Source organism: Sphingomonas sp. IBVSS2 (genome assembly GCF_002127225.1).
Lineage (GTDB): Bacteria > Pseudomonadota > Alphaproteobacteria > Sphingomonadales > Sphingomonadaceae > Sphingomonas.
Genome location: NZ_NFUR01000008.1, coordinates 1 through 115,343, shown reverse-complemented (window position 1 = coordinate 115,343; position 115,343 = coordinate 1). Strand labels below are relative to the sequence as shown.

88 protein-coding genes and 2 pseudogenes (1 of these 90 running past the window's edge) are annotated in these 115,343 nt (G+C 66.2%); 38 read left to right on the top strand and 52 right to left on the bottom strand.

The annotated features are described in order from the left end of the window. On the top strand, window positions 1-156 hold the final stretch of the coding sequence (locus CAP40_RS19725) for a winged helix-turn-helix domain-containing protein (RefSeq protein ID WP_179188390.1). The gene continues 960 nt to the left of window position 1, outside the view; only the last 156 of its 1,116 coding nucleotides appear in the window; its start codon lies beyond the left edge, outside the window; its stop codon occupies window positions 154-156. 306 nt (window positions 157-462) lie between these two features. Here CAP40_RS19725 and CAP40_RS19720 read toward each other — a convergent pair whose 3' ends face one another. Continuing rightward, window positions 463-1,362 (bottom strand): LysR substrate-binding domain-containing protein, encoded by a 900-nt coding sequence (locus tag CAP40_RS19720; RefSeq protein WP_086131270.1) that lies wholly within the window; start codon window positions 1,360-1,362, stop codon window positions 463-465. A 99-nt stretch (window positions 1,363-1,461) separates the two neighbouring features. On the opposite strand from CAP40_RS19720, the gene CAP40_RS19715 reads away from it, so the two are divergent. From CAP40_RS19715 to CAP40_RS19700, 3 genes are all read left to right on the top strand, one after another. Next, a complete protein-coding gene (locus CAP40_RS19715) occupies window positions 1,462-1,914 on the top strand; it encodes a cupin domain-containing protein (protein ID WP_086131269.1) in 453 nt (150 codons plus the stop codon). Continuing rightward, entirely contained in the window at window positions 1,911-2,819 is a 909-nt protein-coding gene (locus CAP40_RS19710; protein WP_086131268.1) for a dihydrodipicolinate synthase family protein, read from the top strand. Before CAP40_RS19715 ends, CAP40_RS19710 begins: the two co-directional genes overlap by 4 nt. 286 nt (window positions 2,820-3,105) lie before the next feature. Then, complete coding sequence (locus CAP40_RS19700) at window positions 3,106-3,831, top strand: type 1 glutamine amidotransferase (RefSeq protein WP_086131266.1); 726 nt, start codon at window positions 3,106-3,108, stop codon at window positions 3,829-3,831. Between the two features lie 76 nt (window positions 3,832-3,907). Here CAP40_RS19700 and CAP40_RS19695 read toward each other — a convergent pair whose 3' ends face one another. From CAP40_RS19695 to CAP40_RS19675, 5 genes are all read right to left on the bottom strand, one after another. Next, window positions 3,908-5,224 (bottom strand): metallophosphoesterase, encoded by a 1,317-nt coding sequence (locus CAP40_RS19695; protein WP_086131265.1) that lies wholly within the window; start codon window positions 5,222-5,224, stop codon window positions 3,908-3,910. Window positions 5,225-5,238: 14 nt separating this feature from the next. Then, complete coding sequence (locus CAP40_RS20900; RefSeq protein WP_306298604.1) at window positions 5,239-7,494, bottom strand: TonB-dependent receptor; 2,256 nt, start codon at window positions 7,492-7,494, stop codon at window positions 5,239-5,241. Between the two features lie 228 nt (window positions 7,495-7,722). Then, window positions 7,723-8,280, bottom strand: coding sequence for an ankyrin repeat domain-containing protein (locus tag CAP40_RS19685; protein ID WP_086131264.1), 558 nt, complete (start codon window positions 8,278-8,280; stop codon window positions 7,723-7,725). A 72-nt stretch (window positions 8,281-8,352) separates the two neighbouring features. After that, on the bottom strand, window positions 8,353-10,014 hold the full coding sequence (locus tag CAP40_RS19680; RefSeq protein WP_306298603.1) for a catalase: 1,662 nt from the start codon (window positions 10,012-10,014) through the stop codon (window positions 8,353-8,355). A gap of 543 nt (window positions 10,015-10,557) precedes the next feature. After that, complete coding sequence (locus CAP40_RS19675) at window positions 10,558-11,370, bottom strand: SDR family NAD(P)-dependent oxidoreductase (RefSeq protein ID WP_086131263.1); 813 nt, start codon at window positions 11,368-11,370, stop codon at window positions 10,558-10,560. Here CAP40_RS19675 and CAP40_RS19670 point away from each other — a divergent pair. After that, complete coding sequence (locus CAP40_RS19670) at window positions 11,369-12,025, top strand: TetR/AcrR family transcriptional regulator (RefSeq protein WP_086131262.1); 657 nt, start codon at window positions 11,369-11,371, stop codon at window positions 12,023-12,025. The two genes, CAP40_RS19675 and CAP40_RS19670, sit on opposite strands and share 2 nt — an antisense overlap. Before the next feature lie 321 nt (window positions 12,026-12,346). Here CAP40_RS19670 and CAP40_RS19665 read toward each other — a convergent pair whose 3' ends face one another. The 4 genes from CAP40_RS19665 to CAP40_RS19650 form a co-directional block, all read right to left on the bottom strand. After that, a complete protein-coding gene (locus CAP40_RS19665; protein WP_218822188.1) occupies window positions 12,347-13,789 on the bottom strand; it encodes an amidase in 1,443 nt (480 codons plus the stop codon). A 10-nt stretch (window positions 13,790-13,799) separates the two neighbouring features. Further along, window positions 13,800-15,389 (bottom strand): amidase, encoded by a 1,590-nt coding sequence (locus CAP40_RS19660; RefSeq protein ID WP_179188389.1) that lies wholly within the window; start codon window positions 15,387-15,389, stop codon window positions 13,800-13,802. A 360-nt stretch (window positions 15,390-15,749) separates the two neighbouring features. Beyond that, on the bottom strand, window positions 15,750-16,595 hold the full coding sequence (locus tag CAP40_RS19655; protein WP_179188388.1) for a lysozyme inhibitor LprI family protein: 846 nt from the start codon (window positions 16,593-16,595) through the stop codon (window positions 15,750-15,752). Between the two features lie 745 nt (window positions 16,596-17,340). After that, window positions 17,341-19,236, bottom strand: coding sequence for a hypothetical protein (locus CAP40_RS19650; protein WP_086131258.1), 1,896 nt, complete (start codon window positions 19,234-19,236; stop codon window positions 17,341-17,343). A 126-nt stretch (window positions 19,237-19,362) separates the two neighbouring features. On the opposite strand from CAP40_RS19650, the gene CAP40_RS19645 reads away from it, so the two are divergent. After that, on the top strand, window positions 19,363-20,091 hold the full coding sequence (locus CAP40_RS19645; RefSeq protein ID WP_179188387.1) for a FadR/GntR family transcriptional regulator: 729 nt from the start codon (window positions 19,363-19,365) through the stop codon (window positions 20,089-20,091). On the opposite strand, the gene CAP40_RS19640 is transcribed toward CAP40_RS19645, so the two are convergent. Beyond that, complete coding sequence (locus tag CAP40_RS19640) at window positions 20,088-20,792, bottom strand: FadR/GntR family transcriptional regulator (protein ID WP_256924399.1); 705 nt, start codon at window positions 20,790-20,792, stop codon at window positions 20,088-20,090. The genes CAP40_RS19645 and CAP40_RS19640 overlap by 4 nt on opposite strands. Before the next feature lie 170 nt (window positions 20,793-20,962). Between CAP40_RS19640 and CAP40_RS19635 the strand changes: the two genes are divergently transcribed. Beyond that, a complete protein-coding gene (locus tag CAP40_RS19635) occupies window positions 20,963-22,108 on the top strand; it encodes a glycoside hydrolase family 105 protein (RefSeq protein ID WP_086131256.1) in 1,146 nt (381 codons plus the stop codon). Continuing rightward, window positions 22,105-23,643 (top strand): MFS transporter, encoded by a 1,539-nt coding sequence (locus CAP40_RS19630; protein WP_256924398.1) that lies wholly within the window; start codon window positions 22,105-22,107, stop codon window positions 23,641-23,643. Before CAP40_RS19635 ends, CAP40_RS19630 begins: the two co-directional genes overlap by 4 nt. On the opposite strand, the gene CAP40_RS19625 is transcribed toward CAP40_RS19630, so the two are convergent. Both CAP40_RS19625 and CAP40_RS20620 read right to left on the bottom strand, forming a co-directional pair. Next, window positions 23,640-24,524, bottom strand: a complete 885-nt coding sequence (locus CAP40_RS19625) for an ROK family protein (RefSeq protein WP_179188386.1) — start codon at window positions 24,522-24,524, stop codon at window positions 23,640-23,642. The genes CAP40_RS19630 and CAP40_RS19625 overlap by 4 nt on opposite strands. 2 nt (window positions 24,525-24,526) lie before the next feature. Further along, the gene (locus CAP40_RS20620; RefSeq protein WP_179188385.1) at window positions 24,527-26,299 is read right to left on the bottom strand and encodes a hypothetical protein; all 1,773 of its coding nucleotides are present in this window, start codon (window positions 26,297-26,299) and stop codon (window positions 24,527-24,529) included. Window positions 26,300-26,481: 182 nt separating this feature from the next. On the opposite strand from CAP40_RS20620, the gene CAP40_RS19620 reads away from it, so the two are divergent. Continuing rightward, the gene (locus CAP40_RS19620; RefSeq protein ID WP_179188384.1) at window positions 26,482-29,124 is read left to right on the top strand and encodes a TonB-dependent receptor; all 2,643 of its coding nucleotides are present in this window, start codon (window positions 26,482-26,484) and stop codon (window positions 29,122-29,124) included. Window positions 29,125-29,205: 81 nt separating this feature from the next. On the opposite strand, the gene CAP40_RS19615 is transcribed toward CAP40_RS19620, so the two are convergent. From CAP40_RS19615 to CAP40_RS19595, 5 genes are all read right to left on the bottom strand, one after another. Next, the gene (locus tag CAP40_RS19615; protein ID WP_086131253.1) at window positions 29,206-29,526 is read right to left on the bottom strand and encodes a multidrug efflux SMR transporter; all 321 of its coding nucleotides are present in this window, start codon (window positions 29,524-29,526) and stop codon (window positions 29,206-29,208) included. A gap of 148 nt (window positions 29,527-29,674) precedes the next feature. After that, window positions 29,675-30,601, bottom strand: coding sequence for a LysR family transcriptional regulator (locus tag CAP40_RS19610; protein WP_218822187.1), 927 nt, complete (start codon window positions 30,599-30,601; stop codon window positions 29,675-29,677). A 3-nt stretch (window positions 30,602-30,604) separates the two neighbouring features. Further along, on the bottom strand, window positions 30,605-32,452 hold the full coding sequence (locus CAP40_RS19605) for a CocE/NonD family hydrolase (RefSeq protein WP_086131252.1): 1,848 nt from the start codon (window positions 32,450-32,452) through the stop codon (window positions 30,605-30,607). Between the two features lie 2 nt (window positions 32,453-32,454). Next, a complete protein-coding gene (locus CAP40_RS19600) occupies window positions 32,455-33,855 on the bottom strand; it encodes a YfcC family protein (RefSeq protein ID WP_086131251.1) in 1,401 nt (466 codons plus the stop codon). Between the two features lie 28 nt (window positions 33,856-33,883). Beyond that, a complete protein-coding gene (locus CAP40_RS19595) occupies window positions 33,884-36,787 on the bottom strand; it encodes a TonB-dependent receptor (protein WP_218822186.1) in 2,904 nt (967 codons plus the stop codon). A gap of 165 nt (window positions 36,788-36,952) precedes the next feature. Between CAP40_RS19595 and CAP40_RS19590 the strand changes: the two genes are divergently transcribed. Further along, window positions 36,953-37,999, top strand: a complete 1,047-nt coding sequence (locus CAP40_RS19590) for a CapA family protein (protein ID WP_086131249.1) — start codon at window positions 36,953-36,955, stop codon at window positions 37,997-37,999. Between the two features lie 56 nt (window positions 38,000-38,055). Here CAP40_RS19590 and CAP40_RS20615 read toward each other — a convergent pair whose 3' ends face one another. After that, window positions 38,056-38,271, bottom strand: coding sequence for a hypothetical protein (locus tag CAP40_RS20615; RefSeq protein WP_179188383.1), 216 nt, complete (start codon window positions 38,269-38,271; stop codon window positions 38,056-38,058). Between CAP40_RS20615 and CAP40_RS19585 the strand changes: the two genes are divergently transcribed. After that, window positions 38,258-38,545 carry an EAL domain-containing protein gene (locus tag CAP40_RS19585; protein ID WP_179188382.1) on the top strand — a complete coding sequence of 96 codons (288 nt, stop codon included), beginning with the start codon at window positions 38,258-38,260 and terminating at the stop codon, window positions 38,543-38,545. The genes CAP40_RS20615 and CAP40_RS19585 overlap by 14 nt on opposite strands. 496 nt (window positions 38,546-39,041) lie before the next feature. Here the strand turns inward: CAP40_RS19585 and CAP40_RS19580 are convergent. Both CAP40_RS19580 and CAP40_RS19575 read right to left on the bottom strand, forming a co-directional pair. Further along, window positions 39,042-39,173, bottom strand: a pseudogene (locus tag CAP40_RS19580) (DUF2274 domain-containing protein); the annotation flags it as partial. Window positions 39,174-39,274: 101 nt separating this feature from the next. Then, window positions 39,275-41,590: a TonB-dependent receptor gene (locus CAP40_RS19575; RefSeq protein ID WP_086131246.1), complete on the bottom strand. Its 2,316-nt coding sequence runs from the start codon at window positions 41,588-41,590 to the stop codon at window positions 39,275-39,277. On the opposite strand from CAP40_RS19575, the gene CAP40_RS20610 reads away from it, so the two are divergent. Continuing rightward, window positions 41,561-41,815: a hypothetical protein gene (locus CAP40_RS20610; protein ID WP_086131245.1), complete on the top strand. Its 255-nt coding sequence runs from the start codon at window positions 41,561-41,563 to the stop codon at window positions 41,813-41,815. The two genes, CAP40_RS19575 and CAP40_RS20610, sit on opposite strands and share 30 nt — an antisense overlap. A gap of 195 nt (window positions 41,816-42,010) precedes the next feature. On the opposite strand, the gene CAP40_RS20280 is transcribed toward CAP40_RS20610, so the two are convergent. The 9 genes from CAP40_RS20280 to CAP40_RS19535 all read right to left on the bottom strand — a co-directional run bounded on the left by CAP40_RS20280 (window position 42,011) and on the right by CAP40_RS19535 (window position 52,720). Then, window positions 42,011-42,568, bottom strand: a complete 558-nt coding sequence (locus CAP40_RS20280) for a hypothetical protein (RefSeq protein WP_144034457.1) — start codon at window positions 42,566-42,568, stop codon at window positions 42,011-42,013. A gap of 71 nt (window positions 42,569-42,639) precedes the next feature. After that, window positions 42,640-45,873, bottom strand: a complete 3,234-nt coding sequence (locus CAP40_RS19565; RefSeq protein ID WP_256924397.1) for a TonB-dependent receptor domain-containing protein — start codon at window positions 45,871-45,873, stop codon at window positions 42,640-42,642. Between the two features lie 95 nt (window positions 45,874-45,968). Continuing rightward, window positions 45,969-46,991 carry a FecR domain-containing protein gene (locus CAP40_RS19560; protein ID WP_144034456.1) on the bottom strand — a complete coding sequence of 341 codons (1,023 nt, stop codon included), beginning with the start codon at window positions 46,989-46,991 and terminating at the stop codon, window positions 45,969-45,971. After that, on the bottom strand, window positions 46,972-47,556 hold the full coding sequence (locus tag CAP40_RS19555) for an RNA polymerase sigma factor (protein ID WP_086131243.1): 585 nt from the start codon (window positions 47,554-47,556) through the stop codon (window positions 46,972-46,974). Before CAP40_RS19555 ends, CAP40_RS19560 begins: the two co-directional genes overlap by 20 nt. Window positions 47,557-47,627: 71 nt before the next feature. Continuing rightward, a complete protein-coding gene (locus tag CAP40_RS20660) occupies window positions 47,628-47,891 on the bottom strand; it encodes a hypothetical protein (protein ID WP_218822185.1) in 264 nt (87 codons plus the stop codon). A gap of 10 nt (window positions 47,892-47,901) precedes the next feature. Further along, window positions 47,902-49,305, bottom strand: a complete 1,404-nt coding sequence (gene chrA, locus CAP40_RS19545; RefSeq protein ID WP_086131242.1) for a chromate efflux transporter — start codon at window positions 49,303-49,305, stop codon at window positions 47,902-47,904. After that, window positions 49,302-50,126 carry a sulfurtransferase/chromate resistance protein gene (locus CAP40_RS19540; protein ID WP_086131241.1) on the bottom strand — a complete coding sequence of 275 codons (825 nt, stop codon included), beginning with the start codon at window positions 50,124-50,126 and terminating at the stop codon, window positions 49,302-49,304. Before CAP40_RS19540 ends, chrA begins: the two co-directional genes overlap by 4 nt. A 103-nt stretch (window positions 50,127-50,229) precedes the next feature. Further along, a complete protein-coding gene (locus CAP40_RS20850) occupies window positions 50,230-50,355 on the bottom strand; it encodes a hypothetical protein (protein ID WP_256924395.1) in 126 nt (41 codons plus the stop codon). A 58-nt stretch (window positions 50,356-50,413) separates the two neighbouring features. After that, window positions 50,414-52,720 carry a TonB-dependent siderophore receptor gene (locus tag CAP40_RS19535; protein ID WP_086131240.1) on the bottom strand — a complete coding sequence of 769 codons (2,307 nt, stop codon included), beginning with the start codon at window positions 52,718-52,720 and terminating at the stop codon, window positions 50,414-50,416. Between the two features lie 125 nt (window positions 52,721-52,845). Between CAP40_RS19535 and CAP40_RS19530 the strand changes: the two genes are divergently transcribed. From CAP40_RS19530 to CAP40_RS19475, 12 genes are all read left to right on the top strand, one after another. After that, window positions 52,846-53,100, top strand: a complete 255-nt coding sequence (locus CAP40_RS19530; protein WP_086131239.1) for a hypothetical protein — start codon at window positions 52,846-52,848, stop codon at window positions 53,098-53,100. Further along, entirely contained in the window at window positions 53,097-54,680 is a 1,584-nt protein-coding gene (locus tag CAP40_RS19525) for a PepSY domain-containing protein (RefSeq protein WP_086131238.1), read from the top strand. Before CAP40_RS19530 ends, CAP40_RS19525 begins: the two co-directional genes overlap by 4 nt. Next, window positions 54,670-54,981 carry a DUF3325 family protein gene (locus CAP40_RS19520; RefSeq protein WP_086131237.1) on the top strand — a complete coding sequence of 104 codons (312 nt, stop codon included), beginning with the start codon at window positions 54,670-54,672 and terminating at the stop codon, window positions 54,979-54,981. The genes CAP40_RS19525 and CAP40_RS19520 overlap by 11 nt, the downstream gene beginning before the upstream one ends. A gap of 182 nt (window positions 54,982-55,163) precedes the next feature. Continuing rightward, a complete protein-coding gene (locus CAP40_RS19515; RefSeq protein WP_256924394.1) occupies window positions 55,164-56,417 on the top strand; it encodes an MFS transporter in 1,254 nt (417 codons plus the stop codon). Further along, window positions 56,414-57,478, top strand: a complete 1,065-nt coding sequence (locus tag CAP40_RS19510; protein WP_086131236.1) for a sugar phosphate isomerase/epimerase — start codon at window positions 56,414-56,416, stop codon at window positions 57,476-57,478. Before CAP40_RS19515 ends, CAP40_RS19510 begins: the two co-directional genes overlap by 4 nt. 32 nt (window positions 57,479-57,510) lie before the next feature. Further along, complete coding sequence (locus tag CAP40_RS19505) at window positions 57,511-58,659, top strand: Gfo/Idh/MocA family protein (RefSeq protein WP_086131235.1); 1,149 nt, start codon at window positions 57,511-57,513, stop codon at window positions 58,657-58,659. Then, the gene (locus CAP40_RS19500; protein WP_179188381.1) at window positions 58,656-59,045 is read left to right on the top strand and encodes a cytochrome c family protein; all 390 of its coding nucleotides are present in this window, start codon (window positions 58,656-58,658) and stop codon (window positions 59,043-59,045) included. The genes CAP40_RS19505 and CAP40_RS19500 overlap by 4 nt, the downstream gene beginning before the upstream one ends. 13 nt (window positions 59,046-59,058) lie before the next feature. After that, window positions 59,059-59,985, top strand: coding sequence for a hydroxypyruvate isomerase family protein (locus CAP40_RS19495; RefSeq protein WP_086131234.1), 927 nt, complete (start codon window positions 59,059-59,061; stop codon window positions 59,983-59,985). Then, window positions 59,982-60,803 carry a DUF1080 domain-containing protein gene (locus CAP40_RS19490; protein ID WP_256924393.1) on the top strand — a complete coding sequence of 274 codons (822 nt, stop codon included), beginning with the start codon at window positions 59,982-59,984 and terminating at the stop codon, window positions 60,801-60,803. Before CAP40_RS19495 ends, CAP40_RS19490 begins: the two co-directional genes overlap by 4 nt. Next, window positions 60,800-61,369 (top strand): gluconate 2-dehydrogenase subunit 3 family protein, encoded by a 570-nt coding sequence (locus CAP40_RS19485; RefSeq protein WP_086131232.1) that lies wholly within the window; start codon window positions 60,800-60,802, stop codon window positions 61,367-61,369. The genes CAP40_RS19490 and CAP40_RS19485 overlap by 4 nt, the downstream gene beginning before the upstream one ends. Next, on the top strand, window positions 61,366-62,211 hold the full coding sequence (locus tag CAP40_RS19480) for a sugar phosphate isomerase/epimerase (RefSeq protein ID WP_086131231.1): 846 nt from the start codon (window positions 61,366-61,368) through the stop codon (window positions 62,209-62,211). Before CAP40_RS19485 ends, CAP40_RS19480 begins: the two co-directional genes overlap by 4 nt. A 21-nt stretch (window positions 62,212-62,232) precedes the next feature. Beyond that, window positions 62,233-63,909: a GMC oxidoreductase gene (locus tag CAP40_RS19475; protein WP_086131230.1), complete on the top strand. Its 1,677-nt coding sequence runs from the start codon at window positions 62,233-62,235 to the stop codon at window positions 63,907-63,909. Window positions 63,910-63,928: 19 nt separating this feature from the next. Here the strand turns inward: CAP40_RS19475 and CAP40_RS19470 are convergent, their stop codons facing one another. Next, window positions 63,929-64,564 (bottom strand): bifunctional 2-polyprenyl-6-hydroxyphenol methylase/3-demethylubiquinol 3-O-methyltransferase UbiG, encoded by a 636-nt coding sequence (locus tag CAP40_RS19470; RefSeq protein WP_086131229.1) that lies wholly within the window; start codon window positions 64,562-64,564, stop codon window positions 63,929-63,931. 248 nt (window positions 64,565-64,812) lie between these two features. Here CAP40_RS19470 and CAP40_RS19465 point away from each other — a divergent pair, with 248 nt between their 5' ends. Further along, window positions 64,813-65,832: a serine hydrolase gene (locus CAP40_RS19465; protein ID WP_218822184.1), complete on the top strand. Its 1,020-nt coding sequence runs from the start codon at window positions 64,813-64,815 to the stop codon at window positions 65,830-65,832. Between the two features lie 161 nt (window positions 65,833-65,993). Then, window positions 65,994-66,593, top strand: coding sequence for a DUF1579 family protein (locus CAP40_RS19460; protein WP_144034453.1), 600 nt, complete (start codon window positions 65,994-65,996; stop codon window positions 66,591-66,593). A 77-nt stretch (window positions 66,594-66,670) separates the two neighbouring features. On the opposite strand, the gene CAP40_RS19455 is transcribed toward CAP40_RS19460, so the two are convergent. After that, window positions 66,671-68,032, bottom strand: coding sequence for a PLP-dependent aminotransferase family protein (locus CAP40_RS19455; protein WP_086131277.1), 1,362 nt, complete (start codon window positions 68,030-68,032; stop codon window positions 66,671-66,673). Between the two features lie 163 nt (window positions 68,033-68,195). Between CAP40_RS19455 and CAP40_RS19450 the strand changes: the two genes are divergently transcribed. Further along, window positions 68,196-69,056, top strand: a complete 861-nt coding sequence (locus tag CAP40_RS19450; protein ID WP_086131276.1) for a DMT family transporter — start codon at window positions 68,196-68,198, stop codon at window positions 69,054-69,056. 59 nt (window positions 69,057-69,115) lie between these two features. Here the strand turns inward: CAP40_RS19450 and CAP40_RS19445 are convergent, their stop codons facing one another. The 6 genes from CAP40_RS19445 to fucP are packed head-to-tail and all read right to left on the bottom strand — an operon-like array spanning window position 69,116 to window position 74,195. Then, on the bottom strand, window positions 69,116-69,955 hold the full coding sequence (locus CAP40_RS19445; RefSeq protein WP_086131226.1) for a fumarylacetoacetate hydrolase family protein: 840 nt from the start codon (window positions 69,953-69,955) through the stop codon (window positions 69,116-69,118). A gap of 25 nt (window positions 69,956-69,980) precedes the next feature. Next, entirely contained in the window at window positions 69,981-70,718 is a 738-nt protein-coding gene (locus tag CAP40_RS19440) for an SDR family oxidoreductase (RefSeq protein ID WP_086131275.1), read from the bottom strand. A gap of 11 nt (window positions 70,719-70,729) precedes the next feature. Further along, window positions 70,730-71,554, bottom strand: a complete 825-nt coding sequence (locus CAP40_RS19435) for an amidohydrolase (RefSeq protein ID WP_086131225.1) — start codon at window positions 71,552-71,554, stop codon at window positions 70,730-70,732. Next, window positions 71,555-72,580, bottom strand: a complete 1,026-nt coding sequence (locus CAP40_RS19430; protein WP_086131224.1) for an aldo/keto reductase — start codon at window positions 72,578-72,580, stop codon at window positions 71,555-71,557. It lies immediately after the preceding gene. After that, entirely contained in the window at window positions 72,577-72,915 is a 339-nt protein-coding gene (locus tag CAP40_RS19425; protein WP_086131223.1) for an L-rhamnose mutarotase, read from the bottom strand. Before CAP40_RS19425 ends, CAP40_RS19430 begins: the two co-directional genes overlap by 4 nt. Next, the gene (gene fucP / locus CAP40_RS19420; protein WP_086131222.1) at window positions 72,912-74,195 is read right to left on the bottom strand and encodes an L-fucose:H+ symporter permease; all 1,284 of its coding nucleotides are present in this window, start codon (window positions 74,193-74,195) and stop codon (window positions 72,912-72,914) included. Before fucP ends, CAP40_RS19425 begins: the two co-directional genes overlap by 4 nt. Before the next feature lie 98 nt (window positions 74,196-74,293). On the opposite strand from fucP, the gene lldD reads away from it, so the two are divergent. Continuing rightward, entirely contained in the window at window positions 74,294-75,430 is a 1,137-nt protein-coding gene (gene lldD, locus CAP40_RS19415; protein WP_086131221.1) for an FMN-dependent L-lactate dehydrogenase LldD, read from the top strand. A gap of 25 nt (window positions 75,431-75,455) precedes the next feature. Here the strand turns inward: lldD and CAP40_RS19410 are convergent, their stop codons facing one another. The 8 genes from CAP40_RS19410 to CAP40_RS19375 form a co-directional block, all read right to left on the bottom strand. Next, window positions 75,456-76,751, bottom strand: a complete 1,296-nt coding sequence (locus tag CAP40_RS19410; protein ID WP_086131220.1) for an L-fuconate dehydratase — start codon at window positions 76,749-76,751, stop codon at window positions 75,456-75,458. Window positions 76,752-77,054: 303 nt separating this feature from the next. Next, window positions 77,055-77,936, bottom strand: coding sequence for an IclR family transcriptional regulator (locus CAP40_RS19405; protein WP_086131219.1), 882 nt, complete (start codon window positions 77,934-77,936; stop codon window positions 77,055-77,057). Between the two features lie 74 nt (window positions 77,937-78,010). Then, entirely contained in the window at window positions 78,011-79,693 is a 1,683-nt protein-coding gene (gene nagE / locus CAP40_RS19400; protein WP_086131218.1) for an N-acetylglucosamine-specific PTS transporter subunit IIBC, read from the bottom strand. Further along, window positions 79,690-82,158, bottom strand: coding sequence for a phosphoenolpyruvate--protein phosphotransferase (gene ptsP, locus CAP40_RS19395; protein ID WP_086131274.1), 2,469 nt, complete (start codon window positions 82,156-82,158; stop codon window positions 79,690-79,692). Before ptsP ends, nagE begins: the two co-directional genes overlap by 4 nt. Further along, window positions 82,158-85,070, bottom strand: a complete 2,913-nt coding sequence (gene galA / locus CAP40_RS19390) for a beta-galactosidase GalA (protein ID WP_086131217.1) — start codon at window positions 85,068-85,070, stop codon at window positions 82,158-82,160. Before galA ends, ptsP begins: the two co-directional genes overlap by 1 nt. Next, window positions 85,067-86,203 (bottom strand): N-acetylglucosamine-6-phosphate deacetylase, encoded by a 1,137-nt coding sequence (gene nagA, locus CAP40_RS19385; protein ID WP_086131216.1) that lies wholly within the window; start codon window positions 86,201-86,203, stop codon window positions 85,067-85,069. Before nagA ends, galA begins: the two co-directional genes overlap by 4 nt. Then, a complete protein-coding gene (locus tag CAP40_RS19380; protein ID WP_086131215.1) occupies window positions 86,200-87,201 on the bottom strand; it encodes an SIS domain-containing protein in 1,002 nt (333 codons plus the stop codon). The genes nagA and CAP40_RS19380 overlap by 4 nt, the downstream gene beginning before the upstream one ends. A 39-nt stretch (window positions 87,202-87,240) precedes the next feature. Further along, entirely contained in the window at window positions 87,241-88,077 is an 837-nt protein-coding gene (locus CAP40_RS19375) for a GntR family transcriptional regulator (RefSeq protein WP_256924391.1), read from the bottom strand. Window positions 88,078-88,449: 372 nt separating this feature from the next. Here CAP40_RS19375 and CAP40_RS19370 point away from each other — a divergent pair, with 372 nt between their 5' ends. The 8 genes from CAP40_RS19370 to CAP40_RS19335 all read left to right on the top strand — a co-directional run bounded on the left by CAP40_RS19370 (window position 88,450) and on the right by CAP40_RS19335 (window position 105,275). Continuing rightward, a complete protein-coding gene (locus tag CAP40_RS19370) occupies window positions 88,450-91,191 on the top strand; it encodes a TonB-dependent receptor (RefSeq protein WP_086131213.1) in 2,742 nt (913 codons plus the stop codon). A gap of 180 nt (window positions 91,192-91,371) precedes the next feature. After that, a complete protein-coding gene (locus CAP40_RS19365) occupies window positions 91,372-93,681 on the top strand; it encodes a beta-N-acetylhexosaminidase (protein ID WP_086131212.1) in 2,310 nt (769 codons plus the stop codon). Continuing rightward, window positions 93,678-96,248, top strand: a complete 2,571-nt coding sequence (locus CAP40_RS19360) for a glycoside hydrolase family 2 protein (RefSeq protein WP_086131211.1) — start codon at window positions 93,678-93,680, stop codon at window positions 96,246-96,248. The genes CAP40_RS19365 and CAP40_RS19360 overlap by 4 nt, the downstream gene beginning before the upstream one ends. Beyond that, window positions 96,245-98,776, top strand: a complete 2,532-nt coding sequence (locus CAP40_RS19355) for a glycoside hydrolase family 3 C-terminal domain-containing protein (RefSeq protein ID WP_086131210.1) — start codon at window positions 96,245-96,247, stop codon at window positions 98,774-98,776. The genes CAP40_RS19360 and CAP40_RS19355 overlap by 4 nt, the downstream gene beginning before the upstream one ends. Then, window positions 98,773-100,185 carry a glycoside hydrolase family 125 protein gene (locus CAP40_RS19350; protein ID WP_086131209.1) on the top strand — a complete coding sequence of 471 codons (1,413 nt, stop codon included), beginning with the start codon at window positions 98,773-98,775 and terminating at the stop codon, window positions 100,183-100,185. The genes CAP40_RS19355 and CAP40_RS19350 overlap by 4 nt, the downstream gene beginning before the upstream one ends. Continuing rightward, complete coding sequence (locus CAP40_RS19345) at window positions 100,182-102,497, top strand: GH92 family glycosyl hydrolase (RefSeq protein ID WP_086131208.1); 2,316 nt, start codon at window positions 100,182-100,184, stop codon at window positions 102,495-102,497. The genes CAP40_RS19350 and CAP40_RS19345 overlap by 4 nt, the downstream gene beginning before the upstream one ends. Before the next feature lie 59 nt (window positions 102,498-102,556). Then, window positions 102,557-104,470, top strand: coding sequence for an alpha-L-fucosidase (locus CAP40_RS19340; protein WP_086131207.1), 1,914 nt, complete (start codon window positions 102,557-102,559; stop codon window positions 104,468-104,470). Window positions 104,471-104,513: 43 nt separating this feature from the next. Beyond that, on the top strand, window positions 104,514-105,275 hold the full coding sequence (locus tag CAP40_RS19335; RefSeq protein ID WP_086131206.1) for a copper homeostasis protein CutC: 762 nt from the start codon (window positions 104,514-104,516) through the stop codon (window positions 105,273-105,275). Between the two features lie 39 nt (window positions 105,276-105,314). Here the strand turns inward: CAP40_RS19335 and CAP40_RS19330 are convergent, their stop codons facing one another. The 5 genes from CAP40_RS19330 to CAP40_RS19310 all read right to left on the bottom strand — a co-directional run bounded on the left by CAP40_RS19330 (window position 105,315) and on the right by CAP40_RS19310 (window position 112,939). Next, a complete protein-coding gene (locus tag CAP40_RS19330) occupies window positions 105,315-106,556 on the bottom strand; it encodes a saccharopine dehydrogenase family protein (protein ID WP_086131205.1) in 1,242 nt (413 codons plus the stop codon). 80 nt (window positions 106,557-106,636) lie between these two features. Then, window positions 106,637-109,729: an efflux RND transporter permease subunit gene (locus CAP40_RS19325; RefSeq protein WP_086131204.1), complete on the bottom strand. Its 3,093-nt coding sequence runs from the start codon at window positions 109,727-109,729 to the stop codon at window positions 106,637-106,639. Then, complete coding sequence (locus CAP40_RS19320) at window positions 109,726-110,796, bottom strand: efflux RND transporter periplasmic adaptor subunit (RefSeq protein WP_179188380.1); 1,071 nt, start codon at window positions 110,794-110,796, stop codon at window positions 109,726-109,728. Before CAP40_RS19320 ends, CAP40_RS19325 begins: the two co-directional genes overlap by 4 nt. Then, window positions 110,796-112,253: an efflux transporter outer membrane subunit gene (locus tag CAP40_RS19315; protein WP_086131202.1), complete on the bottom strand. Its 1,458-nt coding sequence runs from the start codon at window positions 112,251-112,253 to the stop codon at window positions 110,796-110,798. Before CAP40_RS19315 ends, CAP40_RS19320 begins: the two co-directional genes overlap by 1 nt. After that, window positions 112,253-112,939: an outer membrane protein gene (locus CAP40_RS19310; RefSeq protein ID WP_179188379.1), complete on the bottom strand. Its 687-nt coding sequence runs from the start codon at window positions 112,937-112,939 to the stop codon at window positions 112,253-112,255. The genes CAP40_RS19315 and CAP40_RS19310 overlap by 1 nt, the downstream gene beginning before the upstream one ends. Window positions 112,940-113,115: 176 nt before the next feature. Here CAP40_RS19310 and CAP40_RS19305 point away from each other — a divergent pair, with 176 nt between their 5' ends. Next, on the top strand, window positions 113,116-113,811 hold the full coding sequence (locus CAP40_RS19305; protein ID WP_086131200.1) for a response regulator: 696 nt from the start codon (window positions 113,116-113,118) through the stop codon (window positions 113,809-113,811). Further along, window positions 113,796-114,965 (top strand): cell wall metabolism sensor histidine kinase WalK, encoded by a 1,170-nt coding sequence (locus CAP40_RS19300; RefSeq protein WP_086131199.1) that lies wholly within the window; start codon window positions 113,796-113,798, stop codon window positions 114,963-114,965. The genes CAP40_RS19305 and CAP40_RS19300 overlap by 16 nt, the downstream gene beginning before the upstream one ends. Here CAP40_RS19300 and CAP40_RS19295 read toward each other — a convergent pair. Beyond that, window positions 114,962-115,343 (bottom strand): annotated as a pseudogene (locus tag CAP40_RS19295) (MFS transporter); the annotation flags it as partial. The gene CAP40_RS19300 and the pseudogene CAP40_RS19295 overlap by 4 nt on opposite strands.

The window sequence follows — 115,343 nt, the reverse complement described above, 5'->3', positions numbered from 1 at the left end:
ATCGGTGAATTCCACTATTCGCTGGCGCGCGCCTTGCTTGCGGTCGGTCAACGCAAGGCGGCACTCGAAGAACTGCGGATCGCGCAGCGGACCATGCCCTTCCTCTCGCGGGACGTGGCGGCAATGGAGCGGGCAGACTATCCTGATCGGAGATAGAGTACCGAGATATTGGATTGTAAGCCGATGGCATAGGACGAAATTTATGCGTACCGCCCAATGCCCATTCTGTTGCAGGGCGGGTCTTTCGTCCGCCAATCTCCGAAGCAGACGCAAAGCCGACGGCCCGCTTACGGCCCAAAAGCAGCCAGGCTGTAATGCGCCCCAATACTAGCCGTTCAGCCGGCCCCGGTACCCTCCCAAGAGCTGCCGTTCGTTCATCTGGCTCAAGGTGACAGCAAGAACGGTGAGAAGTGGGAACATTCCCGCCATTGCCGCCATTCCCGCTTCCGGGAGTAGTGGCGGTTAATCCGTACCTTCGTATGGTGCGGCGAACCGCGACCTGATGCGCCGTGCCATCTCGATGGACGCAGGTGACCGAAGGCCGACGACAGGAGAAAGTAGGCAGACCACTCGTTCAATCGGGGCAGGATCCAGCGGTACGAAGCGCAGGTCGTTGGCCCCGGCTCCCCGGCTGACGTCTGCCGGCATTATAGTTGAATGCCCGCCACGCGAGACGGTTTGAAGAATTCCGGCGAATGTATTGAAGACGAGCACCCGTCGAGGTGCCACGCCTTGGCCCTCCAGATAGGAATCGACCGCGGTGCGCGTTCGGAAGCGCTCGCCGAGCAGGGCAAGACTTTCCTCAGCAATCTCCCTGATCGCCACGGTTCTGGCACGTGCCAGCCGGTGACTGGAATGGCAGACGAACATCAGCTGGTCGCGATAGAGTGGTTCGATATGCTCCAGTTCAGCATCCTGCGGGATGCCAACACCAAGATGCAACGTGCCCGAGATGATCCCGTCCACGATCTCGGCATTCGCGAGTTCGCTAACCTCCAGGTCGATCGTGGGATAGTCGCTCGCGAAGGCCGTCAGGATTGGCGGCAGATATAGCGCGTTGAACGTCTGCGTCACGCCGATGTGGAGACTGCCGCGCTTCAGGCCGCGGTGCTCGACAACAGCCTCCTTAAGAGCCTCTACCGCGCCCAAGACGATGCGGGCGTGCTGTACCACCAGCCTGCCAGCTTGGGTCGTCTCGACGCGTCGTGATCCTCGGTGAAACAGCTCAACGCCGAGCTCCCGTTCGAGGTCGCGGACCTGTTGCGAGAGGGTTGGCTGCGAAACATTCAACGACTGAGCCGCCCGGGTGAAACTGCTCTCATCCGATACACGAACAATGAAACGGAGGCGCCTCAGGTCCATTCGATAGTGGTATAGGAAAAGCCGATTGCTTCAATCAGAATATCGTCTTGGACCAATGGAACCGTCTCGCGGTAGGTCGCCTCCAACACGGAGGTAGCCATGCAACCACAGACAAAATTCGGATCGGCCGACTTCGGCAAGACTCCGCCCTCAATTCAGGTGCATATGCCCGAGCGGCTCGCCCATCCGGGCGTCGAGAAGGATGACATCAGCGACGGTTTCTCGGCCGAGCGCAAGCACCCGGTCCATATCGTCGACCTGCCGTCGCATGCGATCAGCATGACGATCGGCGGTCTCAACCCGGGCGGCCGCTCTGGCCGGCATCGGCATACCTATGAGACGATCCTCTACGTGCTCGAAGGGCGCGGCTATTCGATGATCGAGGATCGCCGGATCGAATGGGAAGTGGGCGACGCGCTCTATATCCCGGTCTGGGCTTGGCATCACCACGTCAACGCGGATCAGAACAACCCCGCTCGATACCTCGCCTGCGAGAACGCCCCGATGCTCCAGAATGCCGGTGGCCTGGCGATCAGAGAGGAAGCGAAATGAATAGCGACGCCCCCATAAACGGCATTATCGCCTATCCCGTCACGCCCTTTACGGCGGACGGCGACAGCATCGACGGGACCGCATTTCGGCAAGTCACCGAAAACCTGCTGGTGGACAAACCCTCCGCCATCGCCTTCCTCGGTAGCGCTGGTGAAAGCGCCTATCTCAGCGGCGAGGAATGGCGCAAATGCGCGCGGCTCGGGGTCGATATAGTGGCTGGTCGGATTCCGGTCATCGTCGGCATCAGCGAGCTGACGACGGCGGCGGCTATCGCCAAGGCGCGCTTCGCGGCCGAGGTCGGCGCGGACATGCTGATGGTCATCCCCATCGCCTATTGGAAGCTGACCGAGACCGAGATCTTCGATCACTATGCCGCCATAGCCGCTGCGACCGACCTGCCGATCATGGCCTACAACAACCCCGCCACGAGCGGCGTCGATATGGCGCCGGCGCTCCTGGTCCGCCTGGTGCGGGAGATCGAGACGGTCCGCTACATCAAGGAGAGCAGCGGCGACCTCAATCGCATACACGCGATCAGGACGCTCTCGGAGGACAGCATCCCCTTCTACAACGGCGCCAACCACATGGCGCTGGAAGTGCTAGCAGCCGGGGCTTCAGGCTGGTGCACAGCCGCACCTAACTTGCTTGGCGACCTGCCCCGGCAGTTGTTCAACCTGATGGCGACGGGAGACATCGGCGCGGCGCGCACCTTGTTCTATCGCATTCTGCCGGTGCTCCGGTTCGTCGTGGCAGGCGGATTGCCCACCACAATCAAGGCCGGTCTGGCGATCCGTGGTCTTGAAGTCGGTGGCCCTCGTCTTCCGCTACAGCCGCTACCGGCAGCAGATGCCGAAACACTGTCGAGACTGCTGACCGGTTTCGACCTGCCGGCGATCGGCGACTGAGGATGGGAACTCGTCCGATCGCCCTGACAGCGGATGAACGAGCGCTCCTCGCCCTGCTCGATCAGGGGGCGGGGAGCGGCGAACATTTGCATGAACGGTCGGGCTTCGATCAGAAACGGTTCGACCGCGCTACGGAGCGGCTGTGGCGCGCCGCGTTGTTGCAGGGCATCCCCGGCGACGGATGTTGCCAAGACCCTTGCGGGATAAACTGTATTTCGGCGTTCGAGCCCGACCGGACGTGGAGGCTGACCGAACTCTGGAAGGAAAGCACGACAGGAGTGGTGCGATGAAGGTTCATTTCGTCATGCATGAGGCATTCGAAGCGCCCGGAGCCTATGAAATCTGGGCAAGAGCGCGCGGCCACGCAGCGTCGTTCACGCGCTTGTATGACGGTGGCCGGCTCCCGATCTCGGCCAACGATCATGACATGCTAATCGTCATGGGCGGCCCGCAATCGCCTGCGACCACCACGGACGAATGCCCGCACTTCGATGCGACAGCCGAACGCGGGCTGATCGCCCGGTTCATCGAGGCGGGCAAGCCGGTGGTCGGCATTTGCCTCGGTTCGCAGCTGATCGGCGAGGCGCTTGGCGCGCCGCATGAGCACAGCCCGGAAAAGGAGATCGGCAAGTTTCCGATCGCGCTGACAGCTGAGGGGCGAGCCCACCCCAGGTTCGCCGACTTCGGCTCTGAACTGGCGGTCGGCCACTGGCACAACGACATGCCCGGCCTGACCGCGACCGCAAAAATCATCGCCACCAGCGAAGGTTGTCCACGTCAGATCGTCGAATATGGCGATCTGGTCTACGGCTTTCAGTGCCATATGGAATTCACGCCCGAGGTTATCGAACTGCTGATCGCTGCCTCCGAAAGCGAGCTGGCGACGCTGAGTGACCATCGCTTCGTTCAGCAACCCGATGCGCTGCGAGGTCATGACTATGGCGAGATGAATGGGAAGCTATACGGCTTTCTCGACAAGCTGGAGGCGGCTTATGCTGCGCGTTCAGGCTGACCCATCAACGGCGCAATCGTCTCGTCGCCGGCCGGGCTAGAAGGCGGGCCTCACGAAGGAGACCCGCCTTCTTTCGTCACTTCGTTCGGGCGCGCGCAAACCGGTTCGCGAAACCGTCGAGCGGCAGCGTGAACTCTTCCTCGCCCACGAAAGCGGCGTCGCTGAGTTCCGGCTTTTCCTTCGCCTTGTAGAAGGCCGAATAGGTTGGGAGCTGTGCCGCGTTGCTCTTGTACAGCGTCGAATAGGTGCTGACGACGATACGCGGCGCGGCACCGCCCAGTTCGAAGCGCATCAGGCGCAGCCAGCCGTCGCCGATGCCCAGTCCCAGCCGCGGCTTCACGCCGGGCGCGGCCTGGATCAGGCTTTGGTGGCGGTCCTGATAGTCGGCCAGCACCTGGTGGACATCATGGCCCATCGCGTTCTTGTCGACCCGGTGCGCCTGGCCGTGCTGGTGACCGCTCAGCACCAGGAAGATCTGGTCGTGCCGCGAAAGGAACTTGGTCCACAGGTCTTCGGCATTGTTGTGCTCGGAATGCACCGCCTTGAAGTCCACGACGGATATCGGCTCGCGCTTGCCAGCCGGGCTCAGATGGTCGTGGATGGTGACGATCGTCGGCAGGCCGGGATGGGCCTTCACTTGCGCCTCCGCCCAGGCCAGGACCTCGTCGGTCGGCGCCATCTCCAGCCCGATGTGCAGGAAGCGATAGCCGCCCGCGGTGAACAGGGCCGCGCTGTTGGCTCCGCCATTGTGGCTGCCGACATACCAGGGCTTGCCTTTGAAGAGGTCGCTGTCCTTCCCGAACACGGCGTTGAAGTTCGCCAGGCCGCCATAATGGAGCTGGCCATAGGGATATTTGTTGGTGCCCGGATTGCGATAGTCCTCGGCGGGCGGGAAGCGGCTGTCGGACCAGTTGGCGTCATAATCGTGATTGCCGGGCACCACCGCGAAGGGCAGCTTGCCGGCGATCATGCGATACCCCTTGCGGGCGATCGGCATCTCGACCGTGACCGCGCGTTGATCCGGCGCGAGAATGGAATCGGCCAATTTGTTGGGAATGGCCTTCAGCCCCATACGGGCATGGGCGTCATCCATCTTGCTTGTGGCGTGCTGCCAGACGTCGCCGACCGCGACGGCGAAGGCGATATCGCCGCCTTCGGACTGCGCGTTGCGGGCGATATAGGCCATCTGGTCATAGAAGATTTCGCGCGCGTTGAAGGGGAAGCCCTCCTCGGTCTGGTGCGCATAGTCGAGATAGTTCTGGGTGTCCGGGATCACGGCGATGGTGAAGCTGCCGGGGTCGCGTTTGCCGGTCTCATTGGCGGTGACCGGCGCGATGCTCGCCGTCGAGCCCAAGGCCAGCGCCAGCAGCGCGGCGCAATGTTGAAAGCGCATTCCTGGTTCCTTCTTCAAAATTGCAGGTTGATGCCGGCGCCGAAGACGCGCGGCGAGCCGGAGAGCCGGTTGGCGGCGGCGATATCGGCGTAATAGACTTCGTCGGTCAGGTTGCGGCCGTAGACGAAGAAGCCCAGTCCGCTCTGGGTCAGCCTCAGGTCGAGCCGCGCATTGAGCAGCGTATAGGCCGGCGCCTCGGTGCCCGGCGTGTTGTTCAGCCGCTTGAACTCGCTGCTCTTGTGGCGCGCATCGATGGTCGCCGTCATGGTCCATCGATCGGCGACATAGCTATAGGCGGCCTGGGCGTTGCCGGAGAATTTCGGCGAGGCCGGCAGGTCGTTGCCCAGGTTGACGGCGACGATGGCGGGGTTCGAGGAGTCGAACTTCAGGATCTTCGAGGCGAGGAGCGTCACTCCGCCATCGACCTTCAGGCGGTGGGGGCCGGAACGCAGCAGCGTGGCGCCGGCGGCGATATCGACGCCATAGACGCGCGCCTCGGCGACATTCGTGCGGACGTTGGCCGGCGTCGTCGTGCCCGGGATGAGCGTCGTGGTGTTGGCCTGAAGATCGTCGAACTTGTAGTAGAAGCCGTCGATATTGAGGAACAGGCCGCTCCTGCCGGAGAATTTGAACCCGGCCTCATAGGCCAGCACATTCTCCGATTTGAACGGCAGCGCCTCGACGGCGCTCCAGATCGTCGAACCATCGAAGCCGCCGGCCTTGTAGCCCTTGCCGAACGAAGCCCAGAGGTTGGTGTTGTCGGTGGGGCGGAACGAAAGCGTGGCGCGTCCAGACAGATTGTCTTCGTCGAAGTCCTGGTCGAAGACCACGGGAACGCTCGGCAGGGCGACCCGTACGATCGAGATGCCCAGCGGATTGGTGTCGGTCGTGGCGCCGGCGAAGCTGGAGTTGTCGGCGGTGTAGCGCAGGCCGCCCGAAAGCGTGATGCGCGAGGTGAGCTTCAGGTCCGCCTGGCCGAACACCGCCTTGCTCTCGCGCTCCTGATGATAGTCGCTCATCACGGTGCTGCCGAGTTGGTCCGTAGAGATCAGGTCGCTGCGAAAGTCGACCTTGTCCTTGATATAGTAGCCACCGATGACCCAATCGATCGGGCCCTTGTCACGGCGTGACAGACGCGCCTCGAGCGAATGTTGCCGGATGCGGTCGGAGAAGTTGAAGTCGAAGATACGAGCGGGTGTGCCAAAGCCTTCGCCTTCGATGTAGCGGTCCGCCGCCTGGTAACCGCCGACCAGGTCGAGCGTCATCGCGTCGCCGAGCTTTTGCGAGAACGAGGCGGAGGCGCCCCAGAGGTCGGTCGACCGGTTCGGATAGCGATCAGAGTAGAAGGTGTATGGGTCGTTGTCGGGTTCGACAAAGCCTAGATTGGACTTGCCGTCGCGCGAGTCCGGCACTTGGTTCTCGCCGCGATCGCGGCTGCCGAACAGCTTCAGGACCAGATGGGTGTCGGCCGAGAACGCGGCGTCGAGCGTGGCGCGGCCGGCGAACAGGTCGCGGTCGCCCCAGCCGTCGCGGGTGCCGGGATCGGAAATCGCGGGCGCGCCGGGGAAGAGGGTGCGGCCCGCAAGCGTGCCGGCGCCCTTGCCCTTCTGGAAGCCGCCGCCCTGGTCGACAAGGCCGGCCAGGCGCAGGCCGATTCCCGGAGCGATCGGAATGCCGACCGCGCCTTCCACCTTCACGCGATCGAAGCTCTCATACTGGCCGGTGGCGTAGCCATTGAATTCGTCGCTCTTGGAGCGCGTGATCAGGTCGATCACGCCGGCCGTGCTGTTGCGGCCATAGAGGGTGCCTTGCGGCCCCTTCAGCACCTCGACGCGTTCGACGTCGAAGAAGGGCATGACCAGGAAGGCGTTGGACGACTGGTAGATGTTATCGACATGCAGCGCCACGGAGGGACTGCCGTTCGGGCGGTAGTCATCCGATCCGCCAACGCCGCGGATGCTGATCACCTTCGACGCCCCGCTACCATAGTCGGCGGTGATGCTGACGCCCGGGATTTGTTCGACCAGGCCCTCGAAATCGGAGACGCCGCGTTCGGCGATGCGTTCGCCGTTGATTACCGAGATCGGAGCGGCCACGTCCAACAGGCGCGTTTCGCGCTTCTCGGCAGTGACCACGATCTCATCGGCGGCGTCCGCCTCGGATTGGGCCTGGGCCGCGGTGCTGCAGGTGCTCGCTACGATCGCGGCGGCGGTGAGGAGTTTTGTCCTTATGCTTTGCAATTTCATCGTGTGGCGACTCTCTTTCATCATGGGATGGCTCCCGGAAATTGACGCAAATCCGCTCCATCCCGCCGCTCGACCGAGAGCGGCAGGTTGCTTGTGGTATTGGGGGTCGCCTGGGGCTCGCCCGTGGATCGTCAGGTTTTCAGCTGCTTCCTACCCGGACAGACCGGCACCAGGATCGTGCATGATTGAGGGCTCCGGAAAATTCCTGGCCGGCTGGCTTTGAAGGGGTTGGGCGCGGTCGATCGCGGCGCGCTAGTTGCTCCGGTCGAGACGGCGCACGACGGCTTCGGCGCCTTGCCCGGCTGCCACGCTACGCGCCGTGCGGCCAGCGTTGTCGACGATTGCCGGGTCTGCCCCGGCCTTCAGGAGCATGTCGACCTGCGCGGTCCGCCCAAAGAGTGCGGCCATCATGATCGCTGTCTGGCCTGCCTTGTTACGCGCATTGACGTCGCATCCGGCCTTCAACAGGCGCGCCGCAATCTCGTCATGGCCTTTGAATGCAACGCCCATTTGAGCGGTGTTGCCCTGTGTGCCATCCGGCTTGCACGCATCTGCTCCCTGCGCGATCAGAACATCGACGGCTGCGGCATGGCCGTTATAGGCCGCAAGAATAAGCGGGGTGAAACCGCGGGCATCATAGCGATCGATATCGGCACCGGCTTTGAGAAGTGGCGGGATCATTTCCGAACGGCCCAGACGGGCAGCCTCGAACAACAGCTCTTGCCGCCGCTCGGGCGACGGCATGCCACCGGTGGTCGCCTGGGCGGGGACAAGGATCGTGAAGGATGCGTAGAACAGGATGCCAAGCATCGGAATTAGCTCCAGGGAAAGAGGCTCCGGGAACGGCGGTGAAGCCGCCCCGGAGGATGGGCTCAACTTGACTCAGCGCACCGCCAGGCGTTGCTGTGGATAGGCGGTCTCATATTCCGCCACCGCCTTGGCGACTTCGGCCAGTTTTACATTCGCCGCCAGTGCGAGGCGTTTCCCGTAATCGGGGTCGGCCTGGTAGAAATAGCTGACCATGATCGTGCGGGTCCGGTCGGATCGTACCTGGCTCAGGTCGCCCGCCAGATTGGCGACGAGATCCGTCTTATCCTTCGCTGAAAGCGAGCGGTAGAAGATGCCGGCCTGCTCGAAATTGTTGCTCTTTTCGATCGGTCGCGCATCGACCGTGGCATTGACCGCATAGGTCGACTGCGCAAATTGCGGGGCAACCTGCCTTGCTTCGACAGCGGGGAAATAATTCACATTCGAAGCGCTGCCTGACTGATCGAGGACACCGTCCTGAGAATTGTTCACGACGGGGACGAGCGGCCTGTTGACCGGCAACTGCATGACGTTGGCACCGACCCGGTAGCGCTGCGTGTCCGAATAGCTGAACAGGCGGCCCTGGAGCATCCTGTCGGGCGACGCTTCGATCCCCGGCACCATATTTGCCGGCGCAAAGGCCGATTGTTCGGTGAATTCGAAGAAGTTGGCCGGCATCCGGTTCAACGTCATCTCGCCGATCTTGCGGAACGGCACGCCCAGCCATTCCTTGGTATCGTCGAACGGATTGTAGTTCAGCGAGGCGAACTGATCCGCCGTCATGGTCTGGATCATCAGGTCCCAGGTCGGAAAATTCCCTTTGCCGACCTCGCGGTACAGATCGTCCGTCATGAAGTTGAAGGGAGCCGCTCCGGCATCCTTTGCGGTGAGATTCTTCACGCCCTGCCGGCTGACCCAGCGGAACTTGGCGAAGGTGATTTTACCCTCGCTGCTCACGAGCTTGAAAGCGTGGACGCCATTTCCGTCCATCAATCGATAGGAAGCGGGTGTGCCGAGGTTCGAATAGACATGCGTGAGCATGTTGGTGGCCTCGGGCGTTGCCGAGAAGAAATCGAAAAAGCGGTTCGGGTCCTGCTTGTTGGTCACTGGCGACGGCTTCAGCGAATGAACCATGTCCGGAAACTGGATCGCGTCGCGAATGAAGAAGACCGGAAGATTGTTGCCGACGAGATCCCAGTTGCCCTGGTCCGTGTAGAATTTCGTCGCGAACCCGCGCGGGTCGCGCAATCCCTCGGGGCTTCCCGAGGGATGGATGACGCTCGAGAAGCGGACGAAGACCGGCGTTTCCTTTCCTGCCTGGAAAAGCGAAGCCTTGGTGATATCGGCAATGTCCGCGGTCGCCCGGAATACGCCATGGGCGCCGGTGCCGCGCGGATGCACGACGCGTTCGGGAATGCGTTCGCGGTCGAAGCGCGCGAGTTTTTCAAGGAGCGTCGTATCCTCCAGCAGCACCGGGCCATGATCACCGGGGGTCTTGCTGTTGCGGTTGGCGCCGATCGGTGCGCCGTTGTCCCGGGTCATGTTTGACGCCGTCGCCGGTGCGGAACTTGCCGGGACCTCCATCGTCGTTCCCGCGTCGGCCGGAAGCATCACGGTGTTCATCCGCGGTGCAACCTGCAGGTCGCCGGACTGCGCAAACGCGGTGCCGCCGGAGAGCGCGAGCAAGCTGATCGAGGCGCGCACTGCGAGCCTGGCGGAGTATGCGGAGATTTTCATAGACGATTTCCTCTTTTTACCGCCGTGCCTGTCTTGGCCGTCGATGGCGCTTCATGCTCGGGCGGGCGCAGCGGGTGAAATTGCTTGTCTGTGTCTGAGAAAACGAAGGGATCGATCTTTGAAACGCGGAGCAATCAGCCAAGCGCGACGTCCGTGTCGTCGTAACGTTGCGGCGGAGCAGACGCTGATCTTGTCGTGCGCTCTTGCCCGGACTGCTTCGCAGGACGGGGCGCGCAGCACGGCTCGATATTGTCGTGATAAAGGAAATTCGGTGACGACTTTGACCGCGATGGGCGCATCGCGCACATCGCAAACGCGGTGATGGCCGCGCAGGCAAGGAATCCGGCGTTGGCGCGCCAGGGCAGGGCGGCTCCGGGAAAGATGCGCCAGTCCACGTCGCGGTGGGGTGGCGCTCTACGGGTTTGGCGTCGTCGTCCATAGCACCGCGCATGCGAGATGTAGCCATGAACCGTCGGTTCATGGCTACGATCGTGGCTGAATTCCGCCTGCGCGTACGTCAACGCAGCCGGGCTATTGATCAAACTACCCGCGGTGCGCGGCCTTGGAGACATCCTCCCACGCTTCCCAGGTTTTCATCCGCTCGTCATAGACGTGACGGACCAGCGGCAGGCCATCGCCCAGCAGCAGTCGCAAAGGCGGATTGTCGGAATCCACGAGCTTCGCGATGGCCGGCCAGGTCGCTGCCGGATCGCCGAACACGATGGTTGTCATCAGCTGGGCGAGATCGTCCCGCACATTGTCGTACGCCGCAATCGGCTCTGCGACTTGCAGCGAAGTACCGAACTCGGTCGCATAGGCTCCCGGCTCGATGAGTGTCGTTTTGATTCCGAAGGCTCCGACCTCGGCAGCGAGCCCTTCGGCAAAGCCCTCGATGGCGAACTTCGTCGCGGCGTAGATCGCCACGGTCGGAAAGGTGTGCAAGCCGGCCACGCTCGAAACGGGAAGGATATGACCGCTGCCCTGGGCGCGAAGGAACGGCAATGCGGCCTGAACGAGGGAAATCGTGCCGAAGACATTCGTCTCGAAGACAGCCCGCATATCGGCAATCTTCAGCTCCTCGACTGTGCCCATGAGGCCGTAACCGGCATTGCTCAAAATGATATCGAGCCGGCCGAAATGGGCATGTGCCGTTGCCACCGCCTCGAACACGGCGTCGCGGTCGGTGACGTCGAGACGCAACGGCAATACCTGATCGCCATAGGTGCTGACCATGTCGGCGATGGCATCCAGATTGCGCACCGCGGCGACAACCTTGTCGCCGCGCGCGAGAGCACCCTCCGCCCAGAGGCGGCCGAAGCCGCGTCCAGCGCCCGTGATAAACCAGATCTTGCTCATGATGATTGTCCTTTGCGACATTATGACACTTTTAGTCTATGTGTCAGATAGCATCATTGACATGACTGGTCAATATGTCAGAATGTCAGGTATGAATGATTCAGCGAACATTCGCCGGTCGCATATTGTCGGGGCGGCGAGGCCGGTATTTCTGCGTTACGGGTTCGGCCGGACGACGATGGCGGATATTGCCCAAGCCTCGGGCCTGACGCGACCGACCCTCTATCTCACCTTCCCGGACAAGGAATCCGTGTTCCAGGCGGTCGTCGAAGCGACTGTCGAAGAGAAGATAGCGCAGATCCGAACCGGGATTTCGGACCTGCCGACGGTCGAGGAGAAGCTTCTCTATGCCTGTAACGCCTGGGCGGTTGAGGGATACGAGCTGATGCAGGCGCACCCCGACGCGCGTGATATGTTCGACCTCGGTTTCAAAGCCGTCTGCACTGGCTATCAGGTTTTCGAGAATCAGCTGGTCGACATATTGAGAATCGCGGTTGACCGATCCGCTCTCGATCTGTCGCCGGAGAGTATTGCGCGATCGATTGTCTACGCTCTCAAGGGCTTCAAGGATATTGCGACCGACAGCGCGGACCTCCGGACTCTGATCGCCACGCATCTCGCAATCGTCGGCGCCGCGCTGGTCAAGGAGCCTTGATAGGGAAGACTTAGAGATATCGGGCAGGGTCGCGGGTCATGCTCGATGATGCAGGCCGGCTTGCGGTGCCCGCAACTTGACGGTCTACGGGGCGATGTTGGCTGCAGGGGTTAGCTCGACTGAATGGCTGCTAATTGCCTTTCTGGAAGCGGACATGCTGGAGGCGGCCCGCGAGCCGCCAGGCAGTAATTCGCATGAGTCGCAGGTCGGCAATGCGCGCCAATAGCGGTCGTCCCGGCGATCCGCAGGCAGTTCTAGAAGCCGCCATTCGTCAGACAGGCATACGCTTGTCCGTTATGGGATGACTTGGCCGCCATCATTTCACTTCACCACGCCATTTGATCGATTCACATATTCAAAGGCGTAACCGAGCGTCAGCACGCGAGCATCCTGCCATTTGCCCGCGATGAAGCTGATGCCCACGGGCATCCCGCGATCCCGCCCCATCGGAACGGTTAGGTGCGGATAGCCAGCTACCGCGGGCAACTGGCTTGCAGAACCCTGCATACGATCATTGTCGTTGCGGTCCAGCGTTGCGGCGCGTGACGTCGTGGGCGCGATCAGTGCGACGACGCGATATCTCGACATCATCCGGTCGATGCCGTCCGGCCCAGCCGCGCGGCGGGATCGCGCGCGGGCTTCAAGATAGGCCGGGGCGTCAATGTCCGGCGCCGCCTGCGCGCGTTCGAACATCTCCTGTCCGAAGAACTGCATCTCCCGCGGTTGCGAGGCGTTGAAGGCTATGAGCTGGCGCAGCGTCCGCGCTTTCACCTGGTCGGGTCGCGTGGACGCGAGATAGGCGTTCAATCCGTGCTTGAACTCGGTCACGAGAACCTGGAATTCCCAGTTGCCGATCTTCTCATGGTCAGCCGGCCCCTGGGTGACGTCGACGATCTCCGCCCCCGCGGCGCGCATCCGCCGCACCGCGAGCTCGAACAGCGCCCTGGTCTCCGCGGAATAGGTGGAAAGCGAGAAGCGCATGGCCCCGATGCGTGCGCCGTGCAGTGCCCTGCGGTTCAGGATGGCGGCATAGTCCCGCTTTCGGGCATCGGCCTCGACGGTGGCCGGATCGCGTGGGTCGCTGCCGGCGATCGCGGTTAGTACCCAGCTCACCTCCCGCACCGTTCGGGCGATCGGGCCGGGCGTGTCTTGCGAGGCAGCGATGGGAATGACATGGGTACGGCTGACCAGCCCGACCGTCGGCTTGAAGCCGACCACGCCGTTGACCGATGCCGGACAGGTGATGGAGCCGTCGGTTTCGGTTCCTATGGCCGCGGGAGCCAAGCCAATAGCGACTGCCACCGCGCTTCCGGCTGAGGAGCCGCACGGCGTTCTTGCGGCGTCGAACGCATTCTCCGTCTGTCCCCCCACCGCGCTCCATCCGGGGATCGACGCCGAGGAGCGGAAATTGGCCCACTCTGAAAGGTTGGTCTTACCGAGGATCACCGCTCCAGCCGTGCGCAGGCGCGCGACCAGCGGCGAGTCCCTGCCGGGGGAATTTTGCGACAGGGCGAGCGATCCGGCCGTCGTCGGCATGTCGCGCGTCTCGATATTGTCCTTGATGAGGATCGGCATTCCGGCAATGCCTTCGCCGTCCCAGCGATAGGTCCTGTTGCGATCCGCCCAGGTGAGGACGCTATGCTTTGCCGCAGCCGCATCGGTCATATGGCTCGCGCCGTAGAGGCCGCCCCGAACCGATGCAGCCCCCATCAGGAGCATTGCTGTGGCGCTCAGTCCGTACCGCGCCAGCTGGCCTGATCTCATCCCGGCACTCCTAATAGACAAATCGTTCGCCCCGCAGCGGCGGCGTCGCGGCTGGCTGGCGCAGGCCATGCGCCTGCTGCTCGAAGGCGAATGCCCAGGACAGGACCTGCCCGTCGCTGGACGCGGGTCCGAGGAACGAAACCCCCACGGGCAGCCCCTCCGGCGTCGCCCCGGCCGGCACCGTGATATCCGGCCATCCCGCGATGCTCGCGAGAGTGGGGCCGAAATTGCCGAACAGCCCGCGCTTGTTGCGCACCGGCCCCTCCGCCAGCCTGTTGATGCGCATCGTCTGGGTCGGATAGACGATCGTGCTCACATTGTAGCGTTTCAGGATTGCGAGCAGCGAGGTTCGGAAGAATTGGCGTCCGTCCGTGCGTGCGGCCACGTACAGAGGGTCGTCGAACGGCAGCGCCGCCGCCTCCCAGCGATATCCGCCGAGCCGGCCTGGGTTCGCGAATGCGCCCGGGACGGGGGCTCGCGTCAGCGCCTCGCTCATCGTCAGGATCGCCGCATGGCTCCGCGGCCAGGGAGACGGAAAGGATGCCGACAGATAGGCGTCGAGGCTCGGGACGGACTCGGACTGGACCAATAACGCCTGCAAGCTGTCGGAAAGGTGGATGAGCCAATCTGGCAGCTCAATGTCGATCACGGTCGCACCACTTGCCCGAAGTGTCTCGAGTGCGCGGGCCGTCACTGCATCGATCTCGGGATCGTCTCCCGAGAAGGCAGCGCGGGGAAAACCGATCCGCACGCCGCGCAGGGCCCCAGGGTCGAGCTTCGGTTCCGCCGGCAGTTGCCTGTCTGCCAGGATCCGCGTGACGAGCGCCACGTCGGCGACCGATCGCGCCATGGCTCCAACCGTGTCGAGCGTCACTGCGTTCGGCTGGACCCCCGTGGCGCTGAAAAGGCCCATCGTCGGGCGCATCCCCACCACGCCGTTAGTCGCCGCAGGCCAGCGCGCCGAACCGGTCGTATCGGTGGCGATGCCGATCGGTGCATAGCCCGCGGCGATTCCCACCGCGGTCCCGTTCGACGATCCCGCCGGACTATAGGCGAGGTTGTAGGGATTGCGCGTCTGTCCGCCCAGCGAACTCATCGGGGGCCCGGAGGCGAGTTCGCTGAGATTGGTCTTGGCGAGGATGATTGCGCCGGCTGTGCGCAGCCTTGTGACGACAGCCGCGTCTGAGGCGGCGCGCGCGCCTTTCAACCCATAGAAGCCGAGCGTGGTGGGGAGATCGCGGGTGTTGATGTTGTCCTTGATGAGCACGGGAATGCCGTGGAGCAGCGACCTGCGGCCTTTCCGCCGCCGCTCCGCGTCCAGGGCTCGCGCCTCGTCGAGCGCGTGCGGATTCAGCGTGATGATCGCGTGGAGTTTCGGTTCGTAAGCTCGAATGCGGGCTAGCGACAAGCGGACGAGCTGCTCCGAGGTCAGGGCGCCCCTGTCGATCGCTCGATTGATGTCGGTCACGGTGGCGGTTTCGAGGTCGAATTCGGTGCGGACCTGACCGGGTCTTTGGGTCAGGCCGGGGTCCGGACCCAGCGCCTGCACAGGCGCTGCGAGGGATATCGCAAGAAGCGCCGTCGAGATCGGCCTGAACATGCCCGATGCCTCCCATTGATTGGGCGCCGACATGCCATGGAACCGGTTACGGTTCTAGTGCGAGTGCCAGCTAAGTCCGCCGCCGGATAGAGAAGGCCGCGCCGACCAAAGGGTTGTTTCGCGCCCCAATGGCGGTCCTTCGCCGATCTCTTTGATGAATCTGAAAGCTGCCATCCATTCACGGCCGACAAACAGTGCGGTTCAAAATCTGACAGACTGTAGGGCGGGCGTCGTCGGTCGGGTCGTGCTACGCAGCGGCATGGATGAAAAGCTGCTCAATCTACCGTGGGAAATTCAGTTGGCGCTTGGCAGCGGTTGCGTAGCCTACTTGTCGAGCTCGGTGATTGGATTCGATGCGCGCTAGTCCAGTGGTCCCCAACCTTCCCCGTAGCTGCGCGTGATCCATGCGATCCGTTCTTTGGTCAGCTCATCTGCTACAGACCAATATATCGAAGGCGCGATGCTTCCGTGCTCGTGCCGTTCCATGTCCATTCGCGAAAGGAAGGTCGCTTCACTCTCAACGTAGCTTACCCATACCGCCTGCGCCTTCTTCAGTCTTTCGCTAGTACCTCCCGGGTTCACGTGATCAAGAAGGGCCCCTAGATCCTGCTTACTTTGCTGAGCTCTCTCACTTGCACGCTGATTGATCTCGATCTGAGTTAACGGATAATTGCCGTAAAGCAATTTGGTGATAGCTTGGTCGATTGCGTGCGTGAACTCGAATGACGCGCGGGCGAATTGTTTCAGCTGATCGTCGGTGAAAGGCCTCGTTTCGGGCATCTCGTGCACCAAGACGTGTCTTGCCTTGAATAAGAGATTTAGATTTGCCTTCATCTCGTCCACGTCGGCCACGATAGGTGCCGGGGAATCTCCGTCTATCTCAACATGAACCCAATCATGCACGCCGTTGAGGAGCGAGGTTAGCGGCTTCTCTGTCAGCGATTTGAAGACTTTATCGAGGTCGGCAACGCCGTTTAGAGGTACGGCGTGACTCATCAGTTCGCCAAAGCTGATCGACTTGCCAACCAAGGCGCGCGTGAGGTCGAAGTCGAATTTGAAATCGACGGTTAGTTCACGTGCCCGGTCAATATACGGTTCGCCGTGATCTATGAGTTCGGCGACGCGTTCACGGGTGAACACCTCAAGCGCGGTGACGAGGCGCACCGGTAGATGATCGGCATCCTCAGGTAAGCTCCCGTTGCTCACGAGCGCGAGTATACGGTCGATCTCAGTTTCAGCGCGGAACCTCGCGCCATGCTTTCCCTTACGGGCTCTAACCTCACCGATTTCTGCGATACGGTTTCTTGCCACGAGGCACCTCACAAGCGCGGGCAATCGGAAGATTGCGCCACCCTCACCTTCCTGAGCCGACCGTTGCGAGTCCGCAACCGGCCTAATTCAAGCCATTCGATCAGGCAGCGGGTTCAGGTCGGCTTTCGTGGAAGACTGGTTGATAGCAGCCAATGACTTGGCGTCGCGCTCTACCAATTCCGGTCGCTCCATGGTGGGCGAGGGTAGGGCGTGACGGCGATCTAGAGGTCGAGGACGGTGGTTTTCCACCGGCTCCGATCCATCTCGTTTCCTATCTTCGGGTTTCGGCGGGCAGGCAGAGAATGACCTCCGAGCGTACCAGGGCTGCGCTGCAAGCCGCGAAGGTACGCGGCGTCGCCCTGGATGGCGACAGGGGTAATCTGCCTGCGGCCGCCAAGGGAGCTCAGGCAAGCGCAGCCTTGATGCAAGCGCGGAGTGGAGCGCCGTTTTGCAGGCCGACCCGACTTGCGGAATCCGCCACGGTCGCGGTGTCTTGAGTGCAGGGCCATCTTGCTTCAATCTCCGCAGCAACGCAGCTCTGGAAACTTGATCATTCCTCAGGAGGGCTGGCGATACCCTGTGTCAGCGAGTGGCCGCCCACCAGAATCCCGGAACTCGATATCGCAGTGCGGGTAGTAAATCATTGAACGATACGCCGAGCGGCACGAGTCAGGATCGGATATCCGACTTCCCGACCGTTCACGCTGAGGAGCTTCGGGGCAGGCTCGGCGCCTTCGGTGCGGATGCGGTTTCCGTGGGTGGGATCTGCTTCGATCCGCATCGGACCGCGTGTTCCGGCGACGTCGAGGCGAACCACGCCGCCGTGCTGTTCGACATGGGCTTCGGCAGCCGCAAAGGCTTTGCGCCAACGCGCGAAGCTCCGCGCATCGATTCCTTCGGCTCCGCGGAGCCACAGTGCCGCGAGCCCCTGGCCGGTTGGTTCGTGGGCGGCATGGACGATGGTCAGGCGGGAAGCGGGATCGCCAACCTTCTCTCGCACCAGCTCGATCGCGGCACCGCCGCCTTCCGACGTGGCGGCAGTCGCGAGCAGGATGCGCAGGCCGATCACCGCGTCCTTCCAGCGGACCGAGACCAGGGCGCCGGCGGGAATTCGCGTCGGCGTCTGGGGCGTGCCCGGCTGGACGCGTTTGTCGCCCACCCAGATTTCCGCCTGTGCGGGGATGGTGAACTGGGTGAGCAGGCGGTCGAGCTTGTCGCCATTCTTCATCTCGATGCCGGGGCCGGCTGCCAGAAGCTGAAGGATTTCGGGGCCGCGCTGGACGGTGGCGAGGAAGGGCACCAGGTGCAGCGCCTTCATCGCACCCTGGCGCTCTGCCTGCTTGTTGCGGCCAAAGGGATCGCCGCGGCCGTCCATGAACAGGATCATCTGGGCAAAGTCCGGCGAATTGCCGATATTGCCGACCAGCATCCGGTCGTCGCCGCCGCGCCCGGCCCCCGCCGAGCCCAGGCTGAACGACCGGCCGACATACTGGGTCGCGATGCGCTCGGGCTCCGCACCCCATTTCTGCACCACGGTCCGCGGGACCTGGCGGCGCAACGCGTCTGCCTGTTCCTGGTCAGGTCCCCATTCGGCGGCATCGAGCATCGATACCAGATTGGCCCGCGGTCCCGCGATCCAGCCCGCGCCTTCCAGCTCCGGCAGGGCGCGCAGCCAGCCGGCGGGCCAGGTCTGTGCTTCGAGATAGCCGCGTCCCCAGAGATAATCATAGCTGCGCGCATTGGCGCCGCCCAGCCGGTCGCCCGGCGCCCACCAGTTGGCGGCGACGTCCGCCCAGAAATAGCGCAGCGCCACGGCGGCCTGCGCGCGCCCTTCCGCACGTGCGGCATAGCGGGCGATCGCGGCCAGTGCCTCGATGTCGATGCCGTAATAGGTCGGCGAATCGAACTCGGTGACGCCGTGCTCGGCGGTGAAGGCCAGCCAGGCGTCGAGCCGGGCATAGCCCTGCGCCGCGATCTCCGGGCGGTTCGCCGCCTCGCCGCACAGGATGAGGTTTGCGGCCTGGGTCAGGTAGATGTTGGTATAGTCGAGCTTCACCGGATGGCGCTGCATGCCCTCGATGCCGGTATCGATCAGCGCCTCGAGCTTGGTCCGGGCATCGGCGGGCAGTCGATCGCCGAACAGGCGGTGCATGAGGCCGGCCTGGAACATGCTGAATTCGACGCCGTTCACGTCGAACACCGCGCTCTGCCCATAGCGCCAGCGGAAATTGCCATAGGTCTTCGATGCCGGATCGAGATCCTGCATCCGCCGCGCAAGATCGAGCGCGGGCGCGATCCTTTCGGGGCGCCAGTTCAGTCCAGCACTCTCGAGAGCAAAGCGGAAGACTCCGCGAATGCCGACCTGGTCGTCGGGCTGGGCTACCCGTGGCCACATCGCATCGAGCTCGCGGCCGCCCGCCGCCTTATCGGCACCCCAGGTCCGGGCCGCGGCCGGCGCCTCCTGTGCCGGCGCAGTCGCCGCGGCGATCGTGGTTGCGGTGCCTGCCAGAAGCATCGCGGCAATCAGCTTGCGCATGAGATGGGTCCTCGCCCGTTCAAGATGAACATTTTTATCAGGTCATAATATGACATGAACAATCCGTGACAAGCCGGAATATTTCGGTTAGCTCGGCCGGGACCGACGATGCACAAGGGGGAGCGGATGGAATTGAAGATGCGGCCAAAAAGGTCGCTCGCCTCCGAGCTGGTCGACCATCTGCGCGGCCAGATCGAGTCGGGGGCGCTGGCCCCGGGCGACCGTATTCCGACGGAGCGCGAGCTGGTGGAGGGGTCGGGCGTCAGCCGCACGGTGGTGCGCGAGGCGATTGCACGGCTTACCGCGGAAGGGCTGCTGGAGCCGCGCCAGGGATCGGGCGTGTTCGTCACCGAACCGCGCACCACGGCGTTCCATGTGTCGCAGGGCGAGTTCGACGACCTGGTCGAGGTGAGCCGCCTGCTCGAACTGCGCCTGGCGGTGGAGATCGAGATGGCGGGCCTCGCGGCGCGCCGGCGCAGCGAGGCGGACATTGCCGAGATGCGCGTGCTGATTCAGCGCATCGCCCTGGACAGCGCCGCGACGGGGGATGGCAGCGCGGCGGACGAGGCGCTGCACGGCCTGATCGCCCAGGCATCGGGCAATCGCTATTTCGGGCGCTTCCTCGAGTTCCTCGAAATGGGGCTGGTGCCGCGGCGCGGGCTGTTGCGGCAGTCGGCCGAGGATGACGGCGCCTATCTGGCCAAGGTGCATGACGAGCATGTCGAGCTGGTCGAGGCGATCGCGCGCCGCGATGTCGATGGCGCGCGCGAAGCGGTGCGGCGGCATCTGGAACATGCCCGCGCACGGCTGGAGGATTTCCTCGCGCACCGCGACGCGCCGGCCGACCAGGCCTAGCTGGTCAGGGCAGGGAGGTCCGCGACCGTATCGGCGATGCGCCGCGCACGCTTGAGGCTGCGCTCGAGATGGCGGCGCGCGGCGCTGCGCGCGGCACGGGGGTCGCCCGCACGGATCGCATCGACGATCGCGGCATGCTCTTCCTGGATCGTATCGAGGTAGCGCCGCTGCTTTTCCTCGGTCCGCTTCACCATCGCGGCGTCGCGCCGCGGCACGAGCTTGGAGCCGAGGAATTCGACGAAGCGCACGAAATACTGATTGCCGGCAGCGCGCGCGATGCTGGCGTGCAGCGCCGCGTCGGCCTTCACACCGCCATCCTCCGAGGTGCTGGCGTCGCGCAATATCTCCAGCCACTTTTCCAGCTCGGTGATGTCCGCCTCGGTGCGCCGTTCGGCGGCCAGGCCAGCCATCTCGGTCTCCACTGCGAGCCGCAGCTCGAGGAGCTGGAGCACGTCGTGCAGGTCGGCCAGTTCGTTGGGATCGATCTGGAAGGCCTGGGGCGGCTCCTTGATGAAGACACCCGATCCCTGGCGCGCCTCCACCCAGCCTTCGGCCGAGAGGCGCGCCACGGCCTCGCGCACGACCGTGCGGCTGATGCCCAGGTCCTCCACCAGGGCGCGCTCGGTCGGCAGCTTGTCGCCGGGCGAAAGCTCACCGCTGCGAATCTTCTCGCGCAGCTGATCGACCAGGTCTGCCGCCATCGAGCGGCGCTCGGGCATTTTGATTATCGCCATATGGTCAGACCAGTAACGCGGTTGCCGTGTCCGGTGCAACCGCCCTCCGGTTGTTTCAATAAATGGTATGATGACATTATAAGTTCGTGGACAGCCGCGCCGATCGGGTCTAGGCCGGCCAAAAATCGGAGGACGGGATGCTGGATGCGAGTGGCGCGCGCGCGCTGAGTGGTGAGGCCGAGCGTTTTCGCGCGCAGCATGGTCCTGCGGAGATCGATTCGCTGATGGCGGCACTGGTGCGCAGCCTTGTCGGCATCGAGGATGCGGGCGGCGAATTCCTGGTCAGCATGATCGAGGGCCGTCGGTACGACATCAAGAGCTGGCATAATTGGGACTGGACGCAGGGCGTGGGGCTGTATGGCCTGGCGCGCATGTACGAGCGCGGCCGCGACCCGCTGGTGCGCAGCCATGTCGAGCACTGGTTCCGTAGCCGCTTCGACGAGCCGGCGGTCACCAAGACGATCAACACCATGGCACCGATGCTCGCGCTGGCATGCCTTGCCGATTGGAGCGCGGACGACAGCTGGCATCCGCTGCTCGCCGAATGGGCGGAATGGGCGATGCACGAGCTGCCGCGCACCGAGGAAGGCGGCTTCCAGCACATCGTGATCGATCTCGCCAACGAGCAGCAGCTCTGGGACGACACGCTGATGATGACGGTGATGCCGCTGGCCAAGATCGGCCTGCTGCTCGGCCGACCCGCCTATGTGGAGGAGGCGAAGCGGCAGTTCATGCTGCATGTGAAGTATCTCGCCGATCGCGCGACCGGGCTGTGGTTCCATGGCTGGACCTTTGACGGGCGCAATCATTTGTCCGCCGCGCTCTGGGCGCGGGGCAATAGCTGGATCACCATGGCGATCCCGGATTTCATCGAGCTGCTCGACCTGCCGGAGGATGACGGGCTGCGCGCCTTCCTGCTCGCCACGCTCGAGGCACAGGTGGCGGCACTGCGCGCCTGCCAGCGCGCCGACGGGTTGTGGCCGACGATCCTCGACGATGCGGAATCCTATGGCGAGGCGTCGGCGACCGCCGGCATCGCCTATGGCCTGCTCAAGGCGGTGCGCCTCGGTTTGCTGCCGGCAGACTATCTCGAGACGGGATTGCGCGCGGCCGAGGCGGTGATCGCGCATATCGACGCACAGGGCCAGCTCACCCAGGTCTCGTTCGGCACACCGATCTTCGCGACGGTGGAGGAATATAAGCAGGTGCCGATCACCACCATGCCCTATGGCCAGGCGATGGCGATCCTGGCGCTCGACGAGGCGCGGAGGCTGCATCCGTGAGCGCTCCGCTCGCCCGCGCGCCGCGCCAGGTCAAGCCGTTCACCTATTTCGCCTATGGCATCACCGATCTGTTCGGCAGCGGCGCGATGGCGGTCATCGGCGGCTGGATCCTGTTCTTCTACACCAGCTTCTGCGGTCTGAGCGCGGTCGAGGCGACGTCGATCTTCGCGATCGCGCGCATCCTCGACGCGGTGGGCGGCACCTTTATCGGCCATGTCTCTGATACGATCGGCAACAGCCGGCTGGCCCGGCGCTTCGGCCGCCGCCGGATGTTCCTGCTCTTCTCGCTGCCGCTGATGCCGAGCTTCGCGCTGATGTGGGTGAGCGGCCAATCCTATCTCTACTATCTCGCCACCTATGTGTTCTTCGAGGTGGTCTATGCGGCGGTGCTGATCCCCTATGAGACGCTTGCCGCCGAGATGTCGGACGATTACCGCACCCGCGCGCGCTTCGCCGGCGCCCGCATCCTCACCGGGCAGGCGGCCGTGTTCCTCGCCAGCGTGCTGCCGCGCTTCATCACCGGCGGCACCAAGGACGCGACGGCGGATACCTTCCTTCTGATGGGGGGCATCTTCACGGTCATCTTCATCGGCGCAATCCTGACCACCTATCTCTTCACCTGGGAGCGCGAGCGTCGTCCGGAGGATGCGTTCGTGCCCGCCCGGGCGCCATTTGGTCCGATGCAGATCTTCCGCAACATTGCGCTGACCCTGCGCATCCGCGCCTTTCGCCTGCACCTGGGCATGTATCTGAGCGGTTTCACCGCCAATGATGTGCTGATCGCGGTGCTCAGCTATTATGTCGTCTTCGTGCTCGGCGCGAACGTCGCCACCGCCTCGACCGTACTCGGGGTGATGACCGCGACCCAGTTCGTTTCCGCCGCAACCTTCGTGCATCTGACGGTGCGGCTCCATCCGGGACCTGCCTTCCAGCTTGCCGCTGCCTTCTCCGCGCTCGGCATCCTGCTGATGGCAATGCTCGCGCTGCCTGGGTTTCCGGCGCCGCTCTGGTGGATCTATCCGGTCGCAATGTGCGCGGGGATCGGCCGTGGCGGGCTCGTCTATATTCCCTGGAATACCTACAATTACGTCGCCGATGTCGACGAGATCGTCAGCACCCAGCGGCGCGAGGGCATCTTCGCGGGGGTGATGACGATGGTGCGCAAGGCGGTGGGCGCGGGTGCCGTGATGCTGGTCGGGCTGCTGCTCGAAGCGGGCGGATTCCGCCCCCTGGCGGCAAGCCAGCCGCATGGCGCGCAGCTCGCCATCCTCGGCGCGCTCACGCTCTGTCCGCTGCTGGCGCTCGCGCTCGGCATACCGATCGCCCGGCGGTTCCGGCTCAACGAGCATAGCCATTCGGTGCTGATGGCGGAGATTGCGCGCTTCCGTGCGGGCGATCGCACGCCGCCGGTTGGCGAGGCGGCGGCGGTGGTCGGCGATCTGACTGGCCAGCCGCCGGAAAGGCTCTGGGCCGGTCAGCTCGAGGTGCCGCATGCGGCACCCGGCGGTCGGGAAGGTGTCGCGGCGGCGGTCTAGGCCGCCGCGTCCATCGCCAGCAACAGCGCGCCGAGCATGCCGGCGCGGGGGCCGAGCGCGGCGGTGCGAACCATCTGCTCCACGCCGCCGCGCGCTTCGGTGATCGCCGAATAGCCGCCGACCAGCTGGTCGAGCGTCGAAGTGACGTGCGTCGCGAGGATCGGGCGCGTCCCGATGCCGCCGCCCAGGACCACCCGGTCCGCCCCCGCAACCATCACTGCGTTGAAGGCGAGATGGCCGAGATAATGGCCGGCCATCTCCCAGGCGGGATGCTCGTCGGGCAGGCTGTCTGGGCCCGCACCCCAGAGCGCTTCGATCGCGGCGCTGCAGACCATGCCTTCGACGCAGCTGCCGTGCAGCCCGCAGACGCCCGGGAAGCGGCCGCGCGCGGGATGGTGCGGCACGAGGATGTGGCCCGCTTCGGGATGCAGGAGGCTGCGGGCCATCCTGCCGCCAACGATCAGCCCGAGCCCCACACCGGTGCCGATCGTCACATAGGCGAAGCTCTCGACACCTTGCCCTGCGCCTCGTCGCTGCTCGGCGAGCGCAGCGGCATTGACGTCTGTATCGAGCGCGATCGGTGCGTCGATATGGCGGGCGAGGGGAGCGAGGAGATCGATTCCGCTCCAGCCCGGCTTGGGAGTGACGAACAGCCGGCCGTGATTTGCCCCCGGCGCAATGCCCACCGGCCCGAACGCGCCCAGGCCCACGCGCGCGAGCGGCCCCTGTTCGGCCAGCCAGCGGCCGACCCGGTCGAGCGTTTCCTCCGGCGTGGTGGTCGGAATGCGGGTCTCGGCATGCACGGTGTCGAGGTCGCTCGCCACCGCGAGCTTGAAGCTCGTGCCGCCGGCGTCGATCCCGGCGAAGCGCGGTGCCGTCATACTCACGAGATCCGTGCGATGGGTGCGGGCGGGCTGACCGGCGCGGCCAGTTCGATTCCGTTCCAGCGCAGCAGGCGCCCACCGGCATTCGGGGTGACCTCGATCCGGTCCTTGCTTGGCTTGGCCGAAACGGGAAGAATCTCGATCGCGGCCGGAAGCGAGGTGCGGCCCAGCAGGGTCGGTGCGATGCTGCCGCCCAGCGGGACGACATAGGCGACATGCGCCGCGCCCTCGCGCTTCTCGATTGTCCAGCGGCCCTGGGGTCCCACGCCGTTGTTCCAGATCGCCTGGCCCATATGGATCACCGCCTTCCATTCGCCTGCGACAAGCTCGACCCTATATTCGTCGAGCGCGCGGGCAGTGGCACCCGGTCCGTCTAGGACGAAGCGCAGCTGCAATTCCTGTCCGGGAAAGCTGGCGGCGCGATCGAGCGTGATGTGCCAGTCGCCTGAATTGGCGATCGGATGCGCCGACATCAGCACGCGCTGTCCCTGTTGCGCCGCGACCATGCCGAACGAGGCGAAGTCGCGCCCGTCCTTCTCGCAGCGCACGCGGAACACCGGGGTCGGGCCGCGCCGGGCCGTCCGCCAGAAGGCGATGAGCGGGTGGCGCTGGGTCCAGAAGCTCTCGGCATTGGCCGAGCCCAGGCAGGCGGCGTCGTCGAGCCAGGTGGTGCCATATACCGATCGGCCATCGTCCTCGGCGCGGATGAAGCGTTGGCGCACCTGCATGTCCGGCTTGGGCAGCGCTGCGAAGCGCGGCGCCAGCGCGGGCGGGCAGGGCAGCATCGGGACTTCGCGGGGCGGCACCGCCATGCCGGGGCGCAGGGAGTGGCCAAGCCGAGCCGAGAGGCCGTCCAGCGTCGGGTTGGGGGTGCGGTCATAATAGGCGCGCGAATGCGGCCCGGCCCATTGGTTGGTGCCGGGATGCCAGTGGCCGGCGATCATCTCCCAGGTGATGCGATGCAATTCCGCCGCGGCGGAACGTGCCTCGCCATCCTTGATGAAGGAAAGGATCGCCTCGATCTCCTCGAGCGCGACCATGGTATAGGTCGGGCTGTTATACTCGTTGAACGAGCCTTGCTGGCGCGTGTAGTCGAGCAGGCCGAGCAGGCGCTTGCGGCCATAGGCGAGGAGCTTCGGGTCCTGCATCAGTTCGCCCGCCGCCAGCGTGACGCGCGCGCCCATCACCGAGATGTTGGTGTAGGCCGGCCCGACATCGCGGCGCATGATCGCCTCGCCCGCGCGGCCGACAGCCTTGCGCATGCCCGTGAGGAGGGCTGGGTTCAGCCGATCGCCGTGGCGGCCGATCATCGCGGTCAGCCGCGCGCCGTTGAAGTCTGCCCAGTTCCAGTCGGGCGGGTCCATCTGCGCCAGCGTTTCCTCCAGATAATAGGACCAGATGCCATAAGTGGGGCTCGCTGGATCGATGTCCTGCAGCGCGATCACCTTGCCGATCACCAGCTCGGCCCGGGCAAGCGCGGGAGCGGAGCCCGTGTCGAGCAGGCGCTGCGCATAGTCGAGATTGGAGCGCGAGGCGTGTACCCAGGTGCCGCGCGGCAGCCGTGTGGAATAGCCTTGGCCGCCCGATTTCTCGCCGAGCATGCCGATGTCCGCGTCCCAGCGCCGGTCCTTGCCGCCAACATCGGGCACGCCCTCCGCATCGCTCGTGGGCGCGGTCTGCGGCGCGGCCGCGACCAGGCAGGTCGCTCCCGCCGCGAGCAGCATCTCCCGCCGCGTCGTGCGCTGTCCTTCGCGAATCTCCTGAACTTCCACCGCTTCCAACTCCCTGTAGCGACGATTGGCTCGCCTTGTCGGGATTCGGACTAGCAGCGCATCGCCGGCGCGTCACGCAAAATGGTATGATGACATGATGAACATACTAGACAGCGCCAATTCGGATGGATAACGAGTCGTCAAACGAGCCGCCAGAAGTGCGGCGATTTGGGGAGGTCTCAATGTCCGTCAAAGCCACCATGCTTTCATCGATCGCGTGCATCGTACTGGCCGTTCCGGCCGCCGCGCAGGCGCAGCAGGCCGACGGGCCGGCGAGCGTTCCCGCCGCCGATCAGGCTACCGACTCGATCGTGGTCACCGGCGTGCGCGCCTCGATCCAGTCCGCGGTCAACGCCAAGCGGAACGCCGATCAGGTGGCGGACATCGTCGCCGCCGAGGACCTCGGCAAGCTCCCCGATGCGAACGTCGCCGAGAATCTGCAGCGCGTGCCGGGCGTGCAGATCGAGCGCAACTTCGGCGAGGGCGCCCAGGTCACCGTGCGCGGTCTTTCCAATGTCCGCGTCGAGCTGAACGGCCGCTCGAACCTCGGCATCTCGGTGGGTGCCACCGGCTCGGATCCGTCGGGCCGTTCTACCGGGCTCGAGCAGCAATCCTCGACGCTGTTCAGCCGCTTGTCGGTCTACAAGTCGCCGACCGCGGATCAGATCGAGGGCGGGCTGGGCGGCTTCATCAGCATGACCACGCCGCGCCCCTTCGACTTCAAGAAGCCGACGGTCAGCTATCTGGCCGAGTACACCAACACCAATCTCGCGCGGAACCGCAACGGCTATAACCTCGCGCTGTTCGGCACGACCCGGCTGTTCGACGACCGGCTGGGGGTCGCCGTGAACGTCGCCTATTCGGATCGCGAGATCGGCTCGTCGCAATTCATCCGCGGCGTGTGGAACCCCGGCACCACCGCCGGCATGAAGACCGATTTCAACGGCGACGGCCAGCTCGACTATACTCCGCAGATCGCCCGCTCGGAATTCTACAACATCAAGCGCAAGCGCTTCGGCGCGGGCGGGACGTTGCAGTTCCAGGCGACCGACAATCTGATGTTCTATGCCGATGCGCTCTACACGCATCTCGAGACGCAGCGGCACATCGAATATCTCGCGATCCAGACCACCGACACCGGCACTACCGCGTCCACCCTCACCAACGGCGTGATGGAGGGCAATTACGTGGTCGCCGGCACGTTGACCAACCAGCGCGTCCGCGTCGGCGGGGTCGAGCGCAACGAGCCGACCAGCTCGCTGGTCGCGGGCGGTGGCGCGGTGTGGAAGGTCGGGCGGCTCAACCTGAAGGCCGATTTCGGCAAGTCGGTGGGCGATTACACCTATCGCCAGGACTTTCTGGAGCTGGCCTCGCGCGGGTTGACGATCAATTATGACTATCGCACCGGCAACGTGCCCAACATCACCTTGCCGGCCGGCTTCGACCTCACTTCGCGCGCGTCCTTCCCCACGCGCTCGAACAGCGCGGCCAATGATACGGTCGTCCACACGCTCGAGACCGCCTATCGACTCGACGGCAGCTATGATCTCGACTGGGGCATGTTCAAGTCGCTCCAGTTCGGCGGCCGCTACGCCGATCTGACTTCCGACTATCGGGATTATCAGGCGAAGCTGGGCGCGACCAATCCGAACATCGCCACGCTCCCGGACGCCTATTTCGTCCTGTCGAACAACCCGGGCTATCCCGGCGCGTCGGGCAATTTCCCCAGCCTGTTCCTGGTGCCCGACGTCTATGCCGGCGGAACCGGAGAGGATTCCCTCCTGCTCGGCAACTACCGCCCGACCCGGCCCCGGCCGACGACGAGCTATTACATCGGCGAGAAGACCAAGGCGATCTACGGCCGGGCCAATCTCGACGGCGAACTGTTCGGTATGGGCTTCCGGGGCAATATCGGCCTGCGCGCGGTGTGGACCGACTTCGCGGTCGACACCACCGCCGATGTCGGCGGCGGCGTGATGGTGCCGCGCCACGACACCAGCCATTATTCCAACCTGCTGCCGAGCGCGAACATCAAGTTCTCGCTGGCGCGGGACCTGGTGCTGCGCCTGGCGGCATCCAAGGTGATGTCGCGCGCCAAGCTCCAGGACCTGGCGCCGCGCCTTGCGGTCAATGGGCCGCTCGGCACCGCGTCGGGCGGCAATTCCGATCTGCACCCGACCCGGGCGGACCAGCTCGACGCGGCCCTCGAATATTACATCCCGGGCGGCGGCATCGCCTCGGCCACCGCCTTCTACAAGAACATCACCGATCAGGTGGCGCGCACCACGATCGTCGAGGTGATCCCGGGCTTCGAATCCTATGGCCCGCTGCAGCGTTCGCTGCCGATCAACCTCGGCGTCGCCAAGGTGAAGGGCATCGAGCTCAACTACCAGCAGGCCTTCACTTTCCTGCCGGGCCTGCTCTCGGGCTTCGGAACCCAGATCAACGCCACTTTCATCGACACCTCGTCGTCGGACAACCAGCCCGTGCTGGGGCTGTCCAAGACGACCTATAACGGCATTCTCTATTATGAGCGGGGGGCGTTCACGGCGCGCGTCGCCTATAACTGGCGCAGCAAGTCGGCGCTGGGCTTCACCACCACGCCGGCGACCGGCCAGCTGCGGCCGAACTGGTATTCGTCGGACGACCAGGTCGACCTGTCGCTCGGCCTGAAGCTCACCAAATATGCAACTCTCTCGGCGGGCGTGACCAACCTGCTCTACAAGAAGTCGGGCCGCACCAACTACAATCAGGTGATCGACGCGGTGAACGGCTACGAGATCTCCGACCGCCAGTTCCGCATCGGCATTCGCGGCCGGTTCTGAGGGCGACCGGGTGTGACGGGAAGCGAGAGGGCATCGGGCCGGTCCCGATGCCCTCCCGTGTCGTTTCGGGTGTCGCCGCGCTCAGGCGCTGGCGAAGAGCTTGGTGCCCACCACGCCGACGATGATCAGGCCGATAAAGCCCATCTGCACCGGGTTGAGCTTCTCGCCGAACAGCAGGATGCCGAAGATGGTCACGCCCACCGCGCCCAGGCCCGTCCATATGGCATAGGCGGTGCCCGCCGGCAGGCCACGCATTGCGAGCGCGAGCAGGCCCATATTCACGAAGCTGAGGACGATCGGCACCGCCGATGCCATCCAATTGCCTTGCATGGCCGCCCATTTGAGGCTGAGCGCCCAGATGATTTCAGTGATCACGGCAATGCCGAGCACGAGCCACGCCATGGCGCATCTCCAGTTTCACGGGCTCGGAAGGAAGGACGCGAAAGCCGGAAACCCGAAAGAGGCGCGCGCCTAGGCGGGCTGATAGAGTGTCGCGCGGCATCTGTCCATGAACCTTGCGGCGAGCCCAGGTTACGCGCGCTGGTCCTGCCTAGGAAGATGAATGGCGGGACAGGGCGGCGCGCGCTTCCTCCAGGAATGCCGCCACCAGGCGAGACGGCTGCGCATTCACCGCAGTGACGAAGGCATATTGATGCAGGATCGGCGGATCGAAGGTCCGCAGCACGAGCCCCTCGCGCACATAGCTTTGTGCGAGCAACGTGTTGACGATCGCGACCCCCACGCCGCGCGATGCCAGCGCACAGGCGGATCCATGGGTGTGCGTCTCGATCGCGACTGTCGGGCGCAGGTTGAAGGTGGCGAAGGCCTGATCGACCTGGATGCGCCACTGGCGGCCGGAGCCGAGCAGGATCAGCGGTTCGCCGCGCAGCAGCCCCGGAGTGAGCACCGCATGCGCCGCAAGCGGATGGTCGGCGCGCAGCACGCAGCCCGATCCGCTCGATACCAGCGGCTCGCAATGCAGGTCGCCGCCGGCCACGGGCATCTTCATGAACCCGCAATCGACGACCCGCGTCGCGATCAGCGCCTTGCTCGTCTCGAGGCTGCGTGAATCGAGGTTGAAGCGGACGCCCGGATGCTTGCGCAGGAAGCTCGCGACGATATCGGGCAACACGCCGTCGGTGAAGCTGGGCGGCGCCACTACGCGGAGTTCGCCGGCCGCCGAATTCGCGATGTCGTTGGCAAGGTTCGACACGCGGCGGAGCCCGGCCAGCGCGAACTCGACTTCCTCCGCGAGCAGCAGCCCGTCCTTGGTCGGTACGAGTTTGCCGCGGTCGCGGTAGAAGAGCTCGAAGCCGATCGCGCTCTCGATCTGTGCCAGCGTTCGGCTGACCCCGGGCTGGGTCATGCCGAGGCTGGTCGCCGCCGAGGTGGCGGAGCCGGTGCGCATCACCTCGGCCAGCGTCTCGAGCGCCCGCACGCCAAGGGTCGACAGGGGCCGGCGCGCTCCCGGCCTCACCGGTCAGCCCCCTGCGTCGGGAATGACCGGCAGGACGATGTGCGAGGGACGGTCGCGGTCGACGAAGACGCTGTTGCGCGCGATCCGCGGCGGCGCGTCGGGGACGCGCCAGTCGCTGTTCGGATTGACGTCGAAATGCGGGAAGTTGCTGCTCGACACTTCGATCCGGATCCGATGCCCGGCGAGGAACAGGTTGCTGGTCGGGAAAGTCCGGATGGTAAGGGCATGAACCTGGCCGGGCTCCATCGGCTGGGGATCTTCGAACGCGTTGCGGAAACGCGCGCGAAGGATGCCATGCGCGAGATTGAGCGCATAGCCCTCCGGATAGTCCGGGTTCGCCGGATGGACATCGAGCAGCTTGATCGTGAAGTCGGTATCGACTGCGGAGGACGCGACCATCAGGTGCGCGACGACGTCGCCCGTCACTTCCGTGTCGTGTGCCAGCGGCGCGGTTTCGAACACCAGCACGTCGGGGCGATCGGCCAAGGCGCGCCCGGGATGGCGAGCGCCGAACAGCCCCTCGGTCTCGCGCTGGTCGAATCCGCCCGCGAACATCACCGGCGCACCCGATGCGATCGCGCCTCCGATTGTCGGCACCGGGTCGGACGGATCGAAGTCGTAGGACAGGGGTGCGATTCCGGCCTCGGGCATCGCCTCGCGCAGGCCGCCGTCGCCGTGAAGGTAGAGGCTGGTCGGCCGCGTCCGCGCGAGCGGCCAGGCCTGCTCGTCCCGCCAGGCGCCGCCATGATCGAGCCGCCCACTGGCGGTCCGCCGTCCGCTGCCGCCGCCCATCACGAAGATCCGGACCGGGGCGGGCAGGGGTTCGGGCACATCTTGGCGGCCCAGCATGTGACGATCGAACCAGTCGCGGCGGAGCGTGAAATAGTCATCACCAAACTGCCCATCGAGCGTGGCCTGCGGGCCGAAATCGACGTCGCCGGCATAGGTGACGGACCGCTGGCCATGGGTCCATGGGCCCAGCACCAGCTTGATCGGGCCGCGCTTGATCGGCGTGAGGCTCAAATAGTTGTCGATCGCGGTCTGCGAATAGGGATCGTACCAGCTCGACAGATGCACTGCCGGCACATCGGCATATTGGGCATAGCTGTCGAGCGCATAGATGCCACGCTGCTTCCAGAAATCGGTCAGCCGGTCATTGTCCCACTGCTCGACGACATAGGCTTCATATTCGGGCGCGGCCGAAAGCGGCGAATAGCCGATCCGCCAGCGCCGGCCGATCCAGTCCTCGATCGCCTCGCGCTCCAGCGCTTCGCGGCGCGCGGGGTTGGCGGCTGTCTCGGGGGAAAGCAGCGCGTGCTTGCGCGCCCAGGTGAGCTGCTTGAGCTCGAACGCACCGCCCTGGCGCGCGCCGCCGTGATAGGCGCTCGAGAAGCCGCCTGAATCGAGGAACATCGCGGCAAGCCCGGGCGGATCGAGGCAGGCCAGCGCATTCTGGACATGCGCGCCATAGGACAGGCCGAGCGTGCCGATCCGCCCGTCGCACCAGGGCTGGGCGAGCAGCCAGGCGAGGGTGTCCGCGCCGTCTTCGGCTTCGCTCAGATATTTGGTGAACCTGCCCTCGGAGCCGAACCTGCCCCGGCAGTCCTGCAGCACGAAGACATAACCCGCCTCGACGAACCAGCGCGCGATTTCGGGCTTCGAGCGCGGTTCGGGGGCCGCACGGGTGAAATCGCCGTGGTTGGTGCCGCGCTTGTCATAGGGGGTGCGCTCAAGCAGCACGGGGAAGGGCCCCGGGCCTTCGGGCAGGTAGACATCGGTCGCCAGATGCACATCGTCGCGCATCGCCACCATCAGGTCGGCGAGCTCGCGCACGCTTTTGGTCGTCGTCATCGTCAATAGCCGATCAACACGGCGATCATCAGCGCGCCGATCGACAGGAGAGTGAGGATACCGAACAGCGGCGCGGCGAACCGGAACCAGCGATTATAAGGAATCCCGGCGGCGGCCAGAAAGGCGAGCAGCATGCCCGAGGTCGGCGCCAGCATGTTGACCAGCCCGTTGCCGAGCAGGAAGGCGAGCACCGTCGTCTGGCCCGATACCCCTGCCGCCGCGCCGATCGGACCCAGCACCGGGATGCTGAGCGCCGCCTTGGCCGAGGTCGAGGGAATGAGCAGCGTCAGCACCATTTCCACCAGCATGATGATCGGCGCCACCAGCACCGGCGACAGGCCGTGGATCTGGGCCGATACCGCCTCGATGATCGTGTCGAGGATCTGGCCTTCGCGCAGGATCACCTCGACTGCCCGGCCCATGCCGATCAGCAGGGCCGCGAGCATCATTGCCTTCATGCCCTCGACGAACAGACTGATCCCGGCGCTTGCGCGGATGCCGGCGGCGAAGGTCATCGCCGCGGCGGCGGTCAGGAACAGCGCGGTGAACTCGCCATCGTCCCAGCCGAATTCGAGCGAGCCGATCACCAGCAAGGCCAGCGTCGCGCCCGCGATCAGCAGGATCGCCAGGTGCCGGGGGGAAAGGCGCTGGTCCTCGATCGGCGCCGGCTCGGCAACGATCCGCGATTCACGCAGGGCATAGAGCATCGCGATGGCAAGGAAGGTCAGCCAGATGGCCAGGCGGAAGCCCAGCCCGCTGAACACCGGCACATTGACGATCGGCTGGGCGATCAGCAGCGCGACCGGGCTGGTCACCGATGCCAGATAGCCGACCTTGGCCGCGAGGGTCACGATGGCGAAGCCGAACATCCGGCTCCGCCCGAGCCGTTCGGCGAGCGCGATCATCACCGGGATCAGCAGCAGATATTCGGAGATCATGCCCAGGAAAGTGCTGCCCGCCGAGAAGGCGAGCATCAACAGGGGCACGAGGATCACCATGCGCCCGCGGCTGAGCCCGATCAGCCGCTGGATGCCGGCATCCAGCGCGCCGGTCGAGCGCATCACCCCGAACATGCCGCCCAGCGCCAGGATCATGAAGATCAGGGGCGCCGAGCGCTTGAGGCCTTCGGGAATCGAGGTGGCGAGCGCGACCGGGCTGACCGGTCGCGCTTCGCCGGGGGGAGCCTTTCCGGGCAGGACGGAGTCGATGCCGACCGGCTTGGGCAGCATCTTGTAGGTGCCGGCGATCACCGGCGCGTTCTCCTTTTCGGAGACGCGCTGGTGTTGCCCTGACGGAATGATCCAGGTCAGCAGGATAGCGAAAGCCATCGCCGCCAGCATCATCAGCACCGGGTCGAGCGCGCCGTGGCGCTTATGCTGCCCGGTTGCGGCCGGTTGGTTCATCTCGGACGCCCCAATATCGCGTTGTCGTTCAGAGCTTCACCGAGAAACGGGCGTAGAGGAACCGTCCGCGCGCGTCATAGGTGTAGATGTCGTAGTTGATCGGCGCGTTGGCATAGGAAGCCGGCGGCTGGGTATCGAACAGGTTGTTCACGCCCAGGCCGAAGCGCGCCTTGCCCTCGGAGACATCGAAGCCGACTTCGGCGTCGAAATAGGTCACCGCCTTGGTCTTGGCGTCCTTCACCGGGTTCACCACGTCGGTGGTCTGGCCGATATAGCGCGCGCGCAGCACCGCGTTGGCGCCTTCGCCATCCCAGCTCAGCGAGGCTTGGCCCTTCCAGCGCGGATAGGTCGCGCGTGGCGTGTCGCCCTTGCCGGCGCGGTTGTCGATGATCGTGCCGCCGGTCGCGGGATCGGGCGCGACGGTGCGGAACGAGCCGAGATACGACACGTCGGTGACGGCGGCGATCTTGCCGATGCCCGTGCGGAAATCATAGCGCACCGTTGCGTCGATGCCGTCGGTCTTGATAGAATTGAGGTTCTGGGCGCCCTGCAGCAGGTTCAGCACCGCGCCGGTGCTGGCGTCGCGCTGGACAAGATCGCAGAACACACCGCCGCGAAGGGCGCACAGCTGGAGGATCTGCGTCGGCGTCTGTGCCGCGATCGCGTTCTTGATCTTGATGCTGTAGTAATCGACCGTCACCGACAGCCCGCGCAGCGGCGTCAGCGCGATGCCTGCACTGATGCTGTCCGACGTCTCCGGCCGCAGGTCGCGATTGCCGCTGATCACGCCGGGGATCAGGCCGTTGAGATTGTAGTTCGCCTGGTTGTAGCCCGTCGGAACGCCCGCGCAGCCGGGCTTGCCGCTATTGGCGCTGGCGCCGCCATTGCACGGATCGGTCCCCTGGAAGCTAGTCTGGCGCGCGCCCTGGTAGAGCTCGAGGATCGAAGGAGCGCGGAAGCCCTGGGCATAGGTGCCGCGCAGCAGCACGCCCTCGATCGGACGATAGCCGGCACCGGCCTTGAAGGTCGCCTTGCCGCCGACGGTCGAATAGCGCGAATAGCGGCCGGCCAGGCTGATGTCGAAGCTCTTGCCGAGCGGCGAGTCCTTCAGGATCGGAACCGAGAGCTCACCATAAATTTCGTGCAGGTCATAGCTGCCGCTGGTCGGCGTGCGGGTCTGGACGGTGGTCTTGGTGTAGAGCGCGCCGTTCAGATAGGTCGGAAGGGCGTTCGCCACCGGATCGGGATTGTCGACGCCGCGGTTGCGGCGATACTCATAGCCAACCGCGAGCGCGACCTCGCCGGCGGGCAGGTTGAACAGCGTGCCCGTGGCGTTGGCGGTCGCATCGAACAACTCGGTGTAGTTGCTCTCGCGCGCGGTGAAGCGGATGTAATTGGCCTGGTCCGCCGTCATCGGGCCGAACAGGTTGACCGGCACGCAGCCTGCCGTCGCGGCGCAGGTCGCCGGATTGCCCAGCGCGAGATAGAGATTGTCGTAGTTGATGCCGTTGAGAGCCGAGGTCTCGATGCGGTTCTTCGAATAGCTGGCGAACGTGTCCCAGTGCCAGCGGTTGCCGAACAGGCCGAAGCTGCCGTCGAAGCCGCCCGCGACGCGCCAGGTCTCGACGTCCTGGACATTGTCGCGATTGCCGACGTCGCTCATCACCTTGCGGATGCGGAAGGCCGAGTTGGCGGCAAAGGCGAGCGCGTTGGCGGTGGGCACGCCATTGGCGGTGCCGAACGGATTGAACGCCTGGTTGTTGGGGATGTAGAAGCCGCGGACGGTGCCTGCGGTGCCGCCGATGTCGAGCAGCACGGGCGAGAACAGCTGGTCCGACTTGCGGTCGTTGTACAGGCCTTCGACCCGGAACTTGACGCTATCGCTGAGTTCATAGTCGAACCGGCCGTAGAAGCCGTAGCGCTTGGACGGCCCGGCCGAATAGATGCCCTGGGCCTGGGTATTGTAATAATCGCCCGGCAGCGCCGCGGTGTGGAACGCGTTGTCCGCGCTCGCGCCGGTGCCGTAGACCGTGCCCGCGCCATTGAGCGCGACGGGCGCGCTGGTGCCGGCGAAGCCCGCCGCGGTACCGAAATAGGCGTTATTGGCGAGGCCCGGCAGGATGTAGAGGCCGGCCGGGCTCGTGCCGGGCGTGGTTACCGGAACTAGCGAAGTGGTGGTGAGCGGCCGGTCGTCGGTGCGAATCGAGGTCGACTGGTAATAGCTGCCCGACAGGATGATCGAGGCGCGGCCGAAGCGCTTTCCGACATTGAGCGTCGCCGAATATTCGGCGCCGTCGCCCTTGTCGGTCACGCCCGCCCGGGTCGCGGCGCGGATGCCGTCGAACGGCTGGATCGTCTTGATGTTGACGACGCCGGCGATCGCGTCGGCGCCGTAGATTGCCGAGGCGCCGTCCTTCAGCACCTCGATCCCGTCGATCATCCCCATCGGGATGGTGTTCAGGTCGACGAAATCGCGGAAGCCGCGCTGGCCGACCGCGTCGACCCAGCGATGTCCGTCGACCAGCACCAGCACGCGGTTGCCGCTGCCTTCGGCGCCGCCGAGATAACGCAGGTTGATCGACGAGGCGCCATAGGAGGTGCCCTGGGTGCCGTTGGAGTTCAGGCTGACGCCGGCCGAGGGCAGTTTCTGGAGCAGGTCGCCAAGCGATGCGCTGCCGGACTTGGCGATGTCGTCCGAGGTGATCGTCAGGAGCGGGCCGACGCTGGCGGCATCGCGGCGCTGGATGCGCGAGCCGGTGACAATGATCTCGCCCTGCGGCGAGATTGCCGTATCCGCCGGCGCCGGCTCCGCGGCAGGCGGCGCTTCCTGAGCGCTTGCTGGCGTGACCATCGCGATCGTTGCCAGGCTCGCACCCAGCATCATCGCACGACAACTGGCGGCTACGCGCCCCGAAGCACCCCGTTCGATCATGTCTACTCCCCGTGCATTCTTATTGATTCGGGCAAAAACTATCCAAGTTGCACCGGAGCGATAGCTGATGGCGGAACATCATCGAGGTATATCCAATTCGGTATGTCATTGCTGGTTGTTTGGCTTGATTGATTATGGTGTCCGACCAGAGAAGCGAGGGGAACGATGCGACACCATCCGGATCGGCGGCAACTGCTGGGCGCACTCGGCGCCTTTGCCGGGCTTGGCGTGGCACCTGCAGCCATGGCACGCGGTTGCTCGCCCCTGCGCGTAATGCTGCTGGGGCAGTCGCTGATCCAGCAGGATCTTTGCGCCATTGGATGGCCCGGCAGAGCGGCCATAGCCGACCGGCTGCACCGCGCCGATGTGGTATTCACTGACCTCGAGACTGCGATCGATGTCCCCGGTGCCGGCGCGCCGACGCGGAGCGGGGAAGTGCTCCATGCGGCGCGACCGGAAGTGATCGATTGCCTGCGCGGCTTGGGCGTCACCATGGTCACCACCGCCAATAATCATGCCTGGGACCTGGGGACGGCGGGGATCATGGCGAGCATCGCCGAGCTTGACCGGCGCGGTGTCGTCCATGCCGGCAGCGGAGCCGATCTGGCATCGGCTGCAGCGCCGGCGATCCAGTCGACGCCGCATGGCAAATTCGCGCTGGTCGCCGCGGCAGCCGGCGCGATCCGGGAAGGGGCGGCGGCCACCGCTGATCGCCCCGGCGTCAATGAGCTTCGCCGGAACGCCGATGGCGCACTCGAGCCGGTGGATGTCGAGCGGGTTCTGTGCGCGATCCGCTCAGCCCGTGCCGCAGGCGCGACGGTGCTGATGTGCCTCCACAATCACTACTGGGAACCCCGGCCTGCCGACACGCCGGCCTGGCAGCGGGATTTCGCGCGCGCCTGCGTCGATGCCGGCGCTGCTGCTTTCGTGGGGCACGGTGCACCGATGATGCAGGCGCACGAATTCTATCGCGGCGCCCCACTCTTCCACGGTCTTGGCAATTTCATCTTCCAGACGCGCAAGGCCGATGGGGTATATGGCGCGGAAACCTGGAGATCGATGATCGTCGATGCCCGTTTTGCCGAAGGACGTTTCATCGATGCGCAGCTGATCCCGATCGTCCTCGATCCGGCCAAGGCAGGGGAGTTCTCGTTGGGGGTTCCCCATCTCGTGCCGGTTGCGACGGCGAAATTGTCCGCCGGGCGAGGCTGACGCGACCCGGTGAATAGGGGTCCGTGCCGACCGGGAAAGGGGGCACCGTGCATCGATCAGCGCGGGTTCGCTGGCGCAAGGGCGTCAGGACTGGCGGCGAAGCTTGCGGTGCCGGCATAGGGCGCGCTGAACGTCACCGGCCTGCTGCTGACGATCGAGCCATGGGTCGATCCGGAATGCGGATGGATCGAGACCAGCGTCAGCGGAATATTGCGGTTCGGATCATAGTTGTTCGCCTTTGCTACGCCATATCGTCTGGTGAAACTCGACATCGACATCGTCAAGATCGATGCCTCCTACGTCCATCGTCTGGATGCTCTGAAGCGCCTGGTGTCCTACGCTCGTGCGCATGTCAGGCATGTGGTCGTCGAAGGGGTGGAGACGCCGGAGCACTTCAAGAACGCTCTCCTTGCCCGTGCAACGCATGTCCAGGGCCGCTTCATTGCGGAAGAAGCGCCGCTCGTCGCTCTTCCGGCCGTCGCCAATGACTTGGCGTCGCGCTCTGCCAGTTCCGGTCGCTCCATGGTGGGCGAGGGGAGGGCGTGACGACGATCTGGGGGTCGAGGACGGTGGTTTTCCACCGGCTCCGATCCATCTCGTTTCCTATCTTCGGATTTCGGCGGGCAGGCAGAGAATGACCTCCGAGCGTACCAGGGCTGCGCTGCAAGCCGCGAAAGTACGCGGCGTCGCCCTGGGTGGCGACAGGGGTAATCTGCCTGCGGCCGCCAAGGGAGCTCAGGCAAGCGCAGCCTTGATGCAAGCGCGGAGTGGAGCGCCGTTTTGCAGGCCGCCGCGACATTGATGTACGTCGCGTTATGCTGCCGCACGGAGCAGTTCGTTCCTGGCTGCTATGGCAAGTTCCGTAGCTGGGCCGGATGCCCGGCTTCGCCCCTCGCAATTTGAGAGGATTGCAACCTCCCGCAACCAAATCAGCACACACCCTCATCCCCGCAAGCCCCACGACTTCGCGGGGCTTCTTGCGTTTCCGGCCTCGCGCTCGCCGCCACCGTCATCTTTTGGCTCTGATCAGTGAGTCCTGAGCCTAGCTTCCGAACGCCCGCCGGGCCTTTGCAAAGCCCCGGTCGGTGGCGATGAAATGTTCGAGCATCGGCACGATCCGCTTCACGGGGTCGGTGATGGACTGGCCCTGCTCGCGACCGAGAATCTCCGCATACCAGCCCCAGCGGCGGCGGCAAATCCACTCTGCTCAAGATCCTGCTCGGTATCTATGAGCCTGATAACGGCAGTGCACCGAGCAGACAGCAGCGTGTATTGTTAGAATCTCTTCCGGATTTGAAGTCGGATCGTTCGGCCCAAAGGATCGATTTCATCATGGGTATAGCCTGCGGGGACCTGGCCGTTGACGAGCGCGACGCGCCGATACCTGTTGAGCAGGTTCTGGACTGCTACCGATATCTTCCAGCCTTTGGTCAAAGGATTATGGCGCCAGCCCTTGAAGATGTTGTCCGGGCTCAGGAAAGTGGAAAGATTGAGCGTCAGCGGCGGGGTGACCCGAAACACCTGGTCCGGATTGGATCCGGGACCATCGATGCGCGCAGCGCTGTTCCAGTTTGCACTGAGCGAAGCCCCAAGACCGCGCGTTCCGACATCAAATTGCAGGCTGACCGTGTGACGCGACAGGCCACTCCCTCCCCTCAAGCGATCGATGACGGGTAATCCCGCTTTGACGAGCATGTCGCTTTTCAGATGGTAGATCTCGTTCAGTGCGAGTGTGTATTGAACGGGATCCGCACGTGGGCCGGGGATGGCCGTTGTGCTGCCACCGGCAAAGCGCAGCGCCAGGCCACCCGATAGGTCGGCGATGCGATCCCTGGCGATATTGATCGATCGCGCGTCAATCGATACGAGATTGCCGTCCGCGTCACGGGCAATGCGGTCTTTGAATGCCGCTTCGATCGCCGGCGTCAACTCTGGCAGCGGGCTCGGCATGTTTCTCGAGACCGTTTGACGATATCCGACATTGAAGGTCAGCATTCCGCTTTTCAGGGGGCGCACCATCGCCGAGACCCTCACTTCTTGGCGGCTGCCACCTTTGAGCGCCGGATTGCCTCCCGTGATTATGATGGGCTCGGCAACAACCTGTTTGGCGTAATCGAACATTCGCGTGACGGTCGTGATGATGGGCCCGTCCAACTCCGCCACCGATGGCGAGGCTTGCTGGTCATCGAACATTGCCCGGAACTGGACCGCTCGGATGGGGGACCAGGTGACACCGCTGCTAAGGCGCCATTGTGCCTTGCTTTCGCTCATCGACTGCCATCCCGCCGTCAGGTCAACGGACAGGTCTCCGATCGGAAATGGGGATTCGTTGCCGCGTCGTGCGATCGGGACAGTGAGCGCGGCCTGCAGGTTTGCCTGGTCCCGTGACCTGTCATTGGTCGATACCACATTCCCCCTGGCATCGTGCTGACGCATGTGCGTGGCGGCGCGGTTGGCATTGCCCGAGAGGCTGATCGTCAGCGGCCCCGCCGGCAATTGAACGATGCCTTTCTGGAGATCGGCGCGCGCGCTCCAGTCATCGGACACGGTTCTTGTTCTTGTCCCCCGTAGCAAATGCCGGGGCCAGGGGGCGTAGGGATTGAAGGCTGGGTCCCCGATATCCAGCAGATGCTGCACGCTTTGAGTATCGATGCCGGTCTCCAGGAGATTGTCGTTCCGGCTGATACGGTAGCTCATGCCCAGGTTGGCTTGCCATCCGGCGACCGAACCGTTCAACGTCAGAGAACCCGTCAATGATTGGGCAAGATTGTCGGCACGCAGCGCGTTGATGCCATCAAGCGGTCGTGTCAGCAGAACGTCGCGCGAGAAGGGTGACCAGGGATTACCCGCTGGCAACACCACCGATGCCATTGGAACCCCGCGCAGCGCTTCACTGCGGAGGCTATTGGCCGCGAGCGAGACCGACAGGCCGAACGGTCCGACGGGTCGCGCCATGCCGATCGCCAGGCTCACCGATCTTCGCGCGGACTGTAGCGAAGTATAGGCGTTTGGATCGAACGGGTCACTCTGCCCGGCGGTAGCGACAAAATCTGCCAGCGAAGGCGGGGTGGCAAGCGAGAGGCCTCGAAGAGCGGCGGTTGCTATCGTCGATCCGGCCGCAGCGCTGAGCGCGGGATCAATCTCACCTCCATCGGGGGCGGAGATGAAGCCTGACCGGTCATGGATCCCAGCGTCCTGCGGGATGGACCGGGCATTCTTGCGCATGCCGCCGTCACGCCCGATGTTCGCGCGAATATTCCAGCGCGTATCCCCGTCGATGATGGTGCGGGCCGGGATAAGGCCATTGCTCATCTGGCCACCGCGAAGAGGGGCGGACGTGCTGGCATCCAGATCGAGGCTGGCGAAATGTTGTTTGAGCACGAGATTGACGACGCGCCTTCCGGGGGTGGCGCCATAGCGCGCTGCCGCTTCCGGTTTGAGAATGGCCAGCCGGGTGAGGGCCTCGGGTGGATAGCCGAGAATTGAGCGATCAAAGCCAGCCGGCTTGCCGTTGATCAGCAAAACGGGTTCCTCGCCGTCGGGGCCGAGAAAGGGCCGAAGATGCAACAGCAGGTCATCGATCGAGTCCATGCCCTGGGAGGCTATCTGATCCTCGCTGAATTCGGTTTCGGCAGCGATTTGCGCATCGCCGCGCCGGGGCGCCGTGACGACAATTTCATCCTGCCCCGCCTCTTGATCATGCGCATTGCGCTGCGCCTGATCGCTCGCGCGTTCGGTCGCGACTTCACGAGCCGCTATCATGCCATCGGCGGTAGCCGGCGCCAAATTGAGCGTGAGGACAACGCCAGCAATTGATCGTCTGGACCAGCGCACATTGCAAAATCCGTTGGCGCACCCTAACGCGGCAATTCCCATCCGTGCCATCTCAGATGGAAATGGCACCGCGCCGCTTGGAACGACGCGGTGCCAGTTGGGCGGGTCTTGGTGCGGGTGCTTCAATCGGCGATCCGTCGGTCGGAGCATCCGCCTACTGCATTGAACAATCGTACCTTACGGCACGAACTGCAGGGTGCCCACGGTCATGTCGGCCGCCACTGCGCAAGCGCCGACGCTGACGGGTGCCGAAGGGTCGACATAGGCGTTCACCGTGGTGCCGGTTACATTGGTATACTCGACCACGCCCGGGTAGGTCGTGGTCCCGCTGCTACAAATGACGGTGGACGTAGGAAGATAGGTGACAACTACGTTGCTCAACGTACCGTTCGCCCAGACGCGGGCGGTGACTCCGTAAGCAGAGCAAGCAGTTGCCGAATTATCAAACGTCACATCCGCATAAGTGCCGGACGAATTTACCGACCCGTTGACAGTTGCGCCGGTGCAGGGGGTACCATTTACATATCCCGTACCGGTGCCGGAAACCGTCGTCGGCGCCGGAGTGAAGCTCTGGGCATAGGCGGGCATTGCGCTCACCCCGACAAGCACGGCGATTGTGCTGATAGAAGCCTTCAACATAATCCTTCTCCTCTTTGTGCGCGACATAAAGGTGTCGCCTCCCAGATGTTCGCAGACATTTTGTGCTTCCCCGCGAACATCATCGCTCATGTTCATAGAGCGATCCCAGAAATTCTAGTAAATATGATAGAATGACGCAGAACTTTTAACTCACTGAAGGCGAGTCGTCAGAATTTCTTCGTCATGTTAAAGCCGATTATTCTTGGATCAAGCGTAAATACATTTGCAGTCAAGCCGCTGTCATCACTATTGATGAATGCGTCCGTAATAGGAGTTTTGTTGAATAGGTTCTTAATGTAGAACTGCATCGAGAATCCGCTTTCCGGGCGATCGAGTGTTACGGAGATGTTCGCATTGTCCCAAGACCGCAAACGATCGATCGATATGTTGTACACGCGTGACCAGCTCGAGCTTTGGCGATAATAGTCACCCCTAAATGCGAGATTCCATTCGCTGATAGGCAGCACATATTGCGCGCCAAGATTAACCGTCCAGTGGGGAGAGTTTGGCAACTCATTCCCCCCAAGATCAGCGTAGAAACCTCTGCCATTGTTTGGTGCGTCGGTTGCTGGGTCGTATATAATCCCGGTAAGATTGGAGAAATAACTTCCGGCGGTGAAATTCTTGCCGACTTGCCCGCCGCAGAATGTCGAAAGATCTCCCGGGCCACTTGCATTGTTGAATGATGATCGTTTGATGATCTTCTCAACGAGCGCGCGGGGCGCAATGCAATTGGAGGCAAGTTGAATCCAGGGTTTGACGATGACCCAATCCGGATTTCCCTGCGTGCGATCCATGACGTCGACCGACTTCATGCCGTTCGCGATGCGCGTGCCGAGATATCCGACATTGGCGTTCAGGCTGATGCGTCGCGTTGGCCGCCACAGCATTTCGAGTTCGGCACCCCAGATATCGGCATTATAATTTTCGTTCAGGGCAATGCGGTCGACGATCTGGGAAACCTGATAATCCTTATATTTGTAATAGAAGGCGGTTGCGTTCAGCGTCAGCCGCCCACCGTCCAGGGCATTCTTCGTGCCGACCTCGAACGCATTGACGCTTTCGGGCCTGAAGGTTTGAGGTGCGGGAAAGAATTGCAGATAGGCCGGATTGGCCCCAATTCCCGGAGGGTTGGTGCCACCTCCCTTGTAGCCATGGGCAAAGGATGCGTAGAGCAGGGTCTCGTCCGTGAAGGCGAGGCGCGGCTTCCAATCCACGACAAGCCTTCCCGTTACGCGGCCCCATTTCTGCACGATATCCGGAGACGCCTGATATCCCTCATTGATCAGGCCAAATCCCAGAATCCCCGTTCCGAGGAGTAGCTGCGTTGGGATGGGGGTCGCCGTCTTCTTGTCATCAGTGTAGCGAAGCCCTGCCGTAACTTTCAGCCGGTCGGCGGCTTTGAAATAGATTTCGCCGAATCCCGCATAGGATTCCGTTCTGGCGATATTCTGGCTACGGAAATAATTGTGGCCGTTTCCGTTGAGAGAATTCAATGGATTCGCATCAACATAGGTGCAATCCGCTCCCCCGGTCCACCCGGTGCAATCTCTAACGACGCCGCTGGTATTCCCTGTGCCCAGAACCGTTCTGGCTATTGCGGTGAATAGATTATTGAATACGTAATAATCTTCTTTTATCTTGAAATTTAGATAGTTAACTCCAAGATTAAATTCGAGCCTTCCGTCGAATGATGATTGCAGGCGGAACTCCTGATACCATTGCTTGCTATGAGAATTGACCATGTCCGCGCCGAGGATGTTGGACGAGGCTCCCAATTGGGGATCGTCCAGGATGCCTCCGATAGAGATACCCTTGGTCGCCAACGGCCTTGTTCTGAGAGCAAACAAAACGCTCGAATCGTTGAACACGCTACCGCTATTGAATCTATTGTAATCCTGAAATGAATAGTACGAATCCTCAGAATATGAGGTGTTGGAATAGAATTTCAGATTCTTCCCCAGGCCCACCTCGATATTAAGCTGAAGGATATCGTTCTTCGCACGAAACTTGGGGTCTATGGCGGTCGCGATCTCTCGGAGATTGCGGGATTGCGTGACGCTCGCGTAAGGATCTCGCGTGTCGTCGATCAACATGACCGGAGCGGCTCCGCCCACAGCTCCGGCCTTGTACCCCAATGCGATCACGGAGGCGGCTGCGTTGATGTAGGGCAGGGAGAAGCCGTTCGGAACTCCATAAGCGCCGTCGTCATAGAGCGAGCCTGGCGAGCAACCCTGGCTTAGGGCGCCCCTGATCACGGGGGTAAGGGTCTTGCCACCCATTGAAGCCGGCCCGGGATCGGTGTGACAAAGCTGCTTGCCCGTGCGCGAGCGATCGTCGTCTTCGTAGAAATGTTCCCACGCGGCATTGATTTTGAAACTGCGGCTTGGCTGCCAGGCCGCGGTGACGCGGCTGCCCCAAAGGTTGCGGCCATTGACGCGCTGATCGGTGACGGTGTTGTAGTCATATCCGTCGCGGTTCGTCCAAGCGCCGGCGGCGCGCACGGCGAGCGTATCGGTGAGCGGCAGATTGACCATGCCGGCTGCCCGCATCGACTTGTAATTGCCCGTTTCCAGCTTGAACTCGGCGGCAAGCTTGTCGGGGTTGGCGAAATTCGGGATCATGTTGACCACGCCCGCGGTTGCGTTGCGGCCATAGAGCGTGCCTTGTGGCCCGCGCAGCACTTCGACGCGTTGCACGTCGAAATATTCCTGTTCGAACAGACGATTGCGGATCAATGGGGTGTTGTTGAAACTGACCGCCACACCAGGATCGGACGCGACTGATAACGCCTTGGTGCCGACGCCGCGGATCGAGAAATTGTAGCTCGCGAAATTCGACTTTGAGAATGAGATGTTGGGCACTGCGCGGACAAGTTCCGAGCCCCCCTCGATCTTCATTTCATCAAGCGTTTTCGAAGTGAACGCGCTCATCGCGATCGGCACGCTCTGCATCGATTCCCGGCGCTTCTGCGCGGTCACGATGATATCATTGCTGAATGTCGCCTGCTGCCCGCTTGCGGGCTCCTCGACTGACGCGGTCTGTGGCGCGGGCGCCACGGGCTGCGCTTTTGGGGCGGCAGATGCCGCGCCTCCCGCCCGGATGATGAAGGAGCCTGTCCGGCCCGGTTGCAGTTCGGCGAAAAGATTCGTTCCCGCGAGCAGTTCGCGCAGGCCCTCTTCCACCGATTTGGTTCCGCGTACGGCATTGGTGCGCTTGCCGCGCACGAGCCTGCCGTCGGCCATGATCTGGATACCGGCCTGTTTCGCAAAGGCGGGAATGCTTTGCTCGGCTACCCCTGCCGAAAGATCGAATGATCGTGTTTGTGCTGCAACCGGACTGCTCGCCACGATGGCGGCAATTGCCGCGCTGCAATAAAATGCCGACGATATACCTTTCACCCGCTACCCCTCCCCCAAATTGGGAAGCGTGCATTGCGCTCCCCTATATAGAGATGCTTGGGCGAAGAGTTTCCGACCCTCCCGTCCAAAGAGATTTATTTCTGATTTGTATCTATTCTAATGACTTCCCGGCCGAATTGAGCGCGGGCATTGAACAATGACGCTACGGAATGCGCGAAATTTTCGGGCTCATTGACCTTGAAGTATCCAACGATCGGCGAACGCCCCAATTCCCTGTCACCGACGATAATTTTACGTCGATTGTACCGATTGAGCTCCTCGACCGCGTAATCGAGCGTCTCGCCGTTGAGGGCTAGGTCGCCATTACGCCATGCCAATGTACGGTCGATCTCGCTATCGGCTCGCACTGCCACGGCGTTCTGAGCGATATTGACGTTGCTTCCTTTCGCATCTGCGACAAAGGCGCGTTCGCCTTGCGCGATACGTGAGGGTGTCGCGGATTGATCGTCGCGCCACGCCTCGACGACGCCCTCCGTTACCAGAATATCCACCCCACCATCGGTCCGGCGCACCGAAAAGGCCGTTCCGACCGCCCTTATGCTGACGTCGCCGGCCCTGACCACGAACGGTCGCGCGCGGTCATGCGCGACCTCGAACCAGGCTTCGCCATCGTCCAGCGAAATGTTGCGCATATTCTTCGACATCGCGACGGTGATGCGGCTGGCCGTATTGACGGTTGCAACGGATCCGTCGGCGAGGGGTGTTCGCTTGACCTCGCCCAATTGGGTTACGATCTTCTCGGTGCGCGGCAGCGCCAGAAAGCTCGTTATCCCGACCGCGACCAGCGCAGCCATCCCGCTGCCAACCAGCTTTCGGCGCGACAGCCAATGTGCCTGCTCGATACCCTCTCCGAATTCGGGCTCCGAATCCGGCACATATCCCGACGCATGTGGTACTTCGTTGAAGCTCAGCCCAGCGAGCGCACGACCGCGATCGAGAAAGGCCAGCGCGGCATCTGCGCGCAACAACGCACCGGCACGCCGCTCGTCGCCTGCAAGCCACGTTTCGAACGCGCGTTGTTCCGGCTCGGACAGCGGACCATTCTCACGGCGAATGGCCCAATCCGCCGCTTCGCTGTCATTCGAAGCCGACGTCACGCAGTTTCCTTTCGATACGCTGTCTTGCGGGGCTGGCGGGCTCACGATTGCCGCCCGCGATGGCCTTCAGGATCAATCTCAATCCGCGGGCCGAGAGCTTTTCGACGATATGCTCCGAGACGCCCATCCGAGCAGCAATCTCTCGCTGCGGCACACCTTGGACCCGCCGCATCTCGAAAATCTCCCGGCAGGGCGAGGGCAGGGACGCGATCATCTGATGGACGCGCTCAAGATCGATCCTTGCTGCCGTATGGCGTTCGGGTCCCGGATCGTCGTCAGCGAGCGTCAGCACATCATAATCGGAGAGACTGTCGATCCGCACGATCCGCTCGCGCCGCACGCGCAACAGCATCATCGAGCGCGCCACGGTGAAGAGATAGCCACGCCCATTGCGAATATGGGCCACACTATCGAGGTGCGAGATTCTCAAATATGCGTCCTGCATGATATCGTCGATCTCATGTTCGGGCACGCCGACCGAGCGCAGCTTGTCGCGTACGGCGCTTTCGTGCGGAACGACATTCCCCGCAACCCAGGCCACCAGTTCGGCGCGATCCTGCCCCACGATCCGCAGCCCCTCCCTTTTATCTTCTTAAAACTATAGATGCTTGGGCGCGGAATTTCCGACCCCCGGATTTACGAAAATGAAGTTGAAGCCGAACCGTTCGGCATAGCAGGATATGCAGAACCGGCTTTTGAGCCCGGCAGCCACTGCGACATGGCCTCGATTGCCGCCGCCAGCGCCGCGCCGGGCCTGGTGGGCGGGCCGAGGCTGGAGAAATAGATCTCGTGCAGGATCATCGAGTTCCACGCGATCAATTCCTCGCGCTTCAGCCCGTTCAGCACGATGCCCGCGCCGATGCCGCCCGCCATCAGGGTGCGTCGATTGAGTTCCGTCATGTCCAGCTCTTCAGCCCAGAAATCCAGCGAAGTGCAGCGCCACGCCCAGGCACGCGGTGATGGCCAGCGTGACGATCACGCCGGTGCGCAGCAGAAAGATTGCGAGGATCGCACCCGCCGAGAGCGCCAGCGCCCAGGGGTCGAGGCTGGCGGGCACCGGTGCGGCGAAGCGGATCGGCCCGAGGTCGACGGGCAGGGTCTGGCGGAACAGCGTGTGGATCGCGAACCAGATGGCAAGGTTGAGCACCACGCCCACCACCGCGGCGGTGATCGCCGAGAGCGCGCCCGAGACCGCCGCGTTGCCGCGCAGCCGCTCGATGTACGGCGCGCCGAGGAATATCCACAGGAAGCAGGGCACGAACGTCACCCAGGTCGCCAGCAAGCCGCCAAGCGTGCCCGCGAGCAGTGGCGCGAGCAGGCCCGGCTCGCGATAGGCGCCGAGGAAGCCGACGAACTGGAGCACCATGATCAACGGCCCCGGCGTGGTCTCGGCCATGCCGAGCCCGTCGAGCATCTCGCCGGGCGTGAGCCAGCGATATTGCTCGACCGCCTGCTGGGCGACATAGGCGAGCACCGCATAGGCGCCACCGAACGTCGCCACCGCCATCTTCGAAAAGAAGACCGCGATGCTGGAGAAGACATTGGTCGGCCCGAGCAGCAGCACGAGCGCGGCAACCGGCACCAGCCACAGCGCGAGGCAGGTCAGCACCGCGCGTGCGGTTTGCCGCCACGATGCATGGGCGTGGGCAGGCAGCTCCTCGCCGAGCAGCGTGTCGGCATCGGCGACGATCGTGCCGCCCTTCGGCCCGCCATGCCCGCCGCCCTTGAACGCGCTCGATCCGCTGCGGCCGGACCACCAGCCGATCAGGCCGGCGGCCAGGATGATCAGCGGAAAGGGCATGCCCAGGAAGAAGATCAGCACGAAGGCGGCAGCCGCCAGCAGGCGCGATGCGGTGCTGCGCAGCGCCCGGCCGCCGATCCGCACCACGGCCTGGAGCACCACCGCCAGCACCGCCGCCTTCAAGCCGAAGAACAGCGCCGAGACGAAGCCGAGCTTGCCGTAGAGGACATAGATCCAGCTCAGCGCCATGATCGAGACCATGCCGGGCAGCACGAACAGCGTGCCGGCGATCACGCCGCCTTTCGTCTTGTGGAGCAGCCAGCCGATATAGGTGGCGAGCTGCTGCGCCTCGGGGCCGGGCAGCAGCATGCAATAATTGAGGGCGTGGAGGAATCGTTGCTCGCCGATCCAGCGTTTCTCGTCGACCAGGATGCGGTGCATCACCGCGATCTGGCCGGCCGGCCCGCCAAAGGAGAGCGCGGCGATCCGCAGCCAGACCCAGAAGGCTTCGCCGAGCGATACGGGAGCGGGGCGGGCGGGGGCCGCGGCCCCCGCAAGGACCGCGGCGCTCACGCCTGCACCTGTCGCGGCTTGTGCGAGGTCCAGTCGTGCGTCTCGGATCGCGCGTCGCGGCACCAGCGATAGAGCGCGTCGTAGATCGCCATGCCGACCTCCAGCTGCTCCAGATCGTCGGCATGGACGCGGGAGAGCCCCAGCGAAATGGCGAGGAGGCCGGCGGCTTCGGGCACGATCTCCGGATGCGCCGTATCGGCTCCGCGCACGATCCGCGCCAGATAGTCGAGCGCGGGCATGCCGCCCAGGCCGAAGGTCTCGACCATCAGGTCGAAGGTGCAATGGTCGCCGCGATGGCTCCAGAACACCTCGTCATGCGCCACGTCGAAGGGGGCGGCATCGAACCGGCGGGCTGCCTCCAGCACATCGTTGGGCGGCACGAACAGGAAGCGGGCGCGCGGATCGACGAAGCGGCGGATCAGCCAGGGGCAGGCGATGCGATCGACCTTGGGCCGGGCACGCGTCACCCAGACGGTGCGTCCCTCGGCATCGCGCTTGGGCAGGCGAACCGTCGAGAGGAGAGGCTGGCCGGCATCCGCCCAGGCGGCGAACCCGCCTTCGAGCACTTCGGCCTCGATCGACGCGCTGCGCAACCAGGCGGCGAGACCCGGCGCCGCCCGCGCGCCGTCCTGGTCGATGACCACGACCGGCCGGCCGGCGAAGTCGGCGGACCAGCGCGGGAAGTCGTCGGCAGGCAAAGGCAGCGAGGCGGGAACCAGACCGGTTCCGCGATCCTCGCGAATGTCGATGAGCGCCGGAGCGGCGGCAGTGCCGATCAGGCGGGACAGTTTGTCAGCGGATATGCTGTTGAATGCAGGCATGATGCGTCCTTCATCGAAAACCAGGACGCGATGCTTTGGCTGACGCCTCATGGGGAGATCGCATTCCCCATGGCCTCAAAATGGGCGCGGCGGCCGGCCTCTGTCAAGCGGCGGCTCGTTGCCGGAACAGCGCGCGGCGAACCCCATCGGTCTGCGCTTCGGCCGCGCGGGCGGCCAATGCCGCGACCGAAACGGCAAGCAGCAACATCGCGATGGCGATGACGGCCAAAGCCGGGTGTGGCGGAAGCTGGTCGCGGCCCGCCCGCGATCAGCTCACTGCACGCGGCTCACCAGCGGAAACGCAACGAGCCGACCACGGTCCGCCCCGCGCCGAAATAGCAGCTGTTGCTGAAGGGGCAGGCGGTCACATAGTTTTTGTCGAACAGGTTCGACGCGTTGAGCGCGAGCGAGAAGCCCTTGAGCGCCGGCAGTGCCCTGGCCAGATCATAGCCCAGCACGGCATCGACCAAAGTGAAGCTTCCGGTCGTGAAGCGCTGGAACGTCGTCACGCCGTTGATCACCTTGTAGGTCGTGGTGCCGTCCGAGCCGCCGACATATCGAACGCCGATCCCCGCGCTCAATCCGCCCAGAGGACCGGTGCTGCGTGCGCCCTTGCCGAAATCATAGGACAGGAAGGTCGAGGCGGTCCATTCGGGCGTGCCGAGCTGGCGGGTTCCGGTGGTGGTCGGCGTGCCGCTGCTGGTCGCGGTCGGGGCCACCGCGGGGGCGCCCTGGGTGAGGATCGCATCGGTATAGGCAGCGGCGACCACCAGGTCGAAGCCCGGCGCCACTTCGCCGCGGCCCTCGAACTCGATACCGCGCACCCGCACTTCGCCGATCTGGATCTGCGCGGTCGTGGGGATTCCCCCGGTGCCCGCGCGCGGATCTCCCACCGGCACCTTCTGGCGGCGCAGGTCATAGGCCGAGACCGTGAAGAGCGCATTGGTGCCGCGCGGCTGATATTTGACGCCTACCTCATATTGGCGCCCGGTGACCGGGTCGAACGGAACGCCGTCCCAGGTGGTGCCCGTCTGCGGCTCGAACGATTCCGAATAGCTGACATAGGGCGAGACGCCGAGCGGCAGCTCGTACAGCGCACCGAGCCGGCCGGTGAACGCGGTCTGGCCGAAGGGAGTCATCGCATTGTTGCGCTTGTTGAGCGTGGTCTGGTCGTACCAGTCGTACCGCCCGCTCGCGATGAGCTGGAGCCGTCCGATCGCGATCTGGTCCTGCAGATACACGCCGACCTGGTCGCGCTTGCTGTAGCTGTTGGTATAGGCGCTCGAGAGCCTGGTAAGGTCGAAACTGGGCAGCGTGCCGCCATAGACCGGGCGATACAGGCTGAGATTGGGGATGCTGGTGAGCGGATTGCTCGACACGCCGGTGTTGAACTGCTGGAGATTCTCGCCCGCGATATGCTGATAGTCGATGCCGGCCAGCACATTGTGCCTGAGCGGGCCGGTCTCGAACTTCGCGTTGAGGCTGTTGTCGAGCGTCAGCGTGTCGAAATTCTCGTCCGCGCCGCCGCCGCCGCGGATGATGGTGGCATAGTCGGTGTTGCGGTTCGCGCCGGTTCCGGTGGTCGCGAAGCCCGCCACGTAGATCTGGCGATAGCTCAGCCAGTTGTTCTGGAAGCGCGCGCTCGACCGGAAGGAGAGATGCGCGTTGAAATCGTGGCGGAACAGCGCTTCGATCGACTTGGCCCGGTGATCGTAACGCTCATAGCCGGGATCGCCGGTATTGATATCGCGCGGCAACCGGCCGTTGGGGTTGGCCAGCACCGAGCCATAGGCCGGGACGCCGGAATAGCCGCCGCCGCTGGGCGAGCGCTGATAGGAAGCGACCAGCGTCAGGCTGGTCGCATCGTCGGGCGCGAAGGTCAGCATCGGGCTGACGTGATAGCGTTCGGAGAAGGTTCCCCGGGTGAACCCGTCTCCCTTCTGCCAGCCGCCGACGATGCGCGCACGCCACTTGCCGTCGGCATCGAGGGGCTGGTTGATATCCGCCACCGCGCGGATCGTGTCGTAGTTGCCGAGCTGCAGCTCGAAGCGGCCGGCGGCGACGGGCTCGGGCAGCTTGCTCGTCAGGTTGACCAGCCCGCCCGGCGTCGAGTTGCCGTACAGCACCGATGCAGGGCCCTTCACGACGTCGATATGGTCGACGCGATTGAAGTCGATCTGTGGCATCGAATAGGGGCCGGCGAGCAGCCGCATGCCGTCGAGGTAAACCCCGGGAGCGAAGCCGCGCAGGATGAGCTGGTCGTAGCGGGTGACGGTGCCGCCGCGCTGGTTGGCGGCGACGCCGGCGACATAGCCGAGCGCCTGGTTGATCGACAGCGCATTGCGGCGGGCAAGTTCGTCATTGTCGAGCACCGTGATGGTCTGCGGCGTCTCCATCAACGGCGTGTCGGTCTTCGTGCCGGAGCCCGCCTGCTTCCCGCGCAGGCCCGTCACCACGATCGCGGAATCCTGTGCCTTGTCCTCTTCCGGTTCGTCCTTGGCATGCGCCAGCGCGGGGAGCAGCGCGAGCGCCGGGATCAATGCCGAATGCGCGATGAAGTCCCGGAAATGCGGGCGACGGAAAGCAGTGGTCACGGAACCCCCTTTATTATTGCTAACGATTCGCAATTGCTGCTAGGGGCGTTCCGCGGCTGACGCAAGACGGGAAAAGGGGGATCGGAATGGCGGGCGCCCATAGGGCCGGGCAACGGCGATGGTCGATGGCCTGGCGTTGCCTGACGGCCCTGGTCGGCGGCTATGCCGCGGCGGCGGGCCTGGCGACGCTGGCGGCAAGGCTCCTGCCGATCGCGCGGGTCGAAGCCACGGCGTGGGCGATGATAGTCGCGTTTCCGCTCTACGCCGCGATCGGACTATGGGCTTTCCATGAACCGCGGCTCGCGCGGGTTGCCGGCGCGATCTGGAGCCTGGCGATCGCCGCGATCGGGGCGGCGCTGCTGCTCGGCGTCCGGCCGTGAAGGGCAATGGCGTGCGCCAGTCGATGGCGTGGATCCATGGCTGGCTCGGCCTGGTGGCCGGCTGGATCCTGTTCGCGATGTTCCTCACCGGCACGGCGAGCTATTTCCGCCCGGAGATCACGCAGTGGATGCAGCCGGAGTTTCAGCCGCGCCGCGCAACCGACGCGGAAGCCGCGCAGACCGCCATCGCCTGGCTGCGGAAGAACGCGCCGCATGACGAGCAATGGACGATCTACCTGCCGGGCGAGCGCACGCCCGCTACGCGAATCTTCACGCGTGCCCGCGCCAATCCCGATCCGAAGGCGCCGCGCCCGCCGCGTCGGCCGGAAACGCGCCTCGATCCCGCCACGGGCGTGCCGGTCGAGGCGCGGGCGACGCGCGGCGGCGAGTTCTTTTATCGCTTTCACTTCCAGCTGCAATTGCCGCACCCCTGGGGCCGCTGGCTCGCCGGGATATGCGCGATGTTCATGCTCGGCGCGATCGTGTCGGGGGTGATCACGCACAAGCGGATCTTCGCCGACTTCTTCACGCTGCGCTGGGGCAAGGGGCAACGGAGCTGGCTCGACGCCCACAACGTCTCCGCCGTGCTGGCGCTGCCCTATCACGCGATGATCACCTATACCGGCCTCATCACTCTCGTCGTCATGTACATGCCCTGGCCGATCATGGCCAATTACGAGAAGCCTGCGGCCTTCTCGGCCGACCTTTATGGCGACACGTCCGACCAACGCGCATCGGGTCGGCCCGGGCGGCTCATGGACATTACCCGGTTCACCGAACGCGCTTCCGCGGAATGGGGCGGCGCCCGCGCCTCGCGGCTGATCATCGGCAACCCGGACGATGCGGAATCGACGGTCACCGTCATCCGTTCGAGCGACGACCGGCTGAATGCGCGCGGCGCCTCGATCACCTTTGCCGGTTCGTCCGGCAAGCGGCTGTCCGCATCGCCGGCCCCCGGACCCGCCGTCCAGACTGCCGGCGTGATGCTCGGGCTGCACATGGCATGGTTCGCGGGGCCGCTGCTGCGCTATGTCTGCTTCCTGCTTGGCCTCACCGGGAGCGCGATGGTGGCGACCGGACTGGTCCTGTGGACCGCGAAGCGTCGAAAGCCGGGGGCGCGGCGGTTCTTCGGCCTTGCGCTCGTCGAGCGGCTCAACATCGGTGCCGTCGCCTGCCTGCCCGCCGGAATGGCCGCTTTCCTGCTCGCCAACAGATTGCTTCCGCCGATGCTGGACGGCCGCGCCGATCTGGAGGTCTCCGCGATGTTCTGGACCTGGTTCGGGCTCGCCGGGCTGTCGCTTCTTCGTCCGGTGGGCCGGGCCTGGATCGAGACGCTGGCGATCGGCGCGGCGCTTTTCGCAGCGATTCCGATCGCCGACCTGCTCGCCGGTCCGGGGCTCTTCTCGCCATCGCGGTCGAGGGACAGCCTCTCGCTCGCGTTCGACGCAACCATGGTCCTGCTGGCGGTGCTGCTCGGCTTCGCCGCGCGCCGCATAGCCGCGCCACGCGTCGAAGAACGTCCGCGCCGGCGGCGGCCGAGCGGAAGCCCCGTGGTCGAGGAACTTGCCGATGTCGCTTGAAATCGCCCTGTTCGGCTATGCCGGCTTCGCCAATCTCGCGCGGAGCAAGGTGCGCGGCGCGGGCGCGGCAAGATCATCTCGAGACAGGGGGCGGCTGCGTGCCGCGGGTGGCATCCTGCTATTCCTGTCCTTCCTCGCCGCCACGCATCGGTTCGGCGCCGGTCAGGGCATCGTCGCATGGCTCGCGCTGTTGTCGGCAAGCGGCATCGCCTTCGTCCTTGTCTTCTCGCGATGGCCGGAAACCGCATTGGCCCCGCGCCTACCCATGGCGGCCGTCGCGTTGATCCTCTGTCTCGTCTAGGCTCCGGACACAGGCCAATCCCGGAGTTCGACGCGCACCCCCGAAGGGCACCCTGACGCACGAACCATGGATCGCGCAGGGAATATCCCATCGCCGGCGCCATGTAATCCTTTACACAGACTTTTGACCTGCGTAGCCTCGGCGCGGGCAAGCAGAAAGACTGCGGCGAGGGAGAGGGGCGCATGGCCAGCTTGGGCAAGGATGCGCCGGATGCGTCACGGCGTCCGGCATCGGGCATGCTGATGGGGCGCCTGAGCGCGCTCATGTTCATGCAGTTCTTCGTCTGGGGGGCGTGGAATGTGACGCTTGGCCTGGTGATGCAGACCGTCGGGATCGGCAGCCTCATCGCCAATGCCTTTTCGGTAGGTCCGATCGCGTCGATCGCCGGATCCTTCCTGCTCGGCATGGCCGCGACACGCTATCTCAGTCCCAAGGCGCTGATGGTGGCTCTGCACCTGGTCGGCGGCGCGATCCTGTTGGCGATGCCGTTGCTCGTGACGCCGGAAACCGGCGGCACCTTCGTCTGGCTGCTGCTCGGCTACATGATCCTCTACATGCCGACGGTCGGCCTCGCGAACACGATCGCGTTGAAGAGCTTCGGCGAGCGCGCGGACCGGTTTCCCTTCGTCCGCGCGTTCGGCACGCTGGGCTGGATCGTCGCGGGCCTGATCATCGGCTGGATGGGCCTGTCGGCCAGTCCCGAGATATTCCGCGTTGCCGCGATCGTCTCGATCGCGCTCGGCCTCTACAGCCTGACCCTGCCCAACGTCGAGCCCGACGCGCCGCGCGACGAGGGGCTGGTGCGTCAGGTGCTGTGCGTCGAGGCGTTCGGCCTGATGCGGCAACGCTCCTATCTGATCTTCATCCTCGCGGCGACGCTGATCTCGGTCCCGCTGGCAATGTACTATGCCTATGCCTCGGCCTATCTTGGGGCGGCGGGCATCGAGAATGTCGGCGGCACCATGGCCATCGGGCAGATGTCCGAGCTGGTGTTCATGTTCTCCATGCCCTGGCTCTATCGCCGGTTCGGCGTGAAGCCGCTGCTGCTGGTCGGCATGGCGGCCTGGGCCCTGCGTTACGCGTTGTTCGCGATCGGCGACGGGGGCGGCTCGCTCTGGGTCATCTATCTCGGCGTGGCGCTGCACGGCGTGTGCTACGACTTCTTCTTCGTTGCCGGCGCGATCTATACCGGCACCATCGCCTCGCCCAAGGGCGTCAATGCCCAGGCGCAGGGCATGCTGACGCTGTTCACCTATGGCGTCGGCATGCTGCTCGGCTCGCAGATCGGCGGGCTGCTCTATGCGCAGTTGCCGGCGGTGCAGACCATCGCCGACTGGCAGCATATGTGGTGGTATCCGGCGATCGCGGCTGCCGTCATCGCCGTGCTGTTCCAGCTCTTCTTCCACGATGACAGCCGGGAGAAGGGCGCGGCATGAGCGGGATGAAGGGGCCGGCGATCTTCCTCGCCCAGTTCCTGGGCGATGCGGCGCCGTTCGATACGCTGGACGGGCTGGCGAAATGGGCGGGGGATCTCGGCTATGCCGGCATCCAGATCCCCTGCGATCCGCGGCTGATCGACCTGCGCCTGGCCGCCGAGAGCAAGGCCTATTGCGACGACCTGCGCGGCGAGCTCGCCGGGTTCGGGGTGGAGCCGACCGAGCTCTCCACGCACCTGCAGGGGCAACTCGTCGCGGTCCACCCGGCCTATGACCCGCTGTTCGACGGGTTCGCGCCGACCGAGCTGCGGGGCAGGCCGGCGGAGCGCCAGGCCTGGGCGGTCGAGCAGGTCAAGCTCGCCGCCAGGGCAAGCGCCAATCTCGGGCTGAGCGCGCATGCGACCTTTTCGGGGGCGCTGGCCTGGCCCTATGTCTATCCCTGGCCGCAGCGGCCGGCGGGGCTGATCGAGGAAGCCTTTGCCGAGCTTGCCCGGCGCTGGACGCCGATCCTCGATGTGTTCGAGGAGGCGGGGGTCGACTGCGCCTTCGAGATCCATCCGGGCGAGGATATCCATGACGGCGCGACCTGGGAGCGATTCCTCGAGGCGGTCGGCAACCATCCCCGTGCGCGCATCCTGTTCGATCCGTCGCACTATGTTCTGCAGCAGCTCGACTATCTCGACTTCATCGACCGCTATCATGACCGCATCGCATGCTTCCATGTGAAGGATGCCGAGTTCAACCCGACCGGGCGGACGGGTGTCTATGGCGGCTATGAGAGCTGGGTGAATCGCGCCGGCCGCTTCCGCTCGCTGGGCGATGGGCAGGTCGATTTCGTCGGCATCTTCAGCAGGCTGGCGCAATATGGCTATGCGGGCTGGGCCGTGCTCGAATGGGAATGCGCGCTCAAGCGGTCCGAGGACGGCGCGCGCGAAGGCGCCCCCTTCATTCGCGATCACATCATCCGCGTGACCGAGCGCCCGTTCGACGATTTCGCGGCGAGCGGTGTCGATCGGGACGCGATCCGCGCGCTGCTGGGGCTTTCACCGCGGCAGAACTGAACTCGAACTCGTCGGTTGGGAATAGGCGTTTCATGGCTCGGCACGCGCTTCGACTTGGCATGGTGGGTGGCGGGGAAGGCGCCTTTATCGGCGCGGTCCACCGCATGGCCGCGGCGCTCGACGGCGATTGGCGGCTGGTCGCCGGAGCCTTCAGCACGGACGAGGGCCGCAGTGCGCGGACCGGCGAGGCGCTGGGGCTCGACCCGCGGCGCGTCTACGCATCGATCGAGGCGATGATCGCGCAGGAGCACGCGCTGCCCGCCGGCGAGCGCATGGATGCGCTGGCGATCGTGACGCCCAACCATCTCCACGCGCCGATGGCGATCGCCGCGCTCGATGCCGGTTTCCATGTCTTCTGCGAGAAGCCGATGGCGATGAGCGTCGCGGAGGCCCAGGCCATCGCCGAAGCCGCCGGGAGGAGCGGGTGCCGCTTCGCGCTCGCCTTCACCTATAGCGGCTATCCGCTCGTCGAGGAGGCGCGCGTCAGGATCGCGCGGGGCGATCTGGGCGCGATCCGGCTCGTCCAGGTCGAGTATCTGCAAGGCTGGCTCAGCCTGCCGATCGACGGCGAGGGCAACAAGCAGGCCGAATGGCGGACGGATCCGGCACGTGCCGGGCCCGGCGGATGCCTTGGCGATATCGGTACGCACGCCTTCCAGCTTGCCGAGCATGTCTCCGGATTGCGGGTGGAGGCGGTATCCGCCGATCTCGCCACCCATGTGCCGGGCCGCCGGCTCGACGACGATGTCGGCGCGTTGCTGCGTTTCGCGGGCGGGGCGCGTGGCCTGCTCAAGGCAAGCCAGGTGGCGGCGGGCGAGGAGAACGGGCTCAGGCTGCGCATCCATGGCGAGCGCGGCGGCATCGAATGGGCGCAGATGGAGCCCAATACGTTGATCTTGCGCTGGCTCGATCGCCCGGCCGAGGTCCTGCGTGCCGGCGGGCCGGGGCTGGATGCGCGCACGATGCACCTGCTGCGCACCCCGTCCGGCCATCCCGAAGGCTATGTCGAGGCTTTCGCCAACCTGTATCGCGCCTTTGCCGCGGCGATCCGCGGCGGCGGGGATCGCTGGTTTCCCGGTGTTGCCGACGGGCTGCGAACGATGCGGTTCGTCGAGGCGGCAATCGCCAATGCGGCATCGGACCGGAAATGGACGAGGATTGATCCGGGAGTGAAAGAATGAAGCTTCTCATGTGCCTGGGAACAGGCGGCGTCGCGATGGCGGCGCTGATCGTCGCCGGCGTGCCCGGCATTGCGCAAACCGCGCCGGGCGCGCCGCCGCCGGCGTTCAATGCCTGCCGCGCCTGCCATACGGTGGAGAAGGGCGGCAGGAACGGCGTCGGTCCCAATCTCCACGGTGTGGTCGGGCGGACGGCGGGCGTCACGCCGGGCTTCGACTATTCGCCGGCGATGAAGGCATCGAAGCTGCGCTGGGACGAGAAGACGCTCGACGAGTATCTGGCGGCGCCGGGCAAGAAGATCCCCGGATCGCGGATGCCCATCGGCATGCCCGACCCGGTGAAGCGCGCGGCGATCATCGCGTATCTCAAGGCAGGGAGCGCGCAATGATCGCGGTGCCGGCATGACGCTGTCGCGTCGCACGCTGCTTGCCATGGGCGCCGCCGCGTCGTCGTTGGCGCCGGCGCTGGCGGGATCGCGGCCCCCGCGCTCGAACGCGGCGCGCTTCTCGCTGGGCTATGCGCCGCACGAGGGCAGCTTCGCGAGCCGGGGCGGGCTGCTCGAGCAGATCGCCTTTGCCGCCGACCAGGGCTTCACTGCCTGGGAGGACAATGAAGCGCGTAGCCGGCCGGTGGCCGAGCAGGAGCGGATGGCGCGGGCGCTGGCGCAGCGCGGCATGAAGATGGGCGTGTTCGTCGCCAGCATGCCCCGATGGGCGCAGTCGCGGCCGCTGCTGGGCGGCAATGACGATGCCGAGCGCGAGGCTTTCCTTGCCGATATCCGCACCTCGATCGATGTCGCCAGGCGCCTCGACGCCACGCGCATGACCATAGTCACCGGCTTCCTGGATCCGAAGGTGCCGGTCGATATCCAGACCGCGCGGATCATCGACGTGATGCGCCGGGCCGGCGATATCGTGGCGCCGCACGGGGTGGCGATGGTGATGGAGCCGCTGAACACACGCACCAACCATCCGGGCGTCTACATGCAGACGATCGCGCAGGGCTTCGCCGTCGCGCGGGGGGTGAACAGCCCCGCCGTGAAGATTTTGGCCGACCTCTATCACGAGCAGATCCAGTCCGGGAACCTGATCCCCGCGCTGGAGATGTGCTGGAGCGAGATCGGCTATCTCCAGTTCGGCGACAATCCGGGCCGCAACGAGCCTGGGACCGGCGAAGTCAATTTCGCCGCGATCGTCCGGTGGCTCCGCGCCCGGCGCTACGCCGGCGTGATCGGCATGGAACATGGCAATTCGCTGGCTGGCCGGGCGGGCGAGGAGCGCCTGATCGCCGCCTATCGCGAGATCGATCGACAAGGAGGGAACGTATGACGCGTATGCGCTTGGCGGGATGCCTTGCGGCAGGGCTGGTCGCGATGACGGGCGTGCTGGCCTTTGCCCAAGAGAAGCCTGGCTTCAGGGACACGCCGATGCTGCCGGACGGCAAATGGCGGGTCCATGACGCCGACCGGCCGGCGCCGGCGGTGAGCACGCCGGCCGCGATTCCGGGCGGGGCGCCTTCCGACGCGATCGTGCTGGCTCCCGACGCATGGCAGGCCGAAGCCGCGCCCTGGCATGTCGAGAATGGCGTGATGACGGTTCCGGCGCGGGCGCAGGGCGCCAGGGAGAGCAATCTCGTCTCGCGCCAGGGCTTTGGCGACGTCCAGCTCCATCTCGAGTTCCGCGCGCCCAATCCGCCGTCGGGCACGTCGCAGGACCGGGGCAACAGCGGCGTCTGGTTCATGCAGCGTTACGAGGTCCAGATCCTCGACGGCTATCGGAACCCCACCTATGCGGACGGGACGGTGGGGGCCGTCTATGGCTGGAAGCCGCCGCTCGTGAATGCCGCACGCAAGCCCGGCGAGTGGCAAAGCTACGACATCCTGTTCGAGCGTCCGCGCTTCGCGGCGGACGGCAAGCTGCTGCGTCCGGCCTATGTCACGGTCTTGCTGAACGGCGTGCTGGTGCAGAACCATCAGGCGCTGCTTGGCACCACGGTCTGGCGCAAGGTCGCCAGCTATCAGGCGCATGGCGATGCGGCGCCGCTGCAACTGCAGGACCATGGTTCGCCGGTCTCGTTCCGCAACATCTGGGTGCGCCCGTTGCCCGAGGCCGCGATCGCGCAGGACCTTCCGGGAGAAGCGAAGTGATCGATCGCCGGACCGCGCTTGCCGGGGTCGTCGGCATGTTCGGCGCGGCGGCATTCGCGCCGCTCGCCCGCGCCGCCCGTGCGGGCAAGGCGTCGAACGTGCCCGTGATCAGCGAGGGACCGCCGAGCGTGGCGGTGTTCACGCCGCCCCAGCGCGCACTGATGACCGCGCTCAGCGAGCGCGTCCTTCCCACGACCGACACGCCGGGGGCGATCGCGGCAGGCGTGCCCGCCTTTATCGAGAAGTTGCTCGCCGACTGGGCGAAGCCGGCGGACCGGGTTCCGATCCTGGCCGGGCTCGACGCGATCGAGGCGCGGAGCTTGCAGGACTACAAGGTCGCGGGCACGCAGGCGACCGCGGAGCAGCAGGATGCGCTCCTGACCCTGGCGATGAACGGCCAGCTGCCGTCCGGCAAGGCCTTTTTCGAAGCGTTCCGGCAGCTCGTCATCGCCGGCTACTACACGTCCGAGATCGGCATCACCCAGGAACGCGAATATCTGCCGGTGCCGGGCGAATATGACGGCGCCTTCCCCTATTCCCAGGTCAACAAGGTGTACTCCGCATGATCATCAGCCGCAGAAACCTGCTCGCGGGCGCCGGCAGTGTCGCCGCGCTTTCCCTGGCCGACGCCGTGATCGCGCCGGCATCCGCCGCGCAGCCAAAGGCGATCGGGCTCCAACTCTACACGGTCCGCGACATCTTCGCGAAGGATCCGGTCGGCACGCTCGAGCAAGTCGCGCGGATCGGCTATCGCGAAGTGGAATTCGGCGGTGGCGGCTATGACGCCATGGATCACGCGCTGTTGCGCGGGACGATGGACCGGCTCGGCCTGAAGGCCCCGTCGCTCCATATCGGCTATGACGCGCTGCTCGGGCAGTTCGAAAAATCGGTGACGATGGCGAAGGCGCTCGGCGCCGACACGATCGTGCTGCCCTATATGACCGACGAGCACCGCACCGAGCAGGGCTGGCAGGCGGTGCTGCCGAACTTCAATCGCTTCGCCGCGGAGCTGAAAAAGGCGGGGCTCGGCTTCGCCTATCACAATCATGATTTCGAGTTCACGAACCGGCCGGGCGGCACCAGCCTGTACGATCGCTTCCTCAAGGAGACCGATGCCGCGCTCGTGAAGGTCGAGCTCGATCTCTATTGGGCGGCGCATGCCGGCGAGGATCTGGCGTCGCTGATCGATCGGCTGTCGCAGCGGATCTACGCCTATCACGTCAAGGACATGCGCGCGGATCGCAGCATGGCCGCGGTGGGGCAGGGCACCATCGATTTCGCCGGGCTCTTCAAGCGGAAGGGGAGTGCCGGCGTCCGGCACTTCTATGTCGAGAACGACCGGGCGCCCGCGCCCTATGTTCCCGACATCACGACAAGCTACCAGACGCTGCACGCGCTGCGTTTCTGACCGGACGGGGAGGGGAAGATCATGGCTTCGACCGACAGGTTCGATGCGATCGTCATCGGATCGGGCGTGAGCGGCGGGTTCGCCGCCAAGGAACTCACCGAGAAGGGGCTGCGCGTTCTCATGCTCGATCGCGGCGTGATGGTCGAGCATGGCGAAGGCTATGCCTATGACGGAAAGCCCGCCTATGAGATTCCGGCGCGCAACATGATGCCCGCGGCCTTGCTCGAGAGCGATTATTTCATCGCGAAGCACGGCTATGTTTCGCCGAGCAATCGAGCCTTCTACAACGACGATCGGCTGAATCCCTATGCCTTTGACGAAAGCAGCAAATTCTACTGGATCCGGCCCGGCGCGGTGGGCGGCAAATCGCTGATCTGGGGGCGCTGGAGCTTCCGCTGGAGCCCCGCGGATTTCGAGGCGAACAAGCGCGAAGGGATCGATGGCGACTGGCCGATCCGCTATGACGACCTCGCGCCCTGGTACAGCTATGTCGAGAAATATATCGGCGTGTCGGGCTCGCGCGAGAACCTGCCCTATCTGCCGGACAGCGAATTCCAGCCGCCGATGCCGATGAACATCGCCGAGAAATGGCTCAAGCAGCGGCTCGAGACGCAGTTTCCCGGCCGCAAGCTCATCCATACCCGCCTGTCCAACATGACAGAGGACAAGCCGGACCAGAACCGGACGAAGTGCCAGTTCCGCAACCAGTGCGGTAATGGCTGCTCGTTCGGCGCCTATTTCTCGACCCAGGCGGTGACGCTGCCAGCCGCGCGCGCGACCGGGCGGCTGACCCTGCGCGCGGATGCGGTGGTGACCAACCTCGAATATGACGCCGCGAAGAAGCGTGTGACGGGGGTCCGGTTCATCGATGCGAAGACCGGGCAGGCGGAAGTGGTCAATGCGGGGCTGGTGTTCCTCTGCGCGTCGGCGATGGCTTCGAACCAGATCCTGCTGAATTCACGGCCGGCCGGCAGCGGGCGCAGCCATTTCGATACCAGCGGGACGCTCGGCAAATATGTGATGGACCATATCTTCCGGGTGTCGATCGACGGCGACATTCCGGGGATGGAGGAGTTCATCGAATATGGCCGCCGGCCGGGCGGCGTCTACATTCCCCGCTTCCGCAATCTCGATGGCGACGAGGGGGCGGGCTTCAAGCGCGGCTATGGCTATCAGGGCAGCGCCCGGCGCGACCCGGCGCCGCCGGTCGGGTTCGGCGCGTCGATGAAGCATGGGATGCGCAAATATGGCGGCTGGAAGTTCGGCATGGGCGCGTTCGGCGAATGCCTTCCCTATGAGGACAACCGCGTGTCGCTGCATCCCGACAAGGTCGATCGCTTCGGGGTGCCCCTGATGCGCTTCGACGTGCGCTTCCGCGAGAACGAGCTGCGGATGATGTCCGATGCGCGCGCGCAGGGCGAAGCGATGCTCAGGGCCGTGGGCCTGGCCAATGTCAGGAGCCATGAGGACGAGCATGTGCCCGGCGACGCCATCCACGAAATGGGCGGCGCGCGCATGGGCACGGACCCCCGGTCCTCCGTTCTGAACAAATGGAGCCAGGCGCATGATGCCGCGAACCTGTTCGTCACCGACGGCGCGCAGATGGCATCCGTTTCCTGCGTGAACCCGTCCCTCACCTTCATGGCGTTGACGGCGCGGGCTGCGGACTATGCGGTCAAGCAGTTCCGGAGCGGCTAGTGGCGGGCGCTGCCGCTCGTCATTTCCTGCGGGCCACGATGTAGGGGCGATGGTCATTGCCCTTTGTCGCGTGGTTCTCGGTGGCGAGAATGTCGAAGCCCGCGGCGCTTATGTGCCGGCTCAGCTCCTCCGCGCGAAATACCCCCACATGGGGCGCCTTTCCGATAGCGCGCATGGCCGGCAGGGCAAGCCGGATGAGCGGGTTCATGTCTCCGACGCACGGGGTTTTCGAAATGAACAGGCCCTCGGGCGCGAGCAGCGTATGGATGCCGCGCAAAGTGCCGGGCAGGTCGCGGACCATGTGGAGATAGTTGAAGCCGAGAACCTCGTTGAACCGCACGGCGTCGGATGCGAGCGCTTCCGCGGTGGTGGAACGGAAGGCAAGGGCCGGGACCGGGGCGGCGGCATGCTTCCCGTCGGCGATCGCGATCATTGCGGCGGAGATATCCGTCGCAAGATAGTCCTGCACCGCGCCCGCGAGCCGGAGTGCTGTCGTTCCCGTTCCGCAGCCCAGTTCCAGCACGCTGTCGCGCGGCCTCAACAGCGAGCGGGTCCGGTCCAGCGTGCGCTCATAGCCGGCCTGGTCCGCGATCGGGCTCTTGGCGTATTTCCGCGCGGCCCGATCCCAGAAACGCGCGTCGCTCGCTATGCTCATGGTGGTTGCTCCTCAGATCCCGATATTGCCGCAGTTCGACATAGAGAAGGCAGGAGACGAAACCATGTCGGTGCGAAACGCGCCCGGCGGGGGCGAGCGGCGGTCAAGGCCGGACGGCGATGAACGTTATATCCATGTCACGGCTTCCCCGTAGCGGCGTAAGCTGTCGTACCCGAATCAGTGACTTTCCCCGGGTTGTTCGGCCAGGATCGTGGCCCTGACATCCGTCCCCGTTCAGGAGTTTGGTGGTGGAAGCTGTGCTTGCCGATCTCGCCGCGATGACCGGCGTGCCAGCCCTGGGCGTCGCGCGTTTCGATCTGTCCGGCATCGGCGATGTCGCGGTCACCGGATTGCGCAGAGCTGGCGGCGCCGCGGCGACACTTGATGACTTCTGGCATATCGGCTCGTGCGGCAAGTCCATAACCAGCGCCATGATCGCCAGCGTCGTCGGTGCCGGGACGTTGCACTTCACCGACAGGCTCGGCGCATTGTTGCCCGATGGCGCGGCGAGCCGGTTCGCGCCGGTGACGCTGCAGGAGCTTCTCTCCCATCGCGCCGGGTTGCCGAGCAATCCTGCATGGTGGCGCCTGGCAGCTTATATGGGTTTGGGCGGCGATCCGCTGGCTGCATCGGAAAGCATGGCCGCGGCCCTGCTGCGGCGGGCACCTGATGCACCGCCCGGAACACGCTTCCATTATTCCAATATCGGCTATGGCTTTGCCGGCGTGATGGCGAGCCGCGCGGCCGGGCAATCCTTCGAGGACCTTGTCCGGACCCATGTCATCGAGCCGTCCGGCATGAAGCGGGCATATTATGGCATTCCCCCGCAGGATGGCTCGGCGCCGTTCGAACATCGGCGCTTGCTCGGGTCGAAATGGCGATTGGTGCGGCAGGGCGCGCGGGCCGTCGATGATCTGCCGATCATTCGCCCATCGGGATCGGTGACGTGTACGCTGGGCGATTTCGCGGCCTATGGGCGCTGGCAATTGGATATCGCATGCGGCCAGCCGAACCATCCCGTCGCCGAAACCCATCTGCCGGTCGGGCCGCCGCCGCTGGCGCAGGCCGAATGGCGCTACGGCATGGGCTGGTTCGTCGAGGAGGACGGGCGGCGCCTCAGCCACTCCGGCTCGACCGGCGGGACGTTCGCGCATCTCCTGCTCCGTCGGGATCTCGGACGCGGGCTCGCGTTCGTCGCCAACGGGTTCGATCCGGGTTGGGGCCTGCCGGGCGCTGCCATCCTCCAACGGCTTGAACAGGCGGTGTAGCGCCCCGCGCCGGCGAAGGCTGGGTCGCCCAAGCCATCTTGCCTGGCTTCGATGCCTTGCCCTACCTATGCTTGGGTAATCCACCAGGGCGACCATCATCGCCGGACCATAGTTGAACCGGTGGACCGCCATGATGGGGCTGGCCATCAGGGAGCCGGCGGATGTCTCGTACCGTGTTGCCGCACGCCTTTCTCATCCTGACGGCCCTTGCCGGCCCCGCATGGGGGGATGTCCTGCCCCCGCCGCAATCGACCCCCGCGCAGGAGACAGAGTTGCCCTATATGGGGAGCCCCGCTCCGGCGGAACTGCAGGTGCTGGCGCCGTTGCTGGGCGACTGGAGCATCGCCACGCGCGTGCAAACCGCCGAATCCCCGGGCCGGGAACTTCGCTTTGCCGGAAAGGCCCGGGCGCGGCTGGCCTATAACGGCCAGTTCATCCAGCTCGACGGCAGTGCCTCGGACGGCAAGGAGCGGGAGGAATATGTCGTGCTGTACCGATATGATTCCGCCCGGCGCGTTTACCGGCGCTGGTATTTCTCATCGATCGGCCTCGCCAGCGAGTTCGTGGGCCGTTGGGACGGCGCGACGAAAACCATGACCTGGACGCTGCTCAACCCCAGCCCGGGCCGCACGGGCGTGTTGACCGACACGCTTCGCCCGGACGGTTTCTCGACGGATGTCGTCTACAGGGACGATACCGGCAAGGTCACGCGTCACGCCGTGCTCACCGCGGCGCGCTTGGGGTCCCCGGCGCCGAATTGATCCACATGGCTGCCGGCCGATGAAGGTTGGTGGTCGAGCGCCCTCGGTCCAGCGGCGCTCCAACCTGCACGGACAACTTAGCGGGCGGTCGCCATGGCGACGTGAAGCGCCTCGTAGACGCGGTCGCCTTCCATTTGCGCGACATTGAAGCGGACGAACGGGGCCGCGGATTGCGAGATGCTGAATACATTGCCGGGGGCGAGAATCACGCCCGCGTCCATGCAGCGGCGGGCGATGTCGGCGGAGTCCAGCCCTTCGGGCAGGCGGCACCATAGGTAGAAGCCGCCCCTGGGCATCGTCCACGGAACGATGCCCAGGGGCGCCAGGCGCTGCGCAGCCTGATCGCGCGAACGGGCCAGGCGCTGCCGCAACTCGGCGATGTGCTTGCGATAGCTTCCGCCCGCGAGGACATCCGCGAGCAATTCGGTTGCCATGGGGCTCGGACCGCCGAAACTCGTCGCCACCTGGAGGTCGACCAGCCCGTCGATCCAGTCGGCACGGGCTGCGATATAGCCGCAGCGCGCGGACGCTGAGAGCGTCTTGGAGAAACTGCCGATCCGGATGACGCGATCCAGCCCGTCGAGAACGGCGAGGCGCGGCGAGGGGGAAGGTTCGAATTCGACCAGGATATCGTCCTCCACGATCACCAGATCATGGGCGGCCGCGGCGCTCAGCAATCGATGCGCGGTCCGGGGCGACATGGTCGCCCCCGTCGGATTGTGCAGCGCGGCATTGGTGATGTAGAGCCGCGGCCGATATGCGTGCAGCGCCGCCTCGAATGCCGCGATATCCGGGCCCGACTGCGTGTGGGGGATGCCGACGATCTCGACTCGATGCGCGCGAAGCAGCGCCTGGAAATTGAAATAACCCGGATCGTCGATCAGCACCGTGTCGCCGGGATGCAGCAGATAGCGGCAGATCAGATCGATCGCCTGGGTGCCGGACCCGGTCAGGAGCAGCTGGTTCGCGCCGGCCTCGATGCCTTCGTCGGCGAAGCGGCCGAGGAGGAGGCGGCGCAGCTTCAGCGATCCGCGCGTGCTGCCATAGTCGCACAATAGGGAGGAATCGGAACGCGCGAGCTCGCGCAGCCCGCGCCGGAGCGCCGCATTCGGCATCCAGTCGGCGGGAAGCCAGCCGCATCCCGGCATCGCCATCGTCGCGTCGGCGTCCAGCGACTGGCGGGATACCCAGAACGGGTCGACCGCGCGGTCGCGTCGTGGCCCGATTTCGCCCACCGACAAGGGAGGCATGTTCGCGCCGGTTACATAGAAACCCGAACCCCGGCGCGCCTTGATGACTCCTTCCGCGGCCAGCCGGTCATAGGCTTCGACGACGGTGGATGGCGATACGCCCATCGTCTCGGCGAATGCCCGCACCGACGGCAGACGATCGCCGGTCGCGAGTGCGCGGCCCGCAATCCTGGTGCGGATCGCATCCATCAGCTCTTCCGTGCGCGTGCCGACGCGCCGATGCGGTTTCAATTGCCTGGCTCGCGCATGTGTATGGACCAATTCAACCATACAGTTTCTGCACATTGTAGGGCATTGTTGCTGTCATGGCCAGTAGTGGCGTCCTATCCCGCGCGCCGAAAGCGAGGGAATGATGGAAAGAACTACCGCCGGCTGGGGAAGCGGGCTTCTGGGCGTCGTCATCTTCAGCGGGTCCTTGCCGGCGACCCGTGTCGCAGTTGCGGAGTTCACCCCGCTGTTCGTGACTTCCGGCCGCGCGGCCATCGCGGCGCTGCTGGGGGCGGCTTTCCTGCTGGGGTTGCGCCAGGCCATGCCGGCGCGCGGAGACCTCCTGCCGCTCCTCATCGTCGCGATCGGGGTGGTCGTCGGCTTCCCGCTGCTGACCGGGTTCGCTCTGCAGCACATCACCGCGGCGCATTCGGTGGTGTTCATCGGCCTGTTGCCGTTGTCCACTGCCCTCTTCGGGGTTCTGCGGGGCGGCGAGCGGCCCAAGCCGGTCTTCTGGATCTTCTCGTCGATCGGCGCCGCGACGGTTGCGGGCTTCGCGCTCTATCAGAGCGGCGGCGGCTCGATGGCCGGCGACCTGTTGATGGTCGCCGCGATCCTGTTGTGCGGGCTCGGCTATGCCGAGGGCGCGACGCTCTCGCGGCGCCTGGGCGGATGGCAGGTCATCAGCTGGGCACTGCTCCTTTCGTTGCCCGTCATGGCGGTGATCGCGCTCGCCACCACGCCGGCGAGTTTCGCGGACATCGGCTGGCGCGCCTGGACGGGGTTCGCCTATGTCTCGGTGTTCTCGATGATGCTGGGCTTCGTGTTCTGGTATCGCGGTCTCGCGCTCGGCGGCATCGCGGGCGTCGGCCAGCTCCAGCTCATGCAGCCATTTTTCGGCTTGCTGCTTGCGAGCCTGCTGCTCGGCGAGCCCGTTGCGTGGACGATGATCGCATCGACCATAGTCGTCATTCTCTGCGTGGCGGGCGCCAAGCGCTTCGCTTGATCGCGGCGACATCCCCGGGCCGCGTCGAGACGAACCGCGGCCCGGGACGCGCACCGGAACTAGGCGTCGACGACCAGCTGATGCTGTTCGCCCAGGCCCGCGATCCCCAGCGAGACCCTGTCGCCGCTGTTGAGCCAGACATTGGGGTTCTGCCCGAGTCCGACTCCCGGAGGCGTGCCCGTGGTGACGATGTCGCCCGGCTGCAGGCTCATGAAACGGCTCAGATAGGACAGGATGAAAGCCGGCCGGAAGATCATCGTCGAAGTCGTGCCGTCCTGGAACCGCTTCCCGTTGACTTCGAGCCACATGTGCAGGTTGCCGATGTCGCCAGTCTCGTCCGGCGTCACCAGCCAGGGCCCGATCGGACCGAAGCTGTCACAGCCCTTCCCCTTGTCCCATTGCGAGGACTGCAGCTGGAAGGCGCGTTCGGAAACGTCGTTGCAGACGAAATAGCCGGCGATCGCGGCAGCGGCCTCCGCTTCGTCGACATAGCGACAATCGCTGCCGACGACGAACGCCAGCTCGACTTCCCAATCGAGCTTGGTCGACCCCCTGGGCTTCAGGATCGGGTCGTTCGGTCCGGAAAGCGCGCTGGTCGCCTTCATGAACACGATCGGCTCATCCGGAATCGCCGCGCCGGTTTCGGCAGCATGGTCGGCATAGTTGAGCCCGATGCAGACGAACTTGCCCGGGCGCGCGACGCAAGCGCCCAGCCGCGGGGTTCCCTCGACCAGGGGCAGGCCTGCGGGATCGAGCGCGCGCAGCCGTGCCAGGCTTTCGGGCGTGACGGTGCGGCCATCGATGTCGGGGATAATTCCGCTCAGATCGCGGATATTGCCCGCGGCATCGAGAAGACCCGGTTTCTCGCTGCCGATCGGGCCGAAACGCAGCAATTTCATACGCGAAGCTCCTTTGAACGCTTGATCAGTTGGTCCAGCCGCCATCGATCACATGGATCTGGCCGGTCGTGAACGCGGCCTCGGGCGAAGCCAGATAGAGTGCAAGGGCGGCGACTTCGGAAGCCAGGCCGAGCCTCGCCATTGGCTGGCGCGCGACGAATGCGGCCAGTGCAGCATCATAGTCTCCCGTCGCGCGCAGGCGCTCGTGGAGGGACGGCGTTTCGATGGTGCCCGGGCAGATCGCGTTGCACCGGATGCCGTGGCCGACAAAGTCGGCCGCAACCGCCTTGGTCAGGCCGATGACACCGGCCTTGGTGACGCCATAGGCGAACCGATTGGGGACGCCCTTGATGGAACTGGCGACCGAGGACATATTGATGATGCTTCCGCCACCCCGCGCGATCATGGCGGGCAATGCGGCGCGAACGATCCGATACATGCTCGCAAGGTTGAGATCATGGGCCAATGCCCAATCGTCCGGCGCGCAATCGAGGATCGTTCCGCTCGGCACCGTGCCCGCGCAATTGAACAGGATGTCGAGCGGGCCGGCCCGCTCCAGCGCCTCGGCGATCGACCCCCCGTCGCGAACGTCCAGCCGCGCCGTCTCGCAGCCGGCGATGCCGGACAGACCCTCCAGATTCACGTCCGTTGCCCAGACCAGGGCCCCTTCGGCAGCGAAGAGTTCCGCGGTTGCCCGGCCAATTCCCTGTGCCGCCGCGGTCACGAGCGCGGTTCTCCCTGCCAGCCGCCCAGGCTTCGTCATCATCGTCTCCGTCAGATCTTGTAGATGCGTGCCGCATTGGCACCGAGGATTGCCTTGCGCGCGCCGCTGCCGAGCGGGGCGAGCAATGCGTGCGAGATGGCGAGCCAGTCCGCATAGCTGCCCGCCATGGTCAGGACCGGCCAGTCGCTCCCCCAGATTATCCGGCCGGCACCGAACCGGCTCGCGACATGGTCGAAGAAGGGGGCGAGGGTGGCCGCGTCGGCGCCCGGGGGGGACTCGGTGAGCAGCCCCGAGAGCTTGACCGCGACATTGGGCGCGTCGGCCAAGGCGGAGATCGTGTCCATCCACGCAGCGGCGGGCGCATCGCCGATCCGCGGCTTGCCGAAGTGATCGAGCACGATCGAGAGATCGGGATGGCGCGCCGCGAGCACCCGGATCGCAGGCAACTGCGCCGCGCGGACGAGCGCGTCGAAGACAAGGCCGTGCCGCGCCATCGCCTGAAGGGCGGGACGGATCCTGTCGTCCAGGATCCATGCCGGGTCGCTCAGATCCTGCAGCATGGGGCGCAAACCAAGCAGTTTCGGCGTTCCTGCCAGCGCGGCGATGCGGGCTGGGGCGTCGCCCGCCGCCATGTCGGTCCAGCCGATGACGCCGGCGATCCAGGGATGCCGCTCGGCATGGGCGAGCAGAAACTCGGTTTCCGCCGCGCTGGGGGCGGCCTGGACAAGGATTGCGGCGTCGACGCCGTGCGTCGCCAGCAGGGGAGCGAATTCGTCCGGCTCATAATCCCGATAGAGGCTGCCGGCTGCCGGGGTCAGCCAGCCATAGTCGCCACGTGCCGGCCGCCAGAGATGGAAGTGGGAATCGATGTGCATCTAGCGATCCGCCGGAACGGGCGCGTCTTCGGCGATCAGGCCGGCGTCGCGAAGGGCCAGCCAGAATTGCGACGGAATGCGAAGCCGGTGGAGCTGGAGAGTCTCGTCGACCTGCGCGGGCGCTCCGAGGCCCAGGATCACGCTCGCGACGGCGGGATGGGCCAGCGGGAACTGCAGCGCCGCCGCTGCCAGCGGGACCTGAAAGTCCCGGCAATGGGCCTCGAGCCTGGCGACGCGCGCCACTATGTCCGCCGGCGCTTCGCCATAATCGTAGCGCAATTCCCCGCCCTGCATGGTGCCGGTTGCGAGAATGCCCGAATTATAGGCGCCGCCGATCACGACGGCGACCTGCCGATCGAGGCAGCGCGGCAGGAACTGGTCGAGTGCTCCCTGCTCGAGCAACGTATAGCGGCCGGCGAGCAGCATCACGTCGCAGTCCGCCCGTTCAAGCGCGTCCAGGCCGGCCTGCCATTCATTCGCGCCGATGCCGAAGCCGGCAATGGCCCCCTCGTCGCGCAGGCGCTGCAGCGCCTCGAAGCCTCGCCCGCTGGTCAGCTGATCGAAATAATGCGCGTTGCGCGCACCGTGCGTTCTCGCGCCGATATCGTGGACGAAGAGCAGGTCGACCCTGGCCAGGCCCAGCCGCTGGAGGCTGTCCTCATGCGAGCGCAGAACGCCATCATAGGTATAGTCATAATGGCCGGCAAAGGGCAGGGCGGAGCGGAAGCCCTGTCGCTCGGCACCGCCCTGGAGCGTGGGATCCGCGCGCAGCAATCGTCCCACCTTGGTGGACAATATGATGCCCGGCCGCTCGCGCAGCGCGTCGCCGGCCCGCCGCTCGCTCAGGCCATGGCCATAATGCGGCGCGGTGTCGACATAGCTCATCCCCGCCGTGAGCGCGCACTCGAGCGTGGTCCTCGCCTGGAGATCGGTGATCGGGTGATAGAGATTGCCGAGAGGCGCCGCGCCGAATCCGATCTCGCTGACTTCTATCCCCGCGCGGGGAATGGGCCGGCGCGGAATCATGGCGCGGGCTGCTCGTCGAGCGCGAATATCCGCGTCATGGGCAGCCATTTCGGGCCATCGGGCAGGATGGGTCGCTGATAGGCGCTCATCTCGGCTTCCCATTGCGCCACGATCGGCTGGAGATCGGAATCGAGGGAAGCCAGGCCGGCCGGCGCGATTTCGGCGAGCATGACCAGGCGGTCCGCGGCGCGCCAGATCTCCATGTCGCGATATCCAAGCTGATGGATGGCGCGAATCACCTGCGGCCAAACGGCGCCGGGCGCGTGGCGCGCCTCATAGGCGGAGATCAGTTCCGGATCATTTTCCAGATCGAGGACGAACAGGGCGCGCGTCACGCGGCACCCCCTTCGCGAAGCCGCAGCAGGGCAAAGGCCAGCACGCCGACAAAGGCGAGCATCGGCACGAACATCATATGGTGGATGCCGCCGATGCCCTCGGAAACGATGCCCATGAGGGGAGGGACCAACGCGCCGCCGATGATCGCCATCACCAGAAAGGCCGCCCCGCTCTCGGTCTCGTCGTCCAGCCCTTCGATGCCGAGCGCGAAGATCGTCGGGAACATGATCGACATGAAGAAGCTGGTGAGCCAGAGCGCACCCACCGCCGGCATGCCGGTGGCGATCGCGGCGAAGCCGCACAGCACTATGTTCGCCGCCGCGTAGATCGCGAGCAGCCGCGCCGGTGCGATCCGCTTCTGCAGGAACGCGCCGCTGAAGCGGCCGATCATCAACATGCCCAGGCTGCCGGAGAGCAGGAACGCGGCGGTGCGCTCGCTCAGGTGCGGAGCCTGTATCTTGGTGAAGTCGATGAAGAAGCTCCAGACGCCGACCTGGGCCCCGACATAGAGGAAGAGCGCGGCGATGGCGGCGAGCAGCCTGCGATGGCGGAGCACCGCGAACATGGAGCGGCCATTGCCGGGCATCGTCTTCGCCCGATCGAGGGCCGGGAAGCGCGTGCAGGCGATCAGCAGGGCGAGAAGGCAGACTACGACGCCGATCGCGACATAGGGGCCCTGCACGGCCGCCGCCGCCGCGGACCGCCATGCCGCGCGTTCGGCCGGCGCCATCGCGGCGATCTGGGCCTGGGTCCGTTCGTCCGTGGAGAAGATGAACAGCCCGCCGACGATCGGGCCTATGATCGCGCCGACGCCGTAGAAGGACTGGGCCAGGTTCAGCCTCGCCGATGCCGTCTCCCGTGCTCCCAGGATCGTTATATAGGGGTTGGAGGCGGTTTCGAGGAAAGCGAGCCCGATCGCGATCACGTACAGGGCGGCGAGGAACAGGCCGAACATTTCGGTGGACGCCGCCGGATAGAAGAGGAACGCGCCGCCCGCGTAACAGGCCAGGCCGATCAGGATCGTGTTCTTGTACCCCAGGCGGCGGATGATCAGGCCCGCGGGAACCGCGGCGCAGAAATAGCCGATATAGAATGCGAACTGGATCAGGCTCGCTTCCGTGCGGGTGAGGTCCAGCGCCTTCTGAAACTGCCGGATGAGCACGTCGTTCAGTGCCGCCGCCAACGCCCAGGAGAAGAAAAGCGACGTGACGAGCGCGAACGCGACCGCATAGCGGCGCTCCACTATCGGCGGTGCGGCAAGGAACGCGCGGCTGGCCATCTCAGATTTCCTCCCCCGAGGCAGAGCGGAATATGCTCTTTTAAATTTGCGTATTTAAAATACAAGTTCATAGAGAAAAACAATATCAGGATAACCCGATGATCGCGACTTCGACCGGTGACTTCCGCCTGGCGGCGCGGCGGCGGTTGCCGCGCTTCCTGTTCGACTATGTCGATGGCGGAGCCGGAGCGGAAGCGACGCTGCGGCGCAACGAGGCCGATCTGGAAGCCCTGGCAATTCGCCAGCGGGTGCTTCGCGACGTGCGGGAGATCGATCTGTCCTGCACGCTGTTCTCGCAACGGCTTTCCTTGCCGATCGTACTGGGGCCGGTCGGGTTGACGGGCATGTACGCACGTCGTGGCGAAGCGCAGGCCGCGCGCGCGGCTGCCGATCGAGACATCGCCTTCTGTCTCTCCACGGTTTCGGTCTGCGCCTTGGACGAGGTGGTTGCGGCATCGTCGGGACCGATCTGGTTCCAGCTCTATGTCATTCGGGACCGCGGCTTTATGCGGGACCTGCTTGCCCGCGCCAAGGCGCAAGGCGCGCGCGCACTGGTGTTCACGGTCGACATGCCCGTCCCCGGGATGCGGCGCCGGGATGCGCATAGCGGCCTTTCCGGGCCATGGGGGGGAATCCGGCGGCTCCTGCAGGCGGCCGGGCGTCCCGGCTGGGCGTGGGATGTCGGCATCCGCGGGCGGCCGCATATCCTCGGCAACGTCGCCCCGGTGCTCGGCAAGGCGAGCGGGCTGGAGGATTTCATGGGCTGGCTTGCCGCGAATTTCGATCCCACTGTCGAGTGGCGCGACCTGGAATGGATTCGCGAGGCCTGGGATGGCCCCTTGATCGTCAAAGGCATATTGGACCCCGAAGACGCAAGGGACGCCGTACGGCTCGGGGCCGATGGCATCGTCGTCTCCAACCATGGCGGGCGGCAGCTCGACGGCGCCCTTTCGACGGCACGGGCGTTGCCGTCGGTGGCGGAAGCGGTCGGGGATCGGCTGACCGTCCTGGCCGATTCCGGCATACGGTCCGGCGCCGATGTCGTGCGCATGCTCGCGCTGGGCGCGCACGGGGTCCTGCTGGGCCGCGCATGGGCCTATGCGCTGGCCGCGGCGGGCGAAGCGGGGGTGGCGCGCCTGCTCGACCTCTTCGCGGCGGAGATGCGCACCACGCTGGCACTGGCGGGTGCACGCACGATCGCGGACGTCGATATGTCGCTGCTGGACCCGCGCTAGAGGCTCGGCGAGTGAATCCCGGCGTTCAGGCCGCTTGCCCGCGACCGGGCACATACCGGTAACGCGTGAGCGTTTCCGGCTTCATCTCGATCGAGAAGCCCGGCCTCTCGGGAGGCATATAGGCTGCCGACCGGATCACGCAGGGATCGATGAAATGCTCATGCAGATGATCGACATATTCGATCACGCGGCCGTCGCGCGTACCGGCGAAGCAGAGATAGTCGATCATCGCCAGGTGCTGGACATATTCGCACAGGCCTACGCCGCCCGCATGCGGCCATACGGGCAAGTCGTACTTCGCGGCCATCAGGAGGACGGCCAGGACTTCATTGACACCGCCCAGGCGACAGGCGTCGATCTGCACCACGTCGATGGCGTAGCTCATGATGAACTGCTTGAAGAGAATGCGATTCTGGCACATCTCGCCCGTCGCGACCTTGATGGGCGCGATGCCGGCGCGAATATGGACGTGCCCCAGCACATCATCGGGGCTGGTCGGCTCTTCGATGAACAGGGGCCTGGCAAAGGCCAGGGCATTGACCCAGTCGATCGCCTGCTCGACTTCCCAGACCTGATTGGCGTCGATCATCAGCACGCCCTCGGGCCCCAGGACTTCGCGCGCGATCGCGACGCGCCGCACATCGTCCGCCTGATCGACGCCGACCTTGAGCTTGATGTGGCGGAAGCCGGCATCGACGGCTTCCTGCGCCAGGCGGCGCAGCTTTTCGTCGTCATAGCCCAGCCAGCCGGCCGAAGTGGTGTAGCAGGGATAGCCCTCGGCCCGGAGCAGCCCGATGCGCTCCTCCTTGTCGGCGGCGCGCGCTTCCAGAAGGGCGAGCGCCTCTTCCGGCGTGATGCAATCGGTTATGTATCGGAAGTCGATCGCGCGGACGAGCTCGGCCGGCGACATGTCCGCGACCAGGCGCCATACCGGCTTGCGTTCCGCCTTGGCCCAGAGATCCCAGACCGCGTTCACGATCGCTCCCGTCGCGAGATGGATGGCGCCCTTGTCGGGGCCGATCCATCGCAGCTGGCTGTCCCCGGTAATGTGCCGCCAGAACGCCGCGGGTTCGGCGCGGATCGCATCGAGCGACTGGCCGACCACCAGGGGGCGCAGCGCTTCGATCGCCGCGACGCAAACCTCGTTGCCGCGGCCGATAGTGAAGGTGAGGCCATGCCCGGAGAGGTCCGGCACGTCCGTTTCCAGGATCACATAGGCCGCGGAATAATCGGGATCCGGATTCATCGCATCCGAGCCGTCAAGGGAAAGGCTGGTGGGAAATCTGATGTCCAGCACGCGCAGGCCGGTGATCACGGTCATTGGTTGGTTTTCTCCGTGACAGGGGAGATCATATGTCGAGCACTAAGCCTTTCATATTGGGCCATGGTAATTTTGTATATGGAAATATGATTTCTAGATAAAATTACGCCTCTTAAGGCCTTGATAGCCGGGCTGGCAGTGCCATTGCGGGCGCTTCCCGGCATGGGTTTTCCATATTCGTGCAGGTGCCGAGGGGCATGCCGGCGAGGGCACGCACCTCCGCCGCGTGCGGCGCCGCTCGAGCCACGCGCGAGAATGGAATCCGGAAATGCCCTTCGAGGCGCGGCACCGGGCCGCGCCGGCCTAGCTGGTCTTGCGGGTCCTGCGCGGGCGCTTTGGTTCGGGTACGGAAAGGCTCGGCACCACGGGCGCTTCCTGCCGATCATACCAGCCCAGGACAGTCGATATGTCGAGTGCCGTGGCCTTCAGGAGCGCCAGCGTCTCTTCGATCGACAAATGCGGGGCATCGTCGATCGCCGCCAGGAACGGAATGGTGAGCGCGGCGACCACCTGGCCGCTGAACCCGAAGATCGGGCAGGAAAGGTCCGAGACGGCGGCCAGCCGCGAGCTGGCGATGGATTCATGTCCCTGCGCGCGCACGGTGGCCAGTCGCTTCGCGAGCTTGCGCGACGGTGCTTCGCCAAGCACGTCCGGCCAGCTCGCCTCGTCCATGAACGCCAGCAGCACATGGCCCGAACAGCTGGTCTCCAGCGCGATGTCGGTGCCGAGGCGAACCGCGAATCCGGTCGGTCCCGGGCTTTCCTGGCGCGCGACGATCAACCCGCGTCCGCCATTGACGACCACGAGATGGCAAGACTGCATCGTTGCCGCGGCAAGCGCGCGCATCCGCGACGCGGCCACATAGGTGAGCTCCTGCGCGGGCGTGGCGCGGTGCGCCAGCTCGAGCAGCTTGTAGGTGACGCGATATCGATCGCTCGCGGCCTCCTTGTGCAGCCATCCCCGGCGGTCCAGGGCGACGACCACGCGGAACAGCTCGCTTACCGAGCGGCCCAGCCGTTGGGATATCTCGGTGATGGTCAGCCCGAACGGCTCGTCGCCGAGCAGCTCGATCACGTCGATGCCCTTCTCCAGCGCAGGCGCGCTATAGTTGGGCGAGGCGGTCTCTCCGTCCGATCTGGTTCTCTTGGCGACGGGCTTGATCTGCGATGCGGGCTTCGGCGGCATCGGCCGAGGCTAGCGCAGCGCGGACGGCTTGTCATGTCCCGCGCAAGAGAGATTCTCCCATTGGGGTGCTTTCGTCACGTTCGGTCCACGACGAGAAGATGGAAGGTCCTTGCCGCGGGCATGATCACGGCGCGTGCATTGGCGGCCAGCGCGTCTCGATCGACGATATCGGGATCCTGCACGACGACACGTATCCGGCCGGGCCGATGCGATGCATCGACCAGATTGGCCGCGCCTCCCAAGGCGGCCGTGATGGCGGCGGGAAGCGGAATCCCGGCCTTGGTGCCTGGCTGGACAGGCGCCGCCGGCGCCGGGCGCCCGACGAGATCGCGCATTTCCATGGCCAGCGTGTCCGCGATACCGCCCACCACGACCTGGAGATTGTTGTCCGCCAGCTTCAGGATCCCGCGTGCGCCGAGTGCGCGCAGGCCGGGCTCGTCCAGCGCCGACATATCCTCGACACGCAGGCGCAAGCGCGTGGTGCAGGCGTCGATGGTGCGCAGATTGCCGGCGCCTCCCAGCGCGGCGACGATCGCGCCGGCCCGGTCGCCTGCCGGTGCCGCCACGGGCACGGCGCCTTCCTCGACGGCCCCCCGGCCCGGCGTCTTCAGGTCGAATTTCAGGATCGCCCAGCGGAAGAGCCCATAATAGATCGCCGCATAGGCCAGGCCCACGGGGAGGAGGAGCAGGGGATGGGTGGCGCGGCCATAGTTCAGCACATAGTCGAACAGGCCCGCGGAGAACCCATAGCCCAGCTTCACGCCGAGCAGGTGCATCACGACATGGGCGAGACCGGTGAGCACCGCGTGCGCCACATAGAGCGCGGGCGCCAGGAACATGAAGCTGAACTCGATCGGTTCGGTAACCCCGGTGAGGAACGAGGTGAGGGCAAGGCTGAGCAGCATCCCCCCGACAGCCTTGCGCCGTTCCGGCACGGCGGTGTGGTACATGGCCAGGCAGGCGGCGGGCAGGCCGAACATCATGACCGGGAAGAAGCCGCTCATGAAGGCGCCGGCGCTGGGGTCGCCTGCGAAGAACCGTGTCAGGTCGCCGGTCTTCCCGGCATATTCGCCCACGACGAAATAGGCGATATTGTTGAGAATGTGGTGCAGGCCGGTGACGATCAGCAGCCGGTTGAGCACGCCGAAGGCAAACAGGCCCCAGCCGCCCGCGGCGACCACGCCGCGGCTCAGCACGTCGATCCCTCCGCTGATCCAGTCATAGGCCGGGCCGAGCAGCGCCCCGATCGCCAGGCCGAGGACGCCGGCTATGATCGGCACCAGGCGCCGGCCCCCGAAGAATGCCAGATAGTCGGGCAGCCTGGCGGTCGAGAAGCGATTGTAGCAAGCGCCGCCGACCAGCCCGGCGACGATGCCGACCGGAACCTGCAGTTTGTCGATCGTCGCGGCCTTCCATGCGGCGGAGAGCGCGGCGGCGATCGCTTCGTCGGCGCCGGGCGGGATCGTTGCCGGCGGTACCGCGAGGAACACCTTGGCGGCATTGCCGATCACCAGATAGCAGACCACGCCCGCCATGGCCGCCGCGCCATTGCCGTCGCGCGCAAAGCCCGTCGCGACCCCGACGGCGAAGAGCAGGCCGATATGCGCGAAGATCGCATCGCCCGCCGCACTCATGAAGGGGAGGTCGAGCAGGTCGGGCTGGCCGAGCCGGAGCAGGAGCCCGGCGATCGGCAGCACTGCGATCGGCAGCATGAGCGCACGGCCGAGCGGCTGGAGGAAGGTGAGGGGGGACTTCATGCGGAAAGCTCCTCGGCGAACCGACGCGCCAGCGCCCGGACTTCGGCTGCGGATGCGCAGGCCAGCGCCTGCCGGGCATGGTCGGACGCGGCGTTGACGGTGAGTGTGGTGACAAGCGCCTTGGTGAGCGCCACCTGGGCCGGCGGGACGGAGAGTGTGCGCACTCCCAGCCCGATCAGGATGGGCGCCGCCATGGGATCGGCGGCGAGCCCGCCGCACACGCTGACCGGTGTCGAGCCGGCGCGGGTGCAGGTTTCCGCGATCAGGCGCAGAACCCCGGGATGAAGGCCGTCCAGCATTGCGGCGACCGCGGCATTGCCGCGATCCGCGGCCAGCGCATATTGGGTGAGGTCGTTGCTGCCGATCGACAGGAAGTCTGCCTCGGCGGCGATGAGGTCGGCGCCGATCGCGGCGGCGGGCGTCTCGACCATCGCGCCCAGGGCCACTGCCGTGTCGCCGCGCAACCGATCGAGCACCGCGCGCACCGCGGCCATCTCATGGGCGCTGGCGATCATCGGGACCATGATGCGCAAGGGCCCCTGAACCGGCAGGCCGAGAATCGCCGACAATTGGGCTTCCAGGATCTCGGGACGGGACAGCGCGACACGGATGCCGCGAAGGCCCAGCGCCGGATTCTCCTCGGCCGGAAGGCTGAGATAGGGGGCGGGCTTGTCGCCGCCCACGTCCAGGAGCCGCACCGTGATCGGCCGTTCCGGCAGCGCCTCGAAAATGGCGCGGTAGGCCGCGCTCTGCTCGCCGATATCGGGGGCGGCTGCTCGCTCGAGGAACAGAAACTCGGTTCGCAGCAGCCCGCAGCCGTCTGCGCCGGCCGCCATCGCTGCCTGCGCATCGGCGACGGAGCCGCAATTCGCCTGCACCGAAACCGTTATGCCGTCGGCGGTATGCACCATCGCGGCGCCGATCGTCCGCGCCCGGGCTTCGACGGCGGCGCGGCGGGCCCTGGCGGTCGCCAATCCTTCGCGTGCCTGCGCGTCCGGGTCGATACGCACGAAGCCCGAATCGCAATCGATCAGCAGGCTGGTGCCTTCGGCCACGGCTTCGAGCGGCGCGCCGAGCGCAACGATCATCGGCAGGCCGATTCCGGCCGCGAGAATGGCGACGTGCGCGGTGGGACCGCCCCGGGTGAGCGCGATGCCGGCGATCCGATCGGTGTCGAGCGCCGCGAACTGCGACGGCAGCAGATCGTCGGCAAGCAGGATCGCGCCTTCCGGAGGCTTGGTCATGTTCGCCCTGGTCCCGAGGACCGCATGGGCGATCCGCTCGCCGACATCGACGAGATCGGCGCTTCGTTCCGCGATGCGCGCGTCGCTGGAAGCGCGCAGGATGCCGGCCTGGGCCTCCGCCGCGGACAGGATCGCGAATGCCGCGCTCTCGCCCGAGTCGATCCGGGCCAATGCCGCATCGATGAGGCTGGGATCCTCCAGAATCGCCCGATGCGCGGTGAATACGTCCGCTGCCTGCCCTTCGCCCTGGGACTCCGCCTCGAGCTCGGCCCATACCGTGCCGATCCCCTGTACGAGGTTGCTCCGCTCGATCATGACGCCTGCGCCCAGGCGGGTCGGGGCCGGCCGATTGGTGCGCAGCCAGGCGGCGGGCCCCATCGCCAGGCCCGGCGCGGCACTGACGCCGCCAATGGCGCCTTCGGGCACGATGCCTTGCGATCGCGCGACAATGGCCGTGGGGGCGTCCGTATCGTGTTGCAGCACCGCCAGGACGCGTGCGATCGCCTCGTCGGCATCCGCGCCGCGCGCCACGATGGCCACCGGGGCGCCATGTCGCAGGCCCAGTCCGAGCATCGCGATCGAACTCGCGGCGGAAGCCCGCCGCTCGCCGCTTTCCAGGAAGACTTCCGCCCGCAATTCGCGAAGCGCAGTGGCGATCCGCGCGGCGGGGCGGGCGTGAAGCCCGTGCGCGAGCGCGACGACGGCTTCGTGACGCCTCGCCTCGCTGGCCGTCGCCTGTGGGCGGGCGACGCCATTGGCCACCGCGCGCGCGCCGATCCGGAGCACCGTCTCGCCGACCGCCACCATGCCGCCGGTATGCCGCGCCAGGACATCGACGCCCGGGCCGGTCACGATGACCGGCGTGGCGGCGGCGCTCGCGCGCAGAGCCAGCTGATCGAGGTCGAAGCGCACCAGCGGATCGCCGGCGGCGACCCTGGCGCCGGGCGATACCAGGACTTCGAACCCCTGGCCCGCCATGCCGACGCTGTCGATCCCGATATGCATCAGCAGCTCCACGCCTTCGGCAAGGGTGAGCGTCACGGCGTGGCGGGCGGCATGAATGGACGAGATCGTCCCGGCGCAAGGGGCGTGCAGCGTGTCACCGATCGGCTCGATCGCCAGCCCATCCCCGACCATGCCCTGCGCGAACACCGGATCCGGGATCTTCTCCAGCGGGATCACCCACCCGGCGAGCGGTGCGCCGAGCTCGACTTCGATCATCATCGTTTCCTTTTGTCCTCGGTGATCGTCACGGCGCCCGCCAAGCCCGTGGTCTGGCCGGGCGCGACCTGGACCAGCAGCACCACCGTCCGCGATCCCTCTCCCGCACGGCAAGGCGCGGAGAGGGGCCTCGGCGCCTGTTCGTGTTTCTCCGCGGCAAGAACGCCATCCACCCAGACCTCCGCGCGGCCGACGACGGTGCCGAACCGAAGCTCGCCACCTGCCCTGCGAACGGCACGGCGCGGGGTGACGGTCGCGCGATAGGCGCGCCAGCCCGCCTTCGCTTCGGGTGCGAAATTATCGCCCGGCGTGACGAAAGCCCATGCATTGTTGTCTCCGTCGCGTGGCGCGAGCGAGGGATCGGGGCGCTCGGACAGTGCCGGCGATCGCCGCCAGGCCGTGATGACCTGGAGCTGCGCCTCCATCGCGACTTGCGCGCGGGGCGCGCGCGCCACTTTCTCCACTATCGCCCCTGCCGGGCGAAGCGACGCCGCCTCTGCGCGCACCAACAAGGGGCCCGCGCCGGCATCCGCCTGCACGATGACCTGTGCAAGCCCATGGAAGAGCGATCGGGAAGGGGCCTTTTCGGAGGCATGGCTGTTCGGGTCGCCATTGCCGACGCCGATGATCGTGCCGCCGTGCACGGTGAAATGGGCGAGGCAATCCGCATCCGGGACGTGCCGGCCGAGCCGGTCGACCGCATCGACGGTGAACGGTTGGACGTCCTCGCCATCCGCCGCCATCCTTCGCCGCGCCGGCGTCAGCCTGAGCGCAACGGGCTTCCCCACCGTTTCGTGCGCGGCGCGGGCGACTTCGCGGCCCGCGCGATACGCGATCGCCTCGATCCGCCCGGGCGCATAGGGCAATGTCCATTCGTTGCCGTTGATGCGATCGACGCGCGCCTCGCCGATCGTCCGGCCATTCAGGCGCAGCGTCACGCTGTCCGCGTTGCTCGTCACCAGCAGCTTCATGGGCTGGCCTTCCCGGCCCGGCCAGGTCCAATGAGGGGCGATCGCCACGACGGGGATATCGTCGCGCCATTGGGCACGGCGGATGTCATGGGCGGTCTTGGGAAAGCCGCAGAGATCGAGGATGCCGAAAAAGCTCGACGTGGTCGGCCAGGCGAAGGGCGTCGGTTCGCCATGATAGTCGAAGCCGGTCCATACGAAGCCCCCGGCGACGAAGGGGCGGCCGGCGATCTCGGCCCAGCTTCGGCGATGGGTCGCACCCCAGTCGGCGGCTTCGGTGTCGAGCGAGGACAGCACATGGGCCGCCGGATCGCTGGCAAAGGCGCCGCGCGTCATCATCGCGCTGGTATCCTCGGAGCTGAGGATCGGCTTGCCCGGGTTCAACCGATGATAGCGGTCATAGTCGTTCGGATAATAGTTGAACCCCATGACGTCGACGACCTGCGACACGTTCTCGGGGTCGTAGAAGGCGCCGTTCATGGCGGCGGTGGTCGGGCGATGGGGATCGAGCCGCCGAACGGCGGCGACCATCCGGCGAACCATTTCCACGCCGGCATGGGTGCCCTGCATCGGTTCTTCGTTGAATACCGACCAGAGCATCACGCTGGGATGATTGCGGTCGCGCCGGACCATCCATTCGAGCTGGGCGAGATAGTCGGGCGCGGGATTGAACCTCCGGTTCTCCGCCATCACCAGGAAGCCCATCCGGTCGGCAAGATCGAGCAGTTCGGCGGCGCAGGCATTGTGCGAGCAGCGGATGGCGTTGCAGCCCATGTCCTTCAGCCGCGCCAGGCGCCAGGCGAGCAGGGCATCGGGCACCGCCACGCCAACGCCGGCATGATCCTGGTGGAGGCAGACGCCCTTCAGCTTGATGCGCCGGCCGTTGAGCGACACGCCCAGATCGGGATCGAAATCGATCGTGCGAAAGCCGATGGCCAGATAGCGCGCATCGGCGGGCGACCCTGTCCGGGTAACCCGAACCACGAGCCTATGCAGCGCCGGACGCTCCAGCGACCAGAGCCGCGGCTGCCCGGCGGCGAGCGTCAGCTTCGCCTCGCCGCGTTCGAGCGCGGCCACGCGGGCCGAGATGCGGGTGCGCGCGGTCTCCTGGCCTTCCGGGTCCAGCAACACCGCCTCGATCGCCACCTCGGCCTCTTCCGCCGCTACGCTTTCGAGCGTCACCGATACGGGCAACTGCCATTGGCCGTCCTTGCCGCGCACCGGGCGCGCATGGATGCCATCCGTGGCGATCGACACCGCCGGGCGCCGGGCCAGCCAGGCATGCCGATAGATGCCGGCGCCTTCGTACCACCAGCCTTCCATCACGGTGGCATCGACCCGTATGGCGATGACGTTCAAGGCATCGCCGAACCGGGCGAACGGCGTGATATCGATATAGATGCCGGTATAGCCGGACCAGCTATGAGCGACGACATTGCCGTTGACCCAGATGGTGGCATTGGTGGCGATCGCGCCGAACTGCACTTCCAGCCGCTGGCCGCGATCCGCCTCGTCGAGCCGGAATGTCCGCCGGTACCAGCCGATGCCGCGCTCGCGATAGCCCTGGCTGACATTGGCGGTTTCGACGACGGGCTGAAACGACGCCCAATCGTGCGGCAGCGCGACCTGCTGCCAGTCGCTGTCGTCGAAATCGAGCGCCGCGGCGCCCGGTGCGGTGCCGGCCTTCACGCTCAGATAGGTGTCGTTGTGCGTCACCGGGGCGGCGGCCGGCACTTCGCCTTTATGGAAGCGCCAGCCGAGATCGAAGCAGGTCCGCGAGGGATCGGTCTCGGGCAGGGGCGGGGGCAGCACGTCGCTCGGCGGCGGCATGGGCGGCCCGAAGCCGGCATCCGGGGCGCGCGGCATGGCCGCCGCCGGCGCGCCGGCCAGGATCGTCGCGATCCCGGCCGAGTCGCCGAGAAGGGCGCGCCGCGTGCAGTTCATGCGGCACGCTTTCCTTCGATCCAGGTTCCGCAAGGCCTGAAGTCGCGGTCCAGTCGCACCCAGTCCGCGCGGAAGCCCGGTGCCAGGGTCCCCCGCTCGCGATCGAGGCCCAGAAAGGCGGCGGGGTTGGTCGATGCCAGTGCCGAAGCGGTCTCGCCGCGCAAGCCGAGCATTCCCACGCTGTTGGCGACGGCGCTCGCCATGTCGAGATCGGCGCCGGCAAGCGTGCCGTCGTCGTAAAGGGCCTTGCCATCGGCGACGCGAATCTGCCTCCCTTGCAGGACGAAATCCTTCTCGATCGCGCCGACCGAGGGCATGGCGTCGGTGACGAGCATCATCCGCTCGAGTCCCCGCGCGCGGATCGCGATGCGCAGCATGGCGGGGGACACGTGCACGCCGTCAACGATCAGCCCGCACCAGGGCCGGGGATCGTCGAGCGCCGCGCCGGCAATTCCGGGCTCGCGATGATGTAGCGGCGGCATGGCATTGAACAGATGGGTGACTCCCGTCACACCCGCTCCGAATGCGGCACGCGCTTCCGCATAGCCCAGGTCGGTATGGCCGGCGCTCACCCTGACTCCGGCAGCGACGAGCGCCGCGATCGCGCCGGCATCCGCGCATTCGGGGGCAAGCGTCACCATGACTACGCCGCGATGCGGCCTGGTGAGAAGCGCCACCATTTCCGCATCGAGCCGACGGAAATGCGCGGCATCGTGGATGCCCTTGCGGCGGGCGGAAAGGCAGGGCCCTTCGATATGGATGCCGACGACGCCGGCTATGCCCGCGGCGATCGCCGCATCGCTCGCCGCAAGGGCCTGGGCGATGCGATCGGGGCGATCGCTGATCAGCGTGGGAAGGAAGGCCGTGGTTCCGAAGACGGCATGGGCGGCGGCGATCCTGGCGATGCCATCGACGCTGGGATCGTCGTTGAACAGCGTCCCGCCGCCGCCATTGACCTGGGTGTCGACGAAGCCCGGCATCAGCCATCCGCCGTCGAGGTCGATGGCGTCTCCGTCCATCCCCCGCAATGGCGAGAGCGCTGCGATGCGCCCGTCCGCCACATGGATTTCCGCGCCCTGCCAGATCAGCCCGTTGACGACCACATTGCCATTGCCGAAGCGATAGGGGCTCATTGGGTCCGGGTGACCTTGGCGAGATAGGGCGGCTGATCGGGGTCGAGCCCGCGCGCGCGCGACAGTCGTTCGACAAGGCCATAGAAGCTGGCGAGCTGGAGGATCGGCTCGAGCGCCGGATGCATCGCTTCGGCGGGGAGCGGCGAAGTCCCTCCGGCGCGCGCCGTCAGCACGATCGCGCCGCGCCCCCGGAATTCCTCCGCCATCGCGGCGACGCCGTCGCCCGCGGCGTCGGAGGTCGCGAACGCCAGGATCGGGAAGCCGGGGCCGACGATGGTCATCGGTCCATGGCGGACCTCCGCGGAACTGAACGCCTCCGCCTGGATCGCGCAGGTTTCCTTGAACTTGAGCGCGGCTTCCTGCGCGACCGCGAAGCCATAGCCGCGTCCGAGGACGAACATCTGCCGTGCGGCGGACAGCGAGGCGACGCCGGCGCTCCAGTCCAGCGCCACCGCGCGGGACAATGCTGCGGGAAGCGCCTCCACCCCGGCGGCGAAATCCGCATCGCCCGACCAGGCCGCCACCAATGCCGCCATGGCCACCATGGCGGCGATGCACGACTTGGTCGCGGCGACGGAGCGCTCGGGTCCCGCCCATAGCGGCAGCAGCGTATCCGCGCACCGGGCAAGCGGGGATTCCGCATCATTGACCATCGCGACGACAGGGATGCCGGCGTCCCGCCAGGCATCGACCGTCGCGAGCAGGTCGGGGCTGCGGCCGGACTGCGATATGGCGAGGCACAAGGCGTCGTCCGTCGCGACCCGCGCCGCGAATACCGACGCCACGGAAGGGGCCAGCGAAGCGACCGGCACGCCGATCATGGTCTCGATCAGATATTTCCCATAGGTCGCCGCATGATCCGAGGATCCGCGCGCGCAGGTTCCAACGAGATGGAGCGGCCTATTGCGCAACCGCTCTCCCAATGCGCCGAACGCATCGCGATTTTCCGCGAGCTGCCGCGCGACGGTCGTCGGAATTTCCTGTGTTTCCTGCCACATGAGGCTAGGCGCTGTCGAAATGCTCGTGATCGTCACTGGCTAGAGATCCGTGAGTTCGGCGACGAAATCATACGTGTCGCCGCGATAATAGGATTGGGTGTATTCGACGGGCCGGCCGTCGCGCAGGAAGCCGCATCGCTCGATCAACAGCCCGGGCGTGCCGGCTTCGACACGGAGCAGGCGCGCCTGGGAGCCGGTGAACGGCACCGCGCGCAGCCGCTGCAGCGCACGTACGGGGCGATGGCCGGTGAGGGCGAGGGCCGCATAGAGCGATTCCGAGACGTCATCGATCCCGCTCAGGCAATAGCTGGGGACGGTGGAGAACTCGATGGCCATCGGCGCGTCGTCGGCGATCCGGACGCGGTGGAACCGCATCACCGGCGCGCCCGGCGACAGGTTGAGCTGCATCGCTTCCACCGGGGTAACCGCTCCCGCAGCCCGGAGAATCCAGGCACTGCTCGGCAGCTGGCCACGCGCGGTCATCTCCTCGGAGAAGGAACTGATCCGGGAGAAGTTCTGCTCGATGCGGCGGGTCACCGTCGTGCCCGCGCCCTGCTTGCGCGTGAGCAATCCGTCTTCCGCCAGTTCGGCAATGGCCTTGCGGATGGTGATGCGCGACACGCCATATTCGGCGGCGAGATCGCGTTCGGGCGGGAGGGCTGCGCCGGCTTCCAGCCGCCCCTCCGTGATGGCCCTGCGCAGCATGTGCGCGAACTGCGCGTAGAGCGGCTTGCGGTCGCGCGGCAGGAGTTCGCCCAGTCGCGCGTTTCCATCCAGCTGGGGCAGGGATGCCGGCGCGGGCGCGGCGTGTATCCCTGAGCCCTGGAGGGCGATGCCGGCGGTCATGCCGGGAACCCGCCCGGACGGCGTTCGCATGTCGTGCGCGGGCGGTTCGACAAGAGACCAATCATGCCGAGCGCATGCGCTCGGCAGAAGCGCCGCGACCGCGCGATCGGGAACTGCGCAGACATGCCCGTGTCGTTCATTTTTCCTCTCATCCGGCTCGAATCGTCCGGCGCAACATCAGGGGAAACTAAGCAAATGTCATGCTTCATTTTCATACACAAAACAAATTTCCAAAAATCCGTTGCGTGATTGGTTCGTTCGTGGTTACACACTGGTCCCAAGGCGTCCCGGCGTTGGATTCGGCAGAATCGACCAGGAGAGGCGTCAGAGAGACGTTCTGTATCCGCAGGGAATCTGGGCTGGCGTCGTCAGTCCTGCGATGCAAGCGAGGGGGTTATGTCAATGAATCTACGCCTGAAATTCCTGATCGGTACGGCGCTGACCTGCGCCGCGATGCCTGCCTGCGCGCAGGATGCCGTGCCGTCGCAGCGTGAGGACGGCTCGAACGGCGAGATCGTCGTCAATGGCATCCGCAAGAGCCTTCAGGACGCGATCGAGACCAAGCGGCGCGCCGATTCCATCGTCGACGTGATCAGCGCCGAGGATGTCGGCAAGCTGGCCGACAGCAACGTCGCCGAATCCCTCGCCCGCCTGCCCGGCGTGACCGTCGACCACCAGTTCGGCGAGGGCGAGCAGCTGTCGATCGCGGGCGTGGAGCCGGCGCTGAACCGGTTGACCATCGACGGCCATTCCGTCGCCTCCGCCGATTGGGGCGGCAACCCCTCCGATCGCTCCAGCCGCTCGTTCAACTATTCACTGCTCTCGCCCACCATCATCAGCCAGGCGGTGGTCTACAAGACCCCCGAGGCGCGGCTTCAGGAAGGCGCGATCGGCGCCAGCGTGGACATCGTCACGCGCAAGCCGCTGGACCTCGATCCGAACACCGTCGCGGTGACGGGCGGCGGCGAGTATAACAGCCGGGCGAAGCGCGGCAGCTTCCGCGGCTCGGCACTGTACAGCTGGCGCAATGAAAGCGGCACGATCGGTTTCCTGGGCGCGGTCAATTACGACAAGGAGCAGCTCAGCCGGGCCGGTTCCGCGGTCTATTGGTATCGTACCGGCGACGCCCTCCTCGAACGCTACGCGCGCGACGGTTCGGGCAACATCCTCTATGGCGCGGACGGCCGCGTTCCCGGCGGTCCGACGCTGAACGGCCAGTTGCCGAACGCGGCGATGATCGCCGAGTTCAGCAAGGCGCGCGTGGCGTCTTTCCTCGCCCGCGAATTCTTCCGGCAGGAGCGCGAGCGCATCGGCTTCTCCGGCGCGCTCCAGGTGCGTCCCGCCGACAATCTGACGCTCACCGCGACCGGCCTCGTCATTCGCGGCAATTACGACAATCTGTCGAACTCCGAATATACCTATGGCTATGAAGGGTCGCTCCTGCAGAGCGCGACCTATGCGAACGGGATGGTGACCTCGGCGACCTTCGCCGGCATCACCGGCAACGGCGCCACCGGCCAGCTCGACACCAATTTCCGCCGGACCCGCGTCAAGAACGACTCGATCGCGCTGATGTTCGACTGGAAGCCGGGCGCGTGGGAGATTTCGGGCAATTTCGGCGCGACCCGCGCATCGGGCGGCAAGGATCCCGAATATCTGCTCGACTTCCGCACGAAACAGGGTTTCACGTCCGGCACCAACGGCAGGAATACCTATGTCAACTGGCAGTTCCCGGCGAGCGACGCGTCGCGCTGGCTGAGCAATTTCACGGCGCTCGGCGGCGAGAACCAGGGCGAGCCCGCGGTGCTCGCGGCCAATGGCGGCCGCCCGTTCTTCGGCCGGCAGATCGGCGGCATCACCTTCGCCGAGAAGACGCGGGACCAGGAGCTGTTCGGCCAGGCCGACGTCGCCCGCGCCGTCAATCTTGGCCCGATCAACAAGATCCTGTTCGGCGCGCGCTTCGCCAGCCACACCAACAGCAGCACCACCCTTGGCGGCGCCGCGTTCACCAACCAGAATTTCACGCTTGCCGATCTGAACCCCTATGTGCTCGACGCCGATCTGTACAACGGCCTGGGCGTGAGCGGGAACGGCACGCCCTACGCCACGCTGGACGCTGACGCGATCCGGCGGACGCTGGAGAAATACGGCACGATCAACGTGAACCGCGGCCTGTCCAAGGACCAGTATTTCCGCGTCCGGGAGAATATCCTCTCCGGCTATGTGCAGGCCAATTTCGAAGCGGGCCGCTTCCGGGGCAATATCGGCGGCCGCTACGTCTTCACGCGCGACCGTTCGGAATTCTACGTCCAGAGCGGCGGCATCTTCGCGCCGACCACCGTCACCACCGACGACAAGCGCTTCCTGCCGTCGGCCAACCTGATTTTTCAGGCGGGTGAGAATGTCGTGCTTCGCGGATCGGCCGCGAAAGTGATCGCGCGTCCGCGCTATTCGGACCTTGCCGGCTCGCTCTCGCTCGACGACACCAGGCGCAGCGGCAGCGGCGGCAATCCAAACCTGAAGCCCTATGCGGCCACCAATTTCGGCCTGTCGGCGGAATGGTATTTCGCGCCGGCGAGCTATATCTCCGCCGAGATTTTCTATCGCGACGTCTCGAACTATATCGGCAACGAGACGCAGGACGGCGTCCAGATGACGAACACCGTCACGGGCCGGACGCAGACCTATTCGATCTCGCGCCCGGTCAATGGCGGCAAGGCGAAGGTCACCGGCTTCTCGCTGACGGCCAATGCCAATCTGATCTGGGGCTTCGGCATCCAGTCGAACTATACCTTCACCGATGCCGATACGGGCCTGCCGACCGGCCTGCCGTTCCTGTCGCGCGACGTCTTCACGATCGTGCCCTATTTCGAGAAGGGGCCGTTCCAGGCTCGTGTCAGCTACAATCGGCGTTCGAAATATTTCTATCGCTTCGGCCGGCAGCAGTCGCAGGATTATACCGACGGCTATCGCCAGCTCGACGCGTCGGTCTCGGTCAATCTGACGGACAAGCTGCAGGTCAGCGCCTCGGCATCGAACCTGCTCGACGAAACCTATTATCAGTACAGCTCGGATCCGAAGTTCCCGACTGCGGTGTACAAAAACGGTCGCGTATATTCGCTGAGTGCGTCGCTGCGCATGTAGGCGCGTTCCGGGCGCGGCGGCATCGTTGCCGCGCCCCGTTACCTGGGTGTTCCCTGATGCCGGTGTCTCTCCAAGTCTGGCATTCGAACCTCGCCGCCCGCGGTACGCCGCGGGCGGCTTTTTGTGCGCTTCGGCACGCTCTACGAATCCTGGCGCAGCCGCAGGAAAGGATTTCCCCCGATGAATGAACGCCGCCGTACCGGACTGATCCTGCTCGCGTCGCTGGCGCTCGGCATCCCGGACGTGGCGGCGGCGGATCCGCTGCCGCTGGTGCCGCTGCCGGCATCGGTGGTTCCCGCCAAGGGGAGCTTCACGCTGGGCCCGGACCTGCGGATCGGCGCGGAGCCGGGCGACCGGGGAGCGGCGTCCGCCGCGCGCCTGCTTGCGGCGCAGCTGAAGGTCGTGCGCGGGATCGCACTGGTCCAGACCAATGGCCAGGCGGCGGTGCGCTTCGTCCGTGACCGGCGGATAAAGGGGAAGGAGGCCTATCGGCTGACCGTGGATGCGAGTGGCGTCACCATTGCCGCATCCGGCGATGCCGGCCTGGTCTGGGGCGCGATGACCCTGGCACAGCTCGCCAGCCCGGATGGGCGCTTCGGCCAGCCCGCCACCATCGCCGGCGTCGTGATCGAGGACATGCCGCGCTTCGCCTGGCGCGGCCTGATGGTGGACGTCGCCCGCCATTTCCAGCCGATCGAGGAACTCTACACCATCGTCGACCAGATGGCGGCGGTGAAGCTCAACACGCTGCACCTGCATCTGACCGACGACCAGGGCTGGCGCTTCGAAGTGAAGCGCTATCCCAGGCTGACCGAGGTCGGGGGATGGCGGCTGCCGCCTTCCGCCGGTGGCCCGGTGGGCGACAAGGTCGGCGGTTTCTACAGCCAGGCGCAACTGAAGGCGCTCGTCGCCCATGCCGCGGAGCGCGGCATCACGATCGTGCCGGAAATCGATCTGCCGGGGCATGCCCAGGCGCTGGTGGCCGCCTATCCCGAATTCGGCGTGTTCGGCGACCGGCCCCCGGTGAGCCACGACTGGGGCGTCAATCCCTATCTGCTCAATCCGGGCCCGGAAGGCGTCGCGTTCGTCAAGGCGGTGCTCGACGAACTCATGGCGGTCTTCCCCGGCACCTATATCCATCTCGGGGGGGACGAGGCCATCAAGGACCAGTGGCAGCGCAGCCCCGCGGTGCAGGCACAGATCGCGGCGCTCGGCCTCAAGGACGAGAATGGGTTGCAGAGCTGGCTGATCGACCAGTTCGGCGCCTATCTTGCCGGCAAGGGGCGGCGCTTGATCGGCTGGGACGAGATATTGGAGGGCGGGCTCCCGCCTTCCGCCTCGATCATGTCGTGGCGGGGCGAGAAGGGCGCGGTCGAGGCGGCCAATGCCGGCCATGACGTCGTGCTGTCGCCCGCGCCGATCCTCTATCTGGATAGTTTGCAGAGCGACCGTAGCGACGAGCCTCCCGGCCGGATCACCATCCAGTCGCTCGAGACGGTCTATGCCTATGAGCCGCTGCCCGCGGGCATCGCTCCCGACAAGGCGCATCACGTGCTGGGTGCCCAGGGCAATGCATGGAGCGAGTATCTGGTGACGCCCTATCAGGTGCAGCACATGCTGTTCCCGCGCGCCGCCGCGATCGCCGAAATGGGCTGGACCCCCAGGCAGCGTCGCGATTTCGCGGATTTCCTGCCGCGCGTCGATGCACAGATGATGCGTTGGCGCCGGGGCGGCGTGGAAGTCGCGGACAGCGGCTTCGCGGTCGGCTTCAAGCTCGACGGCACGCGGGGGGAGGCGCTGCGCAAGGGCAGGGCCAGGCTCTCGTTGGCAAGCCAGATCCGGTACGGCACAATCCGCTACACCGTCGACGGCAGCGTGCCGCAGGCGTCCTCGCCGGTCTATGCCCAGCCGCTCGACATTGCCTTCGGCACGACGATCCGCGCGGCCGGCTTCCGCGAGGACGGCACGCCGATCGCGGCGCCGCGCAGCTTCGAGGTGACGCGTGCCGCGCTGCTCGCCCGCAGCGCATCCGAAATGGTCGCCTGTCCCAAGGGCGCGCTCGGGCTGCGCGTGCCGCTTGCTTCCGAGGCGGCGGCCAACCAGCCGGCATTCAACGTGAACCTTTTCGACACCTGCACGGCCTATCCCGCCGCGCCGCTCGACATCGCGCCCGCCTTCGTCGTGGATGTCGCCCGCCTGCCGCGCCATTACGGCCTCGCCCATGATTTCAAGGCAGTGCGTGCGCACTATAATGTGACGCCCTTCGGCGAACTGGTGGTGCAGGTCGGGTGCACGGACAAGGATGCGAAGCCCGTGGTCGCGGGAATCTTCCCGTTGCCGGACCCGGGCGCCGCGCCGCAGCGCTTCACCTTCCGCGGCGCGCTGCCCCGAGGCATGGACGACCGGGACATCTGCTTCCAGTTCACCGCGCCGACTTCCGGGCCCTTCTATGCCGTCGAGAAGGTGCAGCTGATGGAGCAGGGCGAATGAAATGGCTCGTCGCACTCCTGCTCGCACTGGCCCCGGCGGCCGCGTTCGCCGCGCCGAAGGCGATAACCCGGCTGGACACCGGCTGGCAGGTGCGGATCGCGCCTTCGGACAAGGCGGCCGCAGCGGCACATCCCCGCGCGGCGCGCTGGATCCCCGCGACGGTGCCCGGCAGCGTGCAGCAGGATCTGATCGCCGCCGGGCTGGTGCCCGATCCCTATCGGGGCACCAACGAGGGCGCGATCCAATGGGCCGGCCTGACCGACTGGGAATGGAAGCGGACCATGACGGTGACGCCCGCGATGCTCGCGGCCGACCATCTCGACCTGGTCTTCGACGGCCTCGACACCTTCGCCGAAGTGCGGGTCAACGGCACGCTGCTGCTTGCCGCGGACAACGCCCATCGCCGCTGGCGGGCGGATGCGAAGCCGCTGCTGCGCGCGGGCGTCAACGAGATCACCGTGGTGATCGCTTCGCCGATACGGCGGCTCCAGCCGATGGTGCTGGCCGAGGCACATCCGCTTCCCGGAGAGTATGACAGCGCGTTCGGGGACGAGCCGAAGGGTCGCCAGACCTCGCCCTATGTCCGCAAGCCCAAATATCAATATGGCTGGGACTGGGCCCCGCGCATCGTGACTGCCGGCATCTGGCGGGAAGTGCGGCTCGAGCAGTGGGACGCCGCCCGGATCGATCGATTCAGGGTCGAGCAGGAGGCGCTTTCCGACGCCGAGGCGCGCCTGCTGGTGCGGCTGGAGGTGGTTGCGGGAGCTCCGGGCGCACGGCGCGTGCGGCTGGTCGTGACGACGCCGGCCGGCGGGACCGTGACGGTCGATCGTGCCATCGTCCTGGCGCTGGGGAGGAATCTCGTCTCCGTCCCGGTCACCCTTGCCGATCCGAAGCGCTGGCAGCCGGTCGGCTATGGCGATCAGCCGCTCTACCGGGTGGAAGCGGAGCTAGAGGGTGCGGACCGTGCCGCCACCCGCATCGGCCTGCGCACCGTCGAGCTGTTGCGCGACGGCGGCGCCTTCGGCTTTCGCATCAACGGGATTCCGATCTTCGCCAAGGGTGCCAACCTCATCCCGTTCGACAATTTCCCCGCCCGGGTATCGGCCGGGAAGATGCGGTCGATCCTCGCCGATGCGCGGGCGGCCAATATGAACATGATCCGGATCTGGGGCGGCGGCTATTATCTCGACGACGCCTTTTACGATGCAGCGGACGAGCTCGGCATCCTCGTCTGGCAGGACTTCATGTTCGGTGGCGCGGTGACGCCGCCCGACGCCGCCTTCCGGGACAGCGTAGCGAACGAGGCCGACGAGCAAGTGGCCCGGCTGGCCAATCATGCGTCGATCGTCTTGTGGGCGGGCAACAACGAAGTCCTGTCGGGCTGGGAGAACTGGTCGGACCGCAAGGCGTTCAAGCAGGCGGTGGGCCCGGGGGAGCGCGAGCGGATCGGCGTCGGCATGGCGGTGTTGTTCGACCGGGTGCTGCGCGACGCGGTGACGCGCAACGCGCCGGGGATTCCCTATTGGCCCGGCTCGCCCTCGACGGATTACCGCGGGCCCGTCGACACCGATGCGAGCGGCGACCGGCATTTCTGGGACGTCTGGTCCGGATCCAAGCCCGTCGAGCGCTATCTCGACTCCTGCCCGCGCTTCATGTCGGAATATGGCTTCCAGGCCATGCCCGGGCTCGCGACGATCCGCGAATTTGCCGGCGAGGGGCCGTTCACGCCGGACAGCCCAGTCCTCAAGGCGCACCAGAAATTCCTGGCGGGGGAGGGCAATGGCCGGCTCCAGCTCTATATCGACCAGCGCCTGCGCCCCGCTCGCGATTTCGCCGATTTCGTCTATCTCAGCCAGGTGAACCAGGCCCAGGCGATCGAGATGGCGGCGCTCCACCATCGGGCCTGCCGGCAGGTGACGATGGGATCGCTCTATTGGCAGCTCAACGATAGCTGGCCGGGGATTTCCTGGTCGAGCATCGACCATGCCGGCCGCTGGAAGCTGCTCCATTTCGCCGCGCGGCGCTTCTTCGCGCCCCAGGCGATCGTGGCCGAGCACAAGGACGCAGTGACGCGCGTCGTCCTGGTGTCCGATGCGACCGCGCCGATCGCGGCGCGCTGGCGCGTGCGCGCGATGACGATGGACGGGCGGTCGCTCGGGGAGCGGGCCGCGGAGATCAGCCTGGCGCCGCTGGCCGCGACCGAAGTCGAGCGGATCGACGATGCCGCCCTGTTCCGCGACGCGCCGGCCCGCGCCAGCTTCGCGGTGGCCGAGCTGCTGATCGGCGGGCAGGTCGTGCACCGCACCATCGTGGAGCGCGCGCCGCCGGGGGAGATGGCCTATCCCGCGCCGGGCCTGCAGGCGCGCTGGAACGGCGACAGCGTCACGCTGTCGGCCACCGGCCTCGCCCGTGCGGTGATGCTCGACTTCGGCACGGTCGCGGCCCAGCCGAGCGACAATGGCTTCGACTTGCTTCCAGGCGAGAGCGTGACCGTCTCCATCGCGTCGCAGGCCGGCCGTCCGGCGCTGGCACGCGCCCTGACCCTGAGGAGCCTTGCGCGATGATCTGGCTCCTGCTGGCCCAGGCCGCGCCGGCTGCCGCCGATCCGGTCGTCGAGGCCGTTGCGGCGATGACGCTGGAGGAGAAGGCGGCGCAGCTCCAGTCGACCGCCCCGGCCGCGCCCGAGGCCGGGCTACCGGCCTATGACTGGTGGAACGAGGGCCTGCACGGCCTCGCGCGCAACGGGCCGGCCACGGTGTTTCCCCAGGCGATCGCGCTGGCGGCGACCTGGGATGCCGATCTGCTGCGCCGGGTGGGCGACGTGGTGTCCACCGAGGCGCGGGCGCGCTTCAATGCCCGGCCGGCCGGCGCCGATCGCCGCATCTATGAGGGGCTGACGATCTGGTCGCCCAACATCAACATCTTCCGCGATCCGCGCTGGGGCAGGGGGCAGGAAACCTATGGCGAGGACCCCTATCTGAGCGGCAGCCTGGCCGTGGGCTTCATCCGCGGCCTGCAGGGACCCGATCCGCGCGCGCCCAGGGTGATCGCCACGCCCAAGCATCTCGCGGTGCACAGTGGCCCCGAAGCGGGTCGCGACGGCTTCGACGTCGATCCCTCGCCGCGCGATCTCGAGGCGACCTATCTCCCCGCCTTTCGGATGGCGATCACCGAAGGCAAGGCGCGATCGGTGATGTGCGCCTATAATGCCGTGCACGGCGTTCCCGTCTGCGCGCTGCCGGCGCTCATGGTGGAGCGGGTGCGGCGGGACTGGGGGTTCCAGGGCTTCTCCGTCTCCGATTGCGATGCCGTCGCCAACATCCATCTGTTCCACCATTATCGCCTGGGCGGCGCGGCGGCGTCCGCGGCGGCGCTCAAGGGCGGGACCGACCTGAATTGCGGCTCCGCTTATGGTGCGCTTCCCGCTGCGGTGCGCCAGGGCCTGCTGCGCGAAGCCGAGGTGGATGCCGCCCTGGTCAAGGTCCTCACGGCACGGCGCGACCTGGGCATCGCCTTTGGCGCGCGCTCGCCCTGGTCCGCCATCCGGCCCGAGGAGATCGCCACGCCGGGCCACCAGGCGGTCGCGCTCGAAGCGGCGCGCAAGGCGATCGTGCTGCTGCGCAACGAGCACGCGCTGCTGCCGCTCGATCCGCGCACCCGGCTGGCGGTCATCGGTGCCAATGCCGACGATCTCGGCGTGCTGCAGGGCAATTATCACGGCACCGCCGTGGATCCCGTCACGCCGCTGGCCGGCCTGCGGAAGCGTTTCGCCAGCGTCTCCTATGCGCAGGGCTCGATCCTCGCGGACGGCGCGCCGGTCGTGATGCCGGGCACGGCGCTGCGGGAGCTGCGCGCCGAATATCAGGTCGATGGCAAGACCGTCCTGGCGCGCGCCGAGCCCAGGATCGACCTGGACTTCAATCGCGCCGCACCGGGTCCCGGTGTTCCGGTCACCGGCTGGCAGGGTCGCTGGACGGGGCGCTTCGTGCCGCCGGGGCCCGGCCGCTACCGCCTGGTCCTCGATCAGGCCCAGTGCTGGAAGGACTGCACCGTGCACGACACGGCCACGCTCACCCTGGGCGGGCGCGTGCTCCATGCGGGAGCGCTGCCCAAGGGGCGCGTGGAGCTGACGATCGACAGCGACGGGTCGCCCCAGCCGATCGCGCTCGAGCTCGATCATCGCAGCGAGGACGAGAGCCTCCGCCTCCTCTGGCTGCCGCCGGCCGAGCCGTTGCTGGCCGAAGCGGTTGCGGCGGCAAAGGCGGCGGAGGTGGCGGTGGTGGTCGTCGGCCTCTCGCCCGACCTCGAGGGCGAGGCACTGCAGGTTCAGGTTCCGGGGTTCGTCGGCGGCGATCGCACCGACATTGCCTTGCCCGTGCCCCAGGCGCGCCTGGTCGAGGCGATCCGGGCGACCGGCAAGCCGATGGTGCTCGTCCTGGCGAGCGGCAGCGCGGTGTCGGTGGAGCCGAGCCAGGCCGATGCGATACTCGCGCTCTGGTATCCGGGCGAGGCGGGGGGAACGGCGCTGGCCGATACGCTGGTCGGCGCGAGCAATCCCAGCGGGCGCCTGCCGGTGACCTTCTATCGCGCGACCGGCGATCTGCCTGCCTTCATCGACTATGGCATGAAGGAGCGCACCTATCGCTACTTCACCGGGCAGCCGCTCTGGGGCTTCGGCCATGGCCTGAGCTATACCCGGTTCAGCTATTCCGCTGCCGCGGCGCGCGCCGGCAAGACCGGAGAGCCGGTGACGCTCACGGTCCGGGTCGCCAATGCCGGCAGTCGTTCGGGCGACGAAGTGGTGCAGGCCTATATCGTGCCGCCCGCCGACGACGAAACGCCGACCATGACCGATCCGGTCCTGCAACGGCAGCTCGCCGGCTTCGCGCGCGTGTCGCTGGCACCGGGCAAGGGGCGGACGCTGTCCTTCACGATCGATCCGCGCGGCTTGTCGAGCGTTGCGCGCGACGGCACCCGGCGCGTCCTGCCGGGGAAGTATCGCATCTGGATCGGCGGCGGCCAGCCCGGCGACGGACCCGGGCAATGGGTCGAGGCGATTTTGTCGGGCAGCGCGTGGGAGCTCCCGAAATGATGGACAGGCGCAGCATGCTCGCCGCGGGGTTGGCGTTCGCCGCGCCGCGCCCGGCATGGGCCATGACCCCGTCCTTCGCCTCGCAACGCCCTCCCATAGGCGAGCGTCGCTTCACGAGCCCGGCGGTGGAACGTGAAATAGCGCGCGTGTCGGCCCGGATCGGTGATCCCAAGCTCGCCTGGATGTTCGCCAACGCCTGGCCCAATACGCTCGACACCACTGTCCTGCGTGCCGGCGAGCAGGACAGCTTCGTGGTGACCGGGGACATCCCCTGCCTCTGGCTGCGCGATTCCTCGGCGCAGATGAAACCCTATCTCCACCTGGCCAGGGAGGATGCCCGGCTCGCCATGCTGCTGCGCGGCCTGATCGCGCGCCATGCCCGTTCGGTGCTGATCGATCCCTATGCCAATGCTTTCATGGAGGATCCGCTGGCAAGGACGAGCCTTTCCTGGGCCGTCAACGACGATACCGAGATGAAGCCGGGCGTCGCGGAGCGGAAATGGGAAGTGGATTCGCTCTGCTACGTCATTCGCCTGGGCCATCAATATTGGCGCGCGACCGGCGATACCCGCCCCTTCGATGCGACCTGGGCCCAGGCGATGCGCGCGATATTGCGGACCTTTCGCGAGCAGCAGCGCAAGACGGGCCCGGGGCCCTATCGCTTTCGCCGCAATGCGCCGCAGCCGACCGAGACCTTGCTGTGGAGCACCGGCAATCCCACGCGGCCGATCGGGCTGATCCACTCCGGCTTCCGTCCGTCGGACGATGCCTGCCTCTATTCCTTCCTGATCCCGTCCAACCTGTTCGCAGTTACCGCGCTGCGCGAGCTGGCGGAGCTGTGCTCCGAAGCGCGTCCCGATCCCGTGCTCGCGGCCGAAGCCCTGGCGCTCGCCGCGGAAGTGTCCGCCGCCTTGCGCGCGCATGGCACCATGCGCCTGCCCGACGGCCGGCGCGTCTGGGCCTATGAAGTCGATGGCTATGGCAATGCGGTCTTCCTGGACGATGCCAATGTCCCGTCGCTTTCGGGCCTGGCCTATCTGGGCTGCGCGAAGCCGAATGACGCATTGTGGCGCAGGACGGCGGATGCGGCATGGAGCGAGGCCAATCCCTGGTTCTTCAAGGGGCGCGCCGCCGAAGGCATTGGCGGGCCGCATGTCGGAAGCGGCCAGGTCTGGCCGATGTCGCTGATCGTCCGCGCGCTGAGCGCGCGCGACGATGCGACGATCCGGCGATGCCTGAAGACGCTTCGCGACACCGATGCCGATACCGGCTTCGTGCACGAAGCCTTCGACAAGGACGATCCCTCGATCTTCACTCGCAAATGGTTCGCCTGGGCCAACGGCCTTTTCGGCGAGCTGATCGTTCATCTGGCGGACGTGCGCCCGCAGATATTGAAGGAACCGCTATGAACCTGTCGCGTCGCCAGCTTTTCGCCGGCACTGCCCTGGGGACCGTCGCCGCGGCCTTGCCGCCCGTCCCGGCGATCGCGCCGGCAACGCCCAACCTCTTCATCGGCACCGGCGGCGATGGGCATACCTATCCCGGCGCCACGCTGCCGTTCGGCATGGTCCAGCTTTCGCCGGACACCGATGTCGAGCGCTGGGATACCTGCTCGGGCTATCATCGCAGCGACACCTCGATCATGGGCTTCAGCCACACGCATCTGTCGGGCACCGGCATCGGCGATATGCTCGACGTGCTCGTGGTGCCGACCCGGGGGCCGCTGCATCTGTTGCCGGGGCCGCTCGCCGATCCGGATGCCGGCTATCGCCAGCGCTTCTCCGCCGAGCATGCCGAGCCGGGCTATTATCGGGTGAAGCTCGAGAGCGGCGTGCAGGCGGAGCTCACCGTCACCGAGCGCACCGGCTGGCATCGCCACAGCTTCCCCAAGGGCCCGGGTCATATCCTGATCGACCTGTCGCATATGATACGCGACAAGTCGGACCAGGGGTGGCTGGTCGACGACGCGCATCTCGCCATCGATGCCGACGGCACGCTCACCGGCGGCCGCCGGGTGTTCCGCTGGGCCAAGGGACGGCGGATCTTCTTCGCCATGCAATTCTCCCGCAAGCCCGATCGCATCGCATTCTATGGCGACGACGATGCCGAACAGCCGGCCGGCGCCCAGCGTGTCGCCGGGAAGCGCGTCAAGGCGGCGCTGTTCTATGACGATGCCGGCGCGGCGCCGATCCTGATCCGCTGCGGCATCTCGGCAGTGGACGTCGCCGGGGCCCGGGCGAACCTGGCGCCGAACGCGACGCACTGGAATTTCGATCGGGTGCGGAACGCGGCGGCGGCGCGGTGGCATGCGGCGCTGGGCGGGATCGCGGTCGAGGGCGGCACGCCGGACCAGCGCGTGGTGATGGCATCCGCCTTCTATCATGCGCTGCTGGCGCCCACGCTGCTCTCCGACGTCGATGGCCGCTATCCGGGGCTCGACGGGAAGATCCAGCAGGTGCCGACGGATGCCGCCGCCTATAGCAGCTATTCGCTCTGGGACGTCTATCGCGCGCAGCTGCCGCTGCTCACGCTCGTCGCGCCGGAGCGGAGCAAGAGCTTCGTCGACGATCTGATCCGCCAGACGGCGCAGTCGCCCTTCGGTCCGCTCGTCTGGCCGCTCCAGGGCAAGGAGACTGGCACCATGATCGGCTGGCACGGCGTGGTGCCTCTCGCCGAGGCACAGGCAAAAGGCATTCCCGCCGATTATGCCGCGGCATGGCCGGCGATCCGGCGTCGCAGCTTCGACTTCTCCGCGCCCGACAAGGACAACAGCCTGGGCCGCGACCTGTACGATGCCAAGGGATATGTGCCGGCCGACAAGGTGTTCGAGAGCGTGAGCCGGACCCAGGAATATGCCTATGACGATTGGGCATCCTCGCATCTGGCGCGCGCAGTGGGGGCGGGGGAGGACGCCGAGCGGTTGCGCAAGCGCTCCGGGAACTGGCGCAACGTGATCGACGGCAGGATCGGCTTCGCGCGCCCGCGGTTCGACGATGGCAGCTGGTGGCAGCCCTATGATCCGATCCAGCTCGGGCACATGCCCAAGCCCTGGTGGCGCGACTATACCGAGGCGAATGGCTGGCAGGCGACGTTCCTCAACCAGCACGACGTCTATGGGCTGATCGCGCATATGGGGGGCGATGCCGCCTTCGAGGCGAAGCTCGATGCGCTGTTCAACGCACCGTCGACCCTGCCGGCCAATGCGCCGCCCGACATTGCCGGGCTGGTGGGACAATACGCCCATGGCAACGAGCCGGACCAGCATGCGCCCTATCTCTATGCGTTCACGGGCGCGCCCTGGAAGACGCAGGCAATGGTTCGCCGGCTGTGCACCGAAATGTACCAGAACGCGCCGAAGGGCATCATCGGCAATGACGATTGCGGCCAGATGAGCGCCTGGTTCGTGTTCTCGGCGCTGGGATTCTATCCGGTGGACCCTGTCGAGGCCGTCTATGTCTTCGGCTCGCCGCTCTTCACGCGCGCCAGCATTGCCCTGGCGCAGGGGCGCACGCTGACCATCGAGGCGCCCGGCAACTCGGCGGCGACGCCCTATGTGCACGCGGTCAGCTGGAACGATCGCCCCTGGTCTAAGAGCTGGATCTCGCATGCCGATCTCGCCCGGGGCGGAACGCTGCGCTTCACGATGAGCGCGAAGCCCAATCCGGCGTTCGGGCGCGCGCCGAAGGATCGCCCGCCGTCCGGCGGCCGGTTCCCGGCATGAGCCCGGAAGCCGGCATCGTCGCGCACATGCATGCGCCCTTCTCGAAAAGGCCCTGACAGATGATCGACCTCACGCGCCGCGGTTTCGCCGGCATGGGATTGCTGATGGCGGCGGTGCCGGCCCGGGCGCGGGGCCGCGTCGCGCCGCCCGCGCCCTGGGGCGCGACGCCGTCGCCGCGCCAGCTCGCCTGGCACGCCCATGAGATGTTCGGATTCGTCCATTTCTCGATCAACACCTTCACCGACAAGGAATGGGGCTATGGCGACGAGAGCCCGCGCCTGTTCGATCCGTCGGGATTCGATCCGGATCAGATCGCCGCGGCGGCGAAATCGGCGGGGATGCGCGGCCTGATCCTGACGGCGAAGCACCATGACGGCTTCTGCCTGTGGCCGACGATGCTGACCGAGCATTGCATCCGCAACGCGCCGTACAAGGGCGGCAAGGGCGATATCGTCGGCGAGCTTGCGGGCGCGGTCCGGCGCGCGGGACTGAAATTCGGCATCTATCTCTCGCCCTGGGACCGGAACCACGCCGAATATGGCCGGCCGGCCTATATCGACTATTTCCGCAAGCAGGTGGTCGAGCTGTGCACGCGCTATGGCGAGCTCTTCGAATTCTGGTTCGACGGAGCGAATGGCGGGGACGGCTATTATGGCGGCGCTCGCGAGGCCCGGAAGATCGATGCGCCCGCTTATTACAACTGGCCTTCGATCGTCGCGCTGGTGCACCGGCATCAGCCCATGGCCTGCACCTTCGATCCCCTGGGCGCGGATGTGCGCTGGGTGGGCAATGAGAAGGGCGTCGCCGGCGATCCGTGCTGGCCGACCATGCCCGATCATCCCTATGTGCAGTCGGAGGGGAATTCCGGCGTCCGCGGGGCGCCGCTCTGGTGGCCGGCGGAGACCGATGTCTCGATACGGCCGGGCTGGTTCTACCACGCCGACGAGGATGGCAAGGTCAAGGATCCGGAGCGGCTGATCCGCCTCTATGACGAGTCCGTCGGCCGTGGGACCAATCTCAACCTCAACATCCCGCCCGACCGGAGCGGACGGATCCCCGCTGCCGACCTGGCGTCGCTGCGCGCCTTTGGCGACGCGATGCGCGCCACCTTCGCGCGCGACCTGGCCAAGGGGGCGGTCGCGCATGCCAGCGACGAGCGGGGGGCGGCCTTCGGTGCCGGCAAGGTGCTCGACGGCGACCGGAACAGCTATTGGTCGACGCCGGATGCGGTGAAGACCCCGAGCCTCACGCTCGATCTTGCACCCGGCACCCTGTTCGACCTCATCCGGCTGCGCGAATATCTGCCGCTCGGCGTCCGCGTGACCAGCTTCGCGGTCGATGCCGAGATCGGGGGGCGCTGGCGGACGCTGGCGAGCCACAGCTGCATCGGGGCGCAGCGCCTGATCCGGCTTCCCGCGCCGATCGCGGCGCGGCGCATCCGGCTGCGCATCCTCGATGCCCCGGTTTGCCCGGCGATCAGCGAAGTCGCGCTTTTCCGCCAGGTTGCGCCCGCGCGGCTCGCGGCGATCGCGCCGAGCGATCCGTCGATCCTGTCGCGCGCGCGCTGGACGGTCGTCCGGGCGAGTCCGGGTGGCGATCCCCGGCGCCTGCTGGACGACGATGCGACGTCGCTCTGGACCGTTCCCGCACCGGCGCCGGGCCGTCCCGTCGATGTCGTCATCGATCTGGGCGTGGCCCAGCCGCTCGCCGGGTTCACGCTGACGCCTGCTCGCGAGCCGAGTGCCGATGCCGCGCCGCCCAGGGGTTATCGCGTCGATACGAGCCTCGATGGCCGATCCTGGGAGGCGGGAGGCGAGGGCGAATTCTCCAACATCGCCTATGCGCTGGCGACCCAGCGGATCGCGCTCTCGAGCGTCAGGTCCGCGCGCTTCCTTCGCCTCGTCTTCGAGGCGGTAGCGGTGCCGGCCCGCGAACTGGCGATCGCGGATATCGGAGCGTTCGGTAAGCGATGATGGTCACGTTGGCGGGTGCGCCCCTTCCGCCCCGGGGCCGGCCATGAATACGCTGCTGGAAATCTGCGTCGACGACGTGTCCGGCATCGATGCCGCGGTGGCGGGCGGGGCCGATCGCCTCGAACTCTGCGCGAGCCTCGAACTGGGTGGGCTGACGCCGTCCGCGGCGCTCGTCGAGCGGGCGGTCGCCACGGGATGCCCCGTGCACATGATGATCCGGCCGGTCAGCGGGGATTTCGTGCTCGATGGCGCGGCGATCGCGTTGATGCGGGAGGAGATCCGCCTGGGCGCGTGGTGCGGCATCGCCGGGGTGGTCCTCGGGGCTGTGCGGCCGCAGGGCGGGCTCGACTATGACGCGCTGGCACGTTTTCGCGATGCCGCGCGCGACATCCGGATCGTGCTGCACCGCGCGATCGATCTCGTCGCGGACCCGGTCGAGGCGGTGCGGCGCGTCGCCGCGCTCGGCTATGACAAGATCCTGAGCTCCGGCGGTGCGCCCCGTGCGATCGACGGTGCGGCGACGCTTGCGGCGATGGTCGAGGCGGGCGGCGCGCGTCTGTCGATCGTCGCCGGATCCGGGGTGACTTCGGACAATGTCGCCTGGCTGCTCGAGCATACCGGCGTCCGGGAAGTCCATGCATCGGCGAGCTGCCCCGGGCCGGCGCCGCATCCCGATGCCTTGGCCCTCGGCTTCGCACGCGGACCGCGGAGCCGGACCGATGCCGGACGGGTACGTGCGCTGCGCGAGGCGATCGCGCAATGGAAACGCGCCAGGCGAACCGCGGAGCTTGACGGCCTGCGCTAGGACGCGTCACCGGATCGTGGCGTGACTATCCGGCTTCGATCATGCTCGGGCATCGGCGATGCGGGATCGGCTGACCGGCGGAGATGTCGTGGCGGTCGTCACGGCTATCGCGGGCTCGTCGGTGGACAGCGATGCGCCCTGGCTGTCGACGAGAAATGGCCAGATTGCGAAGAAGAAGGCTTCGGGATCGATCAGCTGCTCGGGCGTTGCGACGCCGGATCGCTTGATCGCCCTCCCGACGATCATGTCCGCCACGATCACCGCCGGCAGAGCGGTCATGAAGCCCGTCCCGCCGGGGATGACGCCGTTCAATGCCGTGCCGACGACGACCTGCTTTCGCCCCTGCCAGCCTTCCGCGACCGCGCTGAGCGGTGGAAGCCATTTCTTGCCTCGAACCACATCCGAGATGCCATGGTAGATATAGGACGCCGCATCCCTCGGCCGGAAGCGGCCACCCTGTTCGTCCAGGGAGGCCGCAAGCCGGGCGGCGGCTTCGTCGATCGTCAGGCCCTTGATGCGGACGCCGCGAGCGGCCCTTTCCAGTGCGGCGTTCACATAGCCCGAAAAATCCATGACATTGAGGCATTCCTGCAGCGATGGATATTTTCGCGGCAGCGTGACCGCTTCCGGATGACCGACGAGACGGGCGGAGACCCGGCCAATTCCCGGATAGTTCACCTCGACCCGTTCGAGCGGTTGCGCGCTGACGATTCCGCCATTGCGCCAGACCGGGATCGGCATGCTGATCTGTTCGACCCAGTGCCGCAATGCCGCGGTCACGCCATTGCCCAGGCTTTCCTTCTCGTCGCCGCGGCTGCCCCAGATGGTGATCAGGCGGTCGATCCGATCGAGATGGGAGGTCGCGTGCACCGCCAGCAGGTTGGCGATGCCGGGGCTGGCGCCGCAGCCGATGATGGCGGTGATGCCGGCCGCGCTGGCCGCCGCGTCGAGTGCCAGCATGTCGAGCGTGGGCAGGGGATCGTCCGTCACATCGACGAAGTGGCAACCGGCGGCGATGACCTGTCGGAGAAGCGGCACCGCGAAGCGGCTCGCCGGACCGACGGTCGACACCACGATGTCGTGCTGGCGCAATATCGTGCCCAGCGCGGCCGCATCCTCGATGTCGACCTTCATGCCGCGCGCGCCGCACAGGGAGGCCGCCCGCGCGGCTGCCTCTTCCGACAGGTCCGCGATCGTGACTTCGGAGAAGCTGTGGAACAGCCTGACGGCCTTGGCGAAGGCCCGGCCGACTTCGCCCGCACCCAGAACAAGCAGTCGCAATTTCGCCCCCTATCGTCAGGACATGAAGAATATCGCGCGCACTGCGCTTGTTGGTTCCGTCGAGCGGGCCGATGCCCTTGTCATGGCTGTGTCGGCACGGCCGCCGGCAGGGCTTCCCCAGCCGCCAGGGCGGCTACTTCCCGAGGGTCGGGCTGTCGGACGAGCCGGCCGAATTTCGGAGCGAGCCAGCGCTCCAGCCTGTCGATCGCCTCGTAGACGACGGGCACCAGCACCAGCGACAGCGCGGTGGAGGTGATCAGTCCGCCGATCACGGCGACCGCCATGGGCTGGCGGAACTCCGATCCCTCGCCAATGCCCAGGGCCGTCGGCACCATTCCCGCCGCCATCGCCACGGTCGTCATCACGATCGGCCGGGCGCGCTCGTGGCAGGCCTCGACCAGTGCGGCCCGGCGCGGCACGCCGTCCCGTTCGCGCTCGATCGCATATTCCACCAGCAGGATGGAGTTCTTCGCGGCCAGGCCGAGCAGCATCAGGAACCCGATCATCGCCGGCAGCGACAGCGCGAACCCGCCCAGCAACAGGCCTGCGAACGCACCGCCGACCGCGAGCGGCAATGCGGTGAGGATCGTGACCGGCTTGAAGAAGGAGCGGAACAGCAGGACCAGCACCGCGAAGATCATCCCGACCCCGGCGATCATGGCGCCGATGAAACCGCCGAACAGCTCGGACATCGCCTCGCTGTCGCCGTAGAGCTGCTGGCGCACGCCGGCGGGCAATGCCTTCATGCCCGGCAGCGCCGCCACCGCATCGGTCGCCTGGCCCAGGGTCAGCCCGGAGAGGTCCGCCTGGATCGTTGCCCGGCGCTCGCGATCGATGCGTTCGATGCGGCCGGGGCCGGCCTCGAAGCCGATATCGGCAACCGCGTCCAGCCGGGTCGTGCCACCGCCTTCGATCGGCACGCGCAGTCCGGCGATCGTCTCGAGATCCAGGCGCGCGGCGGCCGGCAGCAGTGCCCGGGCGGGCAGGTTGCGTCCATCGATCGGCAGCCTGGCCAGGTTGGCGTCGATATCGCCGATCGTCGCGACGCGGGCGGTGTCGGCGATGGCCTCGGCGGTAACGCCCAGGCGCGCAGCCTCGGCGAGGCGCGGCCGGATCACCAGTTCGGAGGAGGAGGGCGGCTCGGCAGCGCGTACGTTGCGCAGCCCGGCGATTCCCTGCATCTCGTGCCGGATACGCCCGGCGGCTGCCTCCAATGCCTGCGGATTGCTGCCGACGAGAATGACCTCGAGATCGGCGCCGGTGCCGTTCTGGCCCACCGGCGTGATGCGAACGTCGCGAATGCCGCGCAGCGCGGGCACCATCCGGCGCTTGAAGACGGCCGCGGTGCCGGCGCGATCCTCCTTGAAGACGACGGTCAGCGAACCATTGTGCATCGCCTCGCCGCCGAAGCGGGTGAAAACGGATGCGACGTCCGGATCTCCCTTCAGAATCCGCGTCGCCTCGGCACTGGCCCGGTCGAGGTCCGCGCGGGTCGATCCCGGTGCCGCCGCCATGTTGAAGACCATGCTCTTCGGATTGCTTTCGGGAATGAACGCCGTCGGCAGCAGCGAAGCCAGCCCGAGCGACCCGGCGAAGAACAGGAAGGCGAGCAGGATCGAGAGGCCGGGATGATCGAGCGCCCAATCGAGGATGCGGCGATACCAGCCGGCCATCGGCTTGCGCGCGTGCGGCGTGCGCGCCGGCACCAGCAGATAGGCGCACATCAGTGGCGTCAGCAGGCGCGCGACCAGCAGCGAGAAGAGCACCGCCACGGCGACCGTGATGCCGAACTCGCGGAAATACTGGCCGACGACGCCGCCCATCAGCGAGACCGGCAGGAAGACCACGACGATCGCGAAAGTGGTGGCAATGACGGCCAGGCCGATCTGGTCCGCCCCGATCATCGATGCGCGATAGGGGCTCTCGCCGCCTTCGATCCGCTTCTCGATATTCTCGATCTCGACGATGGCGTCGTCGACGAGGATGCCGATCACCAGCGTCAGCGCCAGCAGCGAGACCAGGTTGAGCGTGAACCCCAGCGCGAGCATGACCGCGAAGGTGGGAAGGAGCGAGATCGGCATGGCTACGGCCGCGATCAGCGTGGAGCGCCAGGTGCCCAGGAACAGCCAGACGACGAGCGCCGCCAATGCCATGCCTTCGATCAGCACTTCGATCGTCGCGGAGAACTCGGCGCGCGTCTCGTCCGCGCTGGAGACGATGCGCGTGAAGCGAACGCCGCCGCTCTCGCGCGCCAGCTGCTCGATCGCGACATTTGCCGCATCCTCGACACTGATGTCGCTCGCCGGCTTGGTCTTCATGATCTCGAAGCCGATGACCGGCCGTCCATCGAGCCGCGCGAAGGATCGCGGCTCGGTGCCGCCGTCGCCCACTTCGGCCACGGCCGACAGCGGTACGCTGCGCCCGCCGTCGAGCGGTAGCTCGACGGTGCGGAGGGCCTCGGCGCTGCGTGGCGATGCGAGGACGCGCACTGCCTGCTCGCTCTTGCCGAGCTCTACCCTGCCGCCGGCATTGTCGCCCAGCGTGGCGCGCAGCGCCTGGCTGACCTGCGAGGCGGTGAGTCCATAGGCGGCCAGGCGGTCGGGCAGCAGCGAGACGACGATCTCGCGATTGACGCCGCCCAGCCGGCGGATCGACGAGACGCCGGGAACCGCCTGGAGCGTCTTGGCGACACGGTCGTCGATGTACCAGGACAGGTCGACGTCGGACATCGGCGCGGCAACCGCATAGGTCAGCACCGGCACGGCATCGATCTCGACGCGCTCGACCACCGGGGGGTCGATGCCCCGCGGCAGGTCCGCCCGGATGCGGTCGATCGCGGTGCGGACTTCGTCCGTCGCCTTTTGCTGGTTCTCGCCGATCCTGAATTCGACAAGGGTGGAGGAATGGCCGTTGGTGATGGTGGAGAAGACGTGCTTCACCCCCGGAATGCCCGCAACCGCGTTCTCGGCCACGCGGGCGACCTGGGTTTCCAGCTCCGCCGGGGCCGCCCCGCTCTGCGTCACATTGACGGCGACGATCGGAAAGGAGGTGTCGGGCAATTGCTTGATCGGCAGTGCGAGATACGCCCAGATGCCGGCCAGGGTGAGAAGGACGAACAGGACGCAGACCGGAATCGGGTTGCGGATCGACCAGGCTGAAATGGCGACGTTCATGGCTGGCCTTCCACCGGCTTGACGATCTGCCCGGGGACGACCAGGGCGCTTCCACCCAGCAGGACCGGCGTGCCGGACGGCGGCCCGTCCAGCAGTTCCACCATTCCGCCGCCCCGCGCGCCCGTGCGCACCGGCACGCGCGCGACACGGCCCGCCTTGTCCACCGTCATCACCGATGGCCCCCCCTCATGGGAGAGCGCCCGCAGCGGGACCGACCGGACGGAGCGCGCTTCGCCCGCGATCGAAGCAGTCGCGAAGCCGCCGAGGCGAAGCCCGGGATGGAAGGGAAGGAGGATGCGGACCCGGCCGAGGCGGGTGGCGGGATCGATCCGCTCGCCCAGCCGTCGGACGGTGCCGGTCAGTCGCCTGCCGGATGCCAGGGTCACGGTGGCGGTCGTGCCGGGGGCGAGCCTGGACAGGAGGTGCTCGGGCGCTTCGGCGTCGAGTTCGAACAGGCCGTCGCGGGCAATGCGGAAGGGCGGCTCGGTGCCCGTCCCGGCGACGTCGCCGGGGCGCAGGGAACGCTGGACGATGATCCCCGATACCGGGCTGCGCAGCGTCAGCCGGCCGCGGCGCACGACGATCTCGCGCAGGGCGGCCTGCGCCGACTGCAATTGCGCCTGCGCGGCGCGCGCTTCGAAGCCGCGCTGCACGATCGTCTCGTCGGCGATCACGCCGCGCCCGGTAAGATCCGCGACGCGCAGATGCTCGGATCGTGCGCGTTCCGCCGCGACCTGCGCGCTGGTGCGTTGCGCTCTGAGGCGCGCTTCCTCGCCGGCGAGCAGCGCACCGTCAAGCAACGCCACCGGCTGGCCGCGCCGCACCTGATCGCCTTCATCGGCCAGCACGCGCAGCACGCGATAGCCGGACAGCTCGGGCAATATCGCGGCTTCCTCGCGCGCGACGATGGTCCCCGAAACATCGATACCGGCGCTTACTGGCCGAAGCGCCACGCGAAAGACCCCGACGGTGGGCGGCGCTTCCGCCTCGTCGGCGCGCGGCGTTTCCTTTGCGCAGGCGGAGAGCGTCAGCGCGATGGCGGTGACGAACAGGGGCGGTTTCATCATCATTCCCCGGAAAGTGAGGCGGCGATCGGCGAGGGCTGCCAGCCGCCCCCGAGCGCACGGAATACGGTGACGGCGCGGCGGAGGGTTTCCGCGCGGGCAGTGGCGGTGGCGAGATGCGCAGCGCTGCGCGTCCGCTGCGTCTCGAGCAGTGCGGGAAGATCGTTCAATCCGCGCGCGAAGCGCAGCCGGTCGGCCGCATAGGCCTCGTCGGCGCGGCCTTCGGCACGTGCCAGCAGGGCGACGCGCGCCCGGTCTCCCGCCAGTCGGAGCAGGGACTGGTCGGCTTCGGAAAAGGCGGTCTGGACCGCCCGCTCATAGGCGATGACTGCCTGTTCGGCACGTGCGCCCTCGGCGCGCATCTGGGCGAGCAGTCGCGCCCGGTCGAGGATCGGCATGGCGAGCCCTGCGCCCAGGGTCCAGAAGGTGCTGACCGCATTGAGGCCGCCGCCGCGTGTGGCGGTGAGTCCCGCCCCGGGGTTGAGCGTCAGGCGCGGGAAGAGCTCGAGACGCTGGAGCTCGGCGCGCGCGATCGCGGCTCGGAGGCGCTGCTCGGCCTCCCGCACGTCGGGCCGGCGCTCCAGCAGCATGCCCGGCAGGGCCGCGGGCGGCTGGGGCGGGAGATCGAGGCGGGGGGCGATCGGCAAGGTGTCGAGCGGCTTGTCGGCTTCCCCCAGCAGGACGAGGATCGCGCGCTTCGTCGCGCCGAGCTCGGCTTCCAGCTGGGCAACTTGCGCCTCGGCCTGCCCGACATCGGCGTCGATCCGTGCGACATCGGCGTGCGCCGCCAGGCCGCGCTCGGCGCGCGTGCGCACCGCCGCCAGGATCCCGTGCTGGATGGTCAGGGTTTCCCGCGCGGCCTCGACCTGCGCGGCGAGGCCGCGCGCCGCGAACAGGGCGTCGGCCACATCGGCGACGAGCGTCGCGCGCGTTCCCTCCTGCACGAAACGGGCGGCGGCGAGATCGGCCTCCGCCGCGGCGCGCGCGATGCCGCGCCGGCCCAGCAGATCCAGCTCCCAGGAAAGATTGAATGTGGGCGAGGTGGCGGCGACCGTGGCGCCCGAGGTCACCGCCGTGCCGCCGGGGCCGCCGATCAGCACGTCGGGGCCGGACAGGCTCTCGCTGCGCTGCACGCCGCCGGTCACTTGCAGGTCTCCCTGGACCCGGAAGGGGGAGAGCGCTGCCCGGCGGATCGCCTGGGCTTCGCGCAGGCGCGCCAGGCCGAGCCGGACATCGGCATTGGCATGCAGCGCGCGTGCGACGAGGTCATCCAGCTGCGCATCGCCGAACAGCGTCCACCACCGGTCCAGCGCCGCCGGCTCCGGGCTGGGATGCGACGCTGCCGCCTCGAAGCGTGCGGGCAGGGGCGCGACGGGGCGCCCGATCTCGAGGCTCGGGGCACATCCCGCCGTCGCGAGGACGGCGGGGAGCAGTACCGACGGGATGCGGACGCCGTGCATCAGAACGCCTGGCGGATTCCGAGCATGGCGGACCAGCCCGACATGCGGGGACGGAATTGCGCCTTGGTCGTGCCGTTGAAGCCGTCGAAGCGCAGCGACGAGGTTCGGGAATAGCGCGCACCCAGCTCGACCGTGGTCGATTGCGTGGCAGCGATGCCGACGCCTGCGTCGAGGTGCCAGTTGAAGCCCCAGTCCTTGCCCGAATAGCGGCTGCCGGTGGCAGGCGAACCGCTCAGGCGGCTCATGCGCGAGCTCACGCGCGACATGCCGACGCCGCCGCCGACATAGGGCACCACATGCGCGCTCATCGGGATGTCGAAATAGCCCGCCGCGCCGATGGTGAGCGCCTTGGTCCGTCCGTCCGCGGTGAAGCCGCCGGTGGCCGCCTGCTTCTTGTCGACGCCGGCAGTGGTGTAGCCGACCGTGCCTTCGAGGCGGAACGGGCCGGTGTCATAGCCGATGCCGAGTTCGCCGTTGAAACCGCGCTTATAGTCGGTGTCGCGCTGGAGTGTGGTTCCCGCGGTGGGGTTCTTGCCCTGCAGGCGCGCATTGGAGTCGATGGACAGGCCGGCCCGCGCCACGCCATAGACGCCGGTCGACTGGTCATCCTGCGCGGCTGCGGGAGTGATGCCGGCCGCGGCGATTGCGAGCGCGGCGAACGCGCAGTGACGGAAAGCGGGTACCATGAAAATCTCCTGTCTGCCGAAGCGGCATGAGCGCCGCGTCGCCATGCTTCTTCCGGCAGATCGATGGAGCCTTATGGAGGATTTGATGGAGGCTTGATGGAGGGGCACGATTTGGGCCTCCGCCCCCTCCACCCAATCTACATAATCGGCGACTAGGGCCGTCCGCAGGAGGCGCGATGAGCGGCAGGATATTGATCGTCGAAGACGAACGCGAGATTGGCGACATATTGGCGCTCTATCTCGACAAGGGCGGCTATCAGACGCAGCGTGCATTCTCGGTATCCGAGGCGATCCGGCAGCATGCGCAGTTCCGGCCGGACCTGGTGCTTCTCGATATCGGGCTTCCCGGCGGCGACGGCCTGGAGGTGCTCACCACCATCGGCAATCGTGCGGGCACCCCGGTCATCATGGTCACCGCGCTCGACGACGACGGCTCGAAACTGTCGTCGTTGCGGATGGGCGCCGACGACTATGTGGTGAAGCCGTTCAATCCGGCCGAAGTGGTCGAGCGCGTTCGCGCGGTGCTTCGTCGTGCACAGGGGATGAGCCCGCACCGGACGATCGGCATCGGCAATCTGGTCGTGGATATCGATGCCCATGCCGTGCTGCGCCGGGCGGATGACGGGAGCGGGCTCGAGCGCCTGCCGCTGACTCCCACCGAGTTCCAGATCTTCGCGCACATGGCGCGCCAGCCGCGCCGTGCCTTCACCCGCATGGAATTGCTGGACGCGGCGGCGCCCGACAGCGATGCCTATGATCGGGTGGTGGATTCGCACCTGTCGAAATTGCGGGCCAAGCTGAATGCCGTGGGGTGCGGCGATATGATCGAGCCGGTTCGCGGAGTGGGATATCGCCTTTGGCCCGAGCGCTGAACCGTATCGTCACGCGCGTCTGGCTGCTTGCCGGCATGATGACGCTCATCACGATCGTGATGAGCGTCGCGGTCTATTACGGCGCTACGGTCCTTCGTCTCCATCAGATCGGCAACAGCATGCCGCCCAAGGCGCGTGCGGAGTTCGAGCGGCTGGTGCGTTCGGGGCAGACCGACAGCGATCGGTTCTTCGATCTCCACGAGCAATATTCGGGCGCGCTGATCTTGCCGAGCGACTGGCTGTTCCTGGCGGTGATCGGCATCGTCTCGACCAGTGTCGGCGGCGGCATCGCCTATGTCTTCGCGCGCAGGATCAGCGCTCCGATCAGCGCGGTCAGCCTCGCCGCGAGCCAGGTGGCGGAGGGCGAGCGCGGCGTGCGGGTCGAGGCAGTCGGCCTGGCGGGGGAAACCGCGGAGCTGGTCGACAGCTTCAACCGGATGGCGGCCGACCTCGAAGCCTATGAGCGCGAGCGCAAGATCCTGACCGCGGGCATCGCGCACGAGCTCCGGACGCCGCTCACCATTCTCAAGGGGCGTCTCCACGGGCTGACGGACGGCTTCATCGACCCGAGCACCGACGAACCGGAGCGCCTGTTGCGCCAGGTCGAGCAATTGTCGCGTATCGTCGAGGATCTGCGCACGCTCGCCCATGCGGATGCCCATGTCCTCGAACTGGACCTGCGGGTGGTCGACCTCGCCCGGGTCGTACAGTTCGCGATCGTCGACCTTCGCCCCGAGGCCGAGGCGGCCGGCCTGACGATAGGCGAGGCCTGCCAGCCCGCACGGGTACGGGCAGACCCGGTGCGGATGCGCCAGGTTGTGATGAACCTCATCAGCAATGCCATCCGCCACGGCGCGGATGGCAACGCGGTCGAGATATCGGTGGCCGTCGAAGGCGCCGCCGCCGTCCTTCGCGTTTCCGATGAGGGAAGGGGGTTCGAGGAAGGCGACGAGCACCGCCTGTTCATGCCGTTCTGGCGAGCGGCAAGGTCGCAGGTCGCGGTGCGCTCCGGCAGCGGCCTCGGGCTGGCACTCACCGCGAAGCTGGTCGAGGCGCATGGCGGGCGCATTGTCGCGGCGAACAGATCCGATCGCTCGGGGGCATGTTTTCTGGTCTATCTGCCCCTTTGCGACGGATCCTCCGGCACCGCCTAATGGAGGCTGGTCGCGGCGGGCTGAGCGCGCGGCAGCTTCGGTTTGCGCGCGGCGGCCACGGCGAACGCGCAGAGCGTCGCGTAGCACAGCGCAGGGACGGTGAACGCAGTCGCATAGTTGCTGTGCTCCGAGACCAGGCCGACCAGCAGGGGCAGGAAAGCGCCGCCGACGATCGCAGTGCACAGCAGCCCCGAAGTGGCCTCCTCGCTGGCGCCCGACCGTTCGAGCGTGAGCGTGAAGATGACGGGGAACATGATGGAGTTGAACAGGCCGATGCTGAGCGCGACGAAGCCGGCGGTGACGCCGCCCACCGCGAAGACATAGAGGCACATGGCGGCGGCGATGGCAGTGAAGAGGGCGAGCAGCCGGTGCGCCTTG

Bases quoted from the DNA above. Each gene is read 5' to 3' on its own strand.
- CAP40_RS19495 (WP_086131234.1), top strand. From the start codon at position 59,059: ATGACGCTGTCGCGTCGCACGCTGCTTGCCATGGGCGCCGCCGCGTCG.
- CAP40_RS19320 (WP_179188380.1), bottom strand. From the start codon at position 110,796: ATGATGAAACCGCCCCTGTTCGTCACCGCCATCGCGCTGACGCTCTCC.
- CAP40_RS19380 (WP_086131215.1), bottom strand. From the start codon at position 87,201: ATGTGGCAGGAAACACAGGAAATTCCGACGACCGTCGCGCGGCAGCTC.
- CAP40_RS19375 (WP_256924391.1), bottom strand. From the start codon at position 88,077: ATGCGAACGCCGTCCGGGCGGGTTCCCGGCATGACCGCCGGCATCGCC.
- CAP40_RS20660 (WP_218822185.1), bottom strand. From the start codon at position 47,891: ATGACGGAACTCAATCGACGCACCCTGATGGCGGGCGGCATCGGCGCG.
- CAP40_RS19635 (WP_086131256.1), top strand. From the start codon at position 20,963: ATGCTGGATGCGAGTGGCGCGCGCGCGCTGAGTGGTGAGGCCGAGCGT.
- CAP40_RS19355 (WP_086131210.1), top strand. From the start codon at position 96,245: ATGATCTGGCTCCTGCTGGCCCAGGCCGCGCCGGCTGCCGCCGATCCG.
- CAP40_RS19455 (WP_086131277.1), bottom strand. From the start codon at position 68,032: ATGGATGCGATCCGCACCAGGATTGCGGGCCGCGCACTCGCGACCGGC.
- CAP40_RS19470 (WP_086131229.1), bottom strand. From the start codon at position 64,564: ATGAGCATAGCGAGCGACGCGCGTTTCTGGGATCGGGCCGCGCGGAAA.
- CAP40_RS19305 (WP_086131200.1), top strand. From the start codon at position 113,116: ATGAGCGGCAGGATATTGATCGTCGAAGACGAACGCGAGATTGGCGAC.
- CAP40_RS19350 (WP_086131209.1), top strand. From the start codon at position 98,773: ATGATGGACAGGCGCAGCATGCTCGCCGCGGGGTTGGCGTTCGCCGCG.
- CAP40_RS19360 (WP_086131211.1), top strand. From the start codon at position 93,678: ATGAAATGGCTCGTCGCACTCCTGCTCGCACTGGCCCCGGCGGCCGCG.
- CAP40_RS19340 (WP_086131207.1), top strand. From the start codon at position 102,557: ATGATCGACCTCACGCGCCGCGGTTTCGCCGGCATGGGATTGCTGATG.
- CAP40_RS19615 (WP_086131253.1), bottom strand. From the start codon at position 29,526: ATGGCGTGGCTCGTGCTCGGCATTGCCGTGATCACTGAAATCATCTGG.
- CAP40_RS19445 (WP_086131226.1), bottom strand. From the start codon at position 69,955: ATGAAATTGCTGCGTTTCGGCCCGATCGGCAGCGAGAAACCGGGTCTT.
- CAP40_RS20615 (WP_179188383.1), bottom strand. From the start codon at position 38,271: ATGTCGAGTTTCACCAGACGATATGGCGTAGCAAAGGCGAACAACTAT.
- CAP40_RS19675 (WP_086131263.1), bottom strand. From the start codon at position 11,370: ATGAGCAAGATCTGGTTTATCACGGGCGCTGGACGCGGCTTCGGCCGC.
- CAP40_RS19515 (WP_256924394.1), top strand. From the start codon at position 55,164: ATGGCCAGCTTGGGCAAGGATGCGCCGGATGCGTCACGGCGTCCGGCA.
- CAP40_RS19460 (WP_144034453.1), top strand. From the start codon at position 65,994: ATGTCTCGTACCGTGTTGCCGCACGCCTTTCTCATCCTGACGGCCCTT.
- CAP40_RS19695 (WP_086131265.1), bottom strand. From the start codon at position 5,224: ATGCGCTTTCAACATTGCGCCGCGCTGCTGGCGCTGGCCTTGGGCTCG.
- CAP40_RS20280 (WP_144034457.1), bottom strand. From the start codon at position 42,568: ATGAACATGAGCGATGATGTTCGCGGGGAAGCACAAAATGTCTGCGAA.
- CAP40_RS19450 (WP_086131276.1), top strand. From the start codon at position 68,196: ATGGAAAGAACTACCGCCGGCTGGGGAAGCGGGCTTCTGGGCGTCGTC.
- CAP40_RS19505 (WP_086131235.1), top strand. From the start codon at position 57,511: ATGGCTCGGCACGCGCTTCGACTTGGCATGGTGGGTGGCGGGGAAGGC.
- CAP40_RS19510 (WP_086131236.1), top strand. From the start codon at position 56,414: ATGAGCGGGATGAAGGGGCCGGCGATCTTCCTCGCCCAGTTCCTGGGC.
- CAP40_RS19480 (WP_086131231.1), top strand. From the start codon at position 61,366: ATGATCATCAGCCGCAGAAACCTGCTCGCGGGCGCCGGCAGTGTCGCC.
- nagE (WP_086131218.1), bottom strand. From the start codon at position 79,693: ATGAAGTCCCCCCTCACCTTCCTCCAGCCGCTCGGCCGTGCGCTCATG.
- CAP40_RS19685 (WP_086131264.1), bottom strand. From the start codon at position 8,280: ATGCTTGGCATCCTGTTCTACGCATCCTTCACGATCCTTGTCCCCGCC.
- CAP40_RS19500 (WP_179188381.1), top strand. From the start codon at position 58,656: ATGAAGCTTCTCATGTGCCTGGGAACAGGCGGCGTCGCGATGGCGGCG.
- CAP40_RS19665 (WP_218822188.1), bottom strand. From the start codon at position 13,789: ATGAGATCAGGCCAGCTGGCGCGGTACGGACTGAGCGCCACAGCAATG.
- galA (WP_086131217.1), bottom strand. From the start codon at position 85,070: ATGAACTGCACGCGGCGCGCCCTTCTCGGCGACTCGGCCGGGATCGCG.
- CAP40_RS19710 (WP_086131268.1), top strand. From the start codon at position 1,911: ATGAATAGCGACGCCCCCATAAACGGCATTATCGCCTATCCCGTCACG.
- CAP40_RS19405 (WP_086131219.1), bottom strand. From the start codon at position 77,936: ATGCCGCCGAAGCCCGCATCGCAGATCAAGCCCGTCGCCAAGAGAACC.
- CAP40_RS19325 (WP_086131204.1), bottom strand. From the start codon at position 109,729: ATGAACGTCGCCATTTCAGCCTGGTCGATCCGCAACCCGATTCCGGTC.
- CAP40_RS20610 (WP_086131245.1), top strand. From the start codon at position 41,561: ATGCAACAGCAGGTCATCGATCGAGTCCATGCCCTGGGAGGCTATCTG.
- CAP40_RS19440 (WP_086131275.1), bottom strand. From the start codon at position 70,718: ATGACGAAGCCTGGGCGGCTGGCAGGGAGAACCGCGCTCGTGACCGCG.
- CAP40_RS19430 (WP_086131224.1), bottom strand. From the start codon at position 72,580: ATGATTCCGCGCCGGCCCATTCCCCGCGCGGGGATAGAAGTCAGCGAG.
- CAP40_RS19410 (WP_086131220.1), bottom strand. From the start codon at position 76,751: ATGACCGTGATCACCGGCCTGCGCGTGCTGGACATCAGATTTCCCACC.
- CAP40_RS19345 (WP_086131208.1), top strand. From the start codon at position 100,182: ATGAACCTGTCGCGTCGCCAGCTTTTCGCCGGCACTGCCCTGGGGACC.
- CAP40_RS19680 (WP_306298603.1), bottom strand. From the start codon at position 10,014: ATGAAAATCTCCGCATACTCCGCCAGGCTCGCAGTGCGCGCCTCGATC.
- CAP40_RS19605 (WP_086131252.1), bottom strand. From the start codon at position 32,452: ATGACGACGACCAAAAGCGTGCGCGAGCTCGCCGACCTGATGGTGGCG.
- CAP40_RS19310 (WP_179188379.1), bottom strand. From the start codon at position 112,939: ATGGTACCCGCTTTCCGTCACTGCGCGTTCGCCGCGCTCGCAATCGCC.
- CAP40_RS19595 (WP_218822186.1), bottom strand. From the start codon at position 36,787: ATGATCGAACGGGGTGCTTCGGGGCGCGTAGCCGCCAGTTGTCGTGCG.
- ptsP (WP_086131274.1), bottom strand. From the start codon at position 82,158: ATGATCGAAGTCGAGCTCGGCGCACCGCTCGCCGGGTGGGTGATCCCG.
- CAP40_RS19700 (WP_086131266.1), top strand. From the start codon at position 3,106: ATGAAGGTTCATTTCGTCATGCATGAGGCATTCGAAGCGCCCGGAGCC.
- CAP40_RS19370 (WP_086131213.1), top strand. From the start codon at position 88,450: ATGAATCTACGCCTGAAATTCCTGATCGGTACGGCGCTGACCTGCGCC.
- CAP40_RS19650 (WP_086131258.1), bottom strand. From the start codon at position 19,236: ATGCGCAAGCTGATTGCCGCGATGCTTCTGGCAGGCACCGCAACCACG.
- CAP40_RS19660 (WP_179188389.1), bottom strand. From the start codon at position 15,389: ATGTTCAGGCCGATCTCGACGGCGCTTCTTGCGATATCCCTCGCAGCG.
- CAP40_RS19670 (WP_086131262.1), top strand. From the start codon at position 11,369: ATGATGATTGTCCTTTGCGACATTATGACACTTTTAGTCTATGTGTCA.
- CAP40_RS20900 (WP_306298604.1), bottom strand. From the start codon at position 7,494: ATGATGAAAGAGAGTCGCCACACGATGAAATTGCAAAGCATAAGGACA.
- CAP40_RS19600 (WP_086131251.1), bottom strand. From the start codon at position 33,855: ATGAACCAACCGGCCGCAACCGGGCAGCATAAGCGCCACGGCGCGCTC.
- lldD (WP_086131221.1), top strand. From the start codon at position 74,294: ATGATCGCGACTTCGACCGGTGACTTCCGCCTGGCGGCGCGGCGGCGG.
- CAP40_RS19720 (WP_086131270.1), bottom strand. From the start codon at position 1,362: ATGGACCTGAGGCGCCTCCGTTTCATTGTTCGTGTATCGGATGAGAGC.
- CAP40_RS19315 (WP_086131202.1), bottom strand. From the start codon at position 112,253: ATGCACGGCGTCCGCATCCCGTCGGTACTGCTCCCCGCCGTCCTCGCG.
- CAP40_RS19540 (WP_086131241.1), bottom strand. From the start codon at position 50,126: ATGCCTGCATTCAACAGCATATCCGCTGACAAACTGTCCCGCCTGATC.
- CAP40_RS19715 (WP_086131269.1), top strand. From the start codon at position 1,462: ATGCAACCACAGACAAAATTCGGATCGGCCGACTTCGGCAAGACTCCG.
- CAP40_RS19620 (WP_179188384.1), top strand. From the start codon at position 26,482: ATGTCCGTCAAAGCCACCATGCTTTCATCGATCGCGTGCATCGTACTG.
- CAP40_RS19490 (WP_256924393.1), top strand. From the start codon at position 59,982: ATGACGCGTATGCGCTTGGCGGGATGCCTTGCGGCAGGGCTGGTCGCG.
- CAP40_RS19645 (WP_179188387.1), top strand. From the start codon at position 19,363: ATGGAATTGAAGATGCGGCCAAAAAGGTCGCTCGCCTCCGAGCTGGTC.
- fucP (WP_086131222.1), bottom strand. From the start codon at position 74,195: ATGGCCAGCCGCGCGTTCCTTGCCGCACCGCCGATAGTGGAGCGCCGC.
- CAP40_RS19335 (WP_086131206.1), top strand. From the start codon at position 104,514: ATGAATACGCTGCTGGAAATCTGCGTCGACGACGTGTCCGGCATCGAT.
- CAP40_RS19530 (WP_086131239.1), top strand. From the start codon at position 52,846: ATGGCCTGGCGTTGCCTGACGGCCCTGGTCGGCGGCTATGCCGCGGCG.
- CAP40_RS19435 (WP_086131225.1), bottom strand. From the start codon at position 71,554: ATGCACATCGATTCCCACTTCCATCTCTGGCGGCCGGCACGTGGCGAC.
- nagA (WP_086131216.1), bottom strand. From the start codon at position 86,203: ATGAGCCCCTATCGCTTCGGCAATGGCAATGTGGTCGTCAACGGGCTG.
- CAP40_RS19640 (WP_256924399.1), bottom strand. From the start codon at position 20,792: ATGGCGGCAGACCTGGTCGATCAGCTGCGCGAGAAGATTCGCAGCGGT.
- CAP40_RS19575 (WP_086131246.1), bottom strand. From the start codon at position 41,590: ATGGACTCGATCGATGACCTGCTGTTGCATCTTCGGCCCTTTCTCGGC.
- CAP40_RS19365 (WP_086131212.1), top strand. From the start codon at position 91,372: ATGAATGAACGCCGCCGTACCGGACTGATCCTGCTCGCGTCGCTGGCG.
- CAP40_RS19590 (WP_086131249.1), top strand. From the start codon at position 36,953: ATGCGACACCATCCGGATCGGCGGCAACTGCTGGGCGCACTCGGCGCC.
- CAP40_RS19520 (WP_086131237.1), top strand. From the start codon at position 54,670: ATGTCGCTTGAAATCGCCCTGTTCGGCTATGCCGGCTTCGCCAATCTC.
- CAP40_RS19475 (WP_086131230.1), top strand. From the start codon at position 62,233: ATGGCTTCGACCGACAGGTTCGATGCGATCGTCATCGGATCGGGCGTG.
- CAP40_RS19625 (WP_179188386.1), bottom strand. From the start codon at position 24,524: ATGACGGCACCGCGCTTCGCCGGGATCGACGCCGGCGGCACGAGCTTC.